This window comes from Oceanobacillus halophilus (assembly GCF_003628505.1).
GTDB lineage: Bacteria > Bacillota > Bacilli > Bacillales > Amphibacillaceae > Oceanobacillus > Oceanobacillus halophilus.
Genome location: NZ_RBZP01000011.1, coordinates 1 through 105,912 on the forward strand (window position 1 = coordinate 1; position 105,912 = coordinate 105,912).

Below are 105,912 nucleotides of genomic sequence, written 5' to 3' on the forward strand. Positions count from 1 at the left end.
CGAAGGAGATCAGTTAGCTTCCCGCGCTCGACTTGCATGTATTAGGCACGCCGCCAGCGTTCGTCCTGAGCCAAGATCAAACTCTCCAAAAAAGTTTGTTTTGTGATTAACACCAATCAATCACAAAGAGAATTCTTAGCTTCCAGAAGTGTTACCTTCTGTATTTTATAAAGAAAAACGAGTTTCCTTTATGTCTTAACATACTGGTTGTTTTGTTCAGTTTTCAAAGAGCAATTTTGTTGTTTTTGTCGTATTTAGCGACGAAATATAATGTATCACTTTTCCATTTCGCTGTCAAGCATCTTTCCAGCAAAATGTTAAAAGTTTTGCTTGGACGTCTTTCTTAACGACAAGAAATACTATAGCATAGAAAAATAATTGTTTCAACAGGTAAAATAAAGAAAGATAATTCCCACTAGTTAGATAACGCATTCCGCAAATATCTTCCTTTCATTTAAAAGTGGAAGTCTTTTTGATACTTATTCCTTTTTGGCAAATACTCTAGACAGTCTTCTTCGCTTGCCACTCGGCGCAATAGCTGAAATAAGACTTTATACCTTTCCATCATCATCCGCTTAACATTTTCATCTATCCTAATATCATCCAAATCAATAAGAATTTCTTCTAATTCTCTTTTCAATAGATATTCTAATTCTTTTTCTTCTCTATCATTAATTAATAACCCTAACATAAAATCACCTCAAGAATTCTCGCCTAGGACGATACATTAATAAAATAAAAATCACTACCACATTATTCGTAGATACTTTTATAGTTTGTCGGTTTATATCAAATAAAGTAGATACAAACATTTCTATTTTCACCTATACCCTGTTTAACATAGTGTCTAACCCATTTCTATAAATAACATGAATGAACAATAAATAATCTTTGTTCAGAAGGTTGTAAGGCTTGTTCATAATTTAATTTTTCCTTCATAGAATTTAATATAGAAATTCTCTAAGTTGGGGGAAAAATAATGAATCATTTTTATGTATGGAGATTCAAACGCATGAGACGTTGGATAGTTATTGGAAGTTTAGCTTTTTTTACTGCTATGTTTCTTTGGGTAAGTGAAAACGGGGCTTTCTCTGTCTTTATGCAGGACGAGCCAGCAGCAATTACGAAGGGGAATTCAGAGGAACCAAATATAGCATTAACCTTCAATATTAGCTGGGGAGAAGAAAGAGTATACGATATATTAGAAATGTTAGAAAAGAACAAAACACAAGCTACTTTTTTTGTAAGCGGTGAGTGGGCGGAAAGACATCCTTCTATTTTGGAAGAAATATCAGAAGGAGAACATGAATTAGGCATGTTAGGTTATCGGTATAAAAGTTATATTGATCAAGATATAGAACAGGTAAGACGTGATTTGCAAAGCGCAAAAGAAGTATTTGAGAAACTGGGGTACGAAGACATTGAGATTTTAAGAACACCAAATGGTCACTTTGATGATGAGATTCTCCAACTAGCCAAAGATATGAATTTTCAAGTTATCCACTGGAACATTAACCCCAATGATTGGAAGAATCCAGGGACTCAAGTAATTGTTGATAATATAATGAAAAATACTAAAAACGGAGATATTATATTAATGCATGCATCAGATTCCGTAAAACAAACGGCAAATGCATTGGAGACTATATTACCTGGATTAAAAAATAAAGGATTTGACTTCGTATCAGTAACAGAGCTAGTTAATCAGGCACATGCTGAATCAAAATTAGTTGAATAAAAGTAACCACCAGAAAAACCTGGTGGTTATTTTAATTCACGCATCCTTCACACTTTTCTTCTTATTATTTGAGGATGTACGCTTCTTCGATTGTTTGTTTGTAGCATCTACTTTCTTATTTATACGATGCAAAACAAGTAATTGGTAAGTGTTACAAGCTAGCAAAGGTGCGATCATTAACCAAGCATATTCTGTCCCCTCTGCTTGGAGCCCAGGGACCCATTCCACTGTTGTCATGACTACCATAAAGAATAATGCTGGTATAAAAGCACTTTTTTTCGTTTCTTTTGCTTTTCTTAAAGCAACAAGCCAACCATAACCAAGGAGCGCAAAAGCCATTAGTATGTACCATAATAAAGAAACTTCACCTTTTGTCGCTTGATATGGAAAGTAAATTAAATCAAAAATAACAAATACAATTAATAATACTTGTACGGTTGGCCAAAATGATCGAAATAAACTGATACCATACCTATGTACAAACAAATAAGCAAAAAAGCCAGTCATACTTAAGACACTAAATGTAAGTCCTAAACCAATATTAAAAATAATGAGACCGATAAGTTCCATAAAGTTAAATGGACTTAGATTTGCTGCGTAGACATTATATTGCACAAAAAAACTGATAATTAAACCTGCGACTCCACCAATTATTGCAGTTTTAAACAGAAAATGTATTAGGTTTTTAATATTCAATTTAAAATCCTCCCATGGTTTGCACAAAATTAAATATGTACAAGCGTATTTTAACACGAAGCCATATTTTTTTCCTACATAATGCGAATACTTTCCGTTTTATCATCCATATTAAAGGTATAGGAAAGGAGGATTTCCTTATGGTTCGTAACCTATTTATTATAATTGTAGGATTTTGCCTCTTGTTACTTACTGCATGTGGTGGTGGAGGAAATACCTCTGGCAATGAGGGCGACTATGAACAAACGAAGAAAATGGTCGTTGATATTTTACAAACTGAAGAAGGAAAAAAGGCACTAACTGAAATATTATCTGATGAAAAGATGAAACAAGAATTAGTAATGAACTCCGATGTAGTAAAAAAGACGATAAGCGATACGCTTGTATCTGATAAAGGTAAAAAAATGTGGCAAACACTATTTGAAGACCCTAAATTTGTTGAGGGTTTTGCTAAATCCATGGAAGAACCTCAAAAAAAGCTACAAAAAGATCTTATGAATGACTCAGAGTACCAAAAACAAATGCTCGAGTTATTACAAAACCCAGAAATTACGGATCAAATATTGTCGGTTTTGAAGGGGCAGCAATTTCGAGCCCATTTAGAAAAAACCATACAGCAAACACTTGAGACTCCAACTTTTCAAGCAAAAATACAGGAAATCTTGTTAAAAGCCGCAGAAGAGCAAGCAAAAGGGAAAGATGGTAGTAGCTCTGGAGAAAGTGAAGGTGGTGGCGAAGAGGGAGGCGGCCAAGGAGGAGAAAGTAGCTCTGGAGGCGAAAATTAACTTCAACCTAATACTTTCTATAGTCACAAAACCAAAAGAGGACGTCGAATTGACGCCCTCGCTTTCTTTATTATTCTTCCATTTTTGCAATTACTTTGGCAGCAATCTTATGGTACTCTTTCCCATTTGGATGATCTTCCTGGTATACACCAGGGGCAAATTCATCCTCTTCCATGTATGGTTGTTGCAATTGCAGTTGGCCGAGTACTTTTGTTTGGAGAACATCAGAAAGTTTCTCTCCGCCACCTTGTCCAAATACATGTTCTTTTTCCCCAGTTTTTTTGCTGACGAAGTAAGACATGTTTTCTACAACACCTAGAATTTCATGATCTGTTTTAAGCGCCATTTGTCCTGCACGAGCAGCAACAAACGCAGCTGTTGGATGAGGGGTGGTGACGATTACTTCTTTACATGTAGGAAGCAATTCATGAACATCCATTGCAATATCACCTGTGCCAGGCGGCAAATCTAATAATAAGTAATCTAAATCTCCCCACTCTACTTCTGTGAAGAAACTATTCAACATTTTACCTAACATAGGACCACGCCAAATAATTGGAGAATTATCTTCTACAAAGAATCCCATAGAGATTACTTTTACGCCAAATCTTTCCACTGGAATAATTTTCTTCCCTCTTACAACAGGACGTTTTTCAATCCCCATCATATCCGGGACACTGAAACCATAAATATCCGCATCAATGATTCCGACTTTTTTCCCTAGGCGCATTAATGAAACAGCAAGGTTAACGGTTACAGTTGATTTCCCAACTCCACCTTTACCACTTGCAACAGCTATAAATTTTGTATTACCATTTCCCCCCATAAGTGAAGCTTCTTTTTCTTTCTCCACGGCAGGTTGGTACTTTTTGATTATCTCTTCTGGTAACTGCTCAAAACGCAAACCTACTGTATTGGCCCCATTTTTCTTTAATATCCCAACAATTTCTTGTTGCATTTGCATTTGCTCGCCGGTGTTTGTTTTTGAAATGCCGACCTTTACGCTAACATGCTTTTTATCTTCCTTAATGGTAACATTCTTGATACCATCTGTTTCTTCTAATGTTCTATGTAAAAACGGATCTTTTACTGAGCCTAATAGTTGAATTACTTCTTCTTTTGTTAGCAACCTAATTCACCATCCTTATATATGCTAGTACTAGTATAACATATATCTTGAAAAATCTAAGCGATGTGAATTCCCTTTCATTCCTCTTCTTCTACGTCTTCTGTAACATAACGGAGTACACCCTGGTAGATGCTTGCTGCCATTTTCTCTTGATACGCATCCTGTTTTAATAAATTACGTTCTTCTTCATTGGACAAGAAACCTATTTCGATGAGCGCACCCGGAAATTCTGCATGTTTTAATAAGTACATTCCATTTTTCACTAGCGCCTCACGTGTTGTATTTTCCAGATTACGAATTATTTCTGCCTGTATCATTTTTGCCAAGTGTTTATTCTCATCGGCACTAGGGTAATAAAAAGACTGCGCACCTCTCCATTTCGTTGATGGCAAGGCATTTAAATGAATGCTTAGGAATAATTCCGGTTTCTTATCATTAATAAACTCCATTCTTTTTCTAATATCTTCTGCTTTTCTTCTGGATAACCCTTTTGTATCTTCGGCTGCCAAATCTTTATCTTCTTCCCTAGTTAAAAAGACATCTGCTCCAGCAAGCTGTAGATAATTCTTTAGTTTTTTGGATACTATTAAAGCAATATCATCTTCAAGCGTTCCATCTTTCCCCACCGCACCACCGTCTGGTCCACCATGCCCAGGATCTAATACAATCGTTTTCCCTGATAATGGTAATGAAAACTCGTTATTCCAAACTCCTTTGCTTTGATTTAATGGTAATTGAATTAAAAAAACAAGTAACACAACCCCAAACAACCATATACCAATCTTCATGACTCTTCTCATTCTTCTCGCCCCTTAACATGAACTATGACCATTTTATGGGACGAGATATATGTTTATGACTAATTGCAAAATATGGTATGCTATAAGAAGAAATGAGAACCATAAATATGGGACGTTCTTAAAGTAATGGAATTTATTTTTCCAGAACAAAATTTCAAATGATGTCGTATTTTAGATTAACTGCGGCGATTAAAAAGGAACATTCTATTGTAAGAGGTGAATGAAAGGGGTGCATAAAAATGCTTTGGCTTGGTATTGGTGTTATGGTAATTGGCGTTGCACTACTAATTTTAACTATTGTCTTAATTAAGCCACTCTTCAAATTAGCTGGTGTCCTTGGCAGCTTACACAAGACAACGGAAACATTACCACAAACCGTCAATGAATTAACAACAACCGCAAAAGATGCAATTGGTACTGGAGTCGATACCTTAAATCAAGTTAATACTCAAATGAAGGAATTAAGCCCTATTTTCTACATTATTGGAGATGTCGGTCGGGCCACCAATCAATTGAGCTCATCTATTGTAAGTAAGGTTGAACATTTGAAAGAAACAACGGAGACTACTAAAGACGTTTCTTCGAATAACAATTTACAAGGATTTTACGGTTTAATCGCACTTGCCTATTTATTATTCAGACAAAAATAAGGATGCATGTATTATGCATCCTTATCTTGTTTCTAAATCCTCTTTTAAATCCTTAAAAATATCCGCTCGTTTTTTCCCATCTAAGTAGAGCTTCCGCTCAGCAGCTTTTAGCTTTTCTAATAATTTGGTTCCTGATTGTTGCGGGGATAAGTACCTTTTGAAAACATACCCAGCAGTAAAACTTCCTAATATACTAAAGATGACTGACGATCCGTTATAACGCTTGGTTTCCATCCTTAATAGTTCCCTCTTCCTTTTTAAATTCACTGCGCTTCTTAAACCAGTAGTAAGCAAGGGCAAACGTACCATAGACGCCACCTATTTTATTCTTTTCTGCAACATCTGCAGCACCTTCTGTTTTTTTCTTCACCGTATCGGTTACATCAACAAGGGAGGAGGAAAATTTTCTTGTTACGTTCCCTACATCTCCTACTACATAAAATAGTGGACTTAACTGTCGTAATTTATCATTCACATCCGCCAATGTATTATTGCTTTCACTAATCATATCTCCTGTTTGTTTCATAATATCATCCATCTGTTTAGGTAGTTGCTCTACGGTTTTATCAACACCTTTAAGCACATTTGCCAAGTTATTTAAGGCATGCCCAATAAAGATCGCTAAAATCAGCAAAGCTACACCAATTATAATTACACCAATCCCAACTAGCGTCATAATGATTCACTTTCCCTTCTGTACTAATTTGCTTTTTTCCATTTAGTGAGAATTTGCGTTAAAGCCTCTCCCCATTTAATCCCTTCTATCGCTGGCTTCAATTGTTTCTGGAATTGCTCGTCCGTTACTTGATCCTTATAATTTTTGTATGATTTATTCAAACTATTAATGGATTCTCCAACATTATGAACAGAATCAAACAAACTATCTGTCGCTTTTATATTCTCTTCTAATTCATCTACCGTCTTATTAGCCTCTTTAAGCGTATTCATTAATTGTGGCGTAATATATGAAAATTGTTCTTCCACATCCTTCAACGTATAACCTAGAGATCTGGTTACATCTGCCAAATGCTTTAATACGATTGATATGTAAATAACCGCTATGAAAAAGGCAATGGAACATAGTAAAATACCAAAATAAATAATTTCCACTTTTTACCCTCCCTCTTATGAAGATATTATACCATCTAACAAGTGAATTATAACGCAATCATACTTTTAGTTTGGCTGTTATCTGCAAAATTTATTGCTTTTTACAAGGCTCTATTCAAATAGATTGTTACATTTTTATAGTTTGGGCGCATGATGGTTATAAAGTCTACACTAAAAAAATATTATTAGGATGCTCTCGCTTGTCCTAATTATTATAAAGTGTTTGCATTCGCTCCGACAGAATACTACGCTATTATAAATTTCTGAATAAAGTATTGCCTTAAACTTTTAAGAACGGTTTATTTACTTTTTCACCTGAGAAATTCAGTTTATACGCATTTTCTACCAACTCCGACTAAGTTAAATAACAACAACATTTTGCAAAACTAGCCATTTCGAAAAGATTATTTATATCTATAGTCCTAGTTTACCTAGAAATAAGTCCTGTTACCAAGTATTTTTTCCAATTACTTTTATCTAATCCTAAAGAATCCCAAGTTAGCTGTTTTATTTTTAACGGGGTTATAAACTTAGCCCCATTTCGAAACTGCTTATCTGGATTTTGTGCAACCATTTCACCCATTTCTATACCATTTGTTATTTCTATTAAATTGTCCATACTTAGACCTGTTTCAACTATTTGCTTAGTCAACTTACCATCCTCAGACATTTTCCAGATAGAATCCATAAATACTGCACTATCTTTCAGAACTGTTGTGCCAATTGATTCCTCTAAAATAATAGAGACATCAGTATGATATCCTGGATAGATATTGGTTTGGTCCACTTCGTCATTCAGAGATACCTGGAATGAATAAATACTCTCTTTGTTAACATCAATCGCTTTTGGTGAATGACTAATATCACTCACCGTTCCATGCATCTCTTCTTCATTTAAAGTAACATTTGCCTTGAACCCTGTCTTGACTTTTTTATGTTGGTCTTCTGTTAATTCTCCTGTAACATTTAATTCTTCACTTTGTATCGTTAATACTGGGTCCTCTAGTGAAACACTTAAATCTTGAATTTTTCCTTCATAAGGGCTCCCTACAGTTATCATATCTGAATTAGCCCGCAAAGTTTCTAATTGACTTTCTATATATAATACTTCAGCATTCTTCTGCGCTAATTCTTTTTCTAAATCGACAAGATACTGCTGCCTTAATACCTCCGCTTCTTTTGTCGAATCAGGTAATTCGACCTGAAGTTCAAAATGGTCTTCTGTAATGTTGAAATTTGAAGTCGGATCTGCGGGGATGGTCGGAATTTGATACATCTGCATGTCGTTTATTGCCAACTCGATTGAAGAAATTTCTTCTTTTACTTTTTCCATTTCACTTATCAGTTTTGTTTCTGTTTCATAATAATCATGAACACGATAGGCATACAAAGGATCACCAATCGCAACATCATCCCCCTCATTTACCAAAAACTCCTCAAAACTACCTAAACTTTTGTCGAAGTATACATGTTCTTCTGTTTGTGCGGATAACACACCAATAGCATCCATTTGTTCTACCATATCTGCTTCAAAGCTACTGACCCATTCGTTTATATATGAAACTCGATTAACTTTTCCATTATCGTCTATATATATCAGCATAAGGTTTAATCCGATAAATAAAATCACGCCAATAAGTAGGATACGTCTTTTCATTAGTTGAACCACCCATTTATGAGATATGAGTCAGCAAATGCTATTACAGTAACCAAACACCAGCTGACAATATGCAACAAAATCACATTTAGCCAAACTACATATTTTTTAGATTGAGATAATGAAATAAGATATTTCGCTTGAAACCAAATAACCCATATTTGAAATAATGATATGGTACCAAAAAAATAAATAATCCAAGACGTGTCAGTTAAATAGGATGCAATAACTCCAAATGACAACGGTGAAACATACCAATCTAAGCCGATTAATAGTGCCATCGGAACCCAAATAAGACGTTCCACTAATAACACCACTAGTACTATCTGCTGCATGATAAGGAGTTTCTGATAGGGAATATCTGTTAGTAGATAGTATAATAGACTTGGTATAAATAAAATAAATAGAGCAAAGATTAGTCCCCATAAGAATCGTCCTATGATAAACCAGAATTTACTAACCTCATAATCTATATTTGATAATGTAACCGCCTGTTCTGAAATTAAGTTTGACCCAACACCTAAATAGGCCGTCCATCCATATATAAGCATTGAAAAAATCACTAAAAAAAAGCAAACTCTCCACAAATTAACAATTTGTTCAGCTTTAATAATTCTATGTATATGATCGTCTGCTGCACGGAAGAAACTTATTGGGTTCGTATAATATGTCATTTTTCTACATCCCTTAAAATACTCTATTCATGTGTTCAAAAAGGTGGATAAATTTAAACAACCTCTATTACAATCCCTTACATATACTACATTTTATATCATCATCCGATAAAAAACTACGAATATTCCATTTTATAACAAGAATAGGGAATAGTACCTAAAATTAGATAAGGCTGGGACAAAAGAAATTTAATGTGGAAATTCCTTTTTTATCCCAGCCTTCCTTCACTCTCTATACCCACAATCGACATTCAAAAGAAATCCGGAAAATATGTTTGCTTATAAGGGATTATTTGATCTAATTGATCGATATCGTTTGAGTTCCCACTAATTAATCCCATATCGTATAATTCTCTGGGACGTTTATACCCAAAGAACATAGAAGTTAGCTGTTGAATCGAGCATTGAATAGCTACCTGATTCTTAGTCTCTGCTGCACGTGTAACATGTACCTGTCCATTGGTTTGTTCCAATATATAATCCCCACTATTATCAGAGAAAAAGGTATCTTCCACACGTAATAAAAGAGAAAATGATTTTGTCGAATTCTGATAGATATACTGATTTAGAAATGCTGATACATCTACAATTCTTGCCATAAAATAAGGTTTTACTTTTTGGTTAAATCGAGGTTCTTCTACAAGAAGTGGAAGATTGTCGTTTTCGGGCACAGTCATTTCTACCTTTTTAGCCATCGAGTCATGATTTGCAATAAATTGTAACAAGATCTTTAAGCCGTTTGGAGTGCAATAGGCCATTTCATCCACAGTGAATACTTCCTTTTTTACCTCATAAATGAGATAGCCTTCTGCTTGGTTTTCGTTATTGTATGCCACCGCTACCACTTGGTTATCCTCATTTAGTATCCGCTGTTGCCACCACATTTCATCACGAGTAAGTGCTCCATTATATAACTTTACAAAACGACTATATATATCGTGAAGCAAAGGGATATCAGGATTGATTCGTTTTACAAATCCAGATTCATGCCAACGTTTTTTTAATCTTTCGATTGGAATTTCGTATGTTTTTTCTGCAAAGGTCATTTCCCAGCCATACTGACGGTAAAATGGCGCGGAAAAGGGATGAAGGTAAGAAACCGTTTGTCCATTGGCTTTCATATATTTTAGAGCATGTAAAAGCAGGTCCTTAATCATTCCTTTTCTGCGATATTCTGGCCAAGTTGCAACCGCACTTATACCACCCATTTCAAAATCTTTGCCATTTATGTAGACAGTCAGTGGAATCAAATGCAATTTTGCGGCGATTTCTTCATTATCCATTACCCCCCAAATAATATGTCTATCTGCTTCATGTTTCTTCTTTTCTAGTGCTTCTTTTGACAGGACATACTGGAAAGCATATTGAGACAGGGAAAAAATCTCGTCATAATCTTTCGCACCTAATTGTTTAATTTCTGTCATATCCTTCCTCCATTCTAATGCTATTATGGCATTTTTTACTATCTTAGTCATTCAGATAATATCTACTAATCTATCAACTACAAAGATCAATAGTAACAGCTTAGCAAAGAGCATCAGAATAACCAATCATTTAGTTAAGGGTATTGAATCCAACATAACGATGACTTCTGCGTTTACCCGCTACGGAAAGCGTAGTCTTCTTCTGAAGCGTATCTAAGCACTTAAAAAAGATGCTCCATGTATAGAGCATCTTTTTAAAATATATTTTTATGATTGTTTTGCATCAAGGTCAGCTGCGATTTCTTCTAATTTCTCATCAGATAAAGTGTATCCAAACTTAAAGATAATAAAGCTAACCACACATGCGATTGCTGGTAGCAATACCATTAAAACTTCCAGACCTAAGATAGTATCCGCTGTTTGGACAGCGTTTGGAACATATCCGATGATAGTAAGTCCCATTGCACCAACAAATCCCGCGATTGCTTGAGATACTTTACGTAAGAAACTGTATAAGGAATAGGTTGTACCTTCTTGTCTAATCCCAGATTTCCATTCGCCATAATCGATAACATCAGATATAAATGCCCACATGAGCATGTTTGGTATCGTAATTCCCATCATTCCAAGCACTAATAATGGAAGTACTGTCATTTCGGAGATTGGAACAACGAATAATAAAGCGAATGCTACGGTTGCAAGAGCAAACCCAAATAAGGAAACATTTTTCTTCCCAAATTTCTTGGATAGTTTTGGAAGGAGCATTACAATTACTACTGTAGCTCCAATATTTAAAGCATTAAATACCGGGAACAACATTTCATTATCCAATACATATTTAAAGTAATACATCCCAACTGATTGGTTTATTAGCATTGCCGATAGAACAAAAAATGTCATCCCACAAAGTGCTAAGAATGGTCCATTTTTTATAATACGCGTAATCATTTGCATATTTATCTTCTCTGGTTTTGCAGAAGCAACTGGTTTTATTCGTTCCTTTGTATTTCTATATGTTATATAGTAAAAGATTAGAGCAATAACTCCCATCATTGCTACAACGGCTGGGTAGCCGATTTGTGGACTTGAAAACAAATTAACTAATGGTACTACGCCAACCCCTACGAAGAAGATACCAACCATAGAACCTAATCCACGAAATGAAGATAGTGCTGCTCTGTCACCAGAATCTCTTGTCATTACGGATGCCATGGATCCATAAGGAATATTAATCACCGTATAAGCCATTCCAAAAAGTATATAGGTCACGTACGCATATACAATTTTACCACCATCAGAAAGATCTGGAGATAGGAATAATAGAACCGACATGACAACTAACGGTATTCCCGCCCACTTTAAATATGGTCTAAATCTACCATTCGGATTATTCCCACCAAACCGATCGATAATTACCCCCATCATTGTATCTGTAAACGCGTCCAAAATACGAGCAACTAAGAATAATGTAGCTACCACTGCTGCTGCGATTCCAAAAACATCTGTATAGAATACCAATAAATATGTGGATACCATTGAAAAGGCTAAATTATTTGCTGTATCACCTAAACCATAGGAAAGCTTTTCTTTCATACTTAATTTCTCAGTAGTAACAGCTTTCTCTACGTACTCCTCTTTTAAATTTTCCATTGAAAAACCTCCGTATATGTTGCAATCGATTTCATGTACCTATTATAATAAAAATGTAAGCATTTTTATAAGGATTAATCCAGCATAATCAGGATAAATATAACGTTTTCATGTAACGCTTCCATGAAACGCTTTCTAATAGAGGGGGATACTATGGACTATAAACAGGCTAATATTCTAACAGCAGCTATGAAACTATATAATCTAACCAATTTAAATACCTACGTATTAGATCAAAATGGAGATTTTATCTACCTTAATGAAAAGGTTACTACACCTCCTTTTATGCCAGGAACAGACGAGAGAGACACTTTGTACCTTTTTCAGGAAATTTCAAAAACCAACAAAATATACTCCTATTTAAATGAATGGAATTTACACTATTTAGGATTGTCCTTCGAAACGGAGGAAAAATATACGATAATTATTGGCCCCTTTTTAGAAGCTACACCAGATATCTATGCTTTAACAAGAAAATACAAACTACTTAATAACGAGATTGAGGACCTCCGTATTTTCTTGAACCAATTAGATGTCTTATCTATAGATAAGATAAATACTTTTGCCAGTCTACTAAATCAGTTTGAACTACTGTTACAGAAAGAACCTGATTTTGAAATAATTAATCCTAGAAATAACAAAAATGAAATGGATACCAAGAACCCATACAATGTGAGTGAAGAAGAAGATGTAATAAAAATGAGGTATAAAATAGAGGAAAAACTTATACATGCTGTAGAAGCAGGAGATAAGAGAAAAGCGAAAGAACTTCACATTTCAAATAACATGCTCTTTTCATTTTCTGATCGCTTTCCTAATCAACCATTAAGAAGAGTAAAGAATTTAGCAATTGTACTTAATACTCTTTTACGCACTGCAGCAAGAAACAGCAAAGTACCAGCAATTCTTATTCACCGCATCTCTGAAAAATACGTCTATGAAATAGAATATACAAGCCAATTAGCCAAATTATACCACTTATACGATGAAATGATAGATAGTTATTCAGATGTTGTCATGTCAAATGCCCTAAGGAAATATTCTAAAGTTGTGCAGCAAGTAATTGAGTACTTAATCAACTTCTATGACCAACAAATTGACAAGGAGGAACTTTCTACACTTACATTTACTCACCCCAGTCATCTGTCTCGTAAATTTAAACAAGAAACTGGATTGACCATAACAGGTTACCAACAGACGTTGCGTATAAACCAAGCAAAATATCTACTACGCTCAGAAAACCTGCCTATTGAGGAAATAGCTTGGTTAGTTGGCTATGATGACTCATCTTATTTTACGAGAGTATTTAAGAAAGAAACCGGATCTACACCGACTCAGTATCGGGAGGAAAACTAGAAGCAGGGATCACTCGGGTCCCTTGTTTTTGAATGGATAAGAGAGGGGGTAGGGAGTTTACATCCTATGTTATGAAATTCATTACTTTTGAGTTGATAGAAACTCTTAATAATTTGAATTCAGATTAATGTGCTTAACTCTCGCTGCAGAAATACACTACGCTTTCCGCGGGGAGCTGGTGAGCCTCCTTCGTGCTGACGCACAAAGCAGTCTCACCGATGCTCTTCTTCCCGCAGGAGTCTCCGTGTATTTCCTTCGCTAATTTGGTGCTTTATAACTTCCAAGCATGTTATAAAGATTTTATAGATATAGATATAGCTACCACTATTAAGCAGGTTGATTGGAGCGGAGGGCAGTCGACTCCTCGAAAATAAAGGGCAATTTTCTTCGTGCGATGTAATGCTGCCGCAGCCTTCCTTGTCCTGCGGGAGGATAGGCCTAGATGAGACCCCGCAGTGCGCTAGCACGAGGAGGCTCATCAGCCGCCCGCGGAAAGCGACTGCCCGGAGCGGAAATCAACAAAGCACTAAATTAGATAATTATTCTTAATTAAAGAAAGTAGCAGTTTATATAAACTACGACACAAATAAAAAAGCTGCAACTAATGCCATTGCATCAGTTGCAGCTTTTTACACCTTATACTGCTTCTTCATCTTTATCTTCAATTTTACCTTCTGCTTTCAATCTAGCTAATTCCGTTTGGATTTCTTCCATTTTCTTGTCATCTAGTTTATAGAACTTCATGCAAGTAAGAGATATAATTAACATTAAAGCTGGTAAACCAAATGCTAGTAATAGAGTCATTCCAAATACTGGTGTAGTTAAAGCATCGTTAACAGTTGGGAATGCATCTTTAAAGCCAATCATCGCCACACCGAAACCTACTATCGCAGGTGCAAGAGAGGTGATTAATTTATCAATAAATGAGAACAATGTTCCTAACATACCAGGTACATATCGACCTGATTTATAGGTTTCATAATCAGAGATATCAGCAATCATCGGGTTAACCAATGTAGAAGGGATTTGTCCAAAGCCCATTGCTAGTGTATATAATACCACAAATACTACTAGACTCACCATTGACATTGAGGTAGGTTCACTCATAACTAAGAATAAAGCAACTAAACCTACCAAGGCCCCAAAGGCAATCCATGTTGCTTGTACAAATGATTTTCTCATACCACGTTTTCTGGCTACGGCAACCGCGATAAATGTAATTATTAAAATCGGTACAGTTGTAATCATAGATATTGTACCACTTAATGCATAATTACCCATTAAAATTCCGAACACCATCACCATAACAACAGATTGACGTAATAGACTAAAAGCTAACTTATCCGCTGTAACCGCAGTAATCAATAATTGCAACGGTTTATTTCCTTTTAGAATTGGCCAGTAGTCGCGAAATCTTGTGTTCACTGTCATATCTGCTAATCCATAGAATTCTTTACGGTCTTTACCTGAAATACCGATAACTGCTAGAATAGTAGAAATACCTGCAATAATGATAGCCAACGTATTCAACTCTGCGAATAATTCTAGAGTAAAATCGCCATGTTTGGCAATTAGATAAGATGCAACATATACCTGACCTACAGTAAAGATTACTGTATTGTAAATCCCATCAAAGATAGAAAATACTGGACGTTGTTTCGGGTCATTGGTTAATACGGTTTGCGCCGCTTTCGTAACAGCTGTTTGTAGTGTATATCCAACAACATATAAAGCATAAGTTAAAATAAAGAAAATCAATTGAAACTCCTGTGGTAATGTGTGAGTAATGGTATACATTAAAATAATAGAAGTAGCTAAAATCGCATTACCTAAAACCATCATCGGTCTGAACTTACCAAACTTCGATTCTGTCTTATCGATAATAAAACCAACAATTGGGTCAGTAATACCGTCGAAAACTCTCATAAATGTTAACACCATACTTACTACTGCAACTGTCAACCCCGCTATTCCAGCCGCATAATAAGAAACAAAAGTTAGAATAAACATATAAAGATTTGTTGCTGTATTATTCAGTGCAAAAAAACCAATTTGCCATAGCTTTGCTCTGTTATATTCTTGATTAACTGCTCCTGTTGACATATTTATTTCCTCCCTTTATTGAACCGTTTTCATTTGATCACTAAATGCTACATTGCTATAAATTATATAAATCTATTAGAACGAATAATTAGGTTAACCTGGAAGTTAGTTATTTTGTTAGACCAACAAACTAACTAACCTGTAAGTTAATACTATATGAAAACGCTTTTATATGCAAGCGTTTTTTTAATAATTTTAGTAAAATTATTTCAGAAAAAGTTACTATCACACTCGAAACAGCTAAATTATGTATTTATATTGCAGTTTATGAATAAGATTTGATTTTTTTGAATGATAATCTTTTATCCTCCACAAGATAAAAGTAGGATAAATTGCCAAGTACATTCCACTGACAACTTATCCTCATTAAAAATGACAATAAATATTAATAAGTAACCTACAAAGTTTCCCCTCTGTATCGTCACAATCACTATTTAATTCATTTCTCCTTTACTTAATATCTCTTTTCTCACTATTACTATCTTCCTTCATTTTAGCGATACCAGCTTGAACTTCTTCCATCTTCTTATAATCCAACTTGTAAAATTTCATTGCAATCAATGTAATAATATGTCCAATAACATAAGGATAATAATGATGAATATTGCATAAAAATTAATTAAAAAGAGAGAAGCTTTCAACGTAGAAAACATCTCTCCTGAGTTAAGTTAAAGTATATTTAAACCTTAATAAAATTCCCCTATATTAGCTGCCAGTTTTTCGTACGTATTAAATATACGTTGATAAACTTCATGATTTTCCATATTCGGTTCTATCACTTTCTCACTAGGTAGACTAGATTTAATATCTTCTAATGAGTTTGCTTTGCCAATTCCTACTAAAGCTGTCCAAGCCGCTCCCCATGCTGCATTATGATGAGTATCGGATAAATAAATTTCTTTCCCAAAAAGATCTGCCATGATTTGTACCCAAAGTAGAGATTTGGTTAATCCACCATTAACACTTATTTTTTCCGGCGCTCCTGCAATCCGTTCTAGGGACTTTCCAATTTGATAAATGTTAAAAGCAATTCCTTCTAGTACGGCACGTGTTAGATGCTCTTTTTTATGATTGATACTTAACCCAAAGAAATTACCCTTGGCACGTCCATTCCATAAAGGTGCACGTTCTCCATTTACATATGGTAAAAAGAGAATACCTTCTGAACCTACTTCTACTTTCGCAGCATCAGCAAGAAATTCGTCATGTGTTCCTTTATATTCAATCAGATCCTTAAACCACTGAAGAGCAACTCCTCCATTATTGGTAGGGCCTCCTATAATCGAAGTATCCTCCGTAAAGGAATAAGTAAAAGTCTCCATCTTTTCATTGATTGGCGCACCTTTTACAAACTGACGAATAGCACCACTGGTACCAACAGAAATATTTACTTCACCAGGTTTAATCGCTCCACTACCCAGATTCGCTAGTTGACCATCCGCAGATCCTATGACAAATGGTATGTTCCCACTAATGCCAATCTCCTCTGCAACACGCTGATCTAGCCCAGTTAGAATTTCTGTTGGAGAGACAATTTTAGATAGTTGTTCTCTTTGTATCCCAGCAAGTTCTAATGCTTGGTCTTCCCAGTCCAGTTTTTTCACATCAAAAAATCCCGTTGCGGCAGCCATAGAATAATCAATCACTCGTTGACCAAACCATTTTTGTAATAAATATTCTTTCATAGACATAAAGTAGGCAGCATTATGATATGCTTCATACTGGTTCTCTTTCATCCAAATTAGCTTTAACAAAGGGGTCATTGGATGAATGGGTGTACCTGTTTTAGCGTAAATGTCGTTAGCACTCGTCTTAATTAGCCTGTCTGCTATATGGCTGCTACGTTTATCAGACCAGATAAGCATTTGTGATATTGGTTGCATATCCTCGTCGATACAGATAAGGGAGTGCATAGCCGCTGAGATACCAATCGTTAGTATTTCTTCTGAGGTAACATTAGCATTTTCTACAACATTTTTCATTGCTTCAATAGATGCCTTCTCCACTTCCTCAGGATTCTGTTCAGCCCAGTCTGCTTTGGGATAATTTGTCTCTACCATTTCTTCCGCTTCTGCCACTAACTTACCCTTTGTATCAAAGACAACCGCTTTCACACTTGTCGTTCCAATATCAAGTCCCATTACTAATTCTCTTGGCATATTAACCTCTTCCTTCTCAAATAGTATTTCAAATTAGATAAAGGCTTTGAAGGTACTGCCCCTCAAAGCCTTCATCCATTTATCTTACTTTATATTGTCATGCTTAGGTATCCACCGTCAACTCGAAGGAACGTTCCTGTTACAAATCCAGAAGCCTTATCTGATGCTAGGTAGATAGTTGCGCCTTTTAACTCTTCTGGCTCACCAAAGCGTCTCATTGGAGTATGGTTCATGATAGATTCAATTCGCGCATCATCCATGATTTTGCGATTTTGCTCTGCAGGGAAAAACCCAGGAATAATAGCATTCACTCGAATGCCATGTGGTGCGAATTCTCTTGCTAAGAATTGCGTTACATTGTTTACACCTGCTTTAGATGCTGAATAAGTAAATACTTTAGACAATGGAATGTCCGCTGAAGCAGATGAAATATTAATAATACTTCCCTTACGTTCCTGCTCAATCATACGTTTGGCAAAGTGCTGAATCGTAAATACTAAACCTCTTAAGTTTACATTCATAATATCATCCCATTCTTCCGGTTCGATTTCAAAGAATGGAGTAGAACTATTTTTCCCAGGGGCATTTAGGACGATATCCCAACCACCTGCCCAGTCTTCAATTTCTTTCGCCGCTTTTTTAACTGTTTCTAAATCACTTACATCTGCTTGGAATGATTTAGCAACTCCACCATTTTCCTCGATTTCTTTTGTTACTACCTCAGCTTTTTCTAAGTTACGTCCAACGATTGCAACTTTCGCACCTTGTTCTGCAAGGCCTTTTGCCATTGCAGCTCCTAGTGTACTATTTCCTCCAATTGCAACAGCAACTTTTCCAGTTAAGTCAAATAAATTCTCCATGATATTGCTCCTCTCAGTACTTATTCTTTATTTTATATTTCCTTCTTCATCAAATGCAAAGTTATATAAATCAGAACTTTGCTCCATGTTTGGATGATTTTTGACGTAATCTAGCAATGGTTCAGATACTTCAATCTCGCTTACATGTAATGTGTTTTTTATACGGACCATTTTCACTTTTGTAAAATCTAATATATTACAAGTTTTTATAGCCGCTTGAATAGCAGCTTTTTCATTTGGCATAGCAGTGGATATATGAGTTGGCCCCACAACGGTTGATGTTAGTCCATTGGCATAGGTTGCTTCTCTATCCATCTTGTCTACTAGACGCTGGGTAGTGAAATCAGCTGTCCCAACTCCGTTCGCATTACCTTCCGTCTGTGGTGTTAAATCAAGTACAACCATTTTCGTCACTTCTGGTCCACCATGTGCATATGGAGTTGGGTATCGCCCAGTAATATTCGGATCCATACCGTCTCCACTAATGTTTTTACCAATTTCATCAATCACTAACACGTCAATTTGATCCACAAAAATTTTCGGCAAAAGCTTCTTAGCTAGTTCTTGTAAATCTGGTTCTTTCTCTTCTATTTCTTCAGCTGCTAGCACTTCGAGTTTAGCTACCTTGTCAAAAGCATTTTCAACTGTTGCAACTCCAAATAAAATTGGCATTTTTTCAATCGTCATCTTCGCCATAGCAGGAACATGTTCAGCCATATGTTTAAACCCTAATTGATGACAGGCTTCCGCACCTTTTTGCTTCCCTAAACCTATGCTGATCATCTTCATAATTCCGCTTTCTACTTTACCTCGGAAAGCTGTATGAGGTTTTACTCGGTTAATTACTACAATGCCATCTGCTTCTGACGCATACTTGTCAATATAAACTGGTAAACCATTTGGTAGTTCACCAATCTTAACAACTTCCATAGATGAGCGTATTTCTGCACCAACGCTTTCTTCTGTGACACCTAAATGCTCTAATACCGCTTTCTGACCTGGTCCAGTTGCTCCACCATGACTTCCCATACTCGGAACAATAAATGGCTTAGCTCCTAATTCTTTTAAGAATGAAACAGTGGTCGCCGTGATTTCAACCAAAGCATCTGTTCCTCTACTCCCTACAGCTACTGCTATTTCAGCATTAGGCTTAACTTTTCCTTTTACCTTTTCCAGTTCCTGTTTCAAAGTACCCACAACATCTTCTAGTTGTGAATTGTCAAAGGTTTGCTTTACCTTTGCCATCTTAGGAATTGGAATATCTTGAACTAGTTCCTGAAGAATACCCATGAATTGCCACTCTCCAATTCGATACGTTTTTATATAAACTAATATTCCCTAATAATTGCTAATAAGACATGATTCCTGTAAAAAAATGGCTTACTTACTGTAAAATATCTTTGTGATTTATATTTAATTTGTTTATTAAACAAATTATTAATTTAAGAATACCATTAGGTTACATCTACGTCAAGAGGAAGCGTTGTCACACCTAGCAACATTTCGTACTGTTAGCACCTCAACTTACTATTTCTACTAAAAAATAACCCTAGACAAAAAGATAACGATAGTAACCGTTAAGGCACTAAATATTGTTGAGAATAAAACTGTCTGTGCAGCAAATTCAGGATGGTTATTATATTCTTGCGCGATAACAGCACTATTTATAGATGTTGGCATGGCTGATGCAATAAATAATGCTTGAGCAAAGATACCGTCAATCCGGAAGATCCAGATAATGAGCAGTGCAATAATTGGTGCAATAATCAGTCTAACAGCTATACTGGAATAGACCGAAGATAATCCTGCTTTAAATTGAATTCGCGCAACTTGTGCTCCTAATGTAAGCAATGCAAGTGCAATCATTGCATCAGCAATATAATTGGCTGGTACCCAGATGAAGGATGGTATAGGTACATTAAAACCATTTAAGGTAATACCTGCTAGCATCGCATATAATACAGGCATTTTAAAATAACCAAGCACGGCCTTCCATTTACCACCATCTAAAGATTTCAATGCAAAGATTCCATATGAAAAGGTAAATATATTCTGCAATGTTAATACAATGACTTGAATCGACATTGCAAATGGATCACTTTTAAACACCAAATCATTCACAGGGACCCCATAGTTACCAGAATTGAAGAAGATAATGCTATTGGAAAAGGTGGTCTCTTTCCCTTTATCCAAGCCTAATATTTTCGCTGCTATGATGGCAATGATATATAAAATAACGATTAATAATACAAAAAATAGCAGTACATATACGAATAACCCTACTGAAAATTCCGTGCTGTACAACTTAACAAAAATAAAGCCTGGTACCACAAAATAAATATTCAATTTCGATAAGGTTCCTATATCCATGTTGAATTTCTTCTGTAGAATAAAACCGACTGCCATTACGATAAAGATTGGGAATATAATATCTTTGAGAATAGTTATAAATTCAATCAAACTTGATCTCGCCCTCCTTTTTTGCTAGACATATTGGGTATCTATCGTACGATTGCCCGCTTCTATCAACCGCTAACTCGCTCCTATCAACCGCCTTCTCCCTTCTATCAACCGTCATCTCCCTTCTATCAACCGCCTTCTCTCTTCTATCAACCGCCTTCTCTCTTCTATCAACCGCCTTCTCTCTTCTATCAACCGCCTTCTCCCTTCTATCAACCGCGGTATATTAAAAACAACAGGAAAAAACTGCCCCAATTCTGGGACAGCTTCTAAATTATTATTTTGTTACAACAATCGCTTCTTCCTGTGCTTTCAGGCATAATTCTGCTGCTTTGAATGCATGTTCTTGGGTCATAGCATTTTCCGTGCGATGGATGCAATCTTTTATTAGTTCTCCAAAGAATGGGAATCCTACTTCACCAGAAAGAGAATAATGCTTCTCGCCGTCTTTATTTACCAGATATAGATGATCTCCTGATTCTTCACGAGCTACATCTACATATTTACGGATTTCAATCGTGCCTTCCGTTCCAGTAATAAAGGTACGACCGTCTCCCCATGTACTAAGCCCATCTGGCGTAAACCAGTCTACTTTGAAGTAGAATGTTGCTCCATTATCTCCCACTAATGTAGCATCACCGTAATCTTCTAACTCTGGATATTCTGGGTTATTATAGTTACCTACTTTACTGTGTAATACTTTTGCATCTTTATTTCCTGTATAATATAAGAACTGTTCAATTTGATGGCTTCCAATATCACATAAAATACCACCATATTGTTCTTTGTTGAAGAACCACTCTGGACGACTTGGTGCATTCAATCGATGCGGTCCAAATCCTGTTACTTGGATTACTTCACCGATAGCACCATCTTTTATTAATTGGCCGGCAAAAACTGCTCCCTCAACATGCAGACGTTCACTGAAGTAAACCATGTATTTTTGCCCTGTTCTCTCTACTACTTGTTTTGTCTCTTCTAATTGTTCTTTTGTAGTAAAAGGTGTTTTATCTGTGAAGTAGTCCTTACCAGCTTCCATTACTTTATTTCCTAGAGTACTACGCTCGGAAGGAATAGCAGCTGCTGCAACTAATTTAATAGCTTCATCCGTTAAAATCTGCTCTAAAGACTCCGCAACTTTTACCTCTGGGAATTTCTCTACAAATTCATCCACTTTCTTAGAATCTGGATCATAAACCCATTTTAATGTTGCGCCAGATTCCACTAAGCCATTAATCATACCGTAAATATGTCCATGGTCAAGTGCTGCAGCAGCTATTTGAAATTCCCCCTCTTTTACAACCGGATTCGGTTTTCCTTTTGGTGCATAATTCATTCCATCTTTACTACCCACGTTCCAATCGCTCCTTTTTAATCCTACCTATTTTCATAAAAGGAAATAGAAACCAGTGTCTCTACCGGTTTCTACCCATAAGATATTAAATTATTTTATTAAAACCAGTCAGAGTAACCTAACTTTCTAAGATTATTAGCTGATGTTTCTAAGCAAACAAATGGATCCACACCATATGTGTCATCTTGTTCGATTAGGAAATATTTCGCTCCACTTTCAAGGCCCGCTTCCATAATTGCAGGGATATCCAAGTTTCCTTCGCCAACCTCAGCAAACTCGATAAGATTCGTAAATTTATTAAAGAATTTACCCATATCTTTTAAATCATCTTCTTGGACATCAAGTTGGCCAATACGATAATCCTTCAGATGAAGTAATGCGATACGGTTTTTATATTCTTTTACAAACTCAACCGGATTTACCCCAGCTCTTTGAATCCAGTGTACATCTAATTCGAAACCAAGTTTAGATGTATTATTCTTAATAATATCTAGTAGGTATTCGCCATCATATTTTTGGAATTCAATATGGTGTGTATGGTAATAAAGTTCAATTCCATGTTCAGCTAAACGTTCTGCCATTGCTTCTGCTCTATCGATAAATGCTAGGATTTTATCTTTATCACCCATAACAGTTAATGGCAGCATTCCGATACGGATAAAGTTACAATTTAATGTTTTACAATCATTAACAATTTTATCAAAGTCATCCGTGAGAGTTTCCCCGGGTGTACCTGGAAGCATTGGCTCTAAAGGAGCTGACATTGCAGAAATCTCAATACCAAATTCTTCACTAGCACGTTTTAATGCAGCAACATTTTCCTCTGTCATAGGGATTTGTGAAACCTCTACAGAGCTAAAACCAAGCTCATGTAATTTTTTCATTGTTTCATATGCACCAAGCTCTTCTACTTTATCCTTTAACATCATCATTTGAACGCCGATTTTGCCTTTTGTCATTTGTATACCTCCATCGGAATTGTTTGTTTTATTTCAGACGACCTGCGAATAGCACTAATCATCTCCATGGAAACTTGCGCATCTTTCACATGGATATAGTCCTGTGAGTCGTTTTCAATACAGGAATAAAAATGTTTGATTAGCTTCGAATGACTGGCACCATAATAAAACTTGCTGCCAGGAAGCTTTTCATCTTCTATCACTCGTTCTTTTTTACCTTCTTCATTCGTTTTGGTTAGAATACTATCTTTAATCGTCAATTTTCCTTTTTCTAAAATAACTTGAAACTCTACAGAAGAGTTTGTTGCATTTGTTACAGTGGCAAAGAATAATCCTGTTGCTCCATTTTCAAATTGAATATTCGCTGTTGCGGTATCTTCCACTTCATACCCATAGTCAAACAAATTATCGACAGATCCACGTATCGTATCAATTTTTCCACCAATGATTTGCATTAGATCTAATGTGTGAATCGCCTGGTTGATCATAACTCCACCACCAGACTGCCTCATTGTCCCTCTCCAAGGTTTCACATCATAATAAGACTTTGGTCTAAACCAAGTTACTAATCCTTTAATACCGATTACTTTTCCATAATCTCCACTTTCGACCAGTTCCTTAAGTCTTACGAAAGTCTCATTCAGGCGGTTTTGAAAACTAACACAAATCTTTACATCTTTGTATTGTTCTTCTAAATCTACTAAAGACATGCCCTCTTCTGCATTTCTTGCTAAGGGTTTTTCCTGAAATACATGAACACCTTTTTCAACACAAGCTTTTGTAGCAGGATAATGAAGGTGGTGTGGTAAGCATACATGAACACAATCCAGGTCTTCTTTTTGAAGCATTTCTTCATAATCCGTATAAAATTCTGGTCCCGGAACAGCACTTTCCAGTGTTTTATCAATATCACAGACTGCAACTAACTTTGCATGTGGACTCTCCTGAATGACCGGTATATGAATTTTTGAAATATCTCCAAGTCCTATAACTGCTACTCTAAGCATAAGCCTTGACCCCTTCTTTAGGAAATGTATTCGAAAAATGAACGGATCATTTTTCGAATACGTAAATCACCTTATTGATTATTTTTTTCTTCCTCAATTCGTTTATTTAACTCTGCAAAATATACTTCTTCGTCTACTGGAATTTCTACCTCTTTACCTAACCAGCTTGATAAGTGAATAGCGTTTGCTAAGGCAACTCCATTAATACCATCACTACCAGGAGCAATTAGAGGTTCTCCATCTAGAATGTTTGCAGCAAAGTTTTCTAATACAGCTACATGCTGACCGCCCCAAACACTTTCAAATTCAAGAACTTCTGTTTCGTAAAGTTCATCGGCATTTCCACCCATAACGAGTTTAGCCACTTCCATCATGCTCATAGTCTTGCTCATTTCACTTTCTGGTTTTCTTAAACGATAAATAGTTACTTTCTTACTGTCATCCACAACAATTTTTCCGTTATCACCTAAAATTTCAAAACGGTCCGTTCCAATGGCATCATGTGTACAAGTAACAAATACACCTGTCGCACCATTGCCATAATCAAGTAGAGTTGTTACTTCATCTTCTACAGCAATGTCTCTTTGATAGCCATATTTTACATTAGAGTATACTTTTTTCGGCATACCAGAAATCCATTGAAGAAGATCCAATTGGTGTGGTGCTTGGTTTACTAGCACACCGCCGCCTTCACCGTCCCAAGTAGCTCTCCATGCACTTTGATCATAATAAGTTTGTGGTCTCCACCAAGTTGTAATAATCCAGTTTGTACGACGGATGTTACCAATCTCTCCTCTGTCTACAATTTCTTTCACTTTTTGATACAATTCATTCGTTCTTTGGTTAAACATAATTGCGAAAGTAAGTTCTGGTTTTGTTGCTGCGAATTCGTTCAATTCCTTCACTTGTTTCGTATATACTCCAGCAGGTTTTTCACCTAAAACATGGACATCTCTTTTTAGAGCTTCAATTCCCATTTCCGGATGTAGGTAGTGTGGCACTGTAGTTACTACTGCATCTACGTCTCCGCTTTCAAGCATATCAATATAGTTTTCATAGAAAGGGACATCAGGGTATTTCTCTGCTGCTACCTTTTTCACCTCTGGGTCAATATCACAAATAGCACCAATTTCCATATTTTTTACTCGACCTTCCGAAATAAACCCTGCATACGTTCCACCTTGAGTACCTAAACCAATAATACCTAATTTCACTTTACTCATAATTAACTCTCCTCGCTGTATATTTTTAGACGTTCACGACGATATTCTTTCGCTGTCACGCCTACTTTACTTTTAAAATAACGGCTAAAATGAGACACGCTCTCAAAACCGCTCTCATTTGCAATATCTTTTAATGCTTTATCTGGTTCTGCTTCCAACAAGTATTTGGCCTGCATTAAACGAGAACCCATTACATACTCCATAATGGTAAAGCCTGTCATCTCTTTAAATACGTGAGATACATAGGATTTACTAATATTCAATGCTTCGGAAATGGAATCAATCGACAGTTTCCTCATATAATTTGATTGAATATACTCGGCGATATTCTCAGCATGCTCTGCCTTCTCCGCCTTATCATCTGTAACTTTTATGGATTCTAATTGCCCAAGCCGATGGACAATGCTTAACACTTGAAGTAACAACGCTTTCATTTCAAGTTCAGCATTTTTGTCCGCTAAGCCTTCTTTACGTTTAATCTCTTCCAAACGGCTGACAACTTTCTCCAAATGATTAAATTCCTCATTTCCCTTTGTACGAATTAAGCAATGATGGAGCTTCTCAAATACTTCAAGTAAATAATTACCACCAATTTCACCCAATAGTCCCTTCATCCACTGTGGTGAGAAATGAATGGTACTGCGGACATATTCACTATGTGGAGGAACATTTGGTTTATGGAGTGCTAAACCATCCATTAATAATATATCTCCTGGTTCTAAGTCATAAATTTGATTATGAATAAGATATCTGCATGAACCGGAATGGAATAAATAAATTTCATAATGTTCACGATGTGAATGATAATCAAGATTGTCCCAGATAGCATGTGCTCTATAATTCACGATTAACGGTCCATCCAATGATATCCCCCCTTAAGTGAATCTGTCTTAATTATTACACTTACAGAAGGCAATTTCATTACCCAAAACTGTTGAAAATACCATGAAAATTATCTGAGAGTGTTTTATTAAAAACAGTTCTAGTAAAATTTGTTAAATGAAAATGCTTACAAGTACCATTATAAATAATAATACCACTCTTTCACAGGACTGAAATTGCACGATTAGGATTTATATAACAATAGAGGATAGGGTAGGACAGTAGACTACTCGAAAAGAGACCCACTTTTTCTAGGAAGTGGGTTTTCTTTTTCAAGGAATCCTTGTCCAAAGAATCAAACTTTCCAAAGTAGATATCAACAAAGATTTTAATTATGACAAGTTTCTATAAGTGTTAATCATCTTGCCCACGAACAATTTCACGCCATCCTAAGTCTCCTCGTTCTAATGCATGAATAAATAATTCAGCTGCGCCCATGTTAGTAGCTAAAGGAATAGCATAGACATCACAAAGCCTCATTAATGCAGAAATGTCTGGTTCATGAGGTTGAGCAGTTAGCGGATCACGAAAGAAGATAACCATATCCATTTTATTTTCAGCAATCATCGCACCAATCTGCTGATCTCCACCTAATGGACCTGATTGGAATCGTTGAACTTCTAAACCGGTATTCTCAGATATTCGGGAGCCAGTAGTTCCTGTAGCATATAACGTATGCTTCCTTAAACTATATTTATAGGCCTGTGTAAAACGTACCATATCGTCTTTTTTCTTATCATGCGCGATTAAAGCAATTTTCATCATTTATTTCGTCCCCCATGTCATCATTAGAATTGTAGTAATCTTGCATCTTTATTTTACCTATAATTAAATGTATGAAGCTAGTCCCAAGTACCTCCATATTAATAATAAATAGTCTCACGTATGTATTTTTCTGTTATAATAGGTTTGGAAGCGTTTTATTCACGCTAAAAAGTATTGTTTGTATGCAAAACAAATATATAAAGAGACACAAGGGGGAGCCTAGCATGGTTACAGGTGATAGTGCTTATATAAAAAAAATCAATAGAAGTCTGATTTTAAAAAACATCATCGAACATCAAAGAATATCTAGAGCTGATTTATCTAAAATTACTGGCTTAAACAAAGCAACTATTTCCGTTCAAATAGCCGATCTATTAAAAGAAGAACTTATCTATGAAACACGGCAGGAACATAACGCAATAGGAAGAAGACCCATAATGCTTTCCATTAATGGAAAAGCCGGATATGTTCTAGGTATAGACCTTGATTATCACGAGATAAAATTTACTGTCTGTGACCTTCAGGGAAAGTCCATTCTAAGTGATAAAATTAAACCAGATACCGATAATTATGATGATATTGTCCAGTTATTAATAAAGCAAATTAAAATATACCAGCAAAAATATTCCGACAGTCGTTTTGGCATAGTTGCAGCCGTAATAGGTATCCACGGGACAGTTAATAAAGATCAAAGCATCTTATTTATCCCTAAATACCAATGGCATCACAAAGATTTGAAAACAGATCTCGAAAATGAGATAAAAGATTTGAACTTTTACTTGGAAAACAATGCAAATTTATCTTCCAAAGCTGAAAAGGTGTTTAAATATAATTACAGCGATAATTTGCTTACAGTTATTCTAACCTCTGGTATTGGTGCAGGAATCATTATTGATGGAAAACTTCACAGAGGATACCATGGCTATGCTGGCGAAATGGGACATATGATTATCGTACCTGATGGTATACCATGTAAATGTGGAAATCATGGTTGCTGGGAACGTTACGCCTCAGAACCTATTTTTGTAAATCAATTGAGTGAATACTATCATTCCAATTTAAATTATAATGATATTAGGAATTTATTAGATAAACAAGATCGAACTACCACTGAATTAATGAAAGAATATATCAAATATATTTCTATTGGCTTGAATAATATCATCAATCTATACAATCCTGAAACGATTGTACTAAATAGTGAACTTTTAAAGCTGTATCCCAATGCATTAGAGGAAATAAAGAGCAACCTGCATTCATCTGTAAGTCAATACCGGGAGATTGTTCTTTCTGAGCTTGGTCAGCAAGCATGTATACTTGGTGCCTGTGCTTTCGGTATTCAGAGCTTTTTAGAAGTTCCAGAAATCATACTCAGCATGGAGAATAACCAACAAGAAATTGCTGAAGAAGTGAAACTTTAAGCTATAGATTTATTAATAGAACCCCCTTTTAATGCAGGGGGTTCTTTTTATTCTTAGAACCAGTCAGCGTGAAATACGCCTTCTTTATCTTTACGTTCAAATGTATGTGCTCCGAAGTAGTCACGTTGTGCTTGAATTAAGTTCGCAGGCAAATCCTCGGAACGATAGCTATCATAATAAGCAATCGCACTAGAGAAAGTAGGAACAGGAATTCCGTGTTTCATTGCAACTGATATTACTTCACGTAATGCAGATTGATAATTCTCAACAATTTCTTTGAAATATGGATCTAACATTAAGTTATCTAGTTTTGGTTCCCGATCAAATGCTTCTTTAATTTTTTGCAGGAATTGTGCTCGAATGATACAGCCACCACGCCAAATCATCGAGATATCTCCATATTTAAGATCCCATCCATATTCTTCTGAAGCGGCACGCATTTGTGCAAATCCTTGTGCATAAGATGTGATTTTACTCATGTATAATGCTTTACGGATTGCCTCAATAAGCTCTTTTCGGTCTCCATCATATTTAACTGTTTCAGGACCGCTTAATATTTTGCTTGCTTTCACACGTTCATCTTTTAAGCTTGAAATAAATCGTGCAAATACGGATTCAGTAATTAGTGGAAGTGGAACACCTAAATCTAGAGCATTTTTACTTGTCCATTTTCCAGTACCTTTTTGACCAGCTTTGTCCATGATGACATCAACAAGTGGTTTGCCTGTGTCATCATCTTTTTTCGTAAATACATCTGCTGTGATTTCAATCAGATAACTATCTAATTCACCTTTATTCCATTCAGTGAAAACTTCATGTAACTCATCCGTATCCATCCCAAGAACATTTTTCATGATATTGTATGCTTCAGCAATTAGCTGCATATCGCCATATTCAATACCATTATGAACCATTTTCACAAAGTGCCCAGCACCGTTTGGTCCAATATAAGTGACACATGGATCACCATCTACTTTTGCTGAGATTGCTTCGAAAATAGGTGCAACTAAATCATATGCTTCTTTTTGTCCGCCAGGCATAAGGGATGGACCATTAAGCGCGCCTTCTTCTCCACCAGAAACCCCAGTTCCAATAAAGTGAATACCAGACTCATCTAGTTTTTGATTGCGTCGCATTGTATCTTCATATAGCGTATTACCACCGTCGATTAAGATATCACCTTTTTCTAAGTAAGGCATTAATGAATCGATTGTAGCGTCTGTTGCAGGTCCTGCTTTAACCATCATCATAATTTTACGGGGTTTTTCTAATGAATTAACAAACTCCTCAATGGTTTCTGCTCCAACAAAATTCTTTCCTTTAGCCTCATTAGCTAGAAATTCTTCTGTTTTTGCATAGGTACGGTTAAATACCGCAACAGAGTTTCCTCTGCTTTCAATATTCAATGCTAAGTTTTTACCCATTACTGCTAATCCGATAACACCAATTTGTTGTTTTGACATAGTTCTATCCTTTCTATATGTTCCTATTTTTTCTACCTAAACTATTTTATATGTTGCACATTACCTAATCAATTAATATCTGTCCACCATTTATATGGCAAAATATCGCTTGGCATTTTCGTAACAAATGTTTCTTACATACGTTTCAAGCAATTTCATATCTTTTGGTGCTTTTCCTTGTTCTACCCATGTACCTAATAAATTACACAGGATTCTTCTAAAATATTCATGTCTCGGGAATGATAGGAAACTTCTAGAGTCCGTTAACATACCTATGAAATTACTAATTAACCCTATATTGGCCAATGTTTTCATTTGGTCTTCCATTCCGTCAATTGTATCATTAAACCACCATGCTGTACCAAATTGTACTTTTCCAGGAACTTCATCACTTTGGAAGTTTCCTGCCATTGCTGCAAGTACATTATTATCACGAGAATTCAAGCTATATAATACAGTTTTTGGAAGTTTATCATTAAAGTCCATTGCATTAAGCAATCCTGATAATTTATCAGCTAATAGCCTATCCCCAATGGAATCAAACCCACTATCTGGCCCAAGAAGCTTAAACATTCTTGTACTATTATTCCGTAATGGATTAATGTGAAGCTGCATTACCCAGCCTTTTTCGGCATACCATTCTCCAAGTGTCACTAATGTATAAGTTTTAAATTGCTCCACTTCTTTTTCTGATAGAGCTTCACCTTTTTGACGTTTTGCAAAAATAGCTGATACTTCATTCTTAGTAGCATTCTCAAAGAAAATGACATTTATGCCATGGTCAGAGCTTCGACAGCCACGTTCATCAAAGTAATTGACTCGTTGTTCTAATGCACTTAAGAAATCATCATAGCTTTCAATACTTGTATTTGTTGCCTGTTCTAGTTTTTCTACCCAAGTAAGAAAACCTTCTTTTTCAATTCCTAACCCATTGTCTGGACGGAATGATGGGGATACCGTAAAGTCTATATCTTCTTTAGCTAAATCTTCATGAGCCTTTAAATCGTCCGTTGGATCATCTGTTGTCCCTACAAATTCCACGTTTTTATTTTTCAACAGATTTCTTACGGACATTTCAGGAGACCGAAGTTTGGCATTCGCTTCTTCCCAAATCGCCGGTGCTGATTCTTCATTAAATACCTCAACTATATCAAAGTAGCGAAGTAATTCTAAATGTGTCCAATGATAAAGTGGATTACCAATCGTATTTGGAATTGTTTTTGCCCATGCAAGGAACTTATCATAGTCACTCTTGTTTCCTGTAATATACTCCTCACTAATTCCGTTCGCTCTCATTCCACGCCATTTATAATGGTCGCCACCTAACCAAACTTGGGATAGATTTTCAAAATTCTTATCCTCTAACATTTCATACTGATTTAAATGGTTGTGGTAGTCTATAATCGGTAAATTTTTTGCAGTATTATTATAAAGTTCACGCGCTGTTTCATTATAAAGTAAGAAATCATCGGTTATAAATGTCTTCACATTAACTCCACCTTTCAATAATGTATTTTCACTTTTTATCAATGTTAGTAACATTAATAAAATAGAGCATAACTAAAGTAAAATATCTTTTAAAATAATTATTTGTTTACTAAACAAACATATTCACATATACTATAATATATGTAAACGTTTTAGAATTCAAGACAAAATGCAAATTTTTATTTGAAACATTTATTGTCGATAATAGACGTTTACTATTACCTAATTATTTTATATTCTTCATGCTGCATATATTACTTATAAACATCGGGGGAATCTTAATGAAAACAGGAGACGCAGGTTATATAAAACAAATAAACAGAAAGATACTAATTGAGGAGATTATTAAAAACATATCCTTATCCAGGAGTGATTTAGCTAGGATAACCGGACTGAATAAAGCTACAGTATCGGCTCAAGTAAATGATTTTCTCCAAGAAGAAATTGTTATAGAAGAGTATGGAAGTGAATCAGGCAATCGTGGTAGAAGGCCTATTATTTTGGAGATAAATGACAAGGCTGGATACAGTATCGGGATTGATATAGATGCCACAGAAATCTCTATATTATTCCTAAACTTAAAAGGACATACCTTTTTTACTTCCAGATTTGAAGTTCAATTTGATAATTTAGGTCAAGTTACGAATCAGCTTATTAGTACGCTCACTCCTCTAATAGAGAAGTATAATCGAGTATATAAACCATTAGGGTTAGTCGGGATTAGTGTTGGTATTCATGGAATTGTCAATAACAAAGAAGAAATTATTTTCACACCGAAGGAAGAATGGTCTAATATCAGCATCAAAGAACAATTAGAAGAAGCATTTCATACTCCTGTGTATATTGACAACAATGCAAACTTAAGTGTTTTCGCCGAGCAAGTGTTTGACGAACATATTTCAGACTTATTCTGTATTACCCTATACTCCGGAATAGGATTGGGTATCATAAGTGAGAATAAAATTTACCGTGGCTACAAAGGCTTTGCAGGAGAGATTGGACACATGATTGTAGAGTCACATGGCTTGCAATGCACTTGCGGGAATAAAGGGTGTTGGGAGCTATACGCTTCAGAAAGAGTACTGATGGAATCTCTGAAGGAGATCGATCCTTCTTTATCAATTGAGGAAGCTTTAATAAAACATTCAGAAAAACACTTAGAGGTCATTGATCAATACTTAGAGTATTTAGCTGTGGGACTAAATAATGTCATTAATATCTTTAATCCGGAAAAGATTATTTTAAATGGAACCATTATCAATGGAAACACTCCATTTATCGATGATATTACCAACCGGTTGAAATCAAAAATGAATAACTTCAGGGAAATTAGAGCCTCAAATATTGGCGAATATTCCTCTGTTCTCGGAGGGGCTGCTTTTGCCCTCAAAAACTTTTTTGATATTGACACCATTGACTTTACCGCCTATGAAAACTTAACCAATCTCTAGTATTACTAAAGCTGAAAGACCTCCTTTCATATTATGATTGGATGTCTTTTTTTGTCTGTTTTCTAACGCTTTGACTCAACTACTAAACATTATTCTATCTTTTTTTCGTATGGAATAATCTAATGTCAGCCAATATAAGAATACGAAAAGATAATTAATTCTATTATGATACAACAAAAAATGGGGGGATACTTTTGAGGAAAACTACTAACATCTTATCTACATTATTCATGTTATTCCTACTTTCCGGCTGTCAAAATGCAGAAGGACAAGCTGATACAACAGAATTAAAACTTGCCCATAATCAAACATTAGACCACCCAGTTCATCTTTCACTAGTGGAGTTCGGGAGATTGGTGGAGGAAAAATCAGAAGGTAATATACAGGTTAAAATTTTCCCCAATGGGCAATTAGGTAGTGAGCGTGAAGTTATAGAGCTTACCCAAACCGGAGCAATAGATGTAACAAAGGTCAGTGCTAGCGCTCTAGAAGGATTCGCATCTGATTATTCAGTTTTCAGCTTGCCTTATGTATTTAAAGATTACGAAACCTTTAAGAAGGTGATGAATAATCAAAAGGTAACTGATAACCTTTATTATCAAACGGAAGATATGGGGTTCATTGGACTTACATACTATAATGCAGGTACTAGAAACCTGTATACAAAAAATAGAGAAGTACGTGATGTGACAGATATGAAAGGACTTAAAGTAAGAGTTCAGCCAAGTCAAACCAGTGTACAAATGATTGAATCGCTTGGAGGTATTCCAACAGCAATGGCTTATGGGGAGGTTTATACGGCGCTTCAATCTGGTGTGATTGATGCTGCCGAGAATAATGAGACCGCCTTAGTTGGTAATAACCATGGTGAGGTAGCAAAATACTATATGTATACTGGACATCAGATTGTTCCTGACATGGTCATTATGAATGCTAATACACTTCATAACTTAACCGCTAAACAACAAGACATTATTCATGAAGCTGCCGAAAAATCCACTCTCTACCATGAAGATGTCTGGGCTAAATCCATTGCAGAACAAACCAAAATTGCTAAAGATGAAATGGACGTAAAATTTATTGAAGTGGATAAGGACCCTTTTATTCAAGCGGTACAGCCGCTTCACAAAAGATATTCCAGCAATGAAGAAACAAAAGATATCTACCGACTAGTTCAGGAGGCGATACTAGGTGAATAAAGCAAAAAAATGGGTTGATACAATTCTAATAAGCCTCTCATCCATATTATTACTGACTATGGTGGGTCTCTCTTTATGGCAAGTTCTAGCAAGGTATGTGTTGAATATATCTTCCCCTAGCACGGAAGAACTAACGAGATATCTCTTAATATGGTTTGGTTTGCTAACAGCAGCATATGTATTTGGTGCCAAAAAGCATATCGCTATTTTATTCTTTCGGGAAAAATTTGGACCTTCCACACAACTCCTGATTGAAAGGATAACAGATATTCTTATTATCATAGTTGCAGGGGTTCTTATGGTTTATGGTGGTATAAAAGTAGTCCTATTAACTTCTGCCCAAACTGCAGCTGCAACAGGAATATCAATGTCTTTTGTATACTTTTCTTTACCGTTAAGTGGTTTTTTTATTATCTTCTATACTATCCATAGCATAATGACTGAACAAACGGCCGAGAATGAGGAGGTGGGTGTGTAATGACAGCTATGGCAGGTGTCCTATTATTTATAAGCTTTGCGCTATTACTTTTAATAGGTGCTCCGATTGCAATTGCGATTATACTGAGTTCGGTAATAACTTTTTTAACCGTTCTACCATTTGATGTAGCAATGATGACCTCAGCTCAACGCATGATTACAGGGATAGATAACTTTACGATGTTAGCCATTCCTTTATTTGTACTGGCTGGAATCATTATGAACAATGGCGGAATTGCCTTTCGCTTAGTTAACTTTGCAAAAGTTTTAGTTGGTAAACTACCTGGATCACTTGCACATACCAACACAGTGGGAAACATGCTATTTGGCGCAATTGCTGGTTCCAGTGTTGCTTCTGCAGCAGCGATGGGAAGGATTATGGGGCCAATGCAAGCAAATCACGGCTACAAGAAAACCTATTCTGCCGCAGTTAACATTGCCTCTGCTCCAACCGGATTAATCATACCTCCCAGCTCCGTACTAATCGTTTATTCCCTCGTTAGTGGTGGCACTTCTGTAGCCGCTTTATTTATGGCCGGTTATATACCCGGAATTCTCTGGGGGATTGCTGTGATGGTAGTGGCTTATTTCATGGCAAAAAAGGAAAACTACCCGGTTTCTCCAATGCCTAACTTCAAGGATGTTGTGTACATTATTGGTAGTGCCATCCCAAGTCTTTTGTTAATTGTTATTGTAATTGGCGGTATTGTAGCAGGGATATTTACAGCTACAGAAGGGGCAGCTGTTGCTGTATTATATTCAACCATTCTTGCTCTAGTATATAAGGGGCTAAGATGGAAGGATATCCCTAATATCTTAAAAGAAACAATTGAAATCACGGGGATGATTCTTTTCTTGATTACATCCTCAGCGCTATTTTCTCTTGTTATGTCCTATTTAGGATTACCAGCTGCAATAAGCAATGCTTTACTATCAATAACCGATAATCAAATTGGCATTTTGCTAATTATGATTGTTATTCTGTTGTTGGTTGGTACGTTTATGGACATTACGCCGGCCGTACTAATCTTTACGCCCATTTTTTTACCGGTTGCCCAAACATTTGGAATGGATCCTGTCCATTTTGGGTTGGTACTATGTTTCAGTCTATGTATTGGAAATATGACACCACCTGTTGGGAGTGCTTTATTTGTAGGTGCATCTGTAGCAAATGTTAGAATCGAGCAGGTGATAGGGACATTAATTCCATTCTTCATGGTTGTTATACTCGTATTATTGCTCGTTACATTCATTCCGCAATTGTCATTGTTCCTGCCAAATTTATTTAACCTATAGAAAAACGCTTAGACTTCACACCTTGAGCATTTCTTTTTATTGCGTGATAAACCCGATTTCTTCGCGGACATTTATTCCGTTATTTACATAAAAAGTTTACATTTTAGGGGTTAGTGGACAATTATTCCGCTATATGATGGAAATCACAGTGAATTTGCACCTTTAATGCTACATAGCGGAATAGCTGTCCGACTGAACCTCCAAATTAACGCTTCCGCTAATTATAACGGAATAATTGTCCGATGTTTTTACGCTGCAGACCAAATTCTGTGCAATCTGATAACTGGTGCGTTATCTCGTATTCTATACTCGAAAACCAAACACGTTAAAATTATTTCAGAGCGGGTTTATCTTTGTCTAATTCTCCTTCTTTTCTATTTAAAGCTATCTTATTAAAATTAGCTAGTTTCTTGGTTACTTTCTCGTAGACTGTCTTTTGTTCATTGTCTATGGTTCCATCACGTCGACATGCTGGAAGTCCGGTTAGTAATTCAATTCCTTCTTCTACGGTTTTTACTTGGTAAATGTGGAACATTCCATCTTCAACCGCTTCAATTACTTCGTCTTTTAACATTAGATTTTTCACATTTTGGTGTGGGATAAGTACTCCCTGCTCTCCTGTTAATCCCTTTGCCTTACAAACATCAAAGTAGCCTTCTATTTTTTCGTTCACACCACCAATAGGCTGGATTTCTCCTTTTTGGTTAATGGAACCGGTAACTGCTAAACCTTGATTAATCGGAATATCTGCTAGGCTAGATAAGAGCGCATATAGTTCGGTACTGGATGCACTATCCCCATCAACTCCGCCATAGGATTGTTCAAATGCTAATTGAGCAGATAAGGCAAGTGGCTGTTCTTGTGCAAATTTATCTCCCAAGTACCCACTAAGAATATAGACACCTTTACTATGGATATTGCCACTCATCTTACTTTCCCTCTCAATATTTATGATTCCGCTTTGACCGACATAGGTGTTGGCTGTAATTCTGGATGGCTTTCCAAAACTGTATTGTCCTGTTTGATATACAGCTAAACCATTTACCTGCCCTATTTTATAACCACTTATATCAATTAATATATCTCCAGTTTCTATACCTTCTTGTATTTTTCCTTCATACAAGTTGGATCGATATTTCTTATTTTCGATGGCTTTTTGAATATGTTCTGCACTAACAACAAAACTTCCCATGATATCTGCCCATGAATCCGCTTCATAAATAATTTCTACAATTTGATTGAATCGGGTGGAAAGTTTATTTTGATTTCCGGCAATCCTTATACTATGTTCAACCATCTTAGCTACAGCTGTTTTATCAAAATTCTTTAACCCTTCTTCTTTGCAGCGAGTACGGATAAAACTGGCAAATCTATTGATATTCATCGTATTATTGTCCATTTCCACATCAAAATCTGCCCTTATCTTAAAGAGTTTCCGAAAATCTTCATCATAATGGTATAATAATTGATAAATATCAGGACTCCCAATAATGATAATCTTAATATCTAATGGAACTGGCTCTGGTTTAATGGAAGTTGTAGATACCATTCCTACTTGCTCACCAATATTTTCGATGAGTAGTTTTTGGTTTATTAAGGCCCTTTTTAGAGCATCCCAAGCATAACTGTTAGATAAGACATCTTTAGCTTGGAGGATAATATATCCACCATTTGCCTGGTGCAGATACCCAGCCTTAATTTTCATGAAATCTGTACTTAAAACACCCATCTTACTCTCATACTCTACTTTACCAATTAAATTATAATAAGTAGGATTATCTGCAGTAACAACGGGCGCTCCTTTTGTTTCACTATTATCAATTAAAAGATTAACATTATATTTAATAGTTGAATCCTTTTTCTTTGCCACTAAATTACCAAAAGGATTATCATCATCCTCTTCATCCCGTCGAAATTCATCTGTATTCTCCAGAATATCTATCTCTACTTCTTTTAAATAATTTAATATAACTGGGACAGCTTGATACCTTTCCGTTAACTCTTTCATCAAATAATCAACAGGTACGGAAGCCACTTTACTATCTAAGTTATCTAATTCCTCTTGGACAACTTTCTCCATTTTTCTCATATCATTCGTAAATTCCAATACCTTTTCCTGAAGGATATTCGTATTCTCCTCAATCTTCTTCAGTTGTTCACTATCCAAGTTTTTATAATCCTCTTCACTAATAGGTTGATTATTCATGATTGGAATCGTTACAATACCAGAACTTGACTGCCGGACAAAAAATCCATAATCCTTGGCTAAATCACTAAATTTTTCAAAGGCCTTCTTACTTTTTTCTTTAAATTCACGAATAATTAATGATCGTTCTTTATGATAACTCTCCTCATTAAAAGCACGAGGAATGTCATTCTTAAGCTGATTAATAAATTCATTCATGTCTTTCTTCAATCTTTTCCCAAAGCCTACAGGAACCTTTAATAACATTGGTTTTGCGTTATCTATAAAGTTATAAACATAGCACCAGTCAAAGAGCTCTATTTCTGTACTTGCAAACTCCCTAACTATAGAATTAGTATAGTTAGTTTTACCTGTACCTGATATACCAGATACATAAATATTATAACCTCTTCTGTTTACTTTCAGGCCAAAAGACATAGCTTCCCTTCCCCGCTCCTGTCCAACAATTCCAGTAAGCGCAGGCACCTCTTCTGTTGTTTCAAAATCAAATGTTGAGTAATCTACCGTCTTCTTTAGTGCCTCTTTCGATAATTCTAAGCGTTTTTTCAAACTACTATTTATCCTATTCATATAGCATTCTCCTTATAACAGCATGGTGGCACTATCTTAAAGGTATCTCTATATTTAGCATAAGTTAATCTTGTCAAACAGAGCAACCACAATAAAGCGTTTTCACACATTGTTCATATCTGCTGACCTTTAGGGCTAGTATATGATATTTTCTTATATTACTTTTACACCGACGTTAATCTAAGTCTATACAGAATTTAAAGCATAATTATTTGCGATATACAAAAAGGCTCTTAACCATATTTGGGTTAAGAGCCTTTGGTAGTGATATATTAACGTTTTGAGAACTGTGGTGCACGACGAGCACCTTTAAGACCGTATTTCTTACGTTCTTTCATGTACACATATAATAGGAAGAAACTAGAAATAAAACAATTAATCAAATGCCTGTTAATTCAGGCATTCACTTAATAAATGGAAAATAAGTTAAAAATGATAATATACCTTTGGTGGTCAATATGTGGTCAGCTTTTCTATGTTTCCATACAACTTTTTATACAGATTTATCCAAATTATATTATAACTAATGATATAATAGGGTAGAAAGGCAGGGGGTAAAAAGTTGGGTAGATGGAAAATTTTTTGTGAAGAATCCGGAGATAAAGGAATACCTTGGAAAGCTGGCTCTTCACACCATTATATTATTACGGCTATATTGGTTAAAGAGGAAGATGAGCAGCAACTTATTGATGTCCTTAATACTTATAAATATAAAATACTAAGGATGAGAGCTCCGCTTGAGTGGAAAAAATTAGGAACACGACAGAAATATAATGACAAATTATTATCCAGATTTCTCCGTAAGGTACGTACAGACGGTCCAGAATTCTATGTAAGTAATGTAGTGTGCAATAAACATGAAACAAATGGACCTGGACTTGTGGACAGAAATACTTTTATGAATTATTTATATGGATTAATATTTAAAAGAATATCCTGGTTTTTAAAGTACTCTAATTCATCCGCTGAGTTAATCATCGATAGAAATACCGACCCTATTGCACAAGAATCATTAAGAAAGTATTTATCTGATGTAGCACACTATCAAACAGGTTCCTTTCCTAGGTACTCTAAACCTCATTGGATTAACCCAGAGGAAAATTCCGTTTTAGGTTTAGCAGACTTTCTTTCAGGTACATCACTAAGATCCCTGAGAAATTATCATGAATCTGTAGATCAAAATTGTAAGGCTTGTAATGTTGATTTTGGGATATATACATGTACAACTAGCAATTTTAACTATAAACGAACTTATAAACAGGTAGTTGATTGGAATTATGGGAAAATAGGAAACTGGAACTGGAGTGGTTTATTGTACCATCCTTATGATAATAAAGATAATTATAAACATTTATTTATTCCACAATAAAAAGCAGCCATATAAGGCTGCTTTACTTTTATGTATTTATATAGGCGGGAGGAGCCCACACTTTAATAAGTGCTGCCGCATTTTTAGGAGCTTGTCGCTCGGATACGACCTGCCGCCTTAAATATAGTATAACATAAGTTAAATAAGTGTCAATTACTTTATTAAGGTGGCACGGGAGGATCTCACACCCCACTGGGTGCTGCTGCATTTTTAGGAGCAATAGCTCGGATACAGCCTGCCGTGCCACTATTAAAATAATAGTCTTAAAAGGACTTAAATATACCTAATTTGCAAAGTTTTTATTGCTATCTTGTAAAATCAAACAATAATGGAATCAATCATTTTAAAAATTTCTTTCCTTTTAGCAGCAATTGTTTGCTTTGTTTTATCCTGCTCCTTTAGCTTAGTAATGATTATCTTGACAATACGGTCTTGTTCTGCAATGGATAAATCCGGTATATCAAAATTCATAATTGCATCCGCATATAACTCAACCTGATTAGTTGCTCCTGTAAAATCACGTTCTATTTGGAATGTGCCAAGTATACTTCTTAAAAAGAATACAAGAAATAACTTATTATATTTATTTTCATTAACCCTAACTATGGATACGTGTCCATCTACAACAGCATCCTCTTCCTCTTGAAAGATATCAATCTTTCCAATTGAACCTTTTCCAGTAGAGGCAATTAAAATATCTCCATTGGTCACCTGGGCTCTTTCCTTTTTCTTAAAGAACTCACTAGAGACTGTTTCACAATCTGTTAAATCAATACCCTCATTTTTTAGGTGTGCTGTTTTTATTGCATAGTAGTCACCGTCTAAATCATATTTAGGCTGTACTCCCCTATGAACATCTTCAATTAAAATATCTTTTAACTTAATAGTTCCAACCGTATTTAATACGTTTGTAAGTTCTTGAACTATTGGTCTGTGAAATCTAGAAGTTGTTCTGAGAATTGGGCTTCTCGCTATGTTATTAAAACTCATGGGGATTAACTCAAACGTCTTATCATTACTTTTTTGAGTACCAATTGACATTCCTACTCCATAGTTTTTCCAGACTTCTTCACCATACTTAAATTCCTTAGAAAATACACCATTGATAATTTTTATCTTTTCTTCTTGAGTATCCTTTAATTGTTCAATTTCTAATTCCGCTTTTTCTATCTTAGGTTCAACTTTTTCTTGTTTTTTAATATCAATAACAGGGATACGTATATTTAAAAAATCTACAGGATTAACTCGTTTATGTGATGGAGTTTTTCCTGACTCTAACATCGAATATGTTCTTAGTAAATTCTCATGAATTAGTATATATTTTAAAATTAAAGGCAAATACATATTACTGGTAATCTTATAAGGTAACAACTCTGTGGAACCAATAAGTAATTGCTCATTTTTGTAGGTATTTAAAAAGATATAACCTTTAGGTAGCCCTAACTTTGAAACAATAATATCTGCATCCCATAAAATATTCTTATCAGAACCAATTTCTTCTACAAGTTCAAGTTTTTCAATATCTCCTGTTTTCTGTGATTGATCTGAGATATTTAACAGCTTATACTGCTTATCTAATTCACCCTTTTTAAATTTACGTATAGGCATTTGTTTTAAAGTAGTACCAATTGAAACATGTTTCTTAGCCTTATCCCAAGTATGACCTTCCCATATATCATGAAATTCTCTAAAGCGAGTATCAACTCTTACCGAGTGTTGTTTCCCCAATTCAAAAAAGTTAGTAATAAACTGGCTTAATCCCATTTTACCTGCTCCCTAAAATAATCTAGTATCTTCTGTGATGTATTTTTTCTCAATAAAATATCAGTTGATTTATACATTTGAAGCGGGCCTTTTGAAAAATGAAAATTTAATTGTTCATCAGTTCGATCAGCATACTCTTCTAATAGGTATCCTTTATCATCATAATAATCCGCCAAAACATTTTGAACTTCTATAAACTCGTTGTCTATGGACTCCAATTTTTGTTCCTTTTGTTCTATTAGGTCTATAACTGACGATATTTTCTTTTCTAGGGTTTTATTTGATTTAGTTTCGGCCTTCTTCTGTAGTTCATCTCGTTCTGCTTCAAATTCCGCTATTTCGTCTTCTACATTTTTTATTTGCTTTTTATATTTATTTATTATTTCATCAATCTCCAAATAGTTAGGAGCAATCTCTAAATCAAATAGTTCATTTTCAGTTACATAATCATTTCTCTTGGTACGCTTATAACCCACAGATTCAATATTCGACATAAAAATAGGGTAATCCATCTTTTCAGATACTTTACTAAACACCCACCAAGGATTGTAATAACCAAAAATATCCTTTAGATCCCTGTCATAACTACATAATTCCTTTATCTGCTCTTCATATTTTATCAATAATTCACTTACAGATAGTTCAGTATCTTCTTCAATAATATACTGATGAATTAATTTTATAATATTCTCCTTAGCCGTCTTATCGTCATCATCTTTTATAGATGGATACTTATTCTTATCCTTTCCATTGATATAAACCTTAATATAATTTTCGACTCTCGTTTTTAATTTACTCCATTCATTGCCTTGATTTTCCCATTCATCATTCCATTTCTTAAGCTCAGATTTTGTCTTTTTCTGTGCAAAAAGCAAACTAGTTTTTGTTGATGTATAGGGTTCAAACGTAACTTGAGGCAAGCTAACTACAGCCTTAACTTTAAAATATTTGTATAAGAAAAGCCTAATATATTTGTTTTCCAATGTATCAAATACATTTTCAGGAAGGACCACTGCAAATCTTCCATTTTCTTTAAGTAATTGGTACCATCTTTCAATAAACAAATTTTCAGAATTCCTTTTACCGCCAAACATAAAACTTTTAGTCAAATATTTTTTCGTTTCATCATCAAGACTTACACTGAATGGTGGGTTACTGACTATAACATCAAATTTCCTATTAACTTCTTTATTTCCATAATAAGAATCTGGTTCTGATATTTTCAAATGATTAGGAGCAACTTCTTTATCATAAAATCTAAATGGAAGTAATCCGTCCTGAACAAAGATATTAGTTGAACCGTCACCGTGAAGGATCATATTAACTTTTGAAGCAATCCCTAAATCAAAGTTAATTTCAGAACCATATAAATACTCTGCAGCCCATTTGTTTTCCTTATAATCGGGTAAAAACAAGTCTTCATATTTCTCTTGGACTTGTCTACTGCTCTTTATGCTATCTGCTTGTTTATATTTAAGTTCTTTAGTAATTACCTTCATTGCTTCAATTAAAAATGTTCCGCTTCCACACGATGGATCAATAATATATGGTAGTTCCCTGTCCTTGTTTAATCTGTCAATCGCAAGTTTATCAATTTCTAATGCATAATACATAAATTGGACAATTGGTGTAGGGGTAAAGAATTGCCCCTTTGTTTGTTTAAAGCCATCACGTGTTATACTTTCAAAGAACTCACCTAATATATCTTTTCCATCTAAGGAATTCCTTCCTTCTAAAAAGGAAAATTTCTCCAATTCCTGTACAGCATAAATTAGTTTATTAGCCGGAAACTTCTCTTCATTAATTACATATGCTTTTTCAATCTTCCTCTTATCGGTAATATTTAGTTTTTCCTTAAGGGCCCTTCTATAAAGCTGATTTATTCTGTTGAATACCTTCTCGGAATTCTCTATATTATTACCGTACTTATATATCTGAAAGTCGTACTCCTCTCCGTCTTCCTTTTCACTTTCATCCTGTATTTTTGCAAGTATAATATTAACTAATGAATAGAAAATTTCTGTGTCAGTAGTTCCCCCTCCACCCCATAAATACTTATGGAGCTTACCACTTAAAGCTATAATCTCATTCCTATTAATTTGAGTTTTCAAATCATATTTGGAATCACCCTTTTTTAAAGGAACCTTTTTAGGTTGATTGTAACCAGGTGTTAATTCATCACCTATTACTGGTTTTCCTTCTTGCTCCCAATCGCTATAATTAGTAAATTTTTCATAATCAATTATAATAGCTTTATCTTTTATAGCATTGTCATATATATCAATTGTATAGTAAACCAGATATTTTACCTTTGTATTATTTTTCCTTTCTTCCTCTTCGGCAAGATTAAATAATTGTCCTTCTATATAGATTTGATCATGATCATATTTGTCAGGTGCTTTCACCTCAATAAAGAAAAAAGGATTATTTTCATCGTCCTTAACCTTAACATCAATAAGACCATTATTAGATTTTGCTTTGGTTCTTCCCATAGTTTTATATGTATACTCTTCTTCTAAATCAATCAGTCCAGGATCATAATCCAGTTCGTTTATCAACCTGTTAATCAGTGCAGCTCTAACAATTTCCTCATCGCCAGCAATTGTTCTTATGGTTTTATCCACTTGATTTATTTTTTCAGAATACTGTATTGAGCCAGTTTCAACATCCAACTTAACTGCCTTTATTTCAGCTTGGTTTACTGTTGATTGAATCTTACTTTTCCAATTTTCCACTACAAGTCCTCCTTAGTATTTTAAAGACAAAGCTAGAATATAGATACTTATATTAATATTACCAGATGCAATCTAATTATATCACTTCAATTTACCCTGTGAAATTATTATCTAAATTAATAATAATCCCCTACTACTTCAATATATAATTTAGCATGTTCAAGTTCTTTCAAATCAAGAATGACTCCTGTATTATAAAAGAGCTCAACCCGTGCGGTTAAGCTCTTTTTTTAAGGTCATTATCTATATCTTTTTTAAGATTTAAAAATGACTTTACGATGCCATTTCATGTATTCCATTTGTTTTTTGTTTATTTTTAATTTAATTTGATTATGGATGTTAAGTAATATGCAAGTTGGTTCATCTATACTTGAGGAAATAAGTATATCTCCATTATCATTAAAAGTGACATATCCTTTGTCGAATAATGCATCATGGTTAGGGCATAACAGTAATCCATTATTAACATCTAACCTTTCGTAATTATTACTTTTATTCCAAGGCTTGATATGACTTGCTATTAGAAACCGTTCATCAGTTACACCGCATAACTTACATTTCTTTTCCAATTTAATTAGTTTTTTCTTGAAGATTGATTGGCCAATTCGGGACTTTACAAATAACTCTTTTTCCGTATCATTCAGAAACTCCCTGGATTCTATTTCATTGTTAATTTCTGCTATTACTTCTTTCTGACTGTTAGTAGTTAGAACTTCCTCTCTTCTAACATTGTTATAACCCTCGACTACACCAAACAACATATCAGCCAGTTCGTCAGTTACTCTAAATAAATAACCTGTATTACCTCGTCCTATACGATTAAAAGGTGCATACTTATTACCTTGAAGTCTTAGTATCTCCTCCATATAATTCTTATAAACAACAGGATTTGGAAGATCAATATATTCCGCTTCTACAAGCCAGCCTTGTTTCTCCCACAAATCTAGTTCATCTAAATCTAAAGGTCTATCATGTTTTCTCGCATCTTCTTTAGCAATAATAATCGAATTCATTTTACCTTTATAACTATTAAATATGATATCTCCTTTTCGTACTTTACCAACATCTGACCAGTGATGAACTGACTGCCCTGCATGGTTCTTTTGTGGGGCCCATAAATAACCGCCATTTCTTTCCTCTTTGTAACTTTTATTCTGAAACACAAGATAATAATTCATATATATAACCTCTTTACTAACCAATTTCGTTTTTAAGATCTTTTCCATATTGCTGCAAGTTTTTAATTGTAAAATTACGTGGATTACCAAGGTTTACCGATAACCCTATTAATGTATGTTGGTTAAATTTTCCAATCCAATACGTAGATGATTTTCTATCCCCAGCCTTATTTAGATGAATTCTTTTTTTACTATGTTGTATTAAGATATTTTCTCTAAAGATATCCCTTAAGTAATTAAAATTAGTCCTTCCAAAACTAATTATTACTGTTGGTTCAGGAGAGACAATTTGTAATAAATTAAATAAAAAGTTTTGAGCCCAGTTATTTATAAATAGATCCTTTTCAGCTTGAATTCTAATTTCTTTAAAGTCTGATATAGTGGCAAATGGAAACAAATCCAAATGAATACCGGTATATTCATAATTATTACTTGTATAAAAAGATGCGCCAAAGCCATTCAAAAAGGCTTCCACCTTAAATCCACCTGCTTTTCCAAACCAGTTAGTATATGGGTTCCCATTTCTTGAAAAGTACCCATTAAAACTATTAATTACTTCATTTTGTAAATGTGTTGAAGTAATTATATCTTGAAGTGCTTCATTATCTTCCAAAGCCCTAAATCTTGGTTTTTTTAAATACCTAAGTTCATTTTCTTTCAGCAATTTTGCTTCAGCCTTATGTAAATCCAAGAACTCTTCTCGTGACGGATTGGCACCTATTGTAATAATTTTGGCTTTATTTGTATTGCAGTCTCCAAACCATAATATTGGAGGAGCTTTTAGCAGCAATTCATCCCTCCAACCAGGTAATAACTGTAACTCAAGTTGCTTATTTACAGCCTCTACTAATAAATTATTGGCTAAGTTATTCAATGTAAGGTCCCCTTTAAAAATATACAATAATACTGGCACATTAGCTTTGATCCCTTATAACAGTAATAAATCTACCTATTCACAAAGTCTAAGAATTTACCATAGTCCTTTAAAGCATAATGTATTTCATATAAGTCTTTATGAGTTACCGTATTAATGGTATCCAGAATAACTTCATCCTCCCCTCTATAATGTTTTTACAATTAGGGCAATAAAGATAATCTTTATTCATTCATATCCCTCATAATTACCTTTTTGTTAACATATTAAATGCTAAACCAAAATCTGCTCATGACTAAATATCCCTTTTAACTCATGATAGACTTCTTGTAATAAATAAAATTCTTCTTGTTGAATGGGCTTGCTATGGGCAATTTTGTTTCTGATTGAGGTGATGTTACGTAGCTTTTTTAAAGTAGAAGCTGATGAAGAATTAATACAATCGTAACTAGAAGCTAAACTAATTAGTTCATGTAGATAAAATTCATGTATATCTCGTTTAACCAATGGCTTGTACTTATTTAGTGTTGGTGCCTTTATCATCCACCCAATGCCATATTTTCTGATCATGATAGTTTCAATTTCTTCTCGTAATAAATTTTCAATCTCATATAGCAACCCATACGCCTCTTTCATAAATTCAACATGCAACTCTCACACCTCCTAATTATCATAATATTACCACAAAACAAAGGGGAATTACGGTTGAAAAATAATTATTCAATAAATATTTATAAATTTAGTTATTTTGTCAAATTCATTTATAAAACTAGAACACTTTCATCAACTATTAATTCTGCAATGAAATAAAATTGAATAGACGATATTAAAATGAATAAAAATCATTAAGAGCGCAGTAGTGAATCTGCGCCCTTTTTTATGCGTTGGAAAAATCAACTTCATGGAGTGTTCTTACCTTTCCTTACCTGGTATTGAACATCCTTCTTAACATTAAATTGCATATTTTTGCGGTCCCAGTATATCACTTTCTATCAATGATTTATTTAATTAAAAATTTCTTTCTATAATCATCTGTTACAAGTTTGATAAACTTGGTATTATTATATAGACGACTATAAACACGTTCACCGATGGCAGTCGGTAAGTGTTTTTCGTTATAATTAGTTGTATAGATCGTTGGCTTCCTAATTCTGAGGTTAACGATCTCAAACAATTCCTTTTTACTCCAGTCAAATTCATCTTTACTTTTTGCCTCAGAGCCTAAATCATCCAATATTAATAAATCAAATCGCTTAATATCTTTATATATATCTTCTTTAGTATAACTAGAACCTTTATTAAAAGTAGACTGAATCTTTCCTAGTAATTTTCCAGTTGTTATAAAGCCCACAAGAAAACCTTTTTTTCGTAAAGTTCTTGCTATAGCCGTCACTAAATGTGTTTTACCCGTTCCAGGATTACCCATAATTAATAGGTTATATCTTCTTTCTGGTTCAATTTCGGTAAATTTTTTTACATATTCAATCGATGTTCTCTTTGCTTCGAATACATTACTATTACTATCAACCAAAAAGTTCTTAAAGCCCGCATGTTTTAAGTCATCCGGTATTTCCCAATATTGTTTTTCAAACCTTTTACTTAAATATTCTTTGGTACTTATATGATTTGCCTTCAAAACCTTTGCCAACTCTTTCTGATCCGTACATGATTTACAATTAATACTTTGTTCATTAATAGCAGGTGTCCATTCCTTCTTTTCATAAAATCGATATTCTGGTACAGTAGTCATTTTGCTACATATTACACATTTCCGTTCTGAAGCTCTTACATCAAAATCATCACGATCTTTAAGCTCAGTAACAAAATGCTTCAAACAATGTTTCATTAATGCGGGGAAGTCAGTTGTAACATTTTTCATAGATTATACCTCCTAAAAAGGGAGTTCTTCTTCCAACACCTCAATCTCTCTTATATCTTTTTTGGTAACTATTTTATTTCTACCTTGGTTACTGAACATATCTTTTAGGCGCGGAACTCCACCATCTTTTTTATTTTTCAATCTAGTATCAAAGTGATAATTATAATCTTCAACAGCAGCTAGTGTATACAGCCCTTTGTCGTGTAGCTTTTTTAGAATTGCATTAATATACGTCTCAGGGTTATCTGGTTTATGCATATTAGCCCTATTAATAGTTTCACAGATAATTTCTTCCGGTTCATGAAAGTTACTACTCTTAATCCAATATTCTAGTTTATTCTTCCAATCAATTGATGGATTACCAAACGCCTTTTCATATTCTAATAATGGCGCAGATTTTTTAAATTGATCATCTCTTTCTTTAGATTTATCTTTATGTATTTCTTGGTTGTCTATTTCACCAATACTTTCATTGGTAATTTCACCAAAGGTTCTATTGTCTTTTTCACCATTGGCTTTTTTACCGTTGGTTGTTTTGCCAATCCATTCATCATGATTTTTATTAAAGGTAATTTTTCTGTAACTACCTGATTTAATTTTTTGCAAGATAACTCTTCTATCTTCTAACCTTTTTAATTCCCGTTGAATTTGCCTAGAATCGCAACCGGTAGCCTTGCTCAGAAAAGAAAGCGACATATTATGCCATCTTCTATTAAAACCGTAAGTATATCGCCAAATAATAAAAAGTAAACGATACTGTGTAGGACTTAATTTAATTTTGGAAATCTCCTCTAATATCTCATTGGCAATCATTGTATATCCATTTTCCAACTGTACATTTGCCATTCACCTCACCCACTTCGATATTTGTTTTATTATTAACTCGAACTTTGCTTCATCCAATTTTGTAATTCTTTTCGATTCAAGCGGATAACTTGTCCCCTTTGAAAATATGGGATTTCCTTTTCTACTATCATTTTACGAACAGTAGGAACACTTACCTTTAAATATTCCGCTGCTTCACGAATTGTCATAACTTCCTCATACACATCTCCCTCATTAACTTCAGTCAATACTTCATGTAGGACTTCCCTTAATTCCTTTTTATCCACTAGTATTGTTCCACTAGGTAATTCCAATTTAAAATTCACTTACATCTACCCCCTTTAATTCAATATGAGTACAGAAAAAATTAATATCCTTCTCAAGTGTTTGTGCAATCTGCTGAATAGTAGAATGGCGAACTCTTTTTTTATTACCTCTTTCTATTTCTCCGATAGTCTTTCTCGTAACCCCTGACTCAGCGGCTAACTTAGATATTGTCCAATTTTTTCTTACACGTGCAATTCGTATCTTAGCCCCATCAATTTTAAAGTACCTCTTTTGTGTTATTTCAACTGTACAATCCATTTTCTCACCCTCCATTTACTCATTTTGTGTACAAATTAATAATAACAACTCATTTTGAGTAATTCAAGTTGATTTTTGTATTCATTATGTGTAATATTAACTTGTAACTACTCATTAAGGAGGAATATTAAATTGATTGGAACTAGGATCAGAGACTTAAGAAAAGAGAAAAGCATGACGTTGAGAGAACTTGCTGAAGAACTAGAAGTTGCATTTACTACTTTAGGTAATTACGAACGGGGAGATAGACAGCCAGAACTAGATTTTATTTTTAAAGTGGCTAGATACTTTGGTGTTTCTGTTGATTATCTAACCGGCTATAAGGATGCAAGAAATTATGATGAATTTCTTTTGATGAATAACATTAACAATATATCTAATGTACTAGATTATGCTGAACCTGAAACCAAGAAGTTAATACTCAATATGCATAATAAATTGACTGGATTAACTTACGATATTCCTAGATCAAAGAATCATAAAGAAGCAGAAACCTTAAATAAGATTTTTGAATCCATTTCTAATATTAAGAAGGGATTGGGGCTTGGAATTTTGGAAATCGCTGATAACAAGTATGAATATGCAAAAAGGTTTCTAAAGGAAAAGGAAAAAATGGACCAAAGTTTTAATGAGTTATTTGAAATATACACCGAAAGGCAAAATCCAAAGGAGGGATAATAAAATGGCTTCATTTCAAAAGTACACAACAAAAAAGGGCCAAATGTGGATGTTTAAGATGGATACAGGAATAAACCCTGAAACTGGAAAGAGGCAAACTTCCACTCGTAGAGGATTTAAGACAAAAAGAGAAGCACAAGAAGCAGCAACTAAACTAGAACAGGAAATAACAAATGGTTTATTAATCAATAATAATAACCTAACTTTTGAGGAGGTTTATAAACAATGGTTTGAAAACCATTCTAAAACTATAAAACCTAGTACAAAGAAAACCATTGAGTCAAAATTTAAGAAATACTTGCTCCCTAAATTTGGTAGTCTAAAAATAAAAGAAATTACCAGACTCTATTGTCAAAAGGTTATTAATGAAATAGCAGAAAACATTGCATCTGTTAATGATTACAAAATACAAGCGAATCAAGTTTTTAAATATGCAGTAAAGATGGATCTTATATCAAAGAATCCAATGGAATATGTAACTATTCCTAAAAGAAAAGAAGAGCTGATAGCGGACACTAAATATGTGGAGGAAAGAAATTATTGGAAAAAGGATGAAATAAAAAAATTCCTTAAAATCGCAAATAGTGATCTACCACAGCGTGATCAATTACTATTTCATCTTTTAATTTATACTGGTGCTCGTAAAGGCGAGGTCTTGGCACTTACATGGGATGATATCGACTTTAATGCAAAAACAATTCGATTCGGTAAGACACTTTTCTTTAATAACGGTAAGCATTACCTACAGCAGCCAAAGACAGCACACTCAAAGCGTTTAATTAGTTTAGACACTAAATCCCTTTCATTATTAAAAAAATGGCGTACAAGGCTAATAGAAGCAAATTTGGCTAGTTCTAGCATATTGGAAAAAAATAATCTTGTATTCACAAGGGATAATGGCTTACCGCTTCGTTTGGCTTATCCTAACGATAAATTAAAATCAGTAATTAAAAAATATAATCTTCATGAAATAACTATACATGGCTTGCGTCACACCCATGCCTCTTTATTATTTGAAGCAGGTGCAACTATAAAAGAGGTTCAGGAACGATTAGGCCACTCCGATATCCAAATGACCATGAACATCTATACACACGTTACAGACCATGTAAAAGAACAAACTGCACAAAAGTTTCAGAAATATATTGAGCTATAAGTTGTGGTCAAGATTTTTCTCGTGGTCAAAATGTGGTCACAAGCTCTATTTATGCATGAAAAAGACCCTTTCCACAAAAGTGAAAAGAGCCTTGAAACGTAGATATATTAACGTTTTGAGAACTGAGGTGCACGACGAGCGCCTTTAAGACCGTATTTCTTACGTTCTTTCATTCTTGCATCACGAGTTAAGAATCCTTCACGTTTTAAAGTAGCGCGATATTCAGGATCTGCTTCTAATAATGCACGAGAAATACCGTGACGGATAGCACCTGCTTGACCAGTGAAACCTCCACCATCAACGTTTACTAATACGTCGTATGTTCCTTCTGTTTCAGTAGCAGCTAGAGGCTGATTTAGAATAAGAAGTTGAGTTTCATATGGGAAATAGTCTCTTGCATCACGACCATTAATTTTAATGTTACCTGTTCCTGGTACTAAACGTACACGAGCAGTTGAGCTTTTACGACGACCTGTTCCATAATATTGTACTTGTGCCAAAATCATTTACCTCCTTTAATTACCCGCGAAGTTCATAGACTTCTGGTTTTTGTGCTTGATGATTGTGTTCAGAACCTCTGAATACATGTAGTTTTTTACCCATTTTACGACCTAAAGAGCCTTTAGGAAGCATACCTTTAACGGTACGTTCAATCATTTCTTCTGTATACTTAGAACGCATTTCTTCTGCATTACGACCTCTTAAGCCACCTGGGTGTCCAGAGTGATTATAATACATTTTGTCATTGATTTTGTTTCCACTTAATTCTACTTTTTCTGCATTAATGATGATAACATGATCACCAGTATCAACGTGTGGAGTGTAAGTTGGTTTATGCTTTCCACGAAGGATAGCAGCAACTTCACTTGCTAAACGACCAAGACGTTGGCCTTCTGCATCCACAACAAGCCATTTGCGTTCGATATTATTTTCATTTGCCATGAAAGTTGTACGCATGATAGTTTTCCCTCCATATTAACTAAATCGTTTCAAATTTATATTTATTCTTATCTGTCAACATAATTAGTTCCGGGGCTAATCATGGTTTTTAAGAAATAAAATGCCATAAATCATAATATAACACATGTGGGCCTGTTGTCAAGTTTATCAGGTGTTTTTTTCTACATCGTTATATTTTACTTTCCACATATACAACCCCTGTGGATCAATAGTTTTGCCTACAAGGCGACGGTCCCTTTTTTCCAATAAGTCAGGTATATCCTCAGGATTACGTTTTCCTTGCCCAACATCCAATAAGACACTTACAAGAATTCTTACCATATTATACAAAAAGCCGCTACCACGGAAAATAAACTCAATCTCTGAACCATTATTCCAGACACTAGCTTGGTATATCGTTCGTACTTTAGTACCTTTCACTGTAGCCTTTGCTGAAGAAAATGTTGTGAAATCATGGGTGCCTTCCAGATAACGACATGCTTCTTTCATTTTCTCGATATCTAGTTTATAGGGAAAATGATAGACGTAATTCCGCTTGAATATATCAGGCTGTGTTTGATTTAAGACGTAATAGTGGTATTCTTTCTCTACTACATTAAAACGTGCATGAAAGTCATCTGAGACACTTTCTACGTGATTAATATATATATCAGATGGTAGCTGGGCATTTAATGCTTGTTTCCACTTCTCGCCAGGTATACGCTGAAATGAATCAAAATGAATAACTTGTCCTTTTGCATGGACTCCTGAATCTGTCCGGCCAGACGCTACGATTCGAACAGATCTCCCTTTATGCATTTTTGCTAATACTTTTTCTAATTCCCCTTGAACTGTTCTTTGACCTGGCTGTATTTGAAAACCATTGAATAAGGTCCCATCATATTGCAAAGTACATCTCAGTCTTCCCATTTCATAACAGCCTTCCTTACCCATAGGTTCTAGTTAGCAATAATACGGTAATAACCGCTAAAAATACGAAATAAACGAGTATATCAATTTTCTCAATCTTTAACTCTCTTAATTTTGACCTACCGTGACCACCTTGGTAACCACGTGCTTCCATAGCCATTGCAAGCTCTTCTGCACGTTTGAAGGCACTCACAAACAGAGGAACTAAAAGAGGGACAATTGCTTTAATTCGTTCTTTAACAGGACCTGTTCTAAAATCTACACCTCGTGATGCTTGAGCTCTGGATATCTTGTCTGTTTCTTGCATAAGTGTAGGAATAAATCGTAAAGATATAGACATCATTAGCGCAAGTTCATGCACAGGGAATTTCACTTTATTTAAAGGGCGCAACATATCTTCTATTGCATCGGTAATTTCAATAGGTGTTGTTGTTAACGTTAATAATGACGTTACTAGAATTAATAAAAAGAATCTAATGGAGATGGCAATCCCCTGAATAACACCACCAGAATAAAATTTAAAAATCCAAAAATCAAAGATTACCGTTCCTTCTTTTGTAACAAATAAGTGCAAAATAAACGTGAAAATAATTAAAAACCAAACTGGCGTTAATCCCTTCATGATGAATCGAATTGGTACTCGAGAGATAAATGTACTGGCTAGCGCAAATAAAATTAAAATCCCATAACTTGGGAGATTATTAGCAAAAAAAACGATAAAGACATAGAAAAAGATAATGGTAATCTTCGTTCTTGGATCCAGACGATGTACGATGGAAGTTCCAGGCACATATTGCCCAATAATTAACGAGTTATTCAAGGTGATTCAGCCCCTTTCAATGTTCGCTGAATCATTTGTGCCAATTCAGTCATCGATTGGTTTTGAAAAGGAATCGTTGTATCAAACCTTTCATTAAACTCACTTATAAATTGAACAATTTCTGGTACATCCAGTTGAACACGATTTAGAGCCTCTCTCTGAACAAAGACATCTTCTGGTTTACCTTCCATATATTTTGTTCCTTTATTTAGTATAATGACATGATCTGCGTATTTAAGTGCATCTTCCATGCTATGAGTTACTAGTATCGTGGTAGTACCTTGTTCTTTATGCAATTGATAGAACATATCCATCATTTCTTTTTGGCCTCGCGGGTCTAATCCAGCTGTTGGCTCATCAAGAACTAAAACATCTGGCTTAACTGCTAATACTCCTGCAATTGCTACCCGTCTCATTTGTCCCCCACTCAAATCAAACGGGGACCTCTCTAATAAATCTTCTGATAGTCCCACAGCAGGAATAATCTTCTGTATACGGGTTTTAATTTCATTCTTAGGAACACCAAAATTCTCTGGGCCAAATGCAATATCCTTTTCCACAGTTTCTTCGAATAACTGATGTTCTGGATATTGAAATACAACACCAACTTTACTTCTTAACTCTTTCATATCATTTATTTTTTCATTTTCTGAAAGGGCGTATTTTCCTATTTTGACTTTCCCTTCTGTAGGTATGGATAAGCCGTTAAGATGACTAATCAGTGTTGATTTACCAGAACCAGTGTGACCAACTACAGCTACATAAGATCCTGATTCAATGTGCAAGGACAGATTTTCTAATGCTTTATGTTCAAATGGGCTATTCTTTTGATAAATATAGGTTACGTTTTCGAATGTAATGTCCATAGATCCTCCAACAATTCTTCGTGGTTTAGGGGTTCATGTGCAATCGTAATCCCAGCATCCAATAACGCATCAGCTAATATTGCAACAAAAGGAACATCTAAACCAATCTCTCTTAGCTCCTCTTTCTTAGCAAAGATTTTTCTAGGTTCTGCTTCATCCCAAATTTGGCCTCCATTCATCACAAGGACGCGATCTGCTTGAACCACTTCCTGCAAGTCATGAGTTATTGTAATAAGGGAAAGTCCCTGTCTATCCTGTAGACCAGATACAGTCTGCATTATTTCTTTGCGCCCATTAGGATCGAGCATAGCTGTTGCTTCATCTAAAATTAGTACCTTAGGTGATATAGCTAAAACACTAGCTATTGCTACACGCTGTTTTTGGCCTCCAGAAAGACGGTGTGGTTCTGTGAGAAGGTAGTCTTTCATTCCAACCGCATTTAAGGTTGATTCTATACGCTCTACCATTGTTTCTCTTGATATACCTCGGTTTTCCATCCCGAAAGCAACGTCATCTTGCACCGTTGCACCAACAAACTGATTATCTGGATTTTGAAAAACCATCCCTACATCTTTCCGTATATCCCAAATAGAATCTTCCGTTACCTTTTTCCCATCAATTAATATTTCACCTTCTTGTGGAAAGAGTAAGCCATTAATCAATTTTGCAATAGTAGATTTACCGGAACCATTATGACCAATAATAGCCACCCATTCATCTTCATCTATCGTAAACGAAACATTCTTTAATACCCAGGGTTGATCTTCTCCATAACGAAAAGAAACATCTTTAAATTCTATTAAATTAGTTGACATATAGTAGTCCCCCTGCTAAGACTTAGCCAAGTCTATTCGACGGTGATAGCTTTAGTTGCACTTATAATTAGTACGATAACATTTAGTTCTCAATTTGGATATATTCTTGCTTTTTTCTTTGAGTTGATGGAAAGTGCGAAAATATTGGATTAAGAATAGTGTAGCTCTCGCTTACACTTATGAATGTTTAGTACTGCGATTCGCTCCGGCAGAATACTTCGCTTTCCACAGGCACGGCCTCAGCCTCCTCGCGGAAAGACCACCGCTGCTCAGGTCTGGACACGTGCTATTCCCGTAGGACAAGGAATACTTCGACAGCGTTACATCGCACGAAGAAAATTGCCCTTTATTTTCGAGGAGTCTCCGTATTCTACCTCCGCTATGTTACATGCTCTAGATATTTTAAAGCTAAAGTCCATAATGACCCGTTTGGGTAGCTGTACCTCGTAAAAACGGGATTTTTCTAGTTTAAATCAGAGTAGAGCTGGAACTTAGCGGAGGAAATACACGGAGACTCCTTGAAAAAGAAAACCACTTTTTCTGGGTGCGATGTTTCGCTCTCGCAGCCTTCCTTGTCCTGCGGGATGAAAAGCCTAGATGAGACTACAGCTCGGAGTAGGCTCAGCAGCGCCCTAAGGTGCGCGTAGTGTATTTCCGTAGCGGTGTTAAGCAGTATTCTGAATTAAGGTAATTCGCACTCTATACATATTACGATATATCTTCCATTAACAACAACCTAAGATGGTATTTTCCTAATGTACAAAAAAAGGGCTTGGATCCACCTCGTTAGAGAATTGAGTCCTGCCCTTGCCGCATGTTGCATCATTAAACTAATTCAATGATAGCCATTTTTGCTCCATCACCTTGGCGTTCACCAAGTTTAAGAACACGTGTATATCCACCTTGTCTATCTTCATAACGTGCAGCAACATCATCAAATAATTTTTGAACAACATTGCTTTCTTCATCAGCCTCTTTGTTGTACAAGTATGCAGCAGCTTGACGACGTGCATGAAGATCTCCACGTTTACCTAATGTAATCATTTTATCGACAATAGATTTTAATTCTTTCGCTTTTGCTTCTGTTGTTTCAACACGTTCATGAATGATTAAATCAGAAGCAAGATTGCGAAGAAGTGCCATACGGGCATCTGTTCTACGTCCTAATTTTCTAGCCATGGACTAACCCTCCCTTTCTCAAAAAACTCTAGGTGACTGCCATAATCAGTCGTCTTCTCGTAAACCTAAGCCAAGTTCATTTAATTTAACTTTAACTTCTTCTAGTGATTTACGACCTAAGTTGCGTACCTTCATCATATCTTCTTCAGACTTGTTAGCAAGTTCTTGAACAGTATTAATTCCAGCACGTTTCAAACAATTATAAGAACGAACAGAAAGATCCAATTCTTCAATTGTCATTTCCATTACTTTTTCTTTTTGGTCTTCTTCTTTCTCAACCATAATTTCAGCATTCTGCGCTTCATCTGTTAATCCGACAAAGATATTGAAATGCTCTGTGATTATTTTTGCCCCTAAGGAAATTGCTTCTTCAGGACGAATACTACCATCTGTTGAAACATCTAATGTTAACTTGTCAAAGTTAGCATCTTGCCCAACACGTGTATTTTCAACCTGATAAGTAACTCTAGATACAGGAGTAAAAATAGAATCAATTGGAACGACACCAATTGCTTGATCGTCACGTTTGTTTTCCTCTGCTGGACGATAGCCACGACCACGTTCTGCTGTAACTTTCATATGCAAGTTACCTTTACTGTTTAATGTAGCAATATGAAGTTCAGGATTTAAAACTTCTACATCACTATCATAAGTGAGGTCACGTGCAGTAACATTTCCTTCACCTTGCACATCAAGTTCCAATGTTTTAGGTTCATCCGAATAGATTTTCAAAGCTAATTTTTTTAGATTTAAAACTATTTGTGTTACATCTTCTACTACACCATCAATCGCTGAAAACTCATGAAGTGCCCCGTCGATTTGAACGGATGTAACAGCAGCACCTGGAAGTGAGGATAGTAAGATACGACGCAAGGAGTTTCCTAGAGTGGCACCATATCCACGTTCAAGCGGTTCGACTACAAATTTTCCAAAAGTAGCATCATCGCTGATTTCAACCGTTTCAATTTTTGGTTTTTCAATTTCTATCATTAAATAAAACCCTCCTTTAAAACGTCGAAACCCCGGCTAGACATATGTCTAACCGAAATTCCTCAAATAGGCAGTTGGCGTTTCTGCACTACCTTAATATATACGTACTGTTTATCATAGATGCTGTAAGTGACTTGTATATGCTGATTCAAAGGCTAAATAATAAGCCAATTTCTGAACACAAACCATATCACCATTATTTTAGCTATCATAACCCATTATAGACAGGGTGACAAATTCTATACGGTAAAATTAAACACGACGACGTTTTGGTGGGCGACAACCATTATGAGGAACTGGCGTTACATCCACAATAGCTGTAACTTCTAAACCAGCTGCTTGAAGTGAACGAATTGCAGCTTCACGTCCAGCTCCTGGACCTTTAACTGTCACTTCTAAAGTCTTCATACCATTTTCAATTGCAGATTTAGCAGCAGTTTCAGCAGCCATTTGTGCAGCAAATGGAGTAGACTTACGAGAACCTTTAAAGCCTAGTGCTCCAGCAGAACTCCAGCCAATAGCATTCCCTTGCTTATCCGTAATTGTAACAATTGTATTATTGAATGTAGAACGGATATGAGCAATACCTGATTCTATATTCTTTTTCACACGACGTTTACGAGTATTTGTTTTACGTGCCATTAAAGTTAACCTCCTTTACTTATTTCTTTTTGTTAGCCATTGTTCTACGTGGACCTTTACGAGTACGTGAGTTGTTTTTTGTATTTTGACCACGAACTGGTAAACCACGGCGATGACGAAGTCCTCTGTAAGAACCGATTTCGATCAATCGTTTAATGTTAAGTGATACTTCACGGCGAAGGTCACCTTCTATTGTATATTCGTCGATAGCTTTTCTGATTTTAGCTAATTCGTCTTCGGTTAAATCGCGTACACGAGTGTCTTCTGAAACGCCAGCTTCTTTAAGGACTTTCTGTGCAGTTGTTTTGCCGATTCCATAGATATATGTTAGTGAGATTACTACACGTTTTTCACGTGGAATATCAATACCTGCAATACGTGCCATTAACTTTTAGCACCTCCTTGTTTTATCCTTGTTTTTGTTTATGCTTAGGATTTTCGCAAATAACCATTACTTTACCTTTGCGTTTAATAACTTTACATTTTTCGCATATTGGTTTTACAGATGCTCTTACTTTCATCAGTTTACCTCCTTTTATATCGGAGCAGTATTATTTATAACGGTACGTAATTCGTCCCCTTGTTAAATCATATGGAGAAAGTTCAACCGTTACTTTATCACCTGGTAAGATACGAATAAAATGCATACGAATTTTACCAGAAACATGTGCCAATACTGTATGGCCATTTTCAAGTTCTACATTAAACATTGCATTAGGCAATGTTTCGGTTACAGTACCTTCGACTTCAATTACATCATCTTTCGCCATCGTGTAGATCTCCCTTCTTCAGTTCAGTCACAATCTCACTCATAAACTTAGATATGGCAAACCGTAATTTCCCATTTGTGACACGACCAGTTTCTAGAAGGCTGTTTTGGACTTCTGGGGAAATGTAATCCATCATCTCAATGTGATGTAGATTCTTCTTCTTTGGTCGATTCGTTTTTCGTTTCTCCCCATCTGCTAGCAAGACAAAACGATCATCTACTAGTTCTATAATAATCATGTATTGACCCGCTTCACGTCCTTGCAAAATACGAACAACTTGACCCAAAAGCGGAATCGAATCACCTTCGTTCAACAAGATCACCTGCACTTAGGCTATAGTTTGATTGTCACCATTAGTCACTATATACATGAGTTTTCCTATACTTTCACACTTATTATAACGATTAGCTATAAAGAATGCATCTTTTCAGAGTTAATCGCGATTATACATGTTATTTTTCTAGGAAACCTTGAATATCCTGAAAGACTTTATCAATTTCTTGATCTCCATTTACTTTAACAAGATACCCTTCTGCATCGTAAAAATCAAGTAACGGTTGAGTTTGTTCCACGTTAACGGATAAACGTGTTTTAACCGTTTCAGGTTTATCGTCATCCCGTTGAATTAACTCTGCACCATCTTTATCACACAGTCCCTCTTGTTTTGGAGGGTTGAATAATACATGATAAGCAGTTCCGCATGTAGGACAAATTCTACGACCTGTTAGACGCTCCACTAATTTTTCTTCCGGTACATCTACATGTATTACATAATCAATGGATTGATTCATTTCAGCAAGAAGTTGTTTTAATGCTTCTGCTTGAGCAATCGTTCTTGGAAATCCATCCAATAGAAATCCATTTTTACAATCATCTTTGCTTAAACGATCTTTAACAATTCCAATTGTAACTTCATCCGGAACAAGTTCCCCTTGATCCATAAATTCCTTAGCTTTCTTTCCAAGATCCGTGCCTTCTTTTATTGCTAAACGGAACATATCTCCAGTTGAGATATGTGGAATATTATACTTTTCATTTATTTTATCGGCCTGTGTGCCTTTACCAGCACCAGGTAATCCCATTAATATTAAGTTCATCCTTATCACTCGCTCTCATTGGCAGCAGGAAATTACTTAATAAATCCTTTGTAGTGACGTTTCACTAACTGACCTTCTAGTTGCTTCATGGTTTGTAACGCAACACCTACAACGATTAGTAAACTTGTGCCGCCGATTTGTACTGCGGTCGGTAGATTAGCAAGACCACCTAGAATCATAGGTAATACAGAAACAGCAGCTAAGAAAATTGCTCCAACGAAGGTTAAACGATTAATAACCCGAGTTAAATAAGTCTCTGTATTCTTACCAGGTCTAATACCTGGAATATATCCACCTTGTTTTTGTAAGTTTTCTGCCATCTGTTCAGGATTAACTTGAACAAATGTATAGAAATACGTAAATGCAATAATTAGCACTACATAGATTAACATACCGATTGGTTGTGTGTAATCAAATATTTGTGCAATTGTTGCTGCAACCTGCCCTTCAAAGAAACTAGCAATCGTACTTGGTGCGATGATAAAAGCAATTGCGAAGATTACTGGAATAACTCCTGCAGCATTTACTTTTAGAGGTAAATGTGTTGATTGCCCACCAACCGGAGAACGATTAACTAATTTTTTTGCATATTGAACAGGTATTTTTCTCAATGCCTGGTTAACAAATACAACACCAACAATGACGGCTACAACAACCAAAGCAATTAAAGCAACAATGATAATATTGATAAACAGCTGATCGCCAGGATTTACGAAATACTGGCTATATAACTGCATTACGCCATTTGGGACTGCTGCTACGATACCAGCAAAGATTAGGATAGAGATTCCATTACCAACACCATGTGCTGTAATTTGTTCCCCCAACCACATTAAAAATGCAGTTCCGGCTGTTAGCACAATAGCAATGACAAGAAACTTCATAAAGTTAGGATTCTCTATTAATAAGCCTCCAGCTAAAGCATTAAAACCGATAGACATAGCAATGGCTTGGATAAATGCTAATACAATTGTGAAATAACGAGTGAACTGAGCGATTTTCTTTCTACCCATTTCACCTTGCTTTTTCCATTCTGTAAACTTAGGAACGACATCCATCTGCAATAATTGCATGATGATCGATGCTGTAATGTATGGCATAATCCCCATTGCAAATATAGAGAAGTTTTGTAACGCTCCACCACCAAATGTATTTAGGAATCCAAACACATTTTGTTGGCTGTTCATAAAATCAATAGCGTCATTGTTTGTAAATGGTACTGGTATAAATGTACCTAGACGGAAGACAACTAACATTAATAATGTAAAGATTATTTTCCGTCTAATGTCAGCAACGCGCCAAAAATTGGAGAATGTACGAAACATTAGATCACCTCAGTCTTACCGCCCGCTGCCTCAATAGCTTCTTTTGCAGAAGTAGAGAACTTATGAGCTTTTACTGTTAGTTTCTTCTCGATAGCACCTTTACCAAGCACTTTAATGCCTGCGTTCAGTTTGCTTACGACACCTTCTTCAAGTAATAGCTCAGGAGTAACTTCTGTGCCTTCTTCAAAACGATTTAAGGTTTCTAGGTTAACAATAGCATAATCTTTACGATTAACGTTTGTGAACCCACGTTTTGGCAAACGTTGGAATAATGGCATTTGCCCACCTTCGAATCCTGGACGTACGCCGCCGCCTGAACGAGCTTTTTGACCTTTATGTCCTCTTCCAGAAGTCTTACCGTTACCTGAAGAAGTTCCACGACCGACACGATTTCTGTTCTTACGAGTTCCTTCTGCAGCTTTTAATTCATGCAGTTTCATGTGAGCACCTCCTCTTTACACTAATGTTTATTAAACTTCTTTCACCGTTACTAGATGAGATACTCTATCTATCATACCACGTACAGATGGAGTATCTTCTAAAACAACGGATTGACGAATCTTTTTAAGACCTAATGCTTCAACAGTTTTAACCTGTTTTTCTTTTCTGCCAATAACACTCCGTGTGAGGGTGATCTCTAATTTTTTAGACATAATATTTCCCTCCTTATTATCCTAACAGTTCTTCTATTGACTTACCACGTAATTTTGCAACATCTTCAGCGCGTTTTAATTGAGTTAGGCCTTCAATTGTTGCACGAATCATATTAATTGGTGTGTTTGAACCTAAGGATTTAGTAAGAATATCACCAATTCCTGCTAATTCCAAGACAGCACGAACAGGTCCACCTGAGATAACTCCAGTACCCTCTGTAGCTGGTTTCATGAGTACTTTACCAGAACCGAATCTACCATTAACCTCATGTGGAATAGTAGTTCCAACCATCGGTACAGAAATTAAATTTTTCTTAGCGTCGTCTACTGCTTTTTTAATAGCTTCTGGTACTTCTTGTGCTTTACCTGTACCAAAACCTACATGACCGTTTTTATCTCCAACCACTACGATCGCAGCGAAACGCATGCGACGTCCACCTTTTACAACCTTCGATACACGGTTTACCGCAACAACACGTTCTTCAAGATCTAGTTTGTTCGGATCAATGCTTGTATTCATTTAAGGGGTTCCCTCCTTCTTTGATTAAAATTCTAATCCTGCCTCGCGAGCTGAATCAGCTAATGCTTTTACACGTCCATGATAAAGATATCCTCCACGGTCGAAAACAACTGATTTGAATCCTTTATCTTGAGCACGTTTAGCAATCAATTCTCCGACTTGTTTTGCTGCTTCAACGTTACCAGTTGATTCCATGTTTAGGTCTTTATCTTTTGTAGAAGCACTTGCAACTGTTACACCAGTTGTGTCATCTATTAATTGAGCATAGATATGCTTATTTGAGCGATATACGTTTAAACGAGGACGTTCCGTAGTTCCAGCTAAATTTCTGCGAACACGATTATGTCTTCTTTTACGTACAACATTTTTGTCTGGTTTTGTGATCATCTACGTCACTCCTTTCTGCTTCTATCTATTCTTACTTAGCAGTTTTACCTTCTTTGCGGCGTACATACTCACCAGCATAACGGATACCTTTGCCTTTATAAGGTTCTGGTGGACGAATTGCTCTAATATTAGCTGCAACTGCACCAACTAACTGTTTGTCAATACCTTTAACAGTAAGCTCCGTATTTTTAGGTACATCAATTTCGATTCCTTCAATTGCATCAATTTCTACAGGGTGTGAATATCCTGCATTGATAACAACTTTATTACCTTGTTTTTGCGCACGGTAACCAACCCCAATGATTTCAAGAGATTTCTCAAATCCTTTACTTACACCTTCTACCATGTTGTTAACGCTAGTACGTGTTGTACCATGTAGCGCACGATGTTCTTTGTTATCGCTTGGACGCTCAACAGTAAGAACATTACCATCTATATTAATTTTCATATCTTGATGTAATTCTTTTGTTAATTGACCTTTAGGTCCTTTAACAGTCATTGTGTTTCCATCAAGTTTAATTTCAACACCTTCAGGAATTTCAATCGGCTTAAGTCCTATACGAGACATTCATTGCACCTCCTCTAAATAAAAATTAATTACCAAACATATGCCATTACTTCGCCGCCAACTGCTTGGGAACGTGCTTCTTTATCAGATAGCACTCCTTTAGAAGTTGAAACGATAGCAATACCTAGACCATTTAGTACACGAGGTACTTCGTTAGCTTTAGCATATACACGTAATCCTGGTTTACTAATACGTTTAATACCAGTAATGATTTTTTCTTCATTTGGACCGTACTTAAGGAAAATACGCAGAACACCTTGCTTGTTATCTTCAATCACTTCATAATCTTTAACGAATCCTTCACGTTTAAGAATATCAGCAATTTCTTGTTTCATTTTAGACGCTGGTAGTTCTAATTTTTCATGTTTAACCATGTTTGCATTTCGAATACGAGTTAGCATATCTGCAATTGGATCTGTCATAGTCATTACTAAAATACCTCCTTCCCGAATCGGGGATTACCAACTTGCTTTTTTGACACCAGGAATTTGACCTTTATAGGCAAGTTCACGGAAACAAATACGGCAAAGTTTAAATTTACGAATTACAGAGTGTGGTCGGCCACAACGTTCACAACGTGTGTATTCACGTACTTGATATTTTTGTGGGCGTTTTTGTTTCGCAATCATCGATTTTTTAGCCACAATTTTCCCTCCTTGTATTAGCTCTCAGCTTATTTTTGGAAAGGCATGCCTAGTTGAGCCAAAAGTTCACGCGCTTCTTCATCAGTATTAGAAGTTGTTACAATAACAATATCCATACCACGAACTTTATTAACTTTATCATAATTAATTTCTGGGAAAATTAGTTGTTCTTTAACACCTAATGTGTAGTTTCCACGACCATCAAAAGCTTTTTTTGAAATACCACGGAAATCACGTACACGTGGAAGTGATACTGCAATTAGTTTTTGCAAGAATTCATACATGCGCTCGCCACGAAGTGTAACTTTCGCACCGATTGGCATACCTTCACGTAAACGGAATCCAGCAATGGATTTCTTAGCACGAGTAATAAGTGGTTTTTGACCAGAGATTAAAGATAGTTCCTCAACAGCACTGTCTAAAGCCTTAGAGTTTTGTACTGCGTCACCAACACCCATGTTGATAACAATCTTTTCTACTTTTGGTACTTGCATTACAGATTCGTAATTAAATTTATTCATTAAAGATGGTACAATCTCATCTTTGTATTGTTCTTTTAATTGGTTCATCATGTCGCCCTCCTTCCGCCAGCGAATTATTTATCTAAAAGTTCACCGGATTTTTTAGCGATTCGGACTTTCTTTCCGTCACGTATTTCATATCCAACACGAGTTGGTTCACCGGATTTTGGATCTATTGGTAATACATTAGAAACATGAATTGGTGCTTCAATGTTTAGAATTCCACCTTGTGGGTTTTCTTGAGAAGGTTTTGCGTGTTTTTTGATCATGTTAACACCTTCTACAAGAACGCGTTCTTTCTTAGGGTATGCTTCTAGAATAACGCCCTCTTTACCGCGATCTTTACCAGACAATACTTTAACTTTATCACCTTTTTTTACATGCATGCTTTACGCACCTCCTTGACAAGTCAATTTATAAGCTTATAGAACTTCTGGAGCTAGAGATACGATTTTCATGAATTTAGCATCACGTAATTCGCGTGCAACTGGTCCAAAAATACGAGTTCCTCTTGGACTTTTATCGTCACGAATAATTACGGCAGCATTTTCATCAAAACGAATATATGATCCATCTTTACGGCGAGCGCCAGATTTACTACGAACAATTACAGCTCTTACAACGTCACCTTTTTTGACAACGCCCCCTGGTGTTGCTTGTTTTACGGAACAAACAATAACATCACCAATATTAGCTGTTTTGCGACCTGAGCCACCTAATACTTTAATGGTTAATAATTCACGAGCACCAGAGTTATCTGCAACTTTTAATCGAGTTTCTTGTTGAATCATAACACTGTGACCTCCCTTCGGACATTCGGAGCCGACTTATTATATAATTACTGCTTCTTCCACGACTTCAACTAGACGGAAACGTTTAGTTGCTGAAAGTGGTCGAGTTTCCATGATGCGTACAACATCTCCAACTTTTGCTTGGTTGTTTTCATCATGAGTTTTAAACTTCTTAGAATACTTTACTCGTTTACCATATAATTTATGGTTTTTATAGGTTTCAACTACTACTGTAATAGTTTTATCCATTTTATCTGATACGACACGACCAGTATAAACTTTACGATTATTACGTTCAGTCATACGAGGCTAACCTCCTCTCTTGAATCAGTTATTAACGTTTAATTCACGTTGACGAATAACAGTTTTCATACGCGCAATTGCTTTTCTCACTTCGCGAATGCGTGCAGTGTTTTCTAATTGACCAGTTGCTAACTGGAAGCGTAAATTAAATAGTTCTTCTTTTAGTGATTTTACTTTTTGTTCAATTTCGGCAGTGGTTAGATCTCTAATTTCATTAGCCTTCATTGTTTTCACCACCAATTTCTTCACGTTTTACAAATTTAGTTTTAATAGGCAACTTGTGAGAAGCAAGACGCAGCGCTTCGCGTGCAACTTCTTCAGGCACACCTGCAATTTCAAACAAAATTTTTCCTGGTTTAACCATTGCTACCCAACCTTCAGGAGCACCTTTACCAGAACCCATACGAACTTCTAGGGGTTTTTTAGTATACGGTTTGTCTGGGAAAATTTTAATCCAAACTTTACCGCCACGTTTCATATAACGAGTCATCGCAATACGAGCTGCCTCGATTTGACGACTAGTGATTCTTGCAGGTTCTACTGCTTGAATACCATATTCACCGAATGATACAGTTGTACCGCCTTTTGCTTGGCCGGTTAGTTTACCACGATGTTGTTTACGATGTTTTACACGTTTAGGCATTAACATAATGCTTTTGCCCCCTTCCTTTATTTTTCGGTTTTAGTTGGAAGGACTTCTCCACGATAGATCCACACTTTAACACCTAATTTACCATAGGTAGTGTCTGCTTCTGCAGTACCATAGTCAATATCAGCACGCAAAGTGTGTAGTGGTACGGTTCCTTCACTATAATGTTCCGCACGAGCGATATCTGCTCCGCCAAGTCGTCCAGAAACCATTGTTTTAATCCCTTTTGCTCCAGCACGCATAGCACGTTGAATTGCTTGCTTCTGTGCACGACGGAATGAAATACGGTTTTCTAATTGACGAGCAATATTATCTGCTACTAATTTAGCGTTAAGATCTACTTTTTTAACTTCTACAATATTAATGTGAACTCTTTTACCAGTTAATGCATTTAAAGATTTACGAAGAGCTTCTACTTCTGAACCGCCCTTACCAATAACCATTCCTGGCTTCCCAGTATGAATAGTGATATTAACACGATTTGCCGCACGCTCGATTTCAATGGAAGAAACAGCAGCAATCTTTAAGCGATTTTCAAGATATTCTCTGATCTTAATATCTTCATGTAGTAAGTCTGCATAGTCTTTACCAGCATACCATTTTGACTCCCAGTCTTTAATAATGCCTACGCGAAGACCTGTTGGATTTACTTTTTGACCCACTAACTATCCCTCCTTCTTTTCTGTTACAACCACTGTAATGTGGCTTGTGCGCTTGTTTATTCTACTTGCACGTCCTTGTGCACGTGGACGGAAACGTTTCAATGTTGGACCTTCATTTACATATGCTTCAGAAATCATTAGATTATCTGGGTCCATTTCATAATTATGTTCTGCATTTGCGATAGCAGATTTTAATACTTTCTCTACAACTGGGGAAGCACCACGTTGTGTGTGACGTAAAATCGCAACTGCTTCACCTACGTTCTTTCCTCGAATTAGATCAACAATTAAACGAACCTTACGAGGAGCAATACGAACAGTTTTTGCAACGGCTTTAGCTTGCATTGGGTAAGCCTCCTCTCATTAGCGTTTTGTTTTCTTGTCATCGCCAGCATGCCCTTTGTACGTACGGCTTGGCGCGAATTCACCTAATTTATGTCCGACCATATCTTCGGTAATGTATACAGGAACGTGCTTACGTCCATCATAAACTGCGATTGTATGACCTACAAATTGAGGAAAGATTGTTGAGCGACGAGACCAAGTCTTAACTACTTGCTTCTTGTCTGATTCGTTTAATACATCAATCTTTTTCAATAAATGGTCATCTGCAAAAGGTCCTTTTTTCAAACTACGACCCATGGATAAACCTCCTTCCGCAAGTGAGAGACGGGTCTTAATTCCCGTCTGTTCTTTTGTTTATTTTTTACGTTTACGAACAATATATTTATCAGACGGTTTGTTGCGTTGACGTGTTTTATATCCAAGTGTAGGTTTGCCCCAAGGTGACATTGGTGATTTACGTCCAATTGGCGCGCGGCCTTCACCACCACCGTGTGGGTGATCATTAGGGTTCATAACAGATCCACGTACTGTTGGGCGTTTGCCTAACCAACGAGAGCGGCCTGCTTTACCAACACGGATTAGTTCGTGTTCTACGTTTCCTACCTGACCGATTGTAGCACGGCAAGTACTTAATACCAAACGTGTTTCCCCAGATGCTAGACGTACAAGAGAATATTTCCCTTCACGACCAAGAATCTGAGCTTCTGCTCCAGCAGAACGTGCTAATTGTCCGCCGTTACCTGGTTTTAACTCAACGTTATGAATTACCGTACCCACTGGAATGTTCGCTAATGGTAGTGCATTACCAAGTTTGATATCTGCGTTATCGCCAGATTCAATTTCCTGACCTACTTGAAGTCCTTTTGGTGCTAGTATATAACGTTTTTCTCCATCAACATAGTTGATTAAAGCAATATTAGCTGTGCGGTTTGGATCATATTCGATTGTAGCAACGCGTCCTGGTATACCATCTTTGTCACGTTTGAAATCGATAATACGATATTGACGCTTATGACCGCCACCTTGATGACGAACCGTCAATTTCCCTTGATTGTTACGCCCGCCACGTTTGTGCAATGGGCTTAGCAGGGATTTTTCCGGTGTGTCTGTAGTGATTTCAGCAAAATCAGAAACAGACATGTTACGACGACCATTTGATGTTGGTCTGAATTTTTTTATCGCCATCTTGTTTCCCTCCTTTTCGATATACTAAATAATTAAGCCTCAAAGAAATCTAATTCTTTACTATCTGATGATAATTCAACAATAGCTTTTTTACGGTTAGGTCTGAATCCACCATAACGACCCATACGCTTAAATTTACCTTTGAGATTCATAGTGTTTACTTTAACAACTTTTACACCAAAGATAGATTCAATCGCATCTTTGATTTCCGTTTTATTTGCTTTAGGGGATACTTCGAAAGTATATTTTTTATCCGCCATTAAATCAGCAGAATGCTCAGTAATGACAGGGCGCTTAATAATATCACGTGGATCTTTCATTATGCAAGCACCTCCCCTGCTTTTTCAGCTGCATCTTTAGTTAAGATTAGCTTGTCATGCGTAAGCAAGTCTAAAACATTTAATTCTTCTACAGTAAGGACTTTAACAGATTGAAGGTTATTAGCAGAACGAGCGATAACTTCATCTTTGCTAGCAGTCACGATTAGTGCTTTTGAATCAACACTTAATGCATCTAACATATTAACAACTTCTTTGGTTTTAGGAGCATCCATAGCAAGACCTTCTAAAACAACTAAGTTCTCTTCTTTAAGTTTAGATGATAGTGCAGATCTAAGCGCTAAGCGACGAACTTTTTTTGGTAATTTGTAGCTATAACTACGTGGTGTAGGTCCGAAGACAGTTCCACCACCTACCCATTGTGGAGAACGGATTGAACCTTGACGAGCACGTCCTGTACCTTTTTGACGCCATGGTTTACGCCCACCGCCGCGTACTTCAGAACGATTCTTCACAGCATGAGTGCCTTGACGTAAAGATGCTCTTTGCATTACAACAGCTTCATGCAATACGTGTGTATTTGGTTCGATACCGAACACCGCATCATTTAATTCAAAATCTCCAGCATTACTTCCATCTTGTTTAAATAGTGCTACTTTAGGCATGACATATCCTCCCTTCGTGTGTATGATTAATTAGCTCTAATCGCACTTGTTATTTTTACATAAGATTTTTTGGCACCAGGTACATTACCTTTAATTAATAGTAGATTCTTTTCAGCATCCACACTAACTACTTCTAGGTTTTGAATAGTTATCTGTTCAGACCCCATATGACCTGGTAGTTTTTTTCCTTTAAATACACGCATAGCGTCGATAGCGCCCATTGCACCAGGTGATCTGTGGTAATGAGAACCGTGTCCCATTGGCCCACGTTGCTGTCCGTGACGTTTGATTGCACCTTGGAATCCTTTACCTTTAGAAGTTCCGGTTACATCAACTTTTTCTCCAGCTTCAAAAATATCAACACTGATTTCTTGACCAACTTCATACTCGTCAAGATTTGCGTTACGGATTTCACGAACGTAGCGCTTAGGGGCAGTGTTTGCTTTTTCAGCATGACCTTTTTTCGCTTTGTTTGTACGTGATTCCTTTTCATCTGCAAAACCGAATTGTAGTGCTTCATAGCCATCATTCTCTAATGTTCTCTTTTGTAGAACTACGTTTGGCTCAGCCTGAATAACAGTAACAGGTACTAATTCGCCGTTTTCTGTAAATAACTGAGTCATGCCGATTTTACGACCTAAGATTCCTTTCGTCATCCGTTACACCTCCTATATTTACCTCAAATTTTATAATTTAATTTCTATATCAACACCAGATGGTAAGTCAAGACGCATTAACGAATCAACAGTTTTCGGTGTTGGTTCAACAATATCGATTAGACGTTTATGTGTACGCATCTCGAATTGTTCACGTGAATCCTTGTATTTATGAACAGCACGCAAGACAGTATAAACTGATTTTTCTGTAGGTAATGGAATCGGTCCAGAAACATTAGCTCCAGAACGTTTCGCAGTATCTACGATTTTTTCAGCAGATTGATCTAATACACGGTGATCATATGCTTTTAAACGGATTCTGATTTTCTCTTTTGCCATTATTTTCCCTCCTTTATCGCCCATATCATTATAGACATTCTCCGTGAAAATTCCTTGGCGCACTAGCCATGGCAAAGGGGCCGGGTGTGCCAACAACCTCTCACTTCATCGCTTTTATGACCAACGTTATAAGTATAACAAAAGCGAATGGTCAATGCAACCATTATTTAAATGTCTTCTGCGGTCACACATCTTTGTATTATACATAGGTGCCACGCGAAATGCAAGAGTTTCTAGGAATATTTTATACATGTTATGAATATATCTAATTAATAGAAATAGAAGACGCAAAATCTAATGTACGTAAGTGTAACATAATATGTTCCTATCGTTTTAAAAATCAATAGGATACTTCATTTTACTATAGGCTCAGTTTGCTTGCTTTCTTATTGTGTCGGAGATGATAGAAATTCCTGATTTATTTAATTAAGAATAAATATCTAATGGAGTGCGTTGTTGATTTCCGCTCCGGGCAGTCGCTTTCCGCGGGCGGCTGATGAGCCTCCTCGTGCTATCGCACTGCGGGGTCTCATCTAGGCCTCTTTTCCCGCAGGAGTCGACTGCCCTCCGCTCCAATCAACACTGTTTTATAGAGGGAGTCCATTTTTGATTAATATCAAAATCACTATCATTTATTCATTTGTTTAAAATACCCAATTATATAAGAAAATTGAACAGCACAAATCAGCGGAGGAAATACACGGAGACTCCTTGAAAAAGAAGACCACTTTTTCTGCGTGCGATGTTTCGCTGTCGTAGCGTTCCTTGTCCTGCGGGATGAAATGCCTAGGTGAGACTACGTAGAGCGATAGCTCAGAGTAGGCTCAGCAGCGCCCGCAGAAAGCGGAGTGTATTTCCGTAGCGGGTATATAGCAGTATTCTTAATTAAAGTAATCCACAGTCTATATAAAATGCGACATAATCTATAAACGCAGCTGTCCATTAGGAAACCGCCAAGCTATAAAAGGAATATGGAATTGTACAACAGCATGTTAGTAGGGAAAAGGTTTTGTAAAACATAGACAAATAAAAAACAGGTAACGCCATTGCGCTACCTGTTTTATAGTAATTATCTATTATTTTTGGATAGATGTTACAACACCAGATCCAACAGTACGTCCACCTTCACGGATAGAGAAGCGTGTACCGTCTTCAATAGCGATTGGAGCAATAAGCTCAACTGTCATTTCAGTGTTATCTCCTGGCATTACCATTTCAGTTCCTTCTGGAAGTGTAATAACTCCAGTTACATCCGTTGTACGGAAGTAGAACTGAGGACGGTAGTTAGAGAAGAAAGGAGTATGACGTCCACCTTCATCTTTTGATAAAACATAAACTTCTGCTTTGAAGTTAGTGTGTGGTGTAATTGAACCAGGCTTTGCTAGTACTTGACCACGGTTGATGTCTTCACGAGAAACACCACGAAGTAGTGCACCAATGTTGTCACCAGCTTCTGCATAGTCAAGAAGCTTACGGAACATTTCAACACCTGTAACAGTTGTTTTACCAGACTCTTCTGATAGACCGATGATCTCAACTTCGTCACCGACTTTAACTTGACCACGCTCAACACGTCCAGTTGCAACAGTACCACGACCTGTGATAGAGAATACATCCTCAACAGGCATCATGAATGGTTTGTCATTGTCACGTTCTGGAGTTGGAACATATTCGTCAACTGCAGCCATTAGATCAACGATTGCTTGTTCATATTTTTCTTCACCTTCAAGTGCTTTAAGAGCAGAGCCGCTGATAACTGGTACGTCATCACCAGGGAAGTCATATTCAGTTAATAGATCACGAACTTCCATTTCTACTAGTTCTAGTAATTCTTCATCGTCAACCATGTCAACTTTGTTTAAGAATACTACGATTGAAGGTACACCTACGTTTTTAGATAGTAGGATGTGCTCACGAGTTTGTGGCATTGGACCATCTGCAGCAGATACTACTAGGATAGCTCCGTCCATTTGTGCAGCACCAGTGATCATGTTTTTAACATAGTCAGCGTGACCTGGGCAGTCTACGTGTGCATAGTGACGAGTATCAGTTTCATATTCTACGTGAGAAGTAGCAATTGTAATTCCACGTTCTTTTTCTTCTGGAGCACCGTCAATTTGGTCATATGCCATTGCGCTACCTTTACCAGATTTTTTATGCATTACAGTTGTAATTGCAGCTGTTAAAGTTGTTTTACCATGGTCAACGTGTCCGATTGTACCAATGTTAACGTGACTTTTCGAGCGGTCGAATTTTTCTTTAGCCATTTATAGTTCCTCCTTTAGGTAAATAAAAGTAATTTTAAAATTTATGTGTAACTAAGAAATAATATTAGCATTATTTCTTAGTCTTCACTAACTGTTATACGTTACCTTGCCGAAAAAATCAATTATTCTCCAGCGTTTTTCTTAATAATTTCTTCTGAAATTGACTTAGGTACTTCTTCATAGTGATCGAAATGCATGGAGTATGTTCCACGACCTTGCGTGTTTGAACGTAATGCAGTTGCATATCCAAACATTTCAGAAAGTGGCACCATAGCTTTGATAATTTGTGCATTACCACGTGCTTCCATTCCTTCAACGCGACCACGTCTTGAAGTTACATCACCCATAATGTCACCCATGTATTCTTCAGGAACAGTGATTTCCACTTTTTCAACTGGTTCTAGGATTACAGGGTTACATTTATTTTTGGCGGATTTAAGTGCCATAGAAGCAGCAACTTTAAATGCCATTTCGTTTGAGTCAACATCATGATAGCTACCATCATATAATGTTGCTTTTACATCGATTAGTGGATATCCAGCTAATACACCTTGTTCCAACGATTCTTCAACACCCTGTTGAACAGCTGGGATGTATTCACGCGGTACAACACCACCGACGATTTTATTAACGAACTCAAACCCAGCGCCTTCTTCGTTAGGTTCAAATTTAATCCACACGTGACCATATTGTCCACGTCCACCAGACTGACGTACGAACTTCCCTTCGACTTCAGCTGCTGAGCGGAATGTTTCACGATAAGCAACTTGTGGAGCACCAACGTTAGCTTCAACCCTAAACTCACGTTTTAGACGGTCAACGATGATGTCAAGGTGTAGTTCACCCATACCAGAAATGATTGTTTGACCAGTTTCTGTGTTTGTTTCAGTTTTGAACGTTGGGTCTTCTTCTGCTAGTTTAGATAGAGCAATACCCATCTTATCTTGGTCAGCTTTTGTTTTAGGTTCAATAGCAACGGAGATAACTGGGTCAGGGAATTCCATGGATTCTAGAATAACTAAACTTTTCTCATCACATAGTGTATCCCCAGTGCCTGTATCTTTCAAACCAACAGCTGCCGCAATCTCACCAGAATATACTGTAGGTACTTCTTCACGGTGATTTGCGTGCATTTGTAGAATACGACCTACACGCTCACGTTTGTCTTTAACAGAGTTCTTCACGTATGAACCAGAATCAAGTGTTCCTGAGTAAACACGGAAGAATGTTAGTTTACCAACATAAGGGTCAGTCATAACTTTAAATGCTAACGCAGAGAAAGGTTCTTTGTCGCTTGATGGACGAGTTACCTTCTCTTCTGTCCCAGGAACAATACCTTCGATTGGTGGTACATCCGTTGGAGCTGGAAGGTAATCAAGAACACCATCCAACATTAATTGAACACCTTTGTTTTTAAACGCTGATCCACAAAATACTGGATAGAATTCAACATTTAGTGTAGCTGTACGAATTGCCTGTTTTAACTCTTCGTTGGTAAGTTCTTCACCTTCGAGATATTTCATCATAAGCTCTTCGTCAGATTCAGATACAGCTTCAATTAAGTTATTACGCAATTCCTCTGCTTTCGCTTTGTATTCTTCTGGAATTTCACGAGCGTCAGCACGTGTACCTAAATCATCTTCATAGTAGTATGCTTTCATTTCAATTAGGTCAATAATTCCTTCGAATTGATCTTCAGCACCAATTGGTAATTGAACAGGATGTGCATTTGCACCTAAACGTTCACTTAATGTGCCTGTAGAATATAGGAAGTCTGCACCGATTTTATCCATTTTATTAATGAATACAATTCTCGGTACGCCATAGGTTGTAGCTTGACGCCAAACAGTTTCTGTTTGTGGCTCTACACCAGACTGCGCATCTAGAACCGTTACAGCACCATCAAGTACACGTAATGAACGTTCAACTTCAACTGTGAAGTCTACGTGCCCAGGTGTATCAATGATGTTGATTCGATGCTCTTTCCATTGAGCTGTTGTAGCAGCAGATGTAATCGTGATTCCACGTTCTTGCTCCTGCTCCATCCAGTCCATTTGCGAAGCGCCTTCGTGTGTTTCTCCAATTTTATGAATACGTCCTGTATAGAAAAGAATACGCTCGGTAGTTGTTGTTTTACCTGCATCAATATGCGCCATAATACCGATATTACGCGTCTTTCCCAAGGAGAACTCTCTAGCCATGTATTCTTCTCCTTTCTATAAAAAACTTTAATTTGTTTAGATTACCAGCGATAATGAGCGAATGCTTTATTAGCTTCAGCCATTTTATGCATTTCTTCACGTCTTTTAACAGAAGCACCTGTGTTGTTCGATGCGTCTAAGATTTCATTAGCAAGACGTTCTTCCATAGTCTTTTCTCCACGAAGACGTGAATAGTTTACTAGGTAACGCAATCCTAATGCTTGACGTCTTTCTGGACGCACTTCTACTGGTACTTGGTAGTTCGAACCACCAACACGACGAGCACGCACCTCAAGTACTGGCATAACATTTTTCATTGCTTGTTCAAAAACCTCCATTGGTTTTTGTCCACTTCTTTCAGCAACTAGTTCAAATGCTTTATAAAGAATTTTTTGTGCCTTACCACGTTTCCCGTCAACCATAATTTGGTTGATAAGACGAGTAACTAATTTTGAGTTGTATAGCGGATCTGGTAGTACATCACGCTTTGCTACTGGACCTTTACGAGGCATGGGTCATCCTCCTTTCATATCTAAGTTGAATACTTTTATTATTTTTTCTCTTTAGGTTTCTTAGTTCCGTATTTAGAACGTCCTTGCATACGACCTTCTACACCAGCAGTGTCAAGTGCACCACGAACAATATGGTAACGCACACCTGGTAAGTCCTTAACACGACCACCACGAAGTAAAACTACACTGTGTTCTTGAAGGTTGTGTCCAATCCCTGGGATATATGCTGTAACTTCCATGTTGTTAGACAAACGTACACGAGCATATTTACGTAACGCAGAGTTTGGTTTTTTAGGAGTCAACGTACCAACACGTGTACATACACCACGTTTTTGTGGAGAATCTTGGTCAGTAAGTGACTTTTTAAAACTATTGTACCCTTTGTTAAGCGCTGGAGAGTTAGCTTTTTTTGGTTTACTAACTCGACCTTTACGTACAAGTTGATTAATAGTAGGCATTTAATTTGTCCTCCCTTCCTAAATAATATGATTTTAAAACTGTAACTAGTGAATATATTCAACGCTCTGTAATTCCACACATCCAGGCGGTTCATTTTTTTGTAAAAAAGGTGGCGGAATTATTCCGCTTTGATCAACTTTTTCACCGCAACTGCAGACGCGCCAACTTCTATACCACACGCAGCTCCCAACTTCTTTTTAGAAGCAACAACCTTACATGGTATATCCAGTTCTTTCGCTAAACTAGCTACTTTTTGTGTTATGTGCCTGTCAGCATCATCAGCAATGAACACTTCACTTATATCACCATTTTTCATGGCCTTAAGTGTTTGCTTCATCCCAATTATCAAGTGTGATTGCACTTGCGTCACTTTTTCATAAGACATCTATCGTATCCTCCAAAGTAACAATAATAATCGGAAGCACCTTGAATATAGTACCATCCTAATATTTTTATGTCAATATCAAAACAACTATTTTCTTAAGGATATTTTATAGGTGCTTCCAATTCTTTATCACTTTTACGTTATTTTTCTCTAACTATTGTACTGTCTCTGTTTCTATCTCTTCTGTTGTTTCTTCTTCTGGCTTATCTAATATTGGTTTTATACTGCGGTATTGCTGCATTCCTGTGCCCGCTGGTACCAATTTACCAATAATGACATTTTCTTTAAGTCCGAGTAACTCATCTCGTTTTCCTTTGATAGCAGCATCCGTAAGAACACGTGTAGTTTCTTGGAATGATGCCGCTGATAAGAAGGAATCTGTTTCCAAGGAAGCCTTTGTAATACCAAGTAATACTGGTCTTCCTGTAGCTGGATTTCTTCCATCAAGGAGAACTGATTTGTTAGCATCTTTGAATTGGTGTAATTCAAGGAGTGAACCTGGTAATACTTCTGTATCACCGGAGTCAACAACTCTAATTTTACGTAGCATTTGACGAACCATTACTTCTACGTGTTTATCACCAATTTCAACCCCTTGCATACGGTAAACTCGTTGTACTTCGCGAAGAATGTACGCTTGAACACCTTCCACACCTTTTACGCGCAACAAGTCTTTAGGGTCAATGGAACCTTCTGTGAGTTCCTGACCAGCTTCCACTTCGTCCCCTTCAGCAACTTTCAGTCTCGCGTTATAAGGAACAGTGTATGCTCTTTGTTCCACATCGCCTTGAATAATGATTTCTTGTTTATCTTTGGCTTCGTTAATTTCGAGCACTCGACCATAAATTTCTGTAATAACCGCTTGACCTTTAGGGTTCCTTGCTTCAAACAACTCTTGAATACGTGGTAAACCTTGTGTGATGTCATCACCAGCTACACCACCAGTATGGAATGTACGCATAGTTAACTGTGTACCCGGTTCACCAATAGATTGAGCAGCAATAATACCTACAGCTTCTCCAACCTCAACGTCTGATCCTGTAGCAAGGTTACGTCCATAACATTTTTGACAAACGCCATGTTTGGTATTACATGTAAATGCACTACGTATTGTTACTTTTTCTATTTCTGCTTCGACAATTTCTTTCGCTTGGTCTTCAGAAATTAGAGCATTCTTCTCTACTATGACAGAACCAGTTTCTGGATGCTTAACTGTCATAAATGCAGTGCGTCCAATCAATCGATCTAGCAATGGCTCAATAACCTCTGTACCATCAACTAACGCTTCGACTTCTAAACCACGGTCTGTACCACAATCTTCTTCCCGAATGATAACATCTTGAGCCACATCAACAAGACGACGAGTTAAGTAGCCAGAGTCAGCAGTCTTCAAGGCTGTATCCGCTAGACCTTTACGTGCACCGTGTGTTGAAATAAAGTATTCTAACACAGTTAATCCTTCACGGAAACTTGACTTGATTGGCAACTCAATAATTTTACCAGCTGGGTTGGCCATCAAGCCACGCATACCTGCAAGCTGTGTAAAGTTAGACGCGTTACCACGAGCACCTGAATCACTCATCATAAAGATTGGGTTTCGATGACTCAAGGATTTCATTAGCTTCTCTTGGATAACATCCTTGGTTTGAGTCCATATAGATATTACACGGTCATAACGTTCTTCTTCTGTAATTAAACCACGACGGAATTGTTTCAGTACTTTATCAACTTTAGACTGTGCATCATCCAAAATTTCCTGTTTCTCAGGTAATACAACAATATCCGAAATACCTACTGTCATACCAGCTTTGGTCGAATAGCTAAACCCTAAGTCTTTCATTCGGTCAAGCATTTTCGATGTTTCTGTAATCTTAAATCGTTTAAATACCTCGGCGATGATGTCACCTAAGAAACCTTTTTTAAATGGTTTAACAATATCTCGTTTACTAATCTCTTCCTTGACATTCGTTCCTTGCTCTATAAAATATACCTCCGGAGTCTTCTCTTCCAAGTTAGTCCGAGTAGGTTCATTCATATAAGGGAATGAATCAGGCAATATTTCATTAAATATTAGTTTACCAACAGTTGTTAGCAATAATTGATTATGCTGTTCTTGCGTAAATGTTTTATTATTTAAGCTGGAAGCCTGAACAGCAACCCTTGTATGAAGGTGTACGTAACCATTTTGATACGCGATCATTGCCTCACTAATATCTTTAAACACACTTCCTTCACCAATAGCCCCTTCACGTTCTAAGGTTAAGTAATAGTTTCCTAATACCATATCCTGTGAAGGTGTAACTACCGGTTTTCCATCTTTCGGATTTAAGATGTTTTGTGCAGCAAGCATTAACAAGCGAGCTTCAGCTTGAGCCTCTGCTGATAACGGTACGTGAACGGCCATTTGGTCTCCATCAAAATCCGCATTATAAGCCGTACAAACGAGTGGGTGCAAACGAATTGCGCGACCTTCAACTAGTGTAGGTTCGAAGGCCTGAATTCCCAGTCTATGCAAAGTCGGCGCACGGTTAAGTAGTACCGGATGTTCTTTAATGACATCTTCAAGGACATCCCATACATCAGGATGTACACGTTCAATTTTCCGTTTAGCAGACTTAATATTATGCGCTAAACCTCTTTCAACCAATTCTTTCATAATGAACGGTTTAAATAATTCTAAGGCCATCTCTTTTGGCAATCCACATTGATACATTTTCAAGTGTGGTCCAACAACGATAACCGAACGACCAGAATAGTCAACACGTTTTCCAAGTAAGTTTTGACGGAAACGACCTTGCTTACCTTTAAGCATGTGTGATAAGGATTTTAATGGACGGTTACCCGGACCAGTTACCGGACGTCCTCTACGACCATTATCAATCAATGCATCCACTGCTTCTTGAAGCATACGTTTCTCATTTTGAACGATTATGCTCGGAGCACCTAAATCTAATAGTCGTTTCAAGCGATTATTACGGTTAATAACACGACGATACAAATCATTTAAGTCGGATGTTGCAAAACGACCACCATCAAGTTGAACCATTGGACGAATTTCAGGCGGGATTACCGGTAAAACATCCAAAATCATCCAATCTGGATCATTTCCAGAGTTACGAAAAGCTTCCAGTACTTCTAATCTTTTAATGGCTCTTGTACGACGCTGTCCTTGAGCAGTCTTCAATTCTTCTCTTAACGCATCCACTTCTTTTTCTAGGTCGATATCTTGCAATAGCTTCCTAATTGCTTCTGCACCCATTTGCGCTTTAAATGTATTGCCATATTTATCGTAATATGCACGGTATTCCTTTTCAGATAGTAATTGCTTCTTCTCTAACGCAGTACTACCAGGATCGGTAACGATATAAGCAGCAAAATAAATTACTTCTTCCAACGCTCTAGGTGACATATCCAAAACAAGACCCATACGACTAGGAATACCCTTGAAATACCAAATATGTGATACCGGGGCTGCTAGTTCAATGTGCCCCATACGTTCACGACGCACTTTAGATTTAGTAACTTCTACTCCACAACGGTCACAGACTACACCTTTGTAACGTACACGTTTATACTTTCCACAATGACATTCCCAGTCCTTTGTTGGTCCGAAAATTCGTTCACAGAACAGACCATCTTTTTCTGGTTTTAATGTACGATAATTAATGGTTTCTGGTTTTTTCACCTCACCATAGGACCAAGAGCGGATTTTCTCCGATGAAGCCAAGCCGATTTTCATATACTCAAAATTATTTACATCTAGCAAGGAGCCTTCCTCCCTTTTAATGTGCGTTTTTTCATACATATATTTTAAGCTAGAGAATTGATAGCAAAAAGCTAACAACCCTCTATCTTTATCTTAATGTTCTTCTACTTCTAAGTTAAGCTTGCTAGCCGATTGACTATCATCTTCTTCAAGATCACGCATGTCAATTTCATCTTCTTTGCTATTAAGCATTTTCACATCCATACCAAGACTTTGAAGTTCTTTGATAAGTACCTTGAATGATTCAGGGACACCGGGTTCAGGGACATTGTCGCCTTTAACAATGGATTCATAAGTTTTCACACGACCAACAATATCATCGGATTTAACAGTTAGGATTTCTTGGAGTGTGTACGCTGCACCATATGCTTCAAGTGCCCAAACTTCCATCTCTCCAAAACGCTGTCCACCAAATTGTGCTTTACCACCCAAAGGTTGTTGTGTAACAAGAGAGTAAGGTCCGGTTGATCGAGCATGTAATTTATCATCGACCATGTGTGCAAGTTTTATCATATACATAACACCTACAGAAACACGGTTATCAAAAGGGTCTCCTGTCCGACCATCATAAAGAACGGTTTTGGCATCTCTTGACATACCAGCTTCCTCTAGCGTTTCATATACATCTTCTTCATTTGCTCCATCAAACACCGGTGTAGCAACATGAATACCAAGTAATCTAGCAGCCATACCTAAATGCAGTTCAAATACCTGTCCGATGTTCATACGTGATGGTACACCTAATGGGTTAAGCATAATATCTACAGGTGTTCCATCAGGTAAGAATGGCATATCTTCTTCTGGTAGGATTTTAGAAATAACCCCTTTATTACCATGTCGACCAGCCATCTTATCTCCTTCGTGAATCTTACGTTTTTGTACGATATAGGCACGAACTAACTGGTTTACACCAGGTGGCAATTCATCTCCGTCTTCACGGTTGAAGATCTTAACGTCTAAGACAATACCTCCCGCACCATGCGGCACACGTAAGGATGTATCACGTACTTCTCTTGCCTTTTCTCCAAAAATTGCATGGAGCAGTCTTTCTTCTGCTGATAACTCGGTAACCCCTTTTGGCGTTACCTTACCAACTAAAATATCTCCATCGGTAACTTCCGCACCAACACGGATAATTCCATTTTCATCCAGATTCTTCAGAGCATCTTCCCCAACGTTAGGAATGTCTCTTGTGATTTCTTCTGGACCTAATTTTGTGTCTCTTGCTTCTGATTCATACTCTTCAATATGGATAGAAGTATATACATCATCTTTCACAAGTCTTTCACTCATAATAATCGCATCTTCGTAGTTGTAACCTTCCCATGTCATGAAAGCTACAAGAACATTTTGGCCTAAAGCCATTTCTCCATCTTGCATAGATGGACCATCTGCAAGAACTTCCCCTTTTGTAACTCGGTCACCCTCACTGACAATCGGGCGCTGATTTATACAAGTTCCAGCATTTGAGCGAATGAATTTTTGTAAATTATAACGATCTACATCGCCTTGGATTTCTTTCCCATCAACTTCCGATACTCGACGGACTACAACCTCTCTCGCCTCAACTCTCTCTACAATACCGTCATGTCTACAGATGGTAGCAGCACCAGAGTCTTTACCATTAACGTATTCCATACCAGTACCAACAATTGGTGCTTGTGGTTTTAACAAAGGAACAGCTTGACGTTGCATGTTTGCACCCATCAGAGCACGGTTGGAGTCATCGTTTTCCAAGAAAGGAATACATGCTGTAGCAGCCGAAACAACTTGTTTAGGCGAAACATCCATGTAATCAATTTGCTCTCTTTTCACAACAATGTTTTCTCCACGGAAACGGGAAATAACTTCTTCACTTTCAAATATATTATCTTCATTTAACGGCGCATTCGCTTGGGCAACAATATAATTATCTTCTTCATCAGCCGTTAGATAATCAATTTCATTTGTTACTTTGCCAGTCTCCGAATCAACCCGACGATACGGCGTCTCGATAAAACCAAATTCATTAACTTTCGCAAAAGAAGAAAGAGAGTTAATCAAGCCGATATTTGGGCCCTCAGGAGTTTCAATTGGACACATTCTCCCGTAGTGGGAGTAATGGACATCTCGCACCTCAAAACCAGCTCGTTCACGAGTTAAACCACCAGGTCCTAAAGCTGACAAACGACGTTTGTGTGTTAACTCAGCTAACGGGTTCGTTTGATCCATAAATTGGGATAACTGTGAACTTCCAAAGAATTCTTTAATAGAAGCAATTACCGGTCTAATGTTAATTAATTGTTGCGGTGTAACACTTGATGTATCCTGAATGGACATTCTCTCACGTACCACTCGTTCCATCCGTGAAAGACCAATACGGAACTGGTTTTGTAGTAACTCACCAACAGAACGAAGTCTACGATTTCCTAAATGATCTATGTCGTCCGTATCTCCAACTTCATGCAGCAAGTTAAAGAAATAACTGATAGAAGCTAAAATATCTGCAGGTGTAATATGTTTGATGTCTTTTTCTACATTCCCATTACCTATAACATGGAGAACTCTTTCACCACTTGGGTCCGTTGGATCGATAATTTTTACAGTTTGAAGCGTGATTTCATCTTCAAGTACACCATCATGTGGTTGTTGAACTGTTTCACCAAGCATATCTTCCTTACGTTCTAAATATGGGATTAGCTTATTTAACAGTTTTCTTTCTAGACGATCGCCTTTTTCTGCTAAAACCTCGCCTGTTTCTGGGTCAACAACCGTTTCAGCTAGTACTTGATTTAACAGGCGATTTTTTATGTTAAGTTTCTTGTTCATTTTATATCTACCAACACGCGCTAAATCATATCGTTTTGGATCAAAAAATCTGGAAACAAGTAAACTTTTTGCGTTTTCTACAGTTGGTGGTTCACCAGGACGCAATCGCTCGTAAATTTCTAACAACGCTTTTTCTGTTGTTTCCGTATTATCTTTTTCTAATGTATTTTTAAGGTATTCATTCTCACCAAATAATTCGATGATTTCTTGATCAGTACCGAATCCGAGCGCACGCAATAGTACAGTGATTGGCAATTTACGTGTACGGTCAATTCTTACGTGAGCTACATCCTTTGCATCGGTTTCGAATTCTAACCATGCACCGCGGTTAGGGATAACCGTAGCTCCAATACCCCGTTTACCATTTTTATCAATTTTTTCATTAAAATAAACACTTGGCGAACGTACAAGCTGAGATACAATTACTCGTTCTGCACCATTAATCACAAACGTTCCTGTATCAGTCATTAATGGGAAGTCACCCATAAACACCTCTTGTTCTTTTACTTCGCCAGTCTCGTTATTAATCAAACGAACTTTAACTCGTAGTGGGGCATTATAAGTAACATCTCTTGATTTAGACTCGTCTACATCATACTTTGGATCACCTAAACTGTAATCGACAAATTCAAGTGATAAATTACCCGCAAAGTCTTCAATAGGAGAAATATCTTTAAACATTTCCCTTAGCCCCTCTTCTAAGAACCATTCATAAGAAGAAGTTTGAATTTCTATTAAATTTGGTAGCTCTAATACTTCACTAATACGTGCATAGCTCCTGCGTTTTCGGTGCCGTCCATATTGAACTAGTTGACCTGTCAACTGCTTCACCCCTTAAATAATACGTATTGTAGAATACTAATCCTACTTTTTAAAAAAGGTATATTTATTTAAAACACTACTAGTTCGCTAACTAGTGTGTTTTTTAAAACTTCAAATGATACTCTCATAAGATAAAGAAACTTTAACAAAACCTTTATGTCTAATTATGTAAGAATCCAATACTTGATGAGGAAGCTGTCATGTTAAAGAGCCAATTACATTCCCTTTTAATATTTTCAAATAATAGTTTACAGATTTAACTGTTAAACGTTATAATAAGGAAAAGATAAGGATAGATTCTACGTAACATCCTCATTTTCCCTCGATTCTAACAGTTTTTCCTATCCGCAGTGAAATATACATTCATATTTCACAAAGATTCTACTTGACATAAAAATCCCATTATTAGCATTTTACTATACTAACATAAGAGTATCGTTTGGTCAATTATTTATTGCCTTTATAATAAAATAACCTTTATCTCTAGCTACTATATCCACTTCACCGAAGAGGTCCTCTAGTTTTTGTTTAGCAGAAGGCGCTCCTTGCTTCTTCTGAATAACCACCCATAATTCTCCATTTGGGAGCAACGCTGATTTAGATTCTTCAAACATTTTATAAACAACTTTTTTACCCGCTCTAATTGGTGGATTTGTAACAATTGCCGCAAACAAACGTTTACCCACATTCGCTAAACCATCACTATGGATTATTTCGGTGTTAACTATTTGATTCCGCTTAGCATTTAACTCCGCTAAACTTAACGCTCTTTTATTTATATCAGCCATAACAATATTTCTATCTTGGAAACTATTCGCCAAGGCAATACCGATTGGACCGTATCCGCATCCCACATCTAATATATCACCAGATATTATAGGAGCTTCAAACGTTTCTATTAATAAACGGGAACCGAAATCTACTTCATTTTTTGAGAAGACTCCTATATCACTAGTAAACGTAAATTCCCTGTCTCTTAATATATATTTCCATGTTTTTGGCGAACTTTTAGAATGAGGTTGTTGTGAAAAGTAATGCTCAGTCACATGGGCACCTACTTTACTATATTAATTGTGTGTGTTCAAAAAACGACGAGATCGTTGTTTTAAACATATATGAAGAAAATATTCTTGGTAGTTGGTAGTTGAAAAGAGCTCTGCCGGAAACCGGCGAGCTCTTACATGAAAGATATAACCTAATTATTTAACTTCTACAGAAGCTCCAGCTTCTTCTAACTTACCTTTAACTTCTTCAGCTTCTTCTTTAGATACGCCTTCTTTAACTGCTTTAGGAGCGTTATCTACAAGGTCTTTAGCATCTTTTAAGCCAAGGCCAGTAATCTCACGCACTGCTTTAACAACTTTTATTTTAGAAGATCCAGCAGCTTCTAATACTACATCAAATTCAGTTTGTTCTTCAGCAGCTTCTCCACCTGCAGCTCCACCTGCAACCGCAACTGGCGCAGCAGCTGTTACTCCGAATTCTTCTTCAATTGCTTTAACTAAATCATTTAATTCTAAAACTGTCATTTCTTTAATTGCACTAATCATTTCTTCTTTAGTCATGATATTATTTCCTCCTAGTTTAAGTTTAATTTTTTATAATATATCTGGCCGTTCTTATGCGCCTTGTTCTTCTTTTTGTTCTGCAACAGCTTTAGTTGCATAAGCAAAGTTACGAATTGGTGCTTGTAATACGCTAAGCAACATAGATACCATGCCTTCGTAATTTGGTAGATCTGCAAGCTCTTTAATTTGATCAAGAGTAGCTGTCTTACCTTCGATTACGCCGCCTTTAAGTTCTAACGCTTCATGTTCCTTGCTGAAATTCTTAAGAATTCTTGCAGGTGCAACAGCATCATCATTACTGAAAGCCAACGCAGTTGGTCCAACTAAAGTATCGCTAAGGCCGTCTAATTCAGCAGCTTCAGCAGCACGACGAGCCATTGTATTTTTGTAAACTTTAAAATCTACACCAGCTTCGCGCAATTGTTTCCGTAGTTCTGTAACCTCACTTACGTCAAGTCCACGATAGTCAACAACAACAGTCGTTTGGCTATTACGGAATTTATCTGTAATTTCCTCTACTAATTGTTTCTTTTGCTCGATAACACTAGACATTCTTCCACCTCCTAGTTTTTTTGCATACCGTACGAGAAGTACCTTGGCACTATATTACCAGTTTAAAAGCCAGGCATAAAATAAGCTCCCACGCAGACATGGGAGCTTTATATTACAAACATAAATCATAAAATCAGTTTGCTCATAAAACCTCGGTAGGATGATTAAGCTTTACGCCCCTACTGTCTACGGTACAACATATTCATTTATTGCAACGAAAAGTAGTATATCAAATTGATGTCCAATTGTCAACACTGGTTTTAGCGGAAATTAGATACATCAACTTTGATTCCAGGTCCCATAGTAGAAGCAATAGAAACATTTTTAATATATGTTCCTTTAGCTGCTTGTGGTTTCACTTTAACAATTTGTTCTACTAAAGCATTAATGTTATCCACTAATTTTTCGTTGTCAAACGAAATTTTTCCAACTGGCACATGAATGTTCGCTGATTTATCTACACGATATTCAACTTTACCAGCTTTGATTTCTTTAATAGCTTTTTCAACATCAAATGTAACAGTTCCAGTTTTAGGGTTTGGCATTAGACCTTTAGGCCCTAACACCCGTCCTAACTTACCAACTTCGGCCATCATGTCCGGAGTCGCAACAATTACATCGAAGTCAAACCAACCTTGGTTAATCTTGTTAATATAGTCAGATTCACCAACAAAGTCTGCGCCAGCGGCTTCTGCTTCTTTCGCTTTCTCACCTTTAGCGAAAACTAATACGCGTTGTGTTTTACCAGTTCCGTGCGGCAACACCATTGCTCCACGAATTTGTTGATCAGCTTTCTTAGGGTCAACTCCTAAACGGAATGCAACCTCTACTGTTTCATCAAAATTCGCTTTAGCTGCTTCTTTAACTAATTCAACAGCTGATGGAATTTCATATGATTTATTACGGTCAACAAGCTTCACAGCTTCTTGATAATTTTTACCTCTTTTAGCCATTTTATTTCCTCCTCTATTGTGGTTATAACGGTAATACCTCCCACTTTTATAAAAGCACTATTGCTTTTATAAAGCATGTGATTAATCATCACACTCACGAAAAAGGTTGCGATTAATGGCAACATTTTCGCAACCTATACCGTATTTAAAATAAATCTATCGGAATTAGTCTTCGATAACAATTCCCATACTTCTTGCTGTACCTTCAACCATACGCATTGCTGATTCAACATCAGCCGCATTTAAGTCAGGCATTTTTGTTTCTGCGATTTCTTTTACTTGGTCGCGTTTTAATGTAGCGACTTTATTACGATTCGGCTCCCCTGATGCAGAGTCAATACCTGCTGCTTTCTTAAGCAACACTGCTGCTGGTGGAGTTTTAGTAATAAATGTAAATGAACGGTCTTCAAACACCGTAATTTCAACAGGAATAATCATACCCGCTTGGTCTTGTGTACGTGCATTAAATTCTTTACAGAATCCCATGATATTAACACCTGCTTGACCTAGAGCCGGCCCAACTGGTGGTGCTGGATTAGCTTTACCTGCAGGGATTTGCAATTTAACTACCTTAATTACTTTTTTAGCCACGAGACACACCTCCTTAAAGTCCGTGATGTGGTAATAGGGGTTCTATATATTCGCCCCTCCCACTCATGTTTAAGCACTCTGAACTAAGAGCGCGCAATAACATAGGAATTTTACCATGAACAAAAAAATATTGCAAGTTTTTGTCTTACATTTGCTAATTATAATTTCTCCACTTGTGAAAAGTCAAGTTCGACTGGCGTTTCTCTACCAAACATATTTACATGAACTTTAATTTTTTGTTTATCCACATCAATATTTTCAATTGATCCCGTGAAATCAGTGAATGGTCCTTCCTTCACTCTCACATTCTCTTTTAACTCAAAATCTACTTCGACCTTAGGTGCTTCTACACCCATTTGTTTCAATAGATTATCTACTTCTTCTGGTAATAATGGTGTTGGCTTCGACCCATGACCACTCGAACCAACGAAACCTGTCACACCAGGAGTGTTTCGAACTACATACCAGGAATCATCTGTCATAATCATTTCCGTTAGTACATACCCAGGGAAAAACTTCTTTTTCACTATTTTTTTCTTCCCATTTTTAATTTCTGTTTCCTCTTCTTCAGGTACAATGACACGGAAGATTTTATCTTCCATTCCCATTGTTTCTACGCGCTTTTCCAAATTCATTCTTACTTTGTTCTCATAACCGGAATACGTATGTACAACATACCATTTTTTCTCCATTAAATAGGGCTGCCAGCGCCCGTCCCTCCCTTAGAGTTGAGTATATTAAAAGCTAATCCAATTTCTTCTTTCCTTAGTCAAAAGGTTTGTACGTTTATTGCTAAATACTAGAATGCGATGTTGTACTAATGTACCGCTATGGATACATGTCGCACTCACTGTCAACGATGAAGTCCTAATAAACGTAAAGCACTTTTTAAGTAACTAAATTTATGCAATTTAAAAAACCCGTTACAACGGGTTTTCGCGTATTGGTATATTCATCTACATTATAGCATAATTATAACATAATTATTCAAATAACTATTATAACAAATTTAACCCTAAAGATATTAATTGATCAACAATCATAAAAAATATTGCCATAAAGACAACAGAAGTTATAACAATCACTGTATAGTTAGTCAATTCTTTTCCTTTTGGCCAACTAACCTTCTTCATTTCTTTTGAAACATTTTTCAAGAATTTAAACAAAGTTGTACCCCCCAACTCTACCAAATGCGCTGATTCATTTATTTTGTCTCGCGATGCAACGTATGTTTTCCACATATCTTGCAATATTTGCGTACTTCTAATCGAGTAGACTTTGTAGATACATTTTTATTAGTTGAATAGTTTCGACTTGAACATATTGCACACGCTAGAGTTACTTTCTGACTCATATTTTCACCCCGTATTCAGAGGTTTTTCTTATATAATGTAGCACGATATTGTATATTATGTCAATAAGCAATAGATTCCGCTTTCAAAGATTGATTCCCTTTGTTTCAAGTAATTGCTCTAATTTACGTTTCACTCGTTGGAGGGCATTGTCTATTGATTTGACGTGTCTTTTTAAATCGGCGGAAATTTCTTGGTATGTCCTGCCATCTAGATATAAATGAAGTACTTGCTTTTCTAAATCACTTAATAGCTCCGATAATTTTGACTCCATATCTCCCATTTTCTCTCTATTTACTAATAGCTCCTGTGGATCAATAGCTTTTGAACCGGCTATAACATCCAGTAATGTCCTGTCTGACTCTTCATCATATATGGGCTTGTCCAAGGAAACATATGAATTTAAGGGGATATGTTTTTGTCTTGTAGCTGTCTTAATTGCTGTTATTATTTGTCGAGTTATACATAATTCCGCAAACGCTTTAAAAGAAGTGAGCTTGTCCTCATCATAGTCACGAATTGCTTTATATAAACCAATCATACCTTCTTGAACAATATCTTCCTTATCCGCACCGATTAAGAAATATGTTCGTGCTTTTGCTCGTACAAAATTCTTATACTTTTGGATTAAATAATCAAGGGCATGACTGTTTCCTTGATGAATAAGGGCTAAAATTCCTTCATCATCAAGCAAACGTATGCTCTTTTGTTCTTCTTCTAAACGCTCGATATTCAAGAAGTAAGCCCCCTTCAACGACGCAGTGCACTTTAAAAGATATTATACATACCGTTTCGATAACCGTCAATACAACAAAGAGATGATTTTTAAAATATACGGAAAAAACAAATAATTCCACCAACCTATTAGAAGGGGGGGTGATTCACTTTCGGCAAAATGAAATTAGGTCCTAAATTTCCCCTCTTCTCATCTTTTCAAATTTCTCTAACGTTTCTTCATCTAGTTCTATCTTTGTATTTGGTTTAATTTGCTTATGATCTTCAATATTTTCGTTAATTTGTCTTTCTACATCTTTTAACTCAATATATAGCTCTCTTGCCGACTTACGTAACGCACCTTGCCCAAAGATTGTCCGCTGTTCTGCATAATCTGAGGTTGCAACATAAACCTGTGTTTTTACGTTCTTTAATTTCCTTACCAATTTCTCAATACATTCATCAGCCGTTTCCTTTTCCTTCGTGTAAATAATCTCAATATTATATTCTTCAAGTTTATTCTCAATTCCTCGTACATAGTATGCGTCAAAAACAACTATAACCCGATATCCTGAATAAGATTGGTATTCTGCCATTAATTCAATCAGCCGGTCACGAGCCTGGCCGATTTCCTTCTCTTTTAATCGCTGCAGTTCTTCCCATGCCCCAATAATGTTGTATCCATCTACTACAACAATAACCATTATCCATCACCCAGTGGATATCTTTTACGGTATACTTCATAAAGTAATAAACTGCATGCAACTGAGGCATTTAAAGATGAGACTTTTCCTTTCATTGGCAAACTTACTGTCCAATCACATTTTTTCTTTACTAACCGGCTTATTCCCTTACCTTCATTCCCAACAACAAGAGCTATAGGTAAAGTACCATCAAGTTTACGATAATCTTCAGTTGCTTCCGCTTCTGTTCCAACTACCCATACATTCTTGTCTTTTAGTTCATCAATCGTATTTGCTATATTTGTCACACGAGTAACTGGAATATGTTCAATCGCCCCAGCTGCTGTTTTGGCTACTGTTGCAGTAAGTCCCACAGAACGGCGTTTAGGTATAATTACACCATGAGCCCCTGTAGCATCTGCTGTTCGTAAAATTGAACCTAAATTATGCGGGTCTTCCAACTCGTCCAAAATGATAAAGAACGGATCTTCACCTTTTTCCAATGCACGCTGAAATAAATCATCCAATGTTGAATATTGATAGGATGCGACATATGCAATAACTCCTTGATGATTTCCAGATGTAAGTTGATCTAACTTTGATTTAGGGACTTTTTGAACAATAGTGCCCGATTGCTTAGATAGTTGATTAAGCTTCCCTAATGTATTGGTGTTCAATTGTTCAGTTACCAATACTTTATTTACTGATCTGCCAGACTTTAATGCTTCTATCACAGGGTTTTTACCCATAATAATCTCTTGATCCATTTCATTCACTCCTTTCTTCGATGTGTTTAACAGCTTCTCGCAGCAATTCCGAAAGCCTGTGTTCATTGTTTGATAGATAGAGATAACCAATTAAAGCTTCAAACGCAGTACTATATCGGTAAGTCTGAACACTAATATTTTTCGGAGTGGAGCCGGACTTTGCATTTCTTCCTCTAGCAACAATCCGCTCCTCTTCATTATTCAATATTCCTCTATCCAACCAATTACGAATCACCGTGGCTTGTGCTTTACCCGAAACAAATGAAATGGCTTTTTTATGCAAATCATTAGGTTTTATTTGCCCACTCTTTAGTAAATGTTCTCTAATATACACTTCATAAATAGCATCTCCCATATAGGCGAGACTTAAGCTTTTCATTTGCTTAACATCCAATTTCATTTTCTATCCTCTTTTCCAGCGCACTCCTTGTGGTGTATCTTCTAAAATGATTCCCTGCTCTTTAAGCATATCTCTTATTTCATCAGCACGCGAGAAATTTCGACTCTTTCTCGCTTCATTCCTCTCTTCAATCAATGTTTCAATTTCCTCATCTAATAAATTCTTTTCTGCTTTAATAGTAATACCCAAGACCTCAATTAATGATTGTATTGCTTCTTGAAAAGTCTCTATTACACTTGTTGAAGTTTGCTTTTGTTGTAGGTATACATTTGCTTCTTTTGCTAGATCAAAAATAACTGAAATGGCATTTGCCGTATTAAAATCATCATCCATCTCTTGTTCAAACCTGTTTTTACTTTCATTAATCTTTTGTAGCCAAACCGTCTCATCTTCTACAAGATTTAAACTGTTTTCTTTTCTATGTTCTAAGTTTTGATAGGCTGTTCTAATGCGATCCAGACTATTTTTAGCACTCTGCAACAACTCTTCCGTAAAGTTGATAGGATTGCGATAATGAACACTTAGCATAAAAAATCTTAAGGTTTGCGGGTCATGATTTGCTATTAAATCTCTTGTTAAGACAAAATTCCCTAGAGATTTGGACATTTTTTCATTGTCTATATTAATATACCCATTATGCATCCAATAGTTAGCAAAAGTTTTACCTGTCATCGCCTCTGATTGAGCAATCTCGTTTTCATGATGGGGGAAAGTTAAATCTTGCCCTCCTGCATGAATATCGATCGTATCACCGAGGTATTTTTTCACCATTGTTGAACATTCAATATGCCAACCCGGACGGCCTTTACCCCATGGTGAATCCCAGGATATTTCTCCCTCTTTCGCCTGTTTCCATAAAGCAAAGTCTAGCGGGTCTTCCTTTTTCTCCCCCACCTGTATTCTAGCCCCCGAGCGTAATTCATCAATGGATTGGTGCGATAACTTCCCATACCCATCAAATGCACGAGGTTTAAAATATACATCTCCATCCGCTTCATAGGCGTATCCTTTTTGTATTAGTACATCTATAAAATTGATAATATCATCCATAGTATCCATGACCCTTGGATTATGAGTTGCTTCTTTAACCCCTAATGCTTCAACATCCTCTAAATATGCCTGAATAAATTTATTTGCTATAGTTGGGACTTCTTCCCCAAGTTCATTAGCTGCTTTGATTATCTTATCATCTACATCTGTAAAGTTTAAAACGTAGTCCACTTTATACCCTTTGTATTCAAAATATCTTCTTACTGTATCAAAAACAATTGCAGGACGAGCATTTCCAATATGGATAAAGTTATATACGGTAGGTCCGCATACATACATACTAACTTTTCCTTCCTCAATTGGTTTAAAAACCTCTTTATTGTGAGTCAGAGTATTATAAATCCTAATAGTCATTATTTTGTACTCCCTTCCTTCATTTTCTCGATTTCCTCTTTTAAATCTTCTATTTCTTTTTGCATTTGTAGAAAACGTTCAGCGACAGGATCGGGCAACTTGTGATGATCTAAATCTCTTCTTACTTTTTGACCATTTCGCACAACGATTTTTCCTGGCACACCTACTACCGTACAGTTATCAGGAACATCTTTCACAACCACAGCACCACCGCCAACTTTAGAGTTCTTGCCGATAGTAATAGAACCCAGGACCTTTGCACCAGTGGAAACTAACGCATTATCCATGATAGTCGGATGACGTTTCCCTTTTTCATTTCCGGTTCCACCCAGGGTAACTCCCTGGAAGATGGTTACGTTATCTCCTATTTCACATGTTTCCCCAATAACTACGCCCATGCCATGGTCTATAAAAAAGCGTCTGCCTATTTTTGCTCCAGGGTGTATTTCGATTCCTGTAAGAAATCTACTTATTTGCGATATTACCCTGGCAATGAAAAATAATTTCTTTTTATAAAAAGCGTGAGCTACTCGATGCCACCAAATAGCATGTAAGCCAGAATAAGTTAAAAATACTTCGAAATAGGTTCTTGCCGCTGGATCTTGTTCAAAAACGACATCCATATCTTCTTTCATACGCTTAAATATCCCCATATCAACGCCTCCCCTTTTGTCGATTAGCGTCCGTAGAAATAACGCCATCTTATATTTGGATTTTCTTAATCTATTTACTAAAACTTAAAAGGCTATTTTTTAAATAATTGTTGTTTCTGTCACTAAATATTATAGACTGCGAATTACTTTAATTCAGAATACTGCGTGATAACCGCTACGGAAAATACACTCCGCTTTCCGCGGGGAGCTGGTGAGCCTCCTTCGTGCTAACGCACTACGTAGTCTCACCGATGCTCTTCTTCCCGCAGGAGTCTCCGTGTATTTCCTTCGCTAATTTAGTGCTTTTTAACTTCCAAGCATGTTATAAAGACCCTATAGATATAACTACCACTATTAAGCAGGTTGATTGTAGCGGAGGGCAGTCGACTCCTGCGGGAAGATAGGCCTAGATGAGACCCCGGAGTGCGATAGCACGAGGAGGCTCATCAGCCGCCCTAAGGTGCGCGACTGCCCGGAGCGGAAATCAACAATGCACCTTATTTCATATTTATTCTTAATTAAATATATCAACAATTTCTATCAACTGCGATGTATCAAGATACTTAAGATAGGACCTCAAAAAAAGCGCCTCTGTGCAATGAATACACAGAGACGCTTTTAGCGCGGTCCCACTCTGTTTGGAGATTGCTCTCCCAACTTAATCTCTAATAACGGTAGAGTACAACCGCTGTTATGTACTCCGTCTTTCCATAACAGACTCCAAGGGGCACTTCAATAACAACGCTTAGAATCACTTCCAGCCCAGGTGATTCTCTCTGTGTAAGCTAATTGCTCTTTACTTTCCCTTTTCAACGTTCATCTATTTATTTATAAAATATCATATTACAAACAGCCTAAAATGTGAATTATTAAGCTCCTAGCCTTTTTAGAATTTTATCTAATCTAGTTACAACTAAGTCCTTGCCAAGTAATTCAATTGCCATTGGCAACTCTGGCCCATGCATTTGCCCTGTAGTCGCTACTCGGATTGGCATGAATAGTTTCTTACCTCTATGTCCCGTTTCCTTTTGAGTAGCTTTAATTTGCGCTTTGATGGAATCCTTCGTAAAATCGTCTAAATGAATTAATTTATCCACAAAAACTTGAAGCACCTCTGGTACTTGCTCACCCGCTAATACCTCATTAGAAGCTTCATCCAGTGTTAACTCTTCTTTAAAGAATAACTCTGTTAATTCCACAATCTCTTGTCCATAACGCAACTGCTCACGGTATAATTCAATGACATTTTCTGCCCATTTGCGTTTGTTTTCATCCATATCTTCCGGCAATCTACCCGCCTCAATCAAATAAGGCATTGCAAGGTTAATTACATCGTTTAGTTCGATCGATTTAATATATTCGTTATTCATCCATTTTAGTTTTTGTTGGTCAAAAATCGCTGCAGAAGTGGAAAGACGTTCAGGATCAAAAATATTAATCAACGTCTCTTTATCAAAAATCTCTTCTTCTCCAACTGGCGACCAACCAAGTAAAGAAATAAAGTTAAATAACGCTTCTGGAAGATATCCTAGATTTTTATATTGCTCAATAAATTGAAGAATATGATTATCACGTTTGCTAAGCTTCTTACGTTCTTCATTCAGAATTAATGTCATATGTCCAAACTTAGGTGATTCCCAACCAAATGTATCATAAATCATCATTTGCTTAGGAGTATTAGATATATGCTCTTCCCCACGAAGCACATGAGAAATACCCATTAGATGGTCATCAATGGCCACTGCAAAGTTGTAGGTTGGAATACCATTTTTCTTCACAATAACCCAATCACCAAAGTCACTCGATTCAAATGTAATATCTCCCCGAACAATATCCATGAAAGTATATGTCTTTCCTTCAGGTACACGGAAGCGAATACTTGGTTTACGACCTTCTTCCTCATAAGCCTGGCATTGCTCAGCAGTTAAATCACGGTGTGCACCAGAGTATTTTGGTACTTGTCCTTTTGCACGTTGTTCTTCTCTTTCCGCTTCCAGTTCTTCCTCTGTCATATAGCACTTATATGCTAATCCCTTTTCTAGTAATTCATCCACATATTTTTGATATATATCGAGGCGTTCTGTTTGACGGTATGGGCCGTATTCTCCACCAATATCTGCGCCTTCATCCCATTCAATTCCAAGCCATTTCAAGTATTTTAACTGGCTTTCTTCGCCGCCTTCTACGTTTCGCTTCTCATCCGTATCTTCAATACGAATAATAAATTTTCCATCAAAATGTTTTGCATATAAATAATTAAAAAGTGCTGTTCTTGCATTTCCAATATGTAAGTGCCCAGTTGGACTTGGCGCGTATCTTACGCGAACCTCATTAGCCATGTGCTACTTTCCCCTTTCTCTTGTCTATAGTAAAACTACAGAAAATAAGTTCATGTATATATGAATATAATCGTATCATTATAAAAAGGAAAGTGATAACAAATCCTGTTATCACCTTTTACTCTACCTTATAAGTTATACCCTTTTTATAATGCTTTTTCAAGTAATTTTGGCTTGGCAAAAATCATTCGACCAGCAGATGTTTGCAAGACACTGGTAATTAGTACCTCAATCGTTTTACCAATATAATCTTTTCCTTCCTCAACAACAATCATTGTTCCATCGTCCAAATATGCCACACCTTGATTATGTTCTTTACCATCTTTAATCACTTGTACAACAAGTTCTTCTCCTGGTAAAACAACCGGTTTAACCGCATTCGCCAAATCATTAATATTAAGGACATTGACTCCTTGCAGATCACAAACTTTATTTAAATTGAAATCATTAGTCACAATAACCCCATCGATTACTTTAGCGAGTTTGATTAATTTACTATCTACTTCAGAAATATCTTCAAAATCACCTTCATATATCTCTACATTTACAGGCAATTCCTTTTGAATTCGATTTAATACATCTAAACCCCGACGACCACGATTTCGTTTTAAAGCATCAGAAGAATCAGCAATATGTTGTAATTCACCAAGAACAAATTGTGGAATAACAATTGTTCCTTCCAAGAAATTTGTCTGACAGATATCTGCTATTCTTCCATCAATAATAACACTCGTATCTAATATTTTCACTCTAGGTTCGTTTGTCTCTGCATCTTCTTCATCAACAGCTCTTCTTTTATCCTTTTTCGACGTTTTCAACAAGTTAACAAATTCATCCCTACGTTTAAAGCCAACTTGAAACCCGAAATATCCTAGTAAAATCATAATAAAGAGCGGCAAGACTTGAGAAATAACCTCAATATTGATATCTTGTAATGGCTGTGTGATAAAGTATGCAATGATTAGACCGATGATTAATCCTAAACTACCAAAAAATAAGTCTACTGCCGGAACCTTAATAAGTGCATCTTCTATCCACCTTAAAAAGTTAACAATATATCCAGCTACCCAGTAGGAAATTAGAAAGAATATGATAGCACCTAAAACCATGCCTAAATACGGGGATGTAACCCAACTAATATCTGTCAAATCTAATAAATGAATGATATCGGGAACATATAAATAACCGACTGTACCACCAAGAACTACAAAAAATAGATTGACAATGATTTTTAACAACATTTTCACCTCCTATTGTTTATTATTGCCGGTAATACAATAAATAATCCTAATAATTGCAAAAAGCCTATAATAACAATTAAATCATAGCACACACATTTTGAACATTCAATTTTGAAAAGTTTAAATTTTATAATAAAATGGCTTTATTTTAATTACTGCTCTACACTTGTTTCTAAAGCTTCTTGTACAGTGCGAACACCTATAACCTCGATACTGGTTGGAGGTGTCCATCCATCGAGATTGTTTTCCGGACAAATAACTCGCTTAAACCCAAGTTTAGCCGCTTCTTGTACACGTTGCTCAATACGAGATACACGTCTAATTTCACCAGTCAGTCCTACTTCTCCTATAAAGATATCATCTGGCTTTGTAGGTCTATCACGAAAGCTTGAAGCAATACTTACTGCAATGGCTAAATCTATAGCTGGCTCATCTAATTTAACACCACCAGCCACTTTAATATAGGCATCCTGGTTTTGCAGCATTAAGCCAACGCGCTTTTCTAAAACTGCCATAAGTAAAGGTACTCGGTTATGGTCTATGCCTGTAGCCATTCTACGAGGATTTCCAAAGCTTGATGGAGATATTAATGCCTGAATTTCTACTAGTACTGGTCTTGTTCCTTCCATGGAAGCTACAACAGTTGAACCTGCTGTCCCTTGTGACCTCTCTTCCAGGAAAATTTCAGATGGATTCATTACTTCTCTAAGACCTTCTTCTTTCATTTCAAATATACCCATTTCATTCGTAGACCCAAAGCGGTTTTTCACACCACGAAGTATCCGAAATGTATGATGTCTTTCCCCTTCAAAATATAGAACAGCATCCACCATATGTTCTAGCATTCTAGGACCTGCAATAGCCCCTTCTTTTGTTACATGACCAACAATAAATATTGGTATATTATTAGTTTTAGCAAGTCGCATTAATTCACTTGTACATTCTCGAACTTGCGATACACTACCAGGTGCACTTGTCACCTCTTCTTTAAAGATAGTTTGAATGGAATCAATAACAACAAATGCCGGCTTAATCTTTTCCACTTGGTTGGAGATATCAAATAAGTTGGTTTCAGATAATACATACAACAGATCCGAACGTATTCCTAAACGGTCAGCTCTAAGCTTTGTCTGACGGGTAGATTCTTCACCCGAAATATAAAGAACAGGTAGCTGCTTATCAGCTAATTGTGCAGACACTTGTAGTAATAAGGTTGATTTCCCTATTCCAGGGTCCCCACCAATTAAAACAAGCGACCCCATTACAATCCCACCGCCCAAGACGCGATTTAATTCTTTCATGGAGGTAGTAATTCTTGGTTCCTCCTGAGACTCAATCGCTGTAATACTCTCAGGTTTACTTGCACCTTTTGAGACTCCACTAAATATATGTTGCCCTCTTTTACTTGATGCCTCTATTTCTTCTACTAATGTATTCCAGTTATTACATCCAGGGCATTTCCCCATCCACTTAGCAGATTCATATCCGCATTCCTGACATACAAACTTTGTCTTTCGCTTTGCCAAACCACTTCTTTCCCTTCTCTATCTATTGTAACTTATTTTATGTCATATTAGGTTACAGCTTCCTATCAATTTTGGAAATTTATTTCCGTATTTTTGCCACAAAACGCAGTACACTACTAGATGAAGGAAAAGCTAGAAGAAAAAATCCTTCTAGCTTCCTAAAACCAAAGTAACCATATAAATTCTTATGAAAGGATAATAAACTCTCCTTTATTATTTAAACCTATTTTTACCTTTTGACCTTTTTCCACGGTTCCTCTTAGCAGCTCTTCAGATAATAGGTCCTCGATGTTTTTCTGGATAGATCTTCTAAGTGGCCTTGCACCATATTCTGGATCAAACCCTTCATTTGCGATTTTCTCAATGGCTTTATCGGTTAAGGTAAACTCAATTTCCATGTCTTTCAGGCGACGCTGTAACTGTTCAACCATCAGTATTACAATATCTTTCATATGTTTCTTCTCTAAGGAGTGGAATACGATAGTTTCATCAATACGGTTTAAGAATTCAGGACGAAATACTTTTTTCAGTTCATTCAATACTTTGGATTTCATATCCTTGTAATCTTGTTGTTCATCATCCAAGGTAAAACCAACGTATTTATTTCGTTTCAACTCACTTGCTCCAACATTTGATGTCATAATAATGATGGTGTTTCTAAAGTCAACAACACGCCCTTTAGAATCCGTTAAACGTCCATCTTCTAATACTTGCAATAATATATTAAAGACTTCTGGATGGGCTTTTTCTACTTCGTCAAGCAATACAACAGAATATGGTTTCCTACGTACTTTTTCTGTTAGCTGTCCACCTTCATCATAGCCAACATATCCTGGTGGGGAACCAACCAGACGAGAAGTCGCATGTCTTTCCATGTATTCCGACATGTCGATACGAATCATTGCATCTTCATCTGCAAACATAACCTCTGCCAATGCTCTAGCAAGCTCTGTTTTACCTACGCCTGTTGGCCCTAAGAAAATGAACGAACCTATTGGACGTTTAGGGTCTTTTAACCCGGCACGCGCTCTTCGTATTGCCTTCGATATAGCAACAACTGCCTCATCTTGTCCAATTACACGATCATGTAACGTTTTTTCCATATTAAGCAAACGGTCGCTTTCATCTTTTGTTAATTTCGAAACAGGAACACCAGTCCAGTTTGATACCACACTAGCAATATCCTCTATCGTTACTTCAGAGTCCATCTGCCCTTGCTTTTCTTTCCATTCACTTTTTGTTTTTTCTAATTCCTCACGATACCTTTGTTCAGAATCACGTAGAGATGCTGCTTTTTCAAATTCCTGACTTTGAACGGCGGCATCTTTTTCTTTCCGTACTTCCTCTAACTTCTGTTCCAAATCTTTTAAATTTGGTGGAATAGTATAGGAGCGTAAACGTACTTTAGATCCTGCCTCGTCAATTAGATCGATTGCTTTATCCGGTAGAAAGCGATCCGTGATATATCGGTCTGATAGAGTTGCTGCGGCTTCAATTGCTTCATCTGTAATGGTGACACGATGATGCGCCTCATATCGGTCACGTAACCCATCTAAAATTTGTACCGTTTCTTCCACAGTTGGTTGGTCCACCTGTATTGGTTGGAATCTTCGTTCTAAAGCAGCATCTTTTTCAATATATTTACGATACTCATCTAGAGTAGTTGCCCCGATACATTGTAACTCACCTCGTGCAAGAGATGGTTTTAAAATATTCGATGCATCAATCGCTCCTTCTGCACCACCTGCACCTATTAGTGTGTGGAGTTCATCAATAAAGAGAATAATATTGCTGGCCTGACGAATTTCTTCCATTACCTTTTTCAAACGATCTTCAAACTCACCACGGTATTTGGTCCCAGCAACTACCGTCCCCATATCAAGCGTCATAACACGTTTATCTCGAAGTGTTTCAGGGACTTCATTATCAACTATTTGTTGTGCTAATCCTTCAGCTACTGCTGTTTTACCTACACCAGGCTCACCAATTAAGACTGGGTTATTTTTCGTTCTTCTGCTAAGTACTTGTATCACTCGTTCAATTTCTTTAGATCTTCCAATAACTGGATCAATTTTTGCATCCCTGGCACTTTGTGTTAAATCTCTAGCAAGGGAATCAAGTGTTGGAGTGTTAGCACTAGATTGCTGTGCACCTCTTCCTTGACGGCCTGCTTGAGATTCATTACTACCTAAAAGCTGAAGCACTTGTTGTCTTGCCTTATTTAAACTAACACCAAGGTTATTAAGTACTCGGGCTGCTACACCTTCCCCTTCACGTATAAGGCCTAGAAGAATGTGTTCTGTACCCACATAAGAATGTCCCAATTTTCTAGCTTCATCTTGAGATAATTCTACTACTTTTTTAGCACGTGGTGTATAGTGGATAGATTGCATAGGCTGTTTGCCAACACCGATTAGTTTTTCTACTTCTTCTTGAATTTGACTGATTTCTAAGCCCAATGATTGTAAAGCTTTTGCTGCAATTCCTTCTCCTTCTCGAACAAGCCCTAAAAGAATATGCTCTGTGCCAATATTATTATGACCCAGTCGTACGGCTTCTTCCTGGCTTAACGCCAATACTTTCTGCGCTCTCTCTGTAAATCGTCCAAACATCATAATGGCTTCCCTCCTATTTCTCTAACTGTAGTCTCTCTCTGATGAGTGATGCCCTGAGTACATCACGTTCTTTTGGTGTTAGTGTTTTCTTTGCATAATGTTGCAGAAATCCTGGCTGAATAAGTACTAATAATTCATTAAGTATATTCCTTGATGTATTTTTTATGATACCTAAATCTATTCCTAATCGCACGTTTGATATGCAATTGGATGCCTCTTTTGATTCAATAATACGGCTGTATGCCAGCACTCCATAAGACCTATAAATGCGGTCTTCCAGAGCTGTGGATGATTCCTCTTTAATCATGTTACGCGCATTACGCTCATGTTCGATTAACTGATTGACTACACTTTCGAGGTCTTCCACAATATCTACTTCTGATTTCCCTAGTGTAATTTGGTTAGATATTTGAAAAATATTACCTAAAGCTTCACTGCCTTCACCATAGATCCCTCTAACTACTAAGCCCAATTGATTAATGGCAGGCATCATTCGGTTTATCTGGCGTGTCATTACAAGGGCAGGCAAGTGCATCATGACAGAGGCTCTCATACCAGTACCAACATTCGTTGGACATGTAGTTAAATAACCTCTTATTTCATCGAATGCATAATCTACTTTTTCCTCCAGCCAATCATCTACTTCGAAAGCCTTATCCAGCGTTTGCCTTAATTGCAGACCTGGCAGATATAATTGTATGCGAAGATGGTCTTCTTCATTGACCATGATGGAAACTTGTTCATTCTCAGAGATCAAAGCCGCAGATTCTTTGGTATGTTTTGTTAAGTGTGGACTAATTAAATGTTTCTCTACCAACACTCGCTTCTCTATTGATGAAAGATCATGAATTGGAATAAATTCAAACGCTTGGTATTGATCAAATGATTTATTTGCATACTCTTTCTGAAAAAAACGCTGAACATCAGCTAATTTTTCTTCTGCTGCTAAAATAGGGTAAGGAATATTCGCTATATTTCTCGCTAAACGAATACGACTGCTTAATACGATATCACTATCTGGCCCTTCTTCACGCATCCAGGGACTAATGGCATCATTCATAAAATGTTCCAATGTCATGCGTTATCACCTTCCTCCAGGTGATTCAATCTTTTCTCCAACGCTTTGATCTTATCTCTAACTTCCGCAGCCTCTTCAAAAGCTTCTTTTTCAATTAGATGCTGTAATTCTTCTTTAAAGTTTTGAAGTCGTCGTTTCATTTGCAAATCATCGCCAGCACGTTTTGGGATTTTTCCAGAGTGCTTCGTATTCCCTGCATGAACCCGACGAAAGATAGGATCTAATTTCTCAGAGAAAGTTTCGTAACAATGTGCACATCCAAATTTACCTACTTGTTTAAATTTAGAGAAAGTCATCCCACACTGTGTGCACTGTAATTCTTTTACTTGCTGAAAGGTATGGTTTTCCATTTTAGATGTATCAAAATTAAATAAACCGGTTAATAAGTTATGAAGGGAATATCCTTCTTCTGGATAGTTAATATAGCCTTTTTCCTTTGCACAAACTTCACATACGCGTATTTCTGTCTTTTTACCATTAATTACTTGTGTAAAATGAAGTGTAGCTGGACGCTCATGGCATTCTTCACATTCCATTTACAATTCCCCCTTTTACTACATAGTAGATAACCTGCCTAACCCTATGCCTTTTAGACAATAGCCTAGATAGTCATGTACAGGAGGGAAGTTAATCCCTTTCAATCTGTGTACAAGTAATTCCCTTAGAAAAGTAGAATTAAACTAGAGATATTTTAATTGTGATAACATTGCAGTTAATACTCTTGCACGAACTTCATCTCGTAACGGTAAGTTAAATGCTAAAGTGTTACGTTCTACAGCACTTAGCATAATTTTCGCCTCACGTTTTGTAATAATTTTCTCTTCTAATAATCTTTCTAATACGTCAGTGGCAGACCTCTGTGATATGGTGGGGTTAATCATCTCAATAATTTCATCAATCAGTTCAGATTTATCTTTATGTTTAACTCTCATGATACGAATATATCCACCACCACCACGTTTACTCTCAACAATGTACCCTTTTTCTAAAGTAAAACGAGTGTTTATGACGTAATTAATTTGCGATGGGACACATTGAAAACGATTGGCAATTTCACTTCGTTTAATTTCAATAGTATTTTGTCCTTTTGCCTGTAATACTTTTTTTAAATACTCTTCAATGATATCTGAAATATTACTCATCTGACCATCCCCTCTTGCCTGCTGTGTGCCAGTCCACTGTTCTTATATTTGACTTTGACTATCTTTGACTATACTTTTATTATACGCCAATACGCAAGAGATGCAAATACCTTTTATTCATTTTAGACAAAAATACCAGAATCAAAACCTCATACTTGTGTATATATGGAAGGTTTTCCCTAATACTCAATTCTTTAAATCAGAGATATAATTAACGCCTTCCATTTTTGAAAGTTCATCAAACAACTCAGCTGTCCGAAAGTTACGGTCTGGACCAACCTTCACATGAATAGTGCGTAAGTTACCATCCATTTTTGATACTTCAACATTTCTTATTTTCACTTCATATTCTTCCAATAAAGCTGCAATATGAAAGACTTTGACATCATTAGTTACCCTCAATTCAATGTCATAAAATGATCTTACTTTAGGAAATATTTTCTCAAAACTATTTAGGACTGCTAAGCTAACTAATATAATTAACGTTGCGAGTACAGCAGCACTATACATACCTATACCAACGATTAGCCCAAGCCCGGCAACGGTCCAAATGGATGCAGCAGTTGTTAACCCTCGTATAGTTCCACCATAAACAATAATAGTTCCTGCTCCTAAAAACCCTATGCCACTGATAACATAAGATGGAATACGTGCTGGATCAAATCGTACATTATCATAACTATCCATAAACGAAACAAATCCATAGATAGACATTAACATCATTAAGCATGATCCCACTCCAACCAATATATGTGTACGAAATCCTGCTGAGTGATTATTCATCTCCCTTTCAAATCCAATGATTCCAGATAAAGCTAGAGCAATTAATAGTCTTGTAGCGATGACAGAAAAATCACTACCTAAATATTGATCGATATACTCCATAGTTCCACACTCCAACCCATAATTGATAACAATAATAAATATAAGTATTCATTTTATAAAATTATGCTGTCTTTTAATAATTCATGATAAAATACAAAATCATCAATTATCTTATCTTTATAATAAAACGAATTGAACTAGATTGAAATAGAATTCATTGTATTATTTGCGAATAAACGGCAATAATGTTAATTGTAACAACTTAGTATACAGTTAAGAAACTATTTTTAAGGCCGTTAGGTTATTCGTTTTAATATTTGAATATTCTACGTGGGAGATAGAGCATAAACGGCCATTCATATGGATATGTCGAATAAAAAAGCCTAAGATTGTATCAATCTTAGGCTTTTTCTTTGCCTAGCGGCGTCCTACTCTCGCAGGGGGAATCCCCAACTACCATCGGCGCTGGAGAGCTTAACTTCTGTGTTCGGCATGGGAACAGGTGTGACCTCTCCGCTATCGCTACTAGACATTTATTTTATTAGGCTTGTACCCTAAAAACTAAATAAGAGTAAATCTAAGACATCTTGAAGAAGTTAGTTAAGTCCTCGATCGATTAGTATTCGTCAGCTCCACGTGTCACCACGCTTCCACCTCGAACCTATCAACCTCATCGTCTCTGAGGGATCTTACTC

The 105,912-nt window shown here is 36.5% G+C and carries 111 protein-coding genes, 3 rRNA genes, 2 pseudogenes and 2 other annotated features; of the genes and pseudogenes, 12 read left to right on the forward strand and 104 right to left on the reverse strand.

The window, feature by feature from the left end:
• A 16S ribosomal RNA gene (locus tag D8M06_RS12865) occupies positions 1-92 on the reverse strand; the annotation flags it as partial.
• Between the two features lie 362 nt (positions 93-454).
• Entirely contained in the window at positions 455-691 is a 237-nt protein-coding gene (locus D8M06_RS12870; protein ID WP_121204815.1) for a hypothetical protein, read from the reverse strand.
• 288 nt (positions 692-979) lie between these two features.
• Here D8M06_RS12870 and pdaB point away from each other — a divergent pair, with 288 nt between their 5' ends.
• A complete protein-coding gene (pdaB, locus tag D8M06_RS12875; RefSeq protein ID WP_121204816.1) occupies positions 980-1,738 on the forward strand; it encodes a polysaccharide deacetylase family sporulation protein PdaB in 759 nt (252 codons plus the stop codon).
• Between the two features lie 36 nt (positions 1,739-1,774).
• Here the strand turns inward: pdaB and D8M06_RS12880 are convergent, their stop codons facing one another.
• On the reverse strand, positions 1,775-2,434 hold the full coding sequence (locus D8M06_RS12880; protein ID WP_121204817.1) for a KinB-signaling pathway activation protein: 660 nt from the start codon (positions 2,432-2,434) through the stop codon (positions 1,775-1,777).
• Between the two features lie 140 nt (positions 2,435-2,574).
• Between D8M06_RS12880 and gerD the strand changes: the two genes are divergently transcribed.
• Entirely contained in the window at positions 2,575-3,219 is a 645-nt protein-coding gene (gene gerD, locus D8M06_RS12885; protein ID WP_121204818.1) for a spore germination lipoprotein GerD, read from the forward strand.
• A 70-nt stretch (positions 3,220-3,289) separates the two neighbouring features.
• Here the strand turns inward: gerD and D8M06_RS12890 are convergent, their stop codons facing one another.
• Positions 3,290-4,348 carry an Mrp/NBP35 family ATP-binding protein gene (locus D8M06_RS12890; RefSeq protein ID WP_121204819.1) on the reverse strand — a complete coding sequence of 353 codons (1,059 nt, stop codon included), beginning with the start codon at positions 4,346-4,348 and terminating at the stop codon, positions 3,290-3,292.
• A gap of 77 nt (positions 4,349-4,425) precedes the next feature.
• Entirely contained in the window at positions 4,426-5,148 is a 723-nt protein-coding gene (gene cwlD / locus D8M06_RS12895; protein ID WP_121204820.1) for an N-acetylmuramoyl-L-alanine amidase CwlD, read from the reverse strand.
• Between the two features lie 239 nt (positions 5,149-5,387).
• On the opposite strand from cwlD, the gene D8M06_RS12900 reads away from it, so the two are divergent.
• A complete protein-coding gene (locus D8M06_RS12900; protein ID WP_121204821.1) occupies positions 5,388-5,798 on the forward strand; it encodes a DUF948 domain-containing protein in 411 nt (136 codons plus the stop codon).
• 21 nt (positions 5,799-5,819) lie between these two features.
• On the opposite strand, the gene D8M06_RS12905 is transcribed toward D8M06_RS12900, so the two are convergent.
• The 7 genes from D8M06_RS12905 to D8M06_RS12935 all read right to left on the reverse strand — a co-directional run bounded on the left by D8M06_RS12905 (position 5,820) and on the right by D8M06_RS12935 (position 12,313).
• Positions 5,820-6,032, reverse strand: coding sequence for a hypothetical protein (locus D8M06_RS12905; protein ID WP_121204822.1), 213 nt, complete (start codon positions 6,030-6,032; stop codon positions 5,820-5,822).
• Positions 6,013-6,474, reverse strand: a complete 462-nt coding sequence (locus tag D8M06_RS12910; protein ID WP_121204823.1) for a DUF948 domain-containing protein — start codon at positions 6,472-6,474, stop codon at positions 6,013-6,015. The genes D8M06_RS12905 and D8M06_RS12910 overlap by 20 nt, the downstream gene beginning before the upstream one ends.
• 23 nt (positions 6,475-6,497) lie before the next feature.
• Positions 6,498-6,908 carry a DUF948 domain-containing protein gene (locus tag D8M06_RS12915; protein WP_121204824.1) on the reverse strand — a complete coding sequence of 137 codons (411 nt, stop codon included), beginning with the start codon at positions 6,906-6,908 and terminating at the stop codon, positions 6,498-6,500.
• 427 nt (positions 6,909-7,335) lie between these two features.
• A complete protein-coding gene (locus D8M06_RS12920; RefSeq protein WP_121204825.1) occupies positions 7,336-8,565 on the reverse strand; it encodes an efflux RND transporter periplasmic adaptor subunit in 1,230 nt (409 codons plus the stop codon).
• A complete protein-coding gene (locus D8M06_RS12925; RefSeq protein ID WP_121204826.1) occupies positions 8,565-9,239 on the reverse strand; it encodes a hypothetical protein in 675 nt (224 codons plus the stop codon). Before D8M06_RS12925 ends, D8M06_RS12920 begins: the two co-directional genes overlap by 1 nt.
• A 251-nt stretch (positions 9,240-9,490) precedes the next feature.
• Positions 9,491-10,663 carry a GNAT family N-acetyltransferase gene (locus D8M06_RS12930; protein WP_121204827.1) on the reverse strand — a complete coding sequence of 391 codons (1,173 nt, stop codon included), beginning with the start codon at positions 10,661-10,663 and terminating at the stop codon, positions 9,491-9,493.
• Between the two features lie 267 nt (positions 10,664-10,930).
• A complete protein-coding gene (locus tag D8M06_RS12935) occupies positions 10,931-12,313 on the reverse strand; it encodes a glycoside-pentoside-hexuronide (GPH):cation symporter (RefSeq protein WP_121204828.1) in 1,383 nt (460 codons plus the stop codon).
• Positions 12,314-12,466: 153 nt separating this feature from the next.
• Between D8M06_RS12935 and D8M06_RS12940 the strand changes: the two genes are divergently transcribed.
• Positions 12,467-13,669, forward strand: coding sequence for an AraC family transcriptional regulator (locus D8M06_RS12940; protein WP_158591791.1), 1,203 nt, complete (start codon positions 12,467-12,469; stop codon positions 13,667-13,669).
• Positions 13,670-14,305: 636 nt separating this feature from the next.
• Here the strand turns inward: D8M06_RS12940 and D8M06_RS12945 are convergent.
• The 12 genes from D8M06_RS12945 to mgsA form a co-directional block, all read right to left on the reverse strand.
• Entirely contained in the window at positions 14,306-15,772 is a 1,467-nt protein-coding gene (locus tag D8M06_RS12945) for an MFS transporter (protein WP_121204830.1), read from the reverse strand.
• A 686-nt stretch (positions 15,773-16,458) separates the two neighbouring features.
• Positions 16,459-17,931, reverse strand: a complete 1,473-nt coding sequence (locus D8M06_RS12950; RefSeq protein WP_121204831.1) for a gluconokinase — start codon at positions 17,929-17,931, stop codon at positions 16,459-16,461.
• A gap of 89 nt (positions 17,932-18,020) precedes the next feature.
• Positions 18,021-18,791: an SDR family oxidoreductase gene (locus D8M06_RS12955; RefSeq protein ID WP_121204832.1), complete on the reverse strand. Its 771-nt coding sequence runs from the start codon at positions 18,789-18,791 to the stop codon at positions 18,021-18,023.
• Positions 18,792-18,818: 27 nt separating this feature from the next.
• The gene (locus D8M06_RS12960; RefSeq protein WP_121204833.1) at positions 18,819-20,081 is read right to left on the reverse strand and encodes a nickel pincer cofactor-dependent isomerase, group 22; all 1,263 of its coding nucleotides are present in this window, start codon (positions 20,079-20,081) and stop codon (positions 18,819-18,821) included.
• 246 nt (positions 20,082-20,327) lie between these two features.
• Positions 20,328-21,251 (reverse strand): AEC family transporter, encoded by a 924-nt coding sequence (locus tag D8M06_RS12965; protein ID WP_121204834.1) that lies wholly within the window; start codon positions 21,249-21,251, stop codon positions 20,328-20,330.
• A 114-nt stretch (positions 21,252-21,365) separates the two neighbouring features.
• Positions 21,366-21,506: a hypothetical protein gene (locus tag D8M06_RS19865; protein WP_158591792.1), complete on the reverse strand. Its 141-nt coding sequence runs from the start codon at positions 21,504-21,506 to the stop codon at positions 21,366-21,368.
• 22 nt (positions 21,507-21,528) lie between these two features.
• Positions 21,529-22,605, reverse strand: coding sequence for a Gfo/Idh/MocA family protein (locus D8M06_RS12970; protein WP_121204835.1), 1,077 nt, complete (start codon positions 22,603-22,605; stop codon positions 21,529-21,531).
• A 98-nt stretch (positions 22,606-22,703) separates the two neighbouring features.
• The gene (locus D8M06_RS12975) at positions 22,704-23,564 is read right to left on the reverse strand and encodes a sugar phosphate isomerase/epimerase family protein (protein WP_121204836.1); all 861 of its coding nucleotides are present in this window, start codon (positions 23,562-23,564) and stop codon (positions 22,704-22,706) included.
• Positions 23,561-24,571, reverse strand: coding sequence for a Gfo/Idh/MocA family protein (locus D8M06_RS12980; RefSeq protein WP_121204837.1), 1,011 nt, complete (start codon positions 24,569-24,571; stop codon positions 23,561-23,563). Before D8M06_RS12980 ends, D8M06_RS12975 begins: the two co-directional genes overlap by 4 nt.
• A gap of 71 nt (positions 24,572-24,642) precedes the next feature.
• Entirely contained in the window at positions 24,643-25,794 is a 1,152-nt protein-coding gene (locus tag D8M06_RS12985) for a Gfo/Idh/MocA family protein (RefSeq protein WP_194074636.1), read from the reverse strand.
• 2 nt (positions 25,795-25,796) lie between these two features.
• Positions 25,797-26,657, reverse strand: coding sequence for a helix-turn-helix transcriptional regulator (locus D8M06_RS12990; RefSeq protein ID WP_121204839.1), 861 nt, complete (start codon positions 26,655-26,657; stop codon positions 25,797-25,799).
• A 373-nt stretch (positions 26,658-27,030) separates the two neighbouring features.
• Positions 27,031-27,438, reverse strand: a complete 408-nt coding sequence (gene mgsA, locus D8M06_RS12995; RefSeq protein ID WP_121204917.1) for a methylglyoxal synthase — start codon at positions 27,436-27,438, stop codon at positions 27,031-27,033.
• Positions 27,439-27,665: 227 nt separating this feature from the next.
• Between mgsA and D8M06_RS13000 the strand changes: the two genes are divergently transcribed.
• A complete protein-coding gene (locus D8M06_RS13000) occupies positions 27,666-28,862 on the forward strand; it encodes an ROK family transcriptional regulator (RefSeq protein WP_121204840.1) in 1,197 nt (398 codons plus the stop codon).
• 53 nt (positions 28,863-28,915) lie between these two features.
• Here the strand turns inward: D8M06_RS13000 and gndA are convergent, their stop codons facing one another.
• Positions 28,916-30,325 carry an NADP-dependent phosphogluconate dehydrogenase gene (gene gndA / locus D8M06_RS13005; protein ID WP_121204841.1) on the reverse strand — a complete coding sequence of 470 codons (1,410 nt, stop codon included), beginning with the start codon at positions 30,323-30,325 and terminating at the stop codon, positions 28,916-28,918.
• Positions 30,326-30,415: 90 nt separating this feature from the next.
• On the reverse strand, positions 30,416-31,813 hold the full coding sequence (gene uxaC, locus D8M06_RS13010; protein ID WP_121204842.1) for a glucuronate isomerase: 1,398 nt from the start codon (positions 31,811-31,813) through the stop codon (positions 30,416-30,418).
• Between the two features lie 281 nt (positions 31,814-32,094).
• Between uxaC and D8M06_RS13015 the strand changes: the two genes are divergently transcribed.
• The 4 genes from D8M06_RS13015 (at position 32,095) to D8M06_RS13030 (ending at position 36,236) form a co-directional block, all read left to right on the forward strand.
• Positions 32,095-33,264 carry an ROK family transcriptional regulator gene (locus D8M06_RS13015; RefSeq protein ID WP_158591793.1) on the forward strand — a complete coding sequence of 390 codons (1,170 nt, stop codon included), beginning with the start codon at positions 32,095-32,097 and terminating at the stop codon, positions 33,262-33,264.
• 194 nt (positions 33,265-33,458) lie between these two features.
• Positions 33,459-34,463 (forward strand): TRAP transporter substrate-binding protein, encoded by a 1,005-nt coding sequence (locus D8M06_RS13020; protein WP_241558951.1) that lies wholly within the window; start codon positions 33,459-33,461, stop codon positions 34,461-34,463.
• Complete coding sequence (locus D8M06_RS13025) at positions 34,456-34,941, forward strand: TRAP transporter small permease (RefSeq protein WP_121204844.1); 486 nt, start codon at positions 34,456-34,458, stop codon at positions 34,939-34,941. The genes D8M06_RS13020 and D8M06_RS13025 overlap by 8 nt, the downstream gene beginning before the upstream one ends.
• A complete protein-coding gene (locus D8M06_RS13030; RefSeq protein WP_121204845.1) occupies positions 34,941-36,236 on the forward strand; it encodes a TRAP transporter large permease in 1,296 nt (431 codons plus the stop codon). Before D8M06_RS13025 ends, D8M06_RS13030 begins: the two co-directional genes overlap by 1 nt.
• A 331-nt stretch (positions 36,237-36,567) precedes the next feature.
• Here the strand turns inward: D8M06_RS13030 and D8M06_RS13035 are convergent, their stop codons facing one another.
• Together D8M06_RS13035 and rpsI (D8M06_RS13040) are read right to left on the reverse strand one after the other, a co-directional pair.
• Positions 36,568-39,012, reverse strand: coding sequence for a Lon protease family protein (locus D8M06_RS13035; RefSeq protein ID WP_121204846.1), 2,445 nt, complete (start codon positions 39,010-39,012; stop codon positions 36,568-36,570).
• A gap of 272 nt (positions 39,013-39,284) precedes the next feature.
• Positions 39,285-39,350, reverse strand: a pseudogene (gene rpsI / locus D8M06_RS13040) (30S ribosomal protein S9); the annotation flags it as partial.
• A gap of 224 nt (positions 39,351-39,574) precedes the next feature.
• On the opposite strand from rpsI (D8M06_RS13040), the gene D8M06_RS13045 reads away from it, so the two are divergent.
• Complete coding sequence (locus D8M06_RS13045) at positions 39,575-40,381, forward strand: DUF3800 domain-containing protein (RefSeq protein WP_121204847.1); 807 nt, start codon at positions 39,575-39,577, stop codon at positions 40,379-40,381.
• Positions 40,382-40,699: 318 nt separating this feature from the next.
• Here D8M06_RS13045 and D8M06_RS13050 read toward each other — a convergent pair whose 3' ends face one another.
• From D8M06_RS13050 to D8M06_RS13090, 9 genes are all read right to left on the reverse strand, one after another.
• Positions 40,700-42,145 (reverse strand): restriction endonuclease subunit S domain-containing protein, encoded by a 1,446-nt coding sequence (locus D8M06_RS13050; protein WP_121204848.1) that lies wholly within the window; start codon positions 42,143-42,145, stop codon positions 40,700-40,702.
• The gene (locus D8M06_RS13055) at positions 42,136-44,880 is read right to left on the reverse strand and encodes a type I restriction-modification system subunit M (RefSeq protein WP_206613292.1); all 2,745 of its coding nucleotides are present in this window, start codon (positions 44,878-44,880) and stop codon (positions 42,136-42,138) included. The genes D8M06_RS13050 and D8M06_RS13055 overlap by 10 nt, the downstream gene beginning before the upstream one ends.
• 254 nt (positions 44,881-45,134) lie before the next feature.
• Positions 45,135-46,058, reverse strand: a complete 924-nt coding sequence (locus D8M06_RS13060) for an HNH endonuclease (RefSeq protein WP_121204849.1) — start codon at positions 46,056-46,058, stop codon at positions 45,135-45,137.
• Positions 46,059-46,074: 16 nt separating this feature from the next.
• Positions 46,075-46,932 carry a hypothetical protein gene (locus D8M06_RS13065; RefSeq protein WP_121204850.1) on the reverse strand — a complete coding sequence of 286 codons (858 nt, stop codon included), beginning with the start codon at positions 46,930-46,932 and terminating at the stop codon, positions 46,075-46,077.
• Between the two features lie 273 nt (positions 46,933-47,205).
• A complete protein-coding gene (locus D8M06_RS13070; protein WP_121204851.1) occupies positions 47,206-47,583 on the reverse strand; it encodes a hypothetical protein in 378 nt (125 codons plus the stop codon).
• Positions 47,584-47,932: 349 nt separating this feature from the next.
• Complete coding sequence (locus tag D8M06_RS13075; protein WP_121204852.1) at positions 47,933-48,811, reverse strand: ATP-binding protein; 879 nt, start codon at positions 48,809-48,811, stop codon at positions 47,933-47,935.
• Positions 48,812-48,823: 12 nt separating this feature from the next.
• On the reverse strand, positions 48,824-49,657 hold the full coding sequence (locus tag D8M06_RS13080; RefSeq protein WP_121204853.1) for a replication protein: 834 nt from the start codon (positions 49,655-49,657) through the stop codon (positions 48,824-48,826).
• A gap of 32 nt (positions 49,658-49,689) precedes the next feature.
• Positions 49,690-49,962: a helix-turn-helix domain-containing protein gene (locus tag D8M06_RS13085; protein ID WP_121204854.1), complete on the reverse strand. Its 273-nt coding sequence runs from the start codon at positions 49,960-49,962 to the stop codon at positions 49,690-49,692.
• Positions 49,952-50,221, reverse strand: coding sequence for a helix-turn-helix domain-containing protein (locus tag D8M06_RS13090; RefSeq protein ID WP_158591794.1), 270 nt, complete (start codon positions 50,219-50,221; stop codon positions 49,952-49,954). The genes D8M06_RS13085 and D8M06_RS13090 overlap by 11 nt, the downstream gene beginning before the upstream one ends.
• A 132-nt stretch (positions 50,222-50,353) precedes the next feature.
• On the opposite strand from D8M06_RS13090, the gene D8M06_RS13095 reads away from it, so the two are divergent.
• Entirely contained in the window at positions 50,354-50,899 is a 546-nt protein-coding gene (locus D8M06_RS13095) for a helix-turn-helix domain-containing protein (RefSeq protein WP_206613293.1), read from the forward strand.
• Positions 50,900-50,957: 58 nt separating this feature from the next.
• Positions 50,958-52,055, forward strand: coding sequence for a site-specific integrase (locus tag D8M06_RS13100; protein ID WP_241558952.1), 1,098 nt, complete (start codon positions 50,958-50,960; stop codon positions 52,053-52,055).
• A 107-nt stretch (positions 52,056-52,162) separates the two neighbouring features.
• Here D8M06_RS13100 and rpsI (D8M06_RS13105) read toward each other — a convergent pair whose 3' ends face one another.
• The 67 genes and pseudogenes from rpsI (D8M06_RS13105) to D8M06_RS13435 form a co-directional block, all read right to left on the reverse strand.
• On the reverse strand, positions 52,163-52,555 hold the full coding sequence (gene rpsI, locus D8M06_RS13105; RefSeq protein ID WP_121204857.1) for a 30S ribosomal protein S9: 393 nt from the start codon (positions 52,553-52,555) through the stop codon (positions 52,163-52,165).
• A 19-nt stretch (positions 52,556-52,574) separates the two neighbouring features.
• The gene (rplM, locus tag D8M06_RS13110; protein ID WP_121204858.1) at positions 52,575-53,012 is read right to left on the reverse strand and encodes a 50S ribosomal protein L13; all 438 of its coding nucleotides are present in this window, start codon (positions 53,010-53,012) and stop codon (positions 52,575-52,577) included.
• A gap of 150 nt (positions 53,013-53,162) precedes the next feature.
• Positions 53,163-53,924, reverse strand: coding sequence for a tRNA pseudouridine(38-40) synthase TruA (truA, locus tag D8M06_RS13115; protein ID WP_121204859.1), 762 nt, complete (start codon positions 53,922-53,924; stop codon positions 53,163-53,165).
• Between the two features lie 16 nt (positions 53,925-53,940).
• Positions 53,941-54,744: an energy-coupling factor transporter transmembrane component T family protein gene (locus D8M06_RS13120; protein WP_121204860.1), complete on the reverse strand. Its 804-nt coding sequence runs from the start codon at positions 54,742-54,744 to the stop codon at positions 53,941-53,943.
• Positions 54,741-55,610, reverse strand: a complete 870-nt coding sequence (locus D8M06_RS13125) for an energy-coupling factor ABC transporter ATP-binding protein (RefSeq protein ID WP_121204861.1) — start codon at positions 55,608-55,610, stop codon at positions 54,741-54,743. The genes D8M06_RS13120 and D8M06_RS13125 overlap by 4 nt, the downstream gene beginning before the upstream one ends.
• Positions 55,586-56,425, reverse strand: a complete 840-nt coding sequence (locus D8M06_RS13130) for an energy-coupling factor ABC transporter ATP-binding protein (RefSeq protein ID WP_121204862.1) — start codon at positions 56,423-56,425, stop codon at positions 55,586-55,588. Before D8M06_RS13130 ends, D8M06_RS13125 begins: the two co-directional genes overlap by 25 nt.
• Positions 56,426-57,250: 825 nt before the next feature.
• Complete coding sequence (gene rplQ, locus D8M06_RS13135) at positions 57,251-57,604, reverse strand: 50S ribosomal protein L17 (RefSeq protein WP_121204863.1); 354 nt, start codon at positions 57,602-57,604, stop codon at positions 57,251-57,253.
• 45 nt (positions 57,605-57,649) lie between these two features.
• Complete coding sequence (locus tag D8M06_RS13140; protein WP_121204864.1) at positions 57,650-58,594, reverse strand: DNA-directed RNA polymerase subunit alpha; 945 nt, start codon at positions 58,592-58,594, stop codon at positions 57,650-57,652.
• Positions 58,595-58,846: 252 nt separating this feature from the next.
• Positions 58,847-59,236 carry a 30S ribosomal protein S11 gene (gene rpsK, locus D8M06_RS13145; protein WP_121204865.1) on the reverse strand — a complete coding sequence of 130 codons (390 nt, stop codon included), beginning with the start codon at positions 59,234-59,236 and terminating at the stop codon, positions 58,847-58,849.
• Positions 59,237-59,255: 19 nt separating this feature from the next.
• On the reverse strand, positions 59,256-59,621 hold the full coding sequence (rpsM, locus tag D8M06_RS13150) for a 30S ribosomal protein S13 (RefSeq protein ID WP_121204866.1): 366 nt from the start codon (positions 59,619-59,621) through the stop codon (positions 59,256-59,258).
• A gap of 22 nt (positions 59,622-59,643) precedes the next feature.
• Positions 59,644-59,757 carry a 50S ribosomal protein L36 gene (rpmJ, locus tag D8M06_RS13155; protein ID WP_010095733.1) on the reverse strand — a complete coding sequence of 38 codons (114 nt, stop codon included), beginning with the start codon at positions 59,755-59,757 and terminating at the stop codon, positions 59,644-59,646.
• Between the two features lie 30 nt (positions 59,758-59,787).
• The gene (gene infA, locus D8M06_RS13160; protein ID WP_010095735.1) at positions 59,788-60,006 is read right to left on the reverse strand and encodes a translation initiation factor IF-1; all 219 of its coding nucleotides are present in this window, start codon (positions 60,004-60,006) and stop codon (positions 59,788-59,790) included.
• Positions 59,993-60,319: a KOW domain-containing RNA-binding protein gene (locus tag D8M06_RS13165; RefSeq protein WP_121204867.1), complete on the reverse strand. Its 327-nt coding sequence runs from the start codon at positions 60,317-60,319 to the stop codon at positions 59,993-59,995. The genes infA and D8M06_RS13165 overlap by 14 nt, the downstream gene beginning before the upstream one ends.
• Positions 60,320-60,458: 139 nt before the next feature.
• Positions 60,459-61,103 (reverse strand): adenylate kinase, encoded by a 645-nt coding sequence (locus D8M06_RS13170; RefSeq protein ID WP_121204868.1) that lies wholly within the window; start codon positions 61,101-61,103, stop codon positions 60,459-60,461.
• Positions 61,104-61,135: 32 nt separating this feature from the next.
• Complete coding sequence (gene secY, locus D8M06_RS13175) at positions 61,136-62,428, reverse strand: preprotein translocase subunit SecY (protein ID WP_121204869.1); 1,293 nt, start codon at positions 62,426-62,428, stop codon at positions 61,136-61,138.
• Entirely contained in the window at positions 62,428-62,868 is a 441-nt protein-coding gene (gene rplO, locus D8M06_RS13180; protein ID WP_121204870.1) for a 50S ribosomal protein L15, read from the reverse strand. Before rplO ends, secY begins: the two co-directional genes overlap by 1 nt.
• Positions 62,869-62,898: 30 nt before the next feature.
• The gene (gene rpmD / locus D8M06_RS13185) at positions 62,899-63,081 is read right to left on the reverse strand and encodes a 50S ribosomal protein L30 (protein WP_121204871.1); all 183 of its coding nucleotides are present in this window, start codon (positions 63,079-63,081) and stop codon (positions 62,899-62,901) included.
• Between the two features lie 16 nt (positions 63,082-63,097).
• Positions 63,098-63,601, reverse strand: coding sequence for a 30S ribosomal protein S5 (rpsE, locus tag D8M06_RS13190; RefSeq protein WP_121204872.1), 504 nt, complete (start codon positions 63,599-63,601; stop codon positions 63,098-63,100).
• A 24-nt stretch (positions 63,602-63,625) separates the two neighbouring features.
• Positions 63,626-63,988 carry a 50S ribosomal protein L18 gene (gene rplR, locus D8M06_RS13195; RefSeq protein WP_121204873.1) on the reverse strand — a complete coding sequence of 121 codons (363 nt, stop codon included), beginning with the start codon at positions 63,986-63,988 and terminating at the stop codon, positions 63,626-63,628.
• 31 nt (positions 63,989-64,019) lie between these two features.
• Positions 64,020-64,556, reverse strand: a complete 537-nt coding sequence (gene rplF / locus D8M06_RS13200) for a 50S ribosomal protein L6 (RefSeq protein WP_121204874.1) — start codon at positions 64,554-64,556, stop codon at positions 64,020-64,022.
• A 29-nt stretch (positions 64,557-64,585) separates the two neighbouring features.
• A complete protein-coding gene (gene rpsH, locus D8M06_RS13205; protein ID WP_121204875.1) occupies positions 64,586-64,984 on the reverse strand; it encodes a 30S ribosomal protein S8 in 399 nt (132 codons plus the stop codon).
• Positions 64,985-65,014: 30 nt separating this feature from the next.
• Positions 65,015-65,200, reverse strand: coding sequence for a type Z 30S ribosomal protein S14 (locus D8M06_RS13210; protein WP_019375521.1), 186 nt, complete (start codon positions 65,198-65,200; stop codon positions 65,015-65,017).
• 29 nt (positions 65,201-65,229) lie between these two features.
• Complete coding sequence (gene rplE, locus D8M06_RS13215; protein ID WP_121204876.1) at positions 65,230-65,769, reverse strand: 50S ribosomal protein L5; 540 nt, start codon at positions 65,767-65,769, stop codon at positions 65,230-65,232.
• A 26-nt stretch (positions 65,770-65,795) separates the two neighbouring features.
• Entirely contained in the window at positions 65,796-66,107 is a 312-nt protein-coding gene (gene rplX / locus D8M06_RS13220) for a 50S ribosomal protein L24 (protein ID WP_121204877.1), read from the reverse strand.
• 36 nt (positions 66,108-66,143) lie between these two features.
• Positions 66,144-66,512: a 50S ribosomal protein L14 gene (gene rplN, locus D8M06_RS13225; protein ID WP_121204878.1), complete on the reverse strand. Its 369-nt coding sequence runs from the start codon at positions 66,510-66,512 to the stop codon at positions 66,144-66,146.
• A gap of 39 nt (positions 66,513-66,551) precedes the next feature.
• Complete coding sequence (gene rpsQ, locus D8M06_RS13230; protein WP_121204879.1) at positions 66,552-66,815, reverse strand: 30S ribosomal protein S17; 264 nt, start codon at positions 66,813-66,815, stop codon at positions 66,552-66,554.
• A gap of 24 nt (positions 66,816-66,839) precedes the next feature.
• Positions 66,840-67,040 carry a 50S ribosomal protein L29 gene (gene rpmC, locus D8M06_RS13235; RefSeq protein WP_047185895.1) on the reverse strand — a complete coding sequence of 67 codons (201 nt, stop codon included), beginning with the start codon at positions 67,038-67,040 and terminating at the stop codon, positions 66,840-66,842.
• On the reverse strand, positions 67,030-67,464 hold the full coding sequence (gene rplP, locus D8M06_RS13240; RefSeq protein WP_121204880.1) for a 50S ribosomal protein L16: 435 nt from the start codon (positions 67,462-67,464) through the stop codon (positions 67,030-67,032). The genes rpmC and rplP overlap by 11 nt, the downstream gene beginning before the upstream one ends.
• A 20-nt stretch (positions 67,465-67,484) precedes the next feature.
• Complete coding sequence (gene rpsC, locus D8M06_RS13245; RefSeq protein WP_121204881.1) at positions 67,485-68,126, reverse strand: 30S ribosomal protein S3; 642 nt, start codon at positions 68,124-68,126, stop codon at positions 67,485-67,487.
• Positions 68,127-68,129: 3 nt separating this feature from the next.
• On the reverse strand, positions 68,130-68,471 hold the full coding sequence (gene rplV, locus D8M06_RS13250; RefSeq protein WP_121204882.1) for a 50S ribosomal protein L22: 342 nt from the start codon (positions 68,469-68,471) through the stop codon (positions 68,130-68,132).
• 18 nt (positions 68,472-68,489) lie between these two features.
• Positions 68,490-68,768, reverse strand: coding sequence for a 30S ribosomal protein S19 (rpsS, locus tag D8M06_RS13255; RefSeq protein WP_121204883.1), 279 nt, complete (start codon positions 68,766-68,768; stop codon positions 68,490-68,492).
• A 57-nt stretch (positions 68,769-68,825) separates the two neighbouring features.
• Positions 68,826-69,656, reverse strand: a complete 831-nt coding sequence (gene rplB / locus D8M06_RS13260; protein WP_121204884.1) for a 50S ribosomal protein L2 — start codon at positions 69,654-69,656, stop codon at positions 68,826-68,828.
• Positions 69,657-69,688: 32 nt separating this feature from the next.
• Positions 69,689-69,976, reverse strand: coding sequence for a 50S ribosomal protein L23 (gene rplW / locus D8M06_RS13265; RefSeq protein WP_121204885.1), 288 nt, complete (start codon positions 69,974-69,976; stop codon positions 69,689-69,691).
• On the reverse strand, positions 69,976-70,599 hold the full coding sequence (gene rplD, locus D8M06_RS13270; RefSeq protein ID WP_121204886.1) for a 50S ribosomal protein L4: 624 nt from the start codon (positions 70,597-70,599) through the stop codon (positions 69,976-69,978). The genes rplW and rplD overlap by 1 nt, the downstream gene beginning before the upstream one ends.
• A gap of 26 nt (positions 70,600-70,625) precedes the next feature.
• Positions 70,626-71,255 carry a 50S ribosomal protein L3 gene (gene rplC, locus D8M06_RS13275; protein WP_121204887.1) on the reverse strand — a complete coding sequence of 210 codons (630 nt, stop codon included), beginning with the start codon at positions 71,253-71,255 and terminating at the stop codon, positions 70,626-70,628.
• A 30-nt stretch (positions 71,256-71,285) separates the two neighbouring features.
• The gene (rpsJ, locus tag D8M06_RS13280; protein WP_121204888.1) at positions 71,286-71,594 is read right to left on the reverse strand and encodes a 30S ribosomal protein S10; all 309 of its coding nucleotides are present in this window, start codon (positions 71,592-71,594) and stop codon (positions 71,286-71,288) included.
• A 1,076-nt stretch (positions 71,595-72,670) separates the two neighbouring features.
• Positions 72,671-73,861 carry an elongation factor Tu gene (gene tuf, locus D8M06_RS13285; RefSeq protein WP_121204889.1) on the reverse strand — a complete coding sequence of 397 codons (1,191 nt, stop codon included), beginning with the start codon at positions 73,859-73,861 and terminating at the stop codon, positions 72,671-72,673.
• 122 nt (positions 73,862-73,983) lie between these two features.
• Positions 73,984-76,062: an elongation factor G gene (fusA, locus tag D8M06_RS13290; RefSeq protein ID WP_121204890.1), complete on the reverse strand. Its 2,079-nt coding sequence runs from the start codon at positions 76,060-76,062 to the stop codon at positions 73,984-73,986.
• A 41-nt stretch (positions 76,063-76,103) separates the two neighbouring features.
• Positions 76,104-76,574: a 30S ribosomal protein S7 gene (rpsG, locus tag D8M06_RS13295; RefSeq protein ID WP_121204891.1), complete on the reverse strand. Its 471-nt coding sequence runs from the start codon at positions 76,572-76,574 to the stop codon at positions 76,104-76,106.
• Between the two features lie 38 nt (positions 76,575-76,612).
• Positions 76,613-77,032 carry a 30S ribosomal protein S12 gene (gene rpsL / locus D8M06_RS13300; protein ID WP_121204892.1) on the reverse strand — a complete coding sequence of 140 codons (420 nt, stop codon included), beginning with the start codon at positions 77,030-77,032 and terminating at the stop codon, positions 76,613-76,615.
• A gap of 119 nt (positions 77,033-77,151) precedes the next feature.
• Positions 77,152-77,418 (reverse strand): ribosomal L7Ae/L30e/S12e/Gadd45 family protein, encoded by a 267-nt coding sequence (locus D8M06_RS13305; protein ID WP_121204893.1) that lies wholly within the window; start codon positions 77,416-77,418, stop codon positions 77,152-77,154.
• A gap of 154 nt (positions 77,419-77,572) precedes the next feature.
• Positions 77,573-81,184, reverse strand: a complete 3,612-nt coding sequence (gene rpoC, locus D8M06_RS13310; RefSeq protein ID WP_121204894.1) for a DNA-directed RNA polymerase subunit beta' — start codon at positions 81,182-81,184, stop codon at positions 77,573-77,575.
• Between the two features lie 93 nt (positions 81,185-81,277).
• A complete protein-coding gene (rpoB, locus tag D8M06_RS13315; RefSeq protein ID WP_121204895.1) occupies positions 81,278-84,814 on the reverse strand; it encodes a DNA-directed RNA polymerase subunit beta in 3,537 nt (1,178 codons plus the stop codon).
• A 443-nt stretch (positions 84,815-85,257) separates the two neighbouring features.
• Entirely contained in the window at positions 85,258-85,860 is a 603-nt protein-coding gene (locus D8M06_RS13320) for a class I SAM-dependent methyltransferase (protein ID WP_121204896.1), read from the reverse strand.
• Between the two features lie 153 nt (positions 85,861-86,013).
• The gene (gene rplL / locus D8M06_RS13325; protein ID WP_121204897.1) at positions 86,014-86,379 is read right to left on the reverse strand and encodes a 50S ribosomal protein L7/L12; all 366 of its coding nucleotides are present in this window, start codon (positions 86,377-86,379) and stop codon (positions 86,014-86,016) included.
• Between the two features lie 54 nt (positions 86,380-86,433).
• Positions 86,434-86,934, reverse strand: coding sequence for a 50S ribosomal protein L10 (gene rplJ / locus D8M06_RS13330; protein ID WP_121204898.1), 501 nt, complete (start codon positions 86,932-86,934; stop codon positions 86,434-86,436).
• A gap of 69 nt (positions 86,935-87,003) precedes the next feature.
• Positions 87,004-87,144, reverse strand: a sequence feature (ribosomal protein L10 leader region).
• A 50-nt stretch (positions 87,145-87,194) separates the two neighbouring features.
• Positions 87,195-87,887, reverse strand: a complete 693-nt coding sequence (gene rplA / locus D8M06_RS13335) for a 50S ribosomal protein L1 (protein ID WP_121204899.1) — start codon at positions 87,885-87,887, stop codon at positions 87,195-87,197.
• Between the two features lie 165 nt (positions 87,888-88,052).
• Positions 88,053-88,478: a 50S ribosomal protein L11 gene (rplK, locus tag D8M06_RS13340; protein ID WP_147404977.1), complete on the reverse strand. Its 426-nt coding sequence runs from the start codon at positions 88,476-88,478 to the stop codon at positions 88,053-88,055.
• 158 nt (positions 88,479-88,636) lie between these two features.
• A complete protein-coding gene (nusG, locus tag D8M06_RS13345; protein ID WP_121204901.1) occupies positions 88,637-89,170 on the reverse strand; it encodes a transcription termination/antitermination protein NusG in 534 nt (177 codons plus the stop codon).
• Between the two features lie 306 nt (positions 89,171-89,476).
• Complete coding sequence (gene secE, locus D8M06_RS13350; protein WP_121204902.1) at positions 89,477-89,644, reverse strand: preprotein translocase subunit SecE; 168 nt, start codon at positions 89,642-89,644, stop codon at positions 89,477-89,479.
• Positions 89,645-89,682: 38 nt separating this feature from the next.
• Positions 89,683-89,832, reverse strand: a complete 150-nt coding sequence (rpmG, locus tag D8M06_RS13355; protein WP_121204903.1) for a 50S ribosomal protein L33 — start codon at positions 89,830-89,832, stop codon at positions 89,683-89,685.
• An 83-nt stretch (positions 89,833-89,915) separates the two neighbouring features.
• Positions 89,916-90,566 carry an RNA polymerase sporulation sigma factor SigH gene (gene sigH, locus D8M06_RS13360; RefSeq protein WP_121204904.1) on the reverse strand — a complete coding sequence of 217 codons (651 nt, stop codon included), beginning with the start codon at positions 90,564-90,566 and terminating at the stop codon, positions 89,916-89,918.
• Between the two features lie 172 nt (positions 90,567-90,738).
• Complete coding sequence (locus tag D8M06_RS13365; RefSeq protein WP_121204905.1) at positions 90,739-91,248, reverse strand: NYN domain-containing protein; 510 nt, start codon at positions 91,246-91,248, stop codon at positions 90,739-90,741.
• Positions 91,248-91,994: a 23S rRNA (guanosine(2251)-2'-O)-methyltransferase RlmB gene (rlmB, locus tag D8M06_RS13370; protein WP_121204906.1), complete on the reverse strand. Its 747-nt coding sequence runs from the start codon at positions 91,992-91,994 to the stop codon at positions 91,248-91,250. Before rlmB ends, D8M06_RS13365 begins: the two co-directional genes overlap by 1 nt.
• A 1-nt stretch (position 91,995) precedes the next feature.
• Complete coding sequence (locus tag D8M06_RS13375) at positions 91,996-92,394, reverse strand: Mini-ribonuclease 3 (protein ID WP_121204907.1); 399 nt, start codon at positions 92,392-92,394, stop codon at positions 91,996-91,998.
• Between the two features lie 3 nt (positions 92,395-92,397).
• Positions 92,398-93,798: a cysteine--tRNA ligase gene (gene cysS / locus D8M06_RS13380; RefSeq protein ID WP_121204908.1), complete on the reverse strand. Its 1,401-nt coding sequence runs from the start codon at positions 93,796-93,798 to the stop codon at positions 92,398-92,400.
• A pseudogene (gene cysE / locus D8M06_RS13385) lies at positions 93,798-94,520 on the reverse strand (serine O-acetyltransferase); the annotation flags it as partial. The pseudogene cysE and the gene cysS, both read right to left, overlap by 1 nt.
• Positions 94,521-95,056: 536 nt before the next feature.
• Positions 95,057-95,273: a binding site (T-box leader), on the reverse strand.
• A 47-nt stretch (positions 95,274-95,320) separates the two neighbouring features.
• Entirely contained in the window at positions 95,321-96,790 is a 1,470-nt protein-coding gene (gene gltX / locus D8M06_RS13390; protein ID WP_121204910.1) for a glutamate--tRNA ligase, read from the reverse strand.
• 146 nt (positions 96,791-96,936) lie between these two features.
• The gene (locus tag D8M06_RS13395) at positions 96,937-98,028 is read right to left on the reverse strand and encodes a PIN/TRAM domain-containing protein (protein WP_121204921.1); all 1,092 of its coding nucleotides are present in this window, start codon (positions 98,026-98,028) and stop codon (positions 96,937-96,939) included.
• Positions 98,029-98,183: 155 nt separating this feature from the next.
• Positions 98,184-99,557: a DNA repair protein RadA gene (gene radA, locus D8M06_RS13400; RefSeq protein WP_121204911.1), complete on the reverse strand. Its 1,374-nt coding sequence runs from the start codon at positions 99,555-99,557 to the stop codon at positions 98,184-98,186.
• 185 nt (positions 99,558-99,742) lie between these two features.
• Positions 99,743-102,172: an ATP-dependent protease ATP-binding subunit ClpC gene (gene clpC / locus D8M06_RS13405; protein ID WP_121204912.1), complete on the reverse strand. Its 2,430-nt coding sequence runs from the start codon at positions 102,170-102,172 to the stop codon at positions 99,743-99,745.
• A gap of 13 nt (positions 102,173-102,185) precedes the next feature.
• Complete coding sequence (locus tag D8M06_RS13410; RefSeq protein ID WP_121204913.1) at positions 102,186-103,250, reverse strand: protein-arginine kinase McsB; 1,065 nt, start codon at positions 103,248-103,250, stop codon at positions 102,186-102,188.
• Entirely contained in the window at positions 103,247-103,786 is a 540-nt protein-coding gene (locus D8M06_RS13415) for a protein-arginine kinase activator protein McsA (protein ID WP_121204914.1), read from the reverse strand. The genes D8M06_RS13410 and D8M06_RS13415 overlap by 4 nt, the downstream gene beginning before the upstream one ends.
• 144 nt (positions 103,787-103,930) lie before the next feature.
• Positions 103,931-104,392, reverse strand: coding sequence for a CtsR family transcriptional regulator (locus tag D8M06_RS13420; RefSeq protein WP_121204915.1), 462 nt, complete (start codon positions 104,390-104,392; stop codon positions 103,931-103,933).
• Positions 104,393-104,578: 186 nt separating this feature from the next.
• Positions 104,579-105,277, reverse strand: a complete 699-nt coding sequence (locus tag D8M06_RS13425; protein WP_121204916.1) for an MgtC/SapB family protein — start codon at positions 105,275-105,277, stop codon at positions 104,579-104,581.
• A 355-nt stretch (positions 105,278-105,632) separates the two neighbouring features.
• Positions 105,633-105,747 (reverse strand): 5S ribosomal RNA (gene rrf / locus D8M06_RS13430).
• A gap of 66 nt (positions 105,748-105,813) precedes the next feature.
• Positions 105,814-105,912, reverse strand: a 23S ribosomal RNA gene (locus D8M06_RS13435); the annotation flags it as partial.

What these genes read in the sequence shown, in the direction of transcription:
- D8M06_RS12870 (WP_121204815.1), bottom strand. Translation starts at nt 691, where the DNA reads ATGTTAGGGTTATTAATTAATGATAGAGAAGAAAAAGAATTAGAATAT.
- pdaB (WP_121204816.1), top strand. Translation starts at nt 980, where the DNA reads ATGAATCATTTTTATGTATGGAGATTCAAACGCATGAGACGTTGGATA.
- gerD (WP_121204818.1), top strand. Translation starts at nt 2,575, where the DNA reads ATGGTTCGTAACCTATTTATTATAATTGTAGGATTTTGCCTCTTGTTA.
- cwlD (WP_121204820.1), bottom strand. Translation starts at nt 5,148, where the DNA reads ATGAGAAGAGTCATGAAGATTGGTATATGGTTGTTTGGGGTTGTGTTA.
- D8M06_RS12900 (WP_121204821.1), top strand. Translation starts at nt 5,388, where the DNA reads ATGCTTTGGCTTGGTATTGGTGTTATGGTAATTGGCGTTGCACTACTA.
- D8M06_RS12905 (WP_121204822.1), bottom strand. Translation starts at nt 6,032, where the DNA reads ATGGAAACCAAGCGTTATAACGGATCGTCAGTCATCTTTAGTATATTA.
- D8M06_RS12910 (WP_121204823.1), bottom strand. Translation starts at nt 6,474, where the DNA reads ATGACGCTAGTTGGGATTGGTGTAATTATAATTGGTGTAGCTTTGCTG.
- D8M06_RS12920 (WP_121204825.1), bottom strand. Translation starts at nt 8,565, where the DNA reads ATGAAAAGACGTATCCTACTTATTGGCGTGATTTTATTTATCGGATTA.
- D8M06_RS12925 (WP_121204826.1), bottom strand. Translation starts at nt 9,239, where the DNA reads ATGACATATTATACGAACCCAATAAGTTTCTTCCGTGCAGCAGACGAT.
- D8M06_RS12930 (WP_121204827.1), bottom strand. Translation starts at nt 10,663, where the DNA reads ATGACAGAAATTAAACAATTAGGTGCGAAAGATTATGACGAGATTTTT.
- D8M06_RS12935 (WP_121204828.1), bottom strand. Translation starts at nt 12,313, where the DNA reads ATGGAAAATTTAAAAGAGGAGTACGTAGAGAAAGCTGTTACTACTGAG.
- D8M06_RS12940 (WP_158591791.1), top strand. Translation starts at nt 12,467, where the DNA reads ATGGACTATAAACAGGCTAATATTCTAACAGCAGCTATGAAACTATAT.
- D8M06_RS12945 (WP_121204830.1), bottom strand. Translation starts at nt 15,772, where the DNA reads ATGTCAACAGGAGCAGTTAATCAAGAATATAACAGAGCAAAGCTATGG.
- D8M06_RS12950 (WP_121204831.1), bottom strand. Translation starts at nt 17,931, where the DNA reads ATGCCAAGAGAATTAGTAATGGGACTTGATATTGGAACGACAAGTGTG.
- D8M06_RS12955 (WP_121204832.1), bottom strand. Translation starts at nt 18,791, where the DNA reads ATGGAGAATTTATTTGACTTAACTGGAAAAGTTGCTGTTGCAATTGGA.
- D8M06_RS12960 (WP_121204833.1), bottom strand. Translation starts at nt 20,081, where the DNA reads ATGGGTATTCTTCAGGAACTAGTTCAAGATATTCCAATTCCTAAGATG.
- D8M06_RS12975 (WP_121204836.1), bottom strand. Translation starts at nt 23,564, where the DNA reads ATGACAAAAGGCAAAATCGGCGTTCAAATGATGATGTTAAAGGATAAA.
- D8M06_RS12980 (WP_121204837.1), bottom strand. Translation starts at nt 24,571, where the DNA reads ATGCTTAGAGTAGCAGTTATAGGACTTGGAGATATTTCAAAAATTCAT.
- D8M06_RS12985 (WP_194074636.1), bottom strand. Translation starts at nt 25,794, where the DNA reads ATGAGTAAAGTGAAATTAGGTATTATTGGTTTAGGTACTCAAGGTGGA.
- mgsA (WP_121204917.1), bottom strand. Translation starts at nt 27,438, where the DNA reads ATGAAAATTGCTTTAATCGCGCATGATAAGAAAAAAGACGATATGGTA.
- D8M06_RS13000 (WP_121204840.1), top strand. Translation starts at nt 27,666, where the DNA reads ATGGTTACAGGTGATAGTGCTTATATAAAAAAAATCAATAGAAGTCTG.
- gndA (WP_121204841.1), bottom strand. Translation starts at nt 30,325, where the DNA reads ATGTCAAAACAACAAATTGGTGTTATCGGATTAGCAGTAATGGGTAAA.
- D8M06_RS13015 (WP_158591793.1), top strand. Translation starts at nt 32,095, where the DNA reads ATGAAAACAGGAGACGCAGGTTATATAAAACAAATAAACAGAAAGATA.
- D8M06_RS13030 (WP_121204845.1), top strand. Translation starts at nt 34,941, where the DNA reads ATGACAGCTATGGCAGGTGTCCTATTATTTATAAGCTTTGCGCTATTA.
- D8M06_RS13035 (WP_121204846.1), bottom strand. Translation starts at nt 39,012, where the DNA reads ATGAATAGGATAAATAGTAGTTTGAAAAAACGCTTAGAATTATCGAAA.
- D8M06_RS13050 (WP_121204848.1), bottom strand. Translation starts at nt 42,145, where the DNA reads ATGGGATTAAGCCAGTTTATTACTAACTTTTTTGAATTGGGGAAACAA.
- D8M06_RS13060 (WP_121204849.1), bottom strand. Translation starts at nt 46,058, where the DNA reads ATGAATTATTATCTTGTGTTTCAGAATAAAAGTTACAAAGAGGAAAGA.
- D8M06_RS13075 (WP_121204852.1), bottom strand. Translation starts at nt 48,811, where the DNA reads ATGAAAAATGTTACAACTGACTTCCCCGCATTAATGAAACATTGTTTG.
- D8M06_RS13080 (WP_121204853.1), bottom strand. Translation starts at nt 49,657, where the DNA reads ATGGCAAATGTACAGTTGGAAAATGGATATACAATGATTGCCAATGAG.
- D8M06_RS13090 (WP_158591794.1), bottom strand. Translation starts at nt 50,221, where the DNA reads ATGGATTGTACAGTTGAAATAACACAAAAGAGGTACTTTAAAATTGAT.
- D8M06_RS13100 (WP_241558952.1), top strand. Translation starts at nt 50,958, where the DNA reads ATGGATACAGGAATAAACCCTGAAACTGGAAAGAGGCAAACTTCCACT.
- rplM (WP_121204858.1), bottom strand. Translation starts at nt 53,012, where the DNA reads ATGCGTACAACTTTCATGGCAAATGAAAATAATATCGAACGCAAATGG.
- truA (WP_121204859.1), bottom strand. Translation starts at nt 53,924, where the DNA reads ATGGGAAGACTGAGATGTACTTTGCAATATGATGGGACCTTATTCAAT.
- D8M06_RS13125 (WP_121204861.1), bottom strand. Translation starts at nt 55,610, where the DNA reads ATGGACATTACATTCGAAAACGTAACCTATATTTATCAAAAGAATAGC.
- D8M06_RS13130 (WP_121204862.1), bottom strand. Translation starts at nt 56,425, where the DNA reads ATGTCAACTAATTTAATAGAATTTAAAGATGTTTCTTTTCGTTATGGA.
- rplQ (WP_121204863.1), bottom strand. Translation starts at nt 57,604, where the DNA reads ATGGCTAGAAAATTAGGACGTAGAACAGATGCCCGTATGGCACTTCTT.
- D8M06_RS13140 (WP_121204864.1), bottom strand. Translation starts at nt 58,594, where the DNA reads ATGATAGAAATTGAAAAACCAAAAATTGAAACGGTTGAAATCAGCGAT.
- rpsK (WP_121204865.1), bottom strand. Translation starts at nt 59,236, where the DNA reads ATGGCACGTAAAACAAATACTCGTAAACGTCGTGTGAAAAAGAATATA.
- rpsM (WP_121204866.1), bottom strand. Translation starts at nt 59,621, where the DNA reads ATGGCACGTATTGCAGGTATTGATATTCCACGTGAAAAACGTGTAGTA.
- rpmJ (WP_010095733.1), bottom strand. Translation starts at nt 59,757, where the DNA reads ATGAAAGTAAGAGCATCTGTAAAACCAATATGCGAAAAATGTAAAGTT.
- infA (WP_010095735.1), bottom strand. Translation starts at nt 60,006, where the DNA reads ATGGCGAAAGATGATGTAATTGAAGTCGAAGGTACTGTAACCGAAACA.
- D8M06_RS13170 (WP_121204868.1), bottom strand. Translation starts at nt 61,103, where the DNA reads ATGAACTTAATATTAATGGGATTACCTGGTGCTGGTAAAGGCACACAG.
- secY (WP_121204869.1), bottom strand. Translation starts at nt 62,428, where the DNA reads ATGTTTCGTACATTCTCCAATTTTTGGCGCGTTGCTGACATTAGACGG.
- rplO (WP_121204870.1), bottom strand. Translation starts at nt 62,868, where the DNA reads ATGAAACTGCATGAATTAAAAGCTGCAGAAGGAACTCGTAAGAACAGA.
- rpmD (WP_121204871.1), bottom strand. Translation starts at nt 63,081, where the DNA reads ATGTCTAAAAAATTAGAGATCACCCTCACACGGAGTGTTATTGGCAGA.
- rpsE (WP_121204872.1), bottom strand. Translation starts at nt 63,601, where the DNA reads ATGAATACAAGCATTGATCCGAACAAACTAGATCTTGAAGAACGTGTT.
- rplR (WP_121204873.1), bottom strand. Translation starts at nt 63,988, where the DNA reads ATGATCACAAAACCAGACAAAAATGTTGTACGTAAAAGAAGACATAAT.
- rplF (WP_121204874.1), bottom strand. Translation starts at nt 64,556, where the DNA reads ATGTCTCGTATAGGACTTAAGCCGATTGAAATTCCTGAAGGTGTTGAA.
- rpsH (WP_121204875.1), bottom strand. Translation starts at nt 64,984, where the DNA reads ATGACTATGACAGATCCAATTGCAGATATGCTAACTCGTATTCGAAAT.
- rplE (WP_121204876.1), bottom strand. Translation starts at nt 65,769, where the DNA reads ATGAACCAATTAAAAGAACAATACAAAGATGAGATTGTACCATCTTTA.
- rplX (WP_121204877.1), bottom strand. Translation starts at nt 66,107, where the DNA reads ATGCATGTAAAAAAAGGTGATAAAGTTAAAGTATTGTCTGGTAAAGAT.
- rplN (WP_121204878.1), bottom strand. Translation starts at nt 66,512, where the DNA reads ATGATTCAACAAGAAACTCGATTAAAAGTTGCAGATAACTCTGGTGCT.
- rpsQ (WP_121204879.1), bottom strand. Translation starts at nt 66,815, where the DNA reads ATGACTGAACGTAATAATCGTAAAGTTTATACTGGTCGTGTCGTATCA.
- rpmC (WP_047185895.1), bottom strand. Translation starts at nt 67,040, where the DNA reads ATGAAGGCTAATGAAATTAGAGATCTAACCACTGCCGAAATTGAACAA.
- rplP (WP_121204880.1), bottom strand. Translation starts at nt 67,464, where the DNA reads ATGTTAATGCCTAAACGTGTAAAACATCGTAAACAACATCGTGGTAAA.
- rplV (WP_121204882.1), bottom strand. Translation starts at nt 68,471, where the DNA reads ATGCAAGCTAAAGCCGTTGCAAAAACTGTTCGTATTGCTCCTCGTAAG.
- rpsS (WP_121204883.1), bottom strand. Translation starts at nt 68,768, where the DNA reads ATGGGTCGTAGTTTGAAAAAAGGACCTTTTGCAGATGACCATTTATTG.
- rplB (WP_121204884.1), bottom strand. Translation starts at nt 69,656, where the DNA reads ATGGCGATAAAAAAATTCAGACCAACATCAAATGGTCGTCGTAACATG.
- rplW (WP_121204885.1), bottom strand. Translation starts at nt 69,976, where the DNA reads ATGAAAGATCCACGTGATATTATTAAGCGCCCTGTCATTACTGAGCAT.
- rplD (WP_121204886.1), bottom strand. Translation starts at nt 70,599, where the DNA reads ATGCCTAAAGTAGCACTATTTAAACAAGATGGAAGTAATGCTGGAGAT.
- rplC (WP_121204887.1), bottom strand. Translation starts at nt 71,255, where the DNA reads ATGACGAAAGGAATCTTAGGTCGTAAAATCGGCATGACTCAGTTATTT.
- rpsJ (WP_121204888.1), bottom strand. Translation starts at nt 71,594, where the DNA reads ATGGCAAAAGAGAAAATCAGAATCCGTTTAAAAGCATATGATCACCGT.
- tuf (WP_121204889.1), bottom strand. Translation starts at nt 73,861, where the DNA reads ATGGCTAAAGAAAAATTCGACCGCTCGAAAAGTCACGTTAACATTGGT.
- fusA (WP_121204890.1), bottom strand. Translation starts at nt 76,062, where the DNA reads ATGGCTAGAGAGTTCTCCTTGGGAAAGACGCGTAATATCGGTATTATG.
- rpsG (WP_121204891.1), bottom strand. Translation starts at nt 76,574, where the DNA reads ATGCCTCGTAAAGGTCCAGTAGCAAAGCGTGATGTACTACCAGATCCG.
- rpsL (WP_121204892.1), bottom strand. Translation starts at nt 77,032, where the DNA reads ATGCCTACTATTAATCAACTTGTACGTAAAGGTCGAGTTAGTAAACCA.
- D8M06_RS13305 (WP_121204893.1), bottom strand. Translation starts at nt 77,418, where the DNA reads ATGTCTTATGAAAAAGTGACGCAAGTGCAATCACACTTGATAATTGGG.
- rplL (WP_121204897.1), bottom strand. Translation starts at nt 86,379, where the DNA reads ATGACTAAAGAAGAAATGATTAGTGCAATTAAAGAAATGACAGTTTTA.
- rplJ (WP_121204898.1), bottom strand. Translation starts at nt 86,934, where the DNA reads ATGTCTAGTGTTATCGAGCAAAAGAAACAATTAGTAGAGGAAATTACA.
- rplA (WP_121204899.1), bottom strand. Translation starts at nt 87,887, where the DNA reads ATGGCTAAAAGAGGTAAAAATTATCAAGAAGCTGTGAAGCTTGTTGAC.
- nusG (WP_121204901.1), bottom strand. Translation starts at nt 89,170, where the DNA reads ATGGAGAAAAAATGGTATGTTGTACATACGTATTCCGGTTATGAGAAC.
- rpmG (WP_121204903.1), bottom strand. Translation starts at nt 89,832, where the DNA reads ATGAGTCAGAAAGTAACTCTAGCGTGTGCAATATGTTCAAGTCGAAAC.
- D8M06_RS13365 (WP_121204905.1), bottom strand. Translation starts at nt 91,248, where the DNA reads ATGGTTATTGTTGTAGTAGATGGATACAACATTATTGGGGCATGGGAA.
- rlmB (WP_121204906.1), bottom strand. Translation starts at nt 91,994, where the DNA reads ATGGATCAAGAGATTATTATGGGTAAAAACCCTGTGATAGAAGCATTA.
- D8M06_RS13375 (WP_121204907.1), bottom strand. Translation starts at nt 92,394, where the DNA reads ATGAAATTGGATGTTAAGCAAATGAAAAGCTTAAGTCTCGCCTATATG.
- cysS (WP_121204908.1), bottom strand. Translation starts at nt 93,798, where the DNA reads ATGACTATTAGGATTTATAATACTCTGACTCACAATAAAGAGGTTTTT.
- gltX (WP_121204910.1), bottom strand. Translation starts at nt 96,790, where the DNA reads ATGGCTAATGAGGTTCGCGTAAGATACGCGCCAAGTCCAACTGGGCAC.
- clpC (WP_121204912.1), bottom strand. Translation starts at nt 102,172, where the DNA reads ATGATGTTTGGACGATTTACAGAGAGAGCGCAGAAAGTATTGGCGTTA.
- D8M06_RS13410 (WP_121204913.1), bottom strand. Translation starts at nt 103,250, where the DNA reads ATGACATTGGAACATTTTATGAATGATGCCATTAGTCCCTGGATGCGT.
- D8M06_RS13415 (WP_121204914.1), bottom strand. Translation starts at nt 103,786, where the DNA reads ATGGAATGTGAAGAATGCCATGAGCGTCCAGCTACACTTCATTTTACA.
- D8M06_RS13420 (WP_121204915.1), bottom strand. Translation starts at nt 104,392, where the DNA reads ATGAGTAATATTTCAGATATCATTGAAGAGTATTTAAAAAAAGTATTA.
- D8M06_RS13425 (WP_121204916.1), bottom strand. Translation starts at nt 105,277, where the DNA reads ATGGAGTATATCGATCAATATTTAGGTAGTGATTTTTCTGTCATCGCT.